Genomic DNA, 80914 nt, shown 5'->3' with positions numbered 1-80914 from the left:
AATTTCGTCGGGATCAAAGACTTCCGATCGCGTTAAACGAGCCATCATCACACCTCGTTTCTGGCGAAGGAGTTTGTAGGCAGAAGGAGCCGATGGGTTTAACATTCAATCCTTCGCGTGAGCTGATCAAAAGTCAACCCCCAACAATTGGGCTCTGTCCCTCTGGAAGGAGTCCAGTCGTAGCGTTGTCCCCAAGGGATCAAGCTCTGTCCCCGTGGAAAACGTCTCGGGACTCGTTGCCTCGTCCACTACAGGGGCGAAACATGCTGTGTCCCTGGGTGAGGAGGTAGTGTGACGCGGATGCGGGACGGCTCGAGATTGCCTTCCTAGAGATTAACAGAGGCGAACAAGGCGGACCTCGCCGCTGTCACAGCGCCGCAGTCCCTCAAGTGTCCTGACCAGTAACGCACCGTCATCCGCGATCCCCTCGACGGTGCCTTCGTTTTCGACGCCGCGATCACGAAACGTGATCAGTTTGTTTGTCAAATAACATCGCAACCGGAATTCGGCCAAAACCTCGCTGGGCGATTCTTCGATCGACGCAACAACCTCGACTAATTCACGGACGATCGGATCGAGCAACTCAAACCGCGTCGCCATACGCCCGGTGGCCGAAAACAAAGACTGCGGCGATGCGGCACCAAGAGTATCGATCTTCGGTTGCTCGTTGATATTCACCCCAATTCCGATCACGACACGGTCGCGGGTCGCTTGATTGGTCTCAATCAATACCCCCGCGACTTTGCCGCCGGCGAGATAAACATCGTTGGGCCACTTTAAATACGCTCGCACCGGAGCGAACAAGAATTCAATCGCACGCGCCGTGGCCAATCCTGCGGCTAACGACAGCAGGCCTCGTCGATCGGCGGCAAGCAAATCGAACGCTACGGTCAACGAAAACGTCAACGCATCGTCACTGCTAAGCCATGTATTCCCCTGTCGTCCTCGCCCCGCCGTTTGACGATCGGCGATGTACAAACGCGGCAAATGATCTTGCGTCACTTTGCCTTGCGTTAACTCGTTCAGTGCATCGGAATTGGTCGATGCCGTGCTGTGGTGATACACCGCCGACCCGCAAACGTGGTCGTCCACCAGTGACTGCACGACTCGCATCCCTTTGGGATCCACATCCTGATCGGCCTGAATCATCCGAGCACCCACAAACTCATCGAAGCCAAGATCAATAGTATGACCACGATCTGCCACGTTTTCAGTTTCGAGCTGACGACGGCATTTTCGGAAAACTCTTCGCGAACGTACTCGTCGTAGTCAAAGTCATCGTCGGCATCGATTTCATCCGATTCTGTCTTCCAGCCATCCTCGTCACTGCTGCCGCAATGTCGGCAGAACTTCGCTCGAGCGGGCAACTCGGCGCCGCAGTGGGGGCAAGCAAAGGTTGAATCATCTTTCACTTCGGTGCTGCAACAATCGAGGAATCCGGCGTTTTTCCCAAACAAGCCGGGAATCAATGTACCACCAAGTGGTGTAGATTAGTGAGTGACGAACTTTCCGATAACCCCGCAGTCCGCCGTAAATTACGCTGTCGGCTGTAATTCGGGTCGTTCTCCGGTAATTCACGCGGGCATCCGGCAAAGCAATGAACCAAGACTTGACCACAGCCGAATCGCGACTGCCCGATCGACCGTTGACCGATTCACTGGGCCGAGTTCACACCAGCGTCCGGCTGAGCGTGACGGATCGCTGCAATCTACGCTGCACTTATTGCATGCCTGAACTCGACGCGACGTTTATGCCTCGCGATCACCTGCTGACCTTCGAAGAACTGCACCGACTCACTGAACTTTTGGTCACCCGATGCGGCATCAACGATGTTCGATTGACAGGTGGCGAACCGCTGGTCCGCCGCGAATTGGACCGTTTTGTAGCCATGCTCAGCGGGATTCCGGGGCTGACCGATCTGTCACTCACCACCAACGGTATCCTGCTGCCCGAGCAAGCCGCAAAATTAAAAGCCGCGGGACTGAAACGGCTGAACATCAGTATCGATACACTCGATCACGAGCAATTCAAAAAGCTGGCCCGCCGCGATTCGCTCGACGAAACGCTCGCGGGCATCGAGGCGGCAATTCAATGCGGTTTCGAGTCGATCAAACTCAATGCGATCGCGATCCAAGGAATCACCGAGCACGAATTCGTCTCGCTGATTGAGTTTGCCGCCGCCAAGCAAGTCGTAATTCGTTTTATCGAGTTCATGCCACTCGATTTTGATCGAGCATGGCAACGAGACTCAGTGCTAAGCGGCGACCGCTTGCTGGGGCTAATCGAGCAGCATTTCGGAACGCTGATCGAGCAACCTCGTGAGACGCCATCCCAGCCAGCCGAACGATTTCGCTTGCCCGAGGGTGGGAAATTCGCGGGCGCCGAGATCGGGATCATTCGCTCGGTGTCGCAACCGTTTTGCCAAGCGTGCAACCGGCTGAGGATCACCGCCGATGGATCGATCCGAAATTGCTTGTTCGCGAGTGACGAAGCGCCAATTCGCGACTTGCTTCGCGGTGGCGCCAGCGACGAACAACTGATCCAAGTCGTACGTGATTGTGTGTGGCAAAAGAAACCGAGTCATGGAATCGATGGCGATGGATTCTCGCCGCCGCCGCGGGCGATGTACTCGATCGGCGGATAACGAGCAAAGCGGGTTCCAACACCGATTTGTAGCCCGTCAAAGCACCTTTACTCACGTCGCCTCCGCCCCCTCACCGATGACAAAATCTTAAAACCCCCTCTCACCTATTCTGACACCGACCGAGCAATTAAAGTATCTCCCCATGAACAAAGACATATTCAAACTTGACGATGATGTGGCCGCAGTGATCGGCGGCACGGGCGAACTTGGCGGCATGATGGCCGAGGCACTCGGGGCTTATGGAGCCAAGGTGGCTGTGTTGGGGCGAAACCCCGAACGCGGTAACGCCCGGGCTCAAAAGATCATTGACGGCGGAGGCGAAGCGAAGTTCTTTGCCGCGGACAGTCTCGACCCTGACGCTCTTGCCACGACTCGCGATGCGATCAAAGCGTGGGCCGGTTCGCCGACTTCGGTGCTGGTCAATGCCGCAGGCGGAAACCGTCCTGACGCCACAATCCCACCCGGCGGCGATTTCTGCAAATTGCCTCAGGAAGCATGGCGTGACGTATTCGACTTGAACCTCGTAGGCGGTTCGCTGCTGCCGTGCCAAGTATTCGCTCCCGACATGATCGAGGCGAAAGTCGGCAGCATCATTAACATCGCTTCGATGTCGGGCATGATTCCGCTTTCGCGAGTCGTCGCGTATTCCGCAGCCAAAGCAGCCGTCATCAACTTGACCCTTTGGTTGGCTCGCGAATGGGCAACCACTGGCGTGCGTGTTAACGCGATCAGCCCCGGATTCTTTCCAGCCGAACAGAACCGCAAACTGCTGTTCAACGAGGACGGCAGCTACACCGAACGCGGCGGTCAAATCATTGGCCACACACCAATGTCGCGTTTCGGCAGCGCCGAAGAATTGGCGGGTGCGGTCGTTTGGCTTGCCAGCCGAAAGGCATCGTCGTTCGTCACCGGACAAAACATCGCCATTGATGGTGGCTTTGCCTCCGTCACCATTTAGCGAACCCGTCACGATTTAGCAAACCGGCCACCGCCAAGCGAACGGTTCGCACATTCCAGCACACACCTTAGCAACCACGTTCGCAAGGAACGTGGTCGGCATCCATGCCGGTTCCCTTCCCATCCCCTCAACGAGCCGCCCAAATGATTGAACTTCGAAACGACGCCAAGTACTCTCTCGTCATCCCCACCAGCATGGGAGTTCGGCTGACGCCGGCTGACCACCAGCCGTTTCACTGCAGCGACACTTTCAAGATGCAGGGCACCAGCGCGGAGTCGAACGTCGGCAGCATCGCGTCGTTCCTTGGGATGCCCGTCAAAATCTTGACAGCATTCGTCAAAGACAGTCCCATCGCGCGGTTCATTAAAGACGACTTGGCTCGCCGCCACATGGATTACGAAGGCCCCGAGTTCACTCAAGACACCCCGTGGGGGGTGCGGCACCAAATCAACATGGCCGATAGCGGCTGGGGCTCGCGTGGACCGCGAGTTCAAAACGACCGAGCCGGCGAAGTCGGACGCAAATTGAACGTGAAAGATTTCGACTTGCAGCGAATCTTCGGCGACGAAGGTGCCAAGATCGTTCACATGTCAGGGCTGATCGCGGCGTTGTCCGAAGAGACCAGCGAGTTCTGCTTAGAGATCGCTCGCGTTGCCAAAAAGAATGGTGCTCGCATCTCCTTCGACCTCAACCACCGCGCGTCGTTTTGGAAAGGCCGCGAAGAACTGCTATCGAAGCAATTCAAAGAAATCGCCAGCCTGTCGGACATCCTGATCGGCAACGAAGAAGATTTTCAGCTGTGCTTGGGCGTTGAAGGCCCCGAGGCTGGTGGCAAGGGCATCGCCGCCAAAATCGAAGGCTTCAAAGGCATGATCAACCGCGTCAAGCAGGAATATCCTGACACGTCCCTGTTCGCCACGACCCTTCGTGAAGTCGAGAGCGCCAACTCGCACATGTGGGGCGCAATCGTTTCGCACGGCAAAGAGTTTAGCGTGATCGAGCCCCGCCAGATCGGCGTGTTCGACCGCATCGGCGGCGGCGATGGATTCGTCGGCGGGTTGCTTTACGGCGTGCTCAAAGGCTGGGACGCAGACAAGAGCTCCCAGTTCGGTTGGGCCACTGGCGCCCTGACCGCAACGCTGAACACCGACTACGGACAACCCGCCGATGAAGACCAAGTCTGGAGCATCTGGAAAGGAAACGCTCGCGTCCAACGATAAACGTCAAGCAAAACTTGAGTAGGCCGGATCAAGTCGCCCTAAGCGACGCTGATCCGGCTGGATGCGAAAGTGAAACGTTCTGAATTCCAGCATGCTTTAAGCCACGGAGTGGCGGCAGCACGTAGCCTGGGGCGTGAGCCCCAGGAAACCGAAGAAAACTACAACATGAAGCCCCGGAGGGGCGACAGGAAGCGAAACTGCCGATCGCTGCCGCCCCTCCGGGGCTTTGGTAACGTGTGGCAACAAACACTTGGGGCTCACGCCCCAGGCTACATGCTGCCGTGCCTCCGGCACTTCAAAATTGCGGAGTCGAGCCCGCACGCCGCACCGTTACTTAACGATCACGTCTTTGGCCCCTTCACCTTCGCCGGATGTGTCGCCGGCAGGTTTGGGCAACTCAAGGACGGGCTCGCCCCAATCGGCTTCGTACATCTCCTTGCACGCATCGCATTTGATCTCCGTCGCAAGCTGCTTGTCGTCAATTACGACCGCTTGCTCACAGTGCTTACAGTGCACACGCACATTGCCTGGCTCGGCAACCAACGCGGCAAGATGCGCTTGCGTCACATCGGCAACCTCGATGTCTTCGGCCTCGAGTGTCGTCAACAACTTGCGATCCACTTCGGTCAACGTGGCCAAACGGTTCGCCAAGCGGCGAACGCTTCGCTCGAAACTGTTGCGAGACGTACGTCCGTTTCCGAAGTGACGATCACGAGCAATGTACAAATAGGTGAACCCGCGAAGCAGTCGTCGCCGCGATTCGGTTGGCAGCGTGTACTTTGACTTTTTCGCGATTAGCTCAAAGATCCGGCAAAGCGCTTCGGGGGGATAATCATCAAAGTGCATCGTTGTTCCGACGCGGGAACTCAAGCCAGGGTTGCTGCGAATCATCTTTCGCATTTCGACGGGATATCCCGCCAGGATCACAACCAAGCGATCCCGCTGATCCTCCATTCGCTTTAACAGTGTCTGCACCGCCTCGCGGCCATATTGGTCTTGCCCGTCTTCGTCAATCAACGTGTAGGCTTCGTCGATGAACAGCACGCCATCTAGCGCCTCGTCGATTTTCGCATTCGTTTTCGGTCCGGTTTGGCCCGCATATTCGGCGACCAATCCGCTGCGATCGGTTTCCACGAGGTGCCCTTTTTCCAAGATCCCCAGCGCCCCGTAGATATCGGCGATGATCCGCGCCACCGTCGTCTTACCGGTTCCTGGATTCCCAACAAACGCCATGTGTAAACTGGGCCGTGTCATCGGCAGCCCCTCTTTTTCTCGCTGCGACTCCATTTTTAGAAAGTTCGTCAGCGTTTGGATCTGGTCCTTGATCGCATCAAGCCCGATCAATTGATCGAGCTTGGCTCGAGCCTCAGCCAAACGCTGTTCCGGAGTTCGCTCATCGAGCGGTTCCGCCGATTTCGAGGCTGGCTTCACGCCCGACAGGGGAGGCGACTTGGGTGGCGCAGCGCCCGGACCCGCCGTGGGCGTCGGCTTCTCCGCTGCGGTGACACTCGTACCGTCCCGCAATCTTGCAGCTTCCTCACGAAGCCACACGATGGCATCGCGGGCGGCATCGGTGTCCATTTGACTATTCCGCTCTTCGGGCTCGGATTCACCGACAACCTCTTTCATCTGCGCCCGCATCGCCGCAAGGTTTGCGTTATCCGACTCACTCGTTTCTCCGTCGACCGAAACGAGCAAGTTTGCCATTCGCATCACCAGCGTCTCGAGTTCACCCCAGCGATCTCGCAACGGCGCGAGCTCGGCAAAAGGTCGCACCAGATCGCACCACTTAAAATCGGCCGAAGCCGAAATCAGCCAATCCACCGCTTCGTGCAATTGATGCCCCATCACGGATTTGCCCCACAGATGTTCGAGCAAAACGCGGCCGAGTTGACGCTGTTCGATCGTTCGGCTGTCGGCGGTGGGAACTACGGCTGCAAAGACCTTCATCAGCAACCCTTGGTGCAGATCATCCATCTGCTGGGCGATCGCCGCCGCGTCCACATCTTCGCCGTCGAGCCAGGCATAGGAACCGCGAACCCGTTGGCCGCTCTCGACATACAAAGCCTTCGTTTCCTGAATCGCTTCGCGATAAAGCCGAATCGATTCGATGATTTGGTCATCCGAAAGTCGTGACATAGATCTATTCGCATCCAAAGAGAAGGAGAGCCGGAATGCAAATCATCTTAGCGGAATCGATACATCAATGCAGACGGATTGACGGCGCCGAAATCACAGCGGCAAACGACAACGATTTTCTAGCGGAGCGGCGTTAAAAAAAGCGGCTTTGCAAACGAAAAAAGCCCGCCTGCAAATCATTGCGGGCGGGCTTTCGTTTTTTTCAAACCGACTCAGGCGGGCTTACGCGCCGACTGGCAACTTGGCGCTCTTGACCGTCGTGATGATTGCACTGGCAACCATGTACGGGTCAGCGTTGGATGCTGGACGACGATCTTCGAGATAGCCCTTCCAGCCCTTTTGGACAGTCACGATTGGAATACGAATCGATGCACCACGGTCGGAAACACCGTAGCTGAATTTGTCGATCGATTGCGTTTCGTGAAGCCCGGTCAAGCGTTGATCGTTGTCCGCACCGTAAACGTCGATGTGGCTCTTGATACGTGGCTCGAACGCTTGGCAAACGGCATCGTAAACTTCCTTGCTGCCGCAAGTACGCAGAAGCGTGTTACTGAAGTTGGCGTGCATACCGCTGCCGTTCCAGTCGCCTTGAACGGGCTTGCAGTGCCAGTTGATGCTCATGTCATACTTTTCAGCAGTACGCTCGAGCAAGTAACGAGCGATCCAAATCTGGTCGCCAGCCAAAGCGGCGCCCTTCGCGAAGATCTGGAATTCCCATTGGCCCATCATGACTTCGGCGTTGATGCCTTCGACGTTCAAACCGGCCGCCAAGCACAATTCAAGGTGCTCTTCGACGATTTCACGTCCAACCGCTTTGCCGTGGCCAACGCTACAGTAGTAAGGGCCTTGAGGACCGGGGAAACCTTCGACGGGGAAGCCAACAGGCTTTTGCGTGTCGGGATTCCAGATCGTGTATTCTTGCTCAAAACCGAACCAGAAATCGTCATCGTTGTCGTTGATGGTCGCACGACCGTTGGTGCGGTGCGGGTTACCTTCGTGATCAAGCACTTCGCACATGACCAAAAAACCGGTGCCCAAACGTGCTGGATCGGGACACACAAAAACAGGCTTCAACAAGCAATCGCTGCTACCGCCGGGAGCTTGTTCGGTGGACGAACCGTCAAACGACCATTGCTCGGCGTCTTCGACTTTGCCGCTGAAGTCGTCAACAACTTTCGTCTTACTTCGCAGGCTCTGGGTAGGTTGGTAGCCATCGAGCCAGATGTACTCTAACTTGCATTTGGTCATGTAATCGATTCCCTTTAATGAATCATCAGTACGAGTGAGTTTCGAGCCTCGGAGCGAACATTTCGTCCTGGAGGCTCAACAAAGTCCAAGCGGTTCTACCTACCACACCCAAAATTCCGATTCACGAAGCATCCTGCTCGCGGCAAAGGAATTGTGTCCCAACTCTACTCAACTCGTATTATGACAAGCGAGGTGTTGGCCCGGACCCAACTAGGATATCTGAAATTTTGCGAAGCGGAAGTGCAGTTGATCCAGGAGTGGGTCGGCAATAGCCAATGGTAACGAACCATCCATTGCGGAGCCACTCTGTTGAGGACTGGCCCCGCAAATAGACGGGGTGGCAGCATCACCCCGGCGCAAAAGCATCCCCCCGGCGCAAAAGCCCCCCGCAAGCGGTTTACCGCATTTCCAGCCGGCCCCGCTTCCCGCGGATCACCGTTCGCCTCTCCTTGATCGCCTCGACTATGCCGCAAACGGGTTTGCCGTTCTAATAGAAGCGAAGCCTGAGCGTCATGGAAACGGATTCTCGTACCGGTTTCCCTCGCTCTGAAACGATTCCGTTTTGCGCTGAACTCGCCCTCGTTTTTTCTGAGTGTCTTGAATGTCGATGCCCCCTAACGACCCGTTTGAAACTAACCCAAACAGCCGGTTTGCAGGCCAACAGTCTCCACCGCCAAAGAGCAACACCTGGAAATGGGTGATCGGAATCATCTTAGGCGTATGCGTCGTCGGTGGAGTGGTGTGCTGTGGCGGCGCGTACTTCATGTTCCGCATGGGCCAGGGCATGATGGCCGACATGATCACACAGGAAGTGGCGGCGAATCCTGTCATCCAAGAACACATTGGCGAAATCCAATCTGCGGAGCTGAATTTGGCTGCCACGGGTGAAGCGGGCCAGAACGAACCGGGCACCCTGGCATTTGATATCGTCGGCAGCAAAGGCTCTGGCGTGCTTGAGATCAAACAGGACCCCAGCAACAACGGCAACGGGATATCGATCCAGTCAGCAGACCTTGTGATGCCCGATGGCACTCGATACGAAGTCATTTCGGATCTGGAATCGTTCGAAGATCAAATCGACACGGGATTTGAGATGGACGCCGACTCACCGGCACTCGATCAACCCGAACCCGAAATCCTGCTGAAATAGCCACACAACATTCTCGTCATCGAAATTGACGAATCTAACTCCCCCCCTCTTTAACCAAGATTGATTGATGAAAGTTGCAACGTTTGACACAACCAAAGGCAAAATCCGCATCGAACTTTTCGACGACAAGACTCCAAAAACCGTCGAGAACTTTGAAACGCTTTGCGAAAAGAAATTCTACGATGGGCTCAGCTTCCACCGCGTGATCCCTGATTTCATGATCCAAGGCGGCTGCCCTCAAGGCACAGGCACCGGCGGGCCGGGCTACAAATTCGAAGACGAATTTCATCCTGAACTGAAGCACGACGGACCTGGCGTTCTTTCGATGGCCAACGCCGGCCCCAACACCAACGGATCGCAATTCTTCATCACGCACCTTGCTACTCCTCACCTGGATGGCAAACACAGCGTGTTCGGTAAAGTCATCGAAGGCCAAGACGTCGTGGACTCGATCGAGCAAGGCGACAAGATGACCACTGTGCGAGTGACCGAAGAGTAATCTGACTCGGACGCATGAACGCCCCTTACGCAAAAAGAATCGTTGCCAAATGGTTGCTCGGTGCACTGTTTGGCACGTTTCTTATCGCGTTCACTTCTCCGCTGTTTGTTCGCAGCTATGTGCCCTCTCGGCTCGACCCACTGCGCGGCGTCGTAGTCCTTCAGAGCGGACATCTCTATCGCTGGCGTAGCGAAGGTTACGCCACCACTGCGATCGGACCCCATGGCATGCCGGGGCGGACAAGTCTTGGCGAAACAAAGCCTCTTCCCGAAACAAAATCTGCGGGCGTTATTCGCATCGCGATCTGGGGCGACTCGCAAGCCGAGGGCGTTGGCGTTGCCGACGAGCAAAAATTGCATCGGCAAATCGAACGCATCGCCGAGCAATCCAAACAAACCATCGTGGCATTGCCATTGGCGCGAAGCGGCGATGATGCCGCCGATTGGCTGGCCCAAATCCCGCGAGTCGAAGAAGCACTTTCGATCGACATGCATGTGATCCTAGTCGCAGAAATGGTCGACCTCGAAGCGGCTACCGCAGCAATCGACGAATCACCCGAAGTGGATCCCAAGCAGCTAGCAGCCCAGAACCGGATCGCGTCGAATGTGCCTGCGTTTGTGATCCAAGCCGTTCGCCGTGTCTTGCGAACCCCCGACGATACGCCTCGCAAACTGCGGTTTTCCGTGGGTCCGATCAAAAGCGAACCTCAACCAGCAGCGATCCCGGTAACGCAAAAAACCGATTGGCACACGGTGATGCAGACGATTCGATCGGCAAGCGACCGGCCCATCTTGCTGCTTTATTCGCCGCGAATTCAACGCAAATCATTGACGTCGATCGTGGTGGACGACGATCAACCGACCGGCAGCGACCTAGCCAAAATCAAACAGGCCGCCCAGGCCGCCGAAATCCGCCTGCATGACGTGACCGAACAGCTCGTCGATTCGGCCGAGAACAATCAATGGCCTCACGGATTCCACAATGGCATCATCATGCAAGGCCATCTTAACGTGACAGGATACGCAATCATTGCATCGGAGATCGTTTCCGAGATCGAACTTTTTGATTTCCCCGTTCACTAAACTGCGGAGAGATCGAAGTGCTTTTTACTCAAGCCGAGTTTCTGATCTTCTTTCTCGTGGTGCTTGCTGCGGTTTGGCTAACCGGCAATCGCCTTGTTCGCAATACGATCCTGCTGGGCGCTAGTTACTACTTCTATGCCTACTGGGACATTCGATTTTGTCTGCTGTTGTTGCTGTCGACGATTGTCGACTTTGTCGTTTCCCATGCAATCGATAACAGTAGCCATACAGCGACGCGTCGCCGGTGGCTGATCGTTAGCATCTTGGTGAACCTCGGGGTGTTGGCGTTCTTCAAGTACTTCAATTTCTTCATCGCCTCGGCGGCCCCGATGGTCGAAGCGATGGGCGGAAGCGCCAGCACGCTGAACATCATCCTGCCAGTGGGCATCTCGTTTTACACCTTTCAAACGCTCAGCTACACGATTGATGTTTATCGGCGAGTCCTGCGACCGACGAACAGCCTGCTCGACTTTGCCCTGTACGTTGCGTTCTTTCCTCAACTGGTCGCTGGGCCGATCGTCCGTGCTCGCGAATTGCTGCCGCAACTCTCCACGACTCCTGCCTGGTCCAACCGACGATTTTACTATGGTTTTCAGCAACTTTTGCGAGGCGCGGTCAAGAAGGTCCTGATGGCCGACCGGCTAGGCGAGATGGTCGATGTCGTTTTTGAGAACCCAGACTACTACAGCAGCAGCACGCTATGGTTGGCCGTGACCGCCTATGCAGGGCAGATCTGTTTGGACTTTTCCGGATACACCGACATGGCGATTGGGTCAGCAAAGATGCTTGGCTATCGATTTCCCAAAAATTTCCGGCATCCTTATTTGGCGACTTCGATGTCCGAATTTTGGCATCGCTGGCACATCACGCTGTCACGTTGGCTTCGCGACTATCTTTACATTCCGCTTGGCGGCAATCGATACTCGACGATGACGACGTATCGCAACTTGATGGTGACGATGACACTTGGTGGTCTGTGGCACGGTGCAGCTTGGACGTTTGTCCTGTGGGGCATGCTACATGGTGGTGCGCTTTGCATCGAACGCGTCTTGCGTGGCGCGACGTCTCGGCGACTGCCAACGTTTATCCACTGGGCGTTGGTGATGATCGTGGTATTGGTTGGCTGGGTGCTGTTCCGCTCGACCGATTTGAACGCCGCGGTAAGCATGCTGCAGCGACTAGCGGTCCCGTCGCTCGGTATTCACTGGTACCCGCCGCTGGTGATCGGGGTGCTTGGGTGCATGATGATCGAGCATATGATGTGGGCAACACGCTGGCGACGTGTGATGCGATTGCCGCCGGATGCTTGGTATTCGCCGATCGCCACCACCGTGATGCTGTGGGCTTTGTTAATCTATGCTCCTGTCGGTTTCCAGCCGTTTGTCTATTTCCAGTTTTGATCAACAACCAAACCAACGATGAAGCCCGCTTTCGCCTACTGGATTTCCTTTGTCGTCGGCGGCGTTTTCGTAGCTTGGCTGAGCGGGCGACTTGAACCCCATTTCGTATCGGACTCCACAAGCTATCTGGATTACTCGTTTTCGTCGCTGGATGCGATCGGCCGTTCGATTCGCACGCCGGGATATCCGCTGTGGTTAATGGCAATTCGCAGCACGGCCGGCTTGGCTTTTATCCCTTTGGCCCAGGTGATCGTGCACGCCACGGCAGCATCCTGGTTCGCCATCGAACTGAGACGGCAAGGGCTCGGCGCTCGCGACTGCATCGTCGCAGGAATCGCGATCGCAGTGGGATGCACCGCGATGGACCACATCAACACCGTTTCGACCGATGCGATCGCAGCCTCCATGGGCGTCATGGTTGCGACCGCACTTTTGCGATTCAGCACTGCGGCGGATTCGTGGCGGTGGGCCACCGCGGTTGTAGTTTTGTCGGTGATTGCGATCATGCTGCGACCCGCTTACCTGTTTCTAATCCCCTGGCTGATGGTCGCAGGCAGCTTATTAGGCCGGATACATGGGCAATCCTGGAAACGCTCGCTGGGCAACAGCTTGCTCGTTTCGGTCGCGACACTCGTGCCAATATTAGCCTGGATGGGACTTCGCTTGGTGGCCGTCAACGACTTTGGAATCCTGCCGTTTGGCCACCAGAACTTGGCGGGTGTACTGGTCCAATTGCTGTCGGACGAAGAACTCCGAGCGTTACCGGGTGATGCGGCCGCGATGGGAGAATCGATCGTGTCGGAGCAGCAAGATCTCGCGGCAGCGGGGCACACTTTTGCCGCAGGCGAAACGGGAGCGACGATGACCATCGATGCTCGCTGGGACGAGATGACCTATTTTGTTGTCGTGCCTGCGGCACAATCACTCGCAGGCGACGATCCCGTCGCACAACACAACGCCATCAAAGCGATGAACCAAGAAATCATTCGCCAGTACCCGCAGCGTTACATGGTCTGGATTGCAAAAAATGGCCGCCGGGGCGCATGGGCGATCGCTGCGGACATCGTCATGCACCCAATATTTTTAAGTGCAATCCTCGGCTTGGCCGCATGGTTGATCTATGCATCGGCCAGCGGAATACCGTGCAGCGGAGTCGTGGACAATGGCATCGCCATGCGTTCGCTAACGATCATTTCGCTGACATATTTGCTGGCGAAGCTGGGGTTTGTGATCCTAACCAGCCCCGGGATTGGCCGATTCAGCGACGCTGCGGCGATCTTTTTGCCAGCGTGGCTTGCAGTGGCCGCACTGCAGTGCATTTTGCCCCTCCCGGAATGCAAAACGCGAGAGCTAGGGTGACTCGTGTTTAATCGCGAGGTTTCAAGCCATTATGAGTTGCTTTTGCGGTCAAAGCGTCTTCGGGCCAAAAGTGTTTGGGATAGCGGCGACGTAGTTCTTTGCGGACGACCGGATAGGTTGTCTTCCAAAAGCTATTCAAATCATCGGTGATCTGTTGCGGCCGGCGGTTTGGACCGAGCAAGTGCAATTGCAGCGGCACCTTGCCGCCAGCGATACGAGGTGTGTCGGTCCAGCCAAACAACTCTTGCAGCTTGACATGAATCGCGGGCGGCTTGCCCTCGGCGTACTCGACACGCACCGTGTTGCCGCTGGGAACGGTGATTCGCTCGGGAGCGTGACGTTCAATCTGTTGCAGCTGCGCGTAGTCGAAGATTCCCTTGAAATGGTCCAGCCAAGCCGCACGGCGAAGTTGGGCCAGCGACGTCATCGATTGGCACAGCTGTTCGAGCACGCTGTGCACGGCAGCGTCGTCAAGTTTGGGAATTTCTAAGTCCGGCATTTGCGAATGCAGAAAGCGTACCCGCTGCAAAAATGCCAATGCGGCCTGGTTTTTGTCGCTCAACAACGACTCGACATCATCTCGCGCCACATCCGCTAACACCGTCGCGACGTGGGGACTCGGTTGACACTCGATCGGTGATTCACTGAGAACGAGGTCATGGAAATATTGCCGTCTTCGTGCGATCACGACTTGTTTCGCGGGATCATAAAACGGCTCATCTATCGTGCGAACCTGCGACGTGTCAAGCCACTCCAGTTCGATCGGCACCGCGATTCGCACCATCGCTTCGGTGCCGCGATCGTCAACATCGATACAAACAAAGTATTTCGATGGCGTGCCCGCTTCGTGAGCCAGCGCCGCGTTGGCAAGCTGGACGCCGCGACCGCCCACCATCACCCCACGGTCGCTGTCGTGGCTTCGTCGACGTGCGACGCGGTCGGGGTACGCCGCTAACAGACATCGCTGCAATGCTTGGTTAGCACCTGAGTGCTGCGGCGAGTTCTCTGCCGATCCCATGATTCGGCGAATTTGCTTGGCAACTCGCTGAATTTGTTTCGCAGCCCCACGATCGATCTCGATACGAGCATCGCCATCGAGATAACGCTTCAATTTTTCAATTTGGTCAAACAGACTTAACGACTGCGAGCGAAACGGACTGCGTTCGCTCAACAGCGCCGCAATCAGTGTCGCGTCGGAAACCACCCCAAAGTCATCAGCAGCAACGAGGAATCGGGCAATCCGTGGATGCAGTGGCAACCGCAACATTCGCTGTCCGACCGGCAATAAGCCACCATTGTCATCGATCGCGCCGAGCGAGACCAACAACCGTTTGGCCCGATCAACGGTTTCGAGCGACGGCGGTGTCAGCCAAGGAAAATCCAATGCATCGCGTTCGCCCCAACCCGCCAACATCAAGGCGGCAGAGCTGAAGTCCGCACGCTCGATTTCGGGTGAATCGTGCAGCCGACGCGAGCGATGGGCAGCCAGCGGCCAGAGCCGAAAACAAACCCCCGCTTCGGTTCGCCCGGCCCGGCCCGCCCGCTGGTCCGCCGAGGCCTGGGAAATTGGTTCCAAACGAAGCACCGGAAGCCCCACGGCAGGATTGAAACGCATCACGCGAGCGAGTCCGCTGTCGATGACCGCGGTCACGCCAGGAATCGTGACCGACGTTTCGGCGACGTTGGTGGCAAGAATGATTTTGCGTTTTTTCGATGCCGAAAGCACCGCGTCTTGATCGGCCGCTTTCATTTCGCCGTACAGATCATGCAGCGTGCAATCTGCAGCCATCCCACTTGCCGCGATCATCCGGTGCGTTCGCCGGATTTCACCCACCCCCGGCAAAAAAATCAGCACGTGACCGGCCGTCCGATCGAGTGCTGCGGGCAACGTTTCGATGATTTGTGAATCGATCGGCTGCTTGGACAGATGAGGCGAATGGACGATGTCGACTGGAAACGCCCGGCCTTCGCTGTGCACCGATACGGCATCGCCAAGAAACTCCGCCACCGGCTCGGTCGCCAACGTGGCCGACATCACGATCAGTTTTAATTCGGGACGCAGCGTCGTGCGGATGCGGTGCAGCATCCCCAGCGCCGAATCGATTTCGAGACTGCGTTCATGGAACTCGTCCAGGATTACACAGCCGACGTTTTCCAGCAGCGGATCCTTGCTCAGTCGCCGCAGCAACATGCCGGTCGTCATCACGATCAACCGAGTCTGCTTGGACGTGCATCGATCAAAGCGAACGTGATAGCCGATGCGGCTGCCTAATTCGCTGTGGTCCAGATGAGCCAGCCTCGATGCTGCACCGCGTGCAGCCAGGCGACGAGGTTGAATCAATAGAATTTCGCCGTCATCAACGATCTTCCGCTGCAGCAATGCGAGTGGAACCAGCGTCGTTTTGCCAGCGCCCGGAGGCGCCTTCAAGACCACAGGAATCGACTTGCTTGCCGCAGCAAGGATCGAGTCCAAGCATTCCGCGACCGGCAAGTCGAGGGCGTCAACATCGCTAGAAACCGAGTTGCCGGAACCAGAATCGCTCACGTAGAGATGCTCATTTGGATTGCGACAGAGACACTTGTGGTTACGCAGGTCCCAAGCCAAACGCTCTTCGCCACGCACTGATTTGGCCGACGTGAAGCGTGATGTGACCACCGACGTAGAAGTTCAACATCGCACCAGACGTCGGCAGACGCTCTCGCATCGCTTCATTGGGATTCGCCTCTAACAAGACGGCGTCGTCCGCAGTTTCCAGCGCCGCCAGCGCGGCTTCATAGCCGGTGTTGAACGCGTTCAGAATCTCGTCCATCGGAGGATAGATGTTGCCCTCGGGATCGTCGACGCACTTCGCTGACTTGGAGAACACTTTGACAAATTCATCGCTTGGCTGATAGGCCGATGCATCGCCTCCCAACGCCTTGATCACCTCGGATGCGTACAGACTAAGGTGTCCAAAAACGAACGCGGGATGATTCGACTCGATCACCGTATCGCCGCACTTGGCAAAGCGAGCAAATTGTTCGGGGGTGACGTCTTTAAGCATTCGTTGAGCGTTGGCAAGTCCAATCCGGCTGGACGCTGCAATCATGGGACCGATGTTAGGCACGGCGTTAAATCCTTGTTTCATTCGAGTGTAAAAACCGCCAGACGGCATATCCTAGGTCGCGATGCCGAGAACCGTCTAGACACCGACGCGGATTTGACGTTCGCAGCCACTTACTACCGTTAATCACGCTTGGGCGATCGCGTCCGCCACAACTTGCTTGGACTTTGCCAGCCCCTCGCGGGCGACTTCCAACGCGTCGCGTTTCCAGTACTCGGGATTGAACAACTCGAGTGAAAAGGTGCCGCGGAAACCATGGTCAAGCAATTGGCGAATCGTTGGCACAAGCGGGCAGACACCGTCGCCGGGAAAGACACGATCCTTGTCACTGATGTCGCGCTGCGACGGTTCTCCGGGATAGTCGTTGATATGGAAGCAGTGCATTCGCGAGGCTTCGATCATCCCTAGTCCCGCGAAATCGCTGCCCCCTTTGTAGATGTGATAGAAATCGGGCAGCACACATGCTTTGGGGTGCTCGGCGGCCGTCGCGACGTACGCCAATTCACCCAGCTTGCTGATCGTGGGCGAAAAACCCCAAAGTTCCAGTTGAGGCGTGACTCCGGTTTCGTCCCCGACTTGCAACAGAGCACGATAGCGCTCGGCGATAACCTCAAGTGGCGGCGAGATCGCTTCTTTTTGATGCGCCCCGATAGGCGGCGCCGCAATCATGGTCCCCCCAATGGACCGAACCAATTCCATGTCCCGGCGAGCCACTTCGAGCCCCGCTTTTCGCTGTTCGGCATCGTCGTTGATCCATTGTGCAAATCCGATCGCGCTGTCGACCGTCATCCCGGCATCTTCAATCTGCTTTCGCAAATCCGCAACGCTGCCTCCGTCTTTGACATAGTTTTCTAGATCTCGAATCCATGGTTCGACGCCATCGTAGCCCGCCTCGGCAGCCACTTCGATCTGCTGCTTGACCGTCAGATTGTGTCCTCGCAACGTGCTCATATTAAGAGCGAAGCGGACCGGAAAGGTGTCCTTTGCGGAAACCGGTTCCGCGGCGGTGACGGTTGCGAGATTGCGGGTCACCGCCAAACCGACGGCGGAGGTGCTGACAAGTCCCATAAATTGGCGGCGGTCGGTCATAGCAGCAAAACTCTCAGGAAGGAAAAATCAGGGGAAGAAAAAGGGGCAGGAGCCATCGTTTTACTCGATTAGCCTAATCAAAACATCATGGCGTTGCTTGCACAGAAAATCGGTAGGGATAAGAGAACTGAATTTCCCGATAGCGACACGTGCCGAGAATTTCACTCCTCTGGGAATTTCCGAAACGCTTCGCGACCTTTGCAATGAAAATACAATCCCCGACGAATTTGGTTGCAGCAGAGAAAAAAAGCCTCACAATGGATGGAGTGCGAACCACACCCTTTTCTTATTAGATGCTTTTCTCAATAGCATTTGCGTGTTGATGCCAAGCGATTCACCCGAATCGAAATTGAATCCGCATCCATCGGATGCCAGCCGAACTGAGCTTACGCAATCAAGTGAACCACTTGTTTCACGAGACACCAGTAACCCCACTTCGCAACTGCGTATCGATTCGGAACGCGAGTCACTTGAACTCGAATTGTTCCGGCTCAAGCGAGAGGCCGATGCGGCGCGTCATGAAGCGCAAGCGGCGAGGTGTGATGCCGAAGCGGCCTCGATTGAACTAAAACTTCGCGAACTGGATGCTCCCGGCCCCGAGTCGCCGATACGGATGGCTGCAACCAGCTCTGTTGCCCCGAGTCATGCGTTGCGGCAACCGACCGGCTCCGCCCCCACAGCGGACGAACCCTCGCATGCCGCGGCGCCCATACAATCGGATTTAAAACCGGACCGAAACACAGCGGATGTCACTTGGTATACGGGCCCGATTCTCGAGAAACCCACGTCGACGCCGCTTGAACCGGAGCCGATCCCAAAGGAGCTTTCCGCTGCCGCATTGGCCTCGACGTCGTTTCAAAGTTGGCAAGAGATTCGCGAAGCGTTCGACCATGATGCCGAAAAACAGGATGGCGACCGTACCAATGCAACTGAAAATGCAGACGTAGCAACCAGCAAACCATCCGCTGGCGTCACCGAACCGGCCGTTCTTGACGCTCCAAACATCCATCCGGACACCATCGCTCCGATTGTCACTGAAGCTCGCGAAGATGACGCCGCTGCACCGCAGCGACGCGTCGATTCGGCGCATCGCCAAGCTTCTGCGCCTCGGTTTCGAGACGCGGTATCACCGGATGAGACGAACCCGGTCGTGCCAGCAGATGAAACGAGCGAGGCATCTTCACTTTGCATCGCAACGGCCGAATCAGCCGCCACCGAGTCGGCGAGCCGATTGGATCTACCATCCCTGCAGATCCCGACCCTCGACAGCGGCGAGAAGCCGTTCGAAAGAGCGAATATCGCGGACCTTGATTCTGCGTTTGTCGCTGACGACACGGTGACGCCCGAAGATCGGCGACGAAAACCCGCAGCCTGGATCGCTAGTGCGATTGTGCATGCAGTCATCCTCGTAATCCTTGGCGTTGTCACACTGCAAACGCACAAGCCACGGGACCAAGTGACGCTATCCGCCTCGGCGCCGTCGGCGTCCGAAGTGTCGATGGAAACCTTTTCCATTGAAACCAGCGAATTGGAAACCGAACCGACCGAAGAGCAAACCGAGTCCGAGATCCAGTACGACTTGAGCCCCGTCGGCGAGATCGCAGTATCCGATTTCAAGCCGCCGCCACCGCCATCGATGCCCAGCCCGGCTGCGGCCATGCTGAGCCAGTCCGACAACTCGGCCGCCGCGATGTTGACCAAGCCGAGTGACTCGGACGCGAAGATCCAGTTTTGTGGAGTCGATGGTGGGGGAAACCATTTCGTCTATCTGGTCGACAGCAGCAAGAGTATGGGGGACGCCTTCAATTCGGCCAGGATCGAACTACTGAAATCGATCAACGCGTTGCGTCCCGACCAACGATTCTATGTCATTTTCTTTGATTCGGATCCCGACTTCATGCGATTGAGTGATCCGAAGAAGGATGAGCCGCAAAGTGCTTACGCGACTCCGAAAAACAAGGCTGCGTTGCAGCGATGGGCGATGGGGATTCGCGCCGACCGTGGCAGGAACCCAAACGATCTACTCGATTTCGTGCTGAAGTTGCGAGCCGATGCAATCTTCTTGCTGTCGGACGGCGAGTTTCCTCAGTCGACCGAACAGTTATTGCAGGAAAAGAATGTGCAGCGAAATCTGTTTGGCACCGGCGGATTGATCAGTCGGGTGCATACGATCGCGTATTACAGTCGTGCAGGCGAGAGTCGGATGAAGCGAATTGCCGAACAAAACCAGGGACAATACCGCTACATTGCCAAGCCGTAAGGTGGGTAGGCGAAAGTGTTGCGGGCATTGTCGTCGGTGCTGGCAGCGGCCGGCTTATCGCATGTCTTAATCGTGCTTGACGCCACTGGGCTGGAGAGTCAGCGATCACGATCACGATCGAGTTTCAGAGGGGAATGCTCGCCTTCCCACGCAAGTCTTGTTGGAGTCCGGCAAGACAAAGCCAGATGAGGCACCTTCGGCGGGCCGAATTTGTTCGACGCAGCGGGGGCGTTCCGCATCCAGCGAATTGAGCCGACGGACTTCGAGCTGGACGTGCACATTGAAACAATCCGCGAAGAGCAAGAGTATCGTCTAACGTTAAGCAAACGCGGCCAGACTCGCGTGAGATTTCAGCAAGGCGATGTACGGTTCTTACCCGGTGCCCCTGCTCAGCCAACGATCGAAATCAAAGCCATGAGTGTCTACTCCGCCGCCAAAACGGTACGGTCAAAAGATTCGGACGAGCACTATAACCCGAGAAAACGAGACAAAAACACGGGGCGATTTAGAGGCGTTTACAGTGCACCGGCCCAGGAGATTAGTTCTCGAACACGACGCGGTCGACCGCTTGTTCGATGGACTTTTTGTTGTTTGTGTAGACCCGCACTTTGCGAAGGATCAGCTTGTTCACCCGTTGATTGCCGAATTCCACGCCTGATGAGTTTGCAGTGATGTTCGGATCGTAAGTGTTAAGATTTGCAAGTGTAGTTTGCGTCGACACGAGCAGGTTTGATTTGCCCCCAAACTTTCCCCATGTCGTTGACGTGCCGTTAAGGATTTGCACTTTCAACAAGCCATTGCTGTCTAACTCCATGCGCGTCGTCCATTGAATTTTCTCGTCCGCAGTAGCCAGCGATGCGAAGGTCCCTAAACCGCTCGAATCGAGCATGACGAGCCCGTTCCACAGTTGCAATTCAAGGCCTCCTCCGCCGAAAGCGTTTTGGTTGATCAGCAAAATGGTGTAATAGGATTCTGAGACTCCGATCGTCGAAATCATACAGTTGAGCTGCGGTGAGCTCCGGCTGGCATTTGGCGAATTGAGGTTGAGCTGCCATTCTTCTTCGACGGCGGTCACGTCGGCGGCAATCGCAACGGGGCTGGTGATTAGAAACAGAGCGGCGACAAAGCCGCGACTGACTTGGAAAAAAACTTCGATCGCACGCATGTGAGTAGCTCGTGAACGAAAAGGAGGTTGAAAACGCTCGGTCTAACCTGAAACCTAGGTCGCCCAGGAACCAAGTCAAGAAAAAGGGCGGAGATCGTTGCAAATAAGGCATGGATCCGAGGTTTTCACTCTCCAATAAGCTCGCTCGCATCATCTGGATGGCTGTCCCCGTTATTCGAGCTGATAGAATCGCCCAACTTTGCGAGAACTATGGGTGAATTCAGAATGCGTGGTAATATGCGTAGGTTTGCGGATATTAATTCGTGACCTTCGAACATTACAATGAAAGTCGGGGTGGCGTCGATTCCAAGCCGCTCGGCAAGTTCGATGTCTTGCCAGACTCGCAACACGGCGGGATCGTTTAGGTCGGCAATGCGATTCTCGATCTCGGCCGGTTTCACTTCAAGGCGTTGCATGAGGTTCAGATATCCCTCGCGAGTCAAACGCTGCGGTGCAGTAAACACCGCTTCGATAAACGGCCAAAACTGATCATGTTCGGCAGCAATCTCGCTGAGCGCGGCCGCGGCGCCGCTCTGTTCGTGACCGGGAATTCCTGATAATGGCCGATGTCGAAATGCCAATCGAACGCCCTTGGGATTTGCTTGCTGAAAGTCAACGAGCGACTGGTGGATGGCCCGACAAGCAGGGCACCACAGGTCCGCGAACATGACGATCGTCAACGGTGCTGTGTCAGGCCCCACTGATTTGGCCGGGTCTACCAAATCATCCACCGTCAAGTTCGCCAGTCGCTGCGCCGAAATGGGGGGCATGTTGGCGGAGCGTTGCATTTGTCCTGCCGCAATGCCGACAGCAGCCGAGGTGATTAATCCCAGTCCGAAAAACCAGGCGAACGAAAGTTTTTGAATTGGCTGTCGAATCCTCGTCAGCACGACGGCGAGTGCCAACAAAAGAATCATCATAGTGCCGGAGGCAATGCACCACTGGCAAGTCGCCTGGATCACGTTGTAGGAATAGATCAATAAAGCGACACTGACAACGCTGCCAATGGCGGTGATCGCGAGCAACACGATTTTCGCTGAACGGTGGTTGAGGCACGACAGCAGGAAAATGATGATCAGGTAGGCCGCGACGCCGCCGAAGGCGATTGGTACCCCAAACACTTTCGAAGCCGGGTGTTGCGCCACTGTCGCACAACCATGACTTCCACCACAGGGTACTGGCAAATCGAGGACATGACCTAAGCTCAACACCATCGCCGCGAACAGACCGCCAAAAGCCACAACGAGGGTGACAAGTCGCAATGAGGCTGGGTGCATTGATCCGATTCCAGACTTGCTTTCTTCTCGCACCCTGGGGAACTGCGAAACCAACAGTGTGTTCATGGCTATGAGACAAAAATGGTTAGAACATGGAAAAAGTTCGATGCTCACCGGAAAGCATTCCATCAACGGATTTCTTGCTCAGCAATCAAGCATAAGGCGATTTTTTCCCGTTAAAAAAAGAGACTTACTGCGAAATTGCAGCAAGCCTCGCGATATCTTGTGTACTTTTCTCGTGAACGCCTAACCCGATGGTTTAGTTAAGCGGGGCCCAGGTAGTTCCATTAATACTGACTTCAAGAAGGGTAGCCTCGCCCACTGCCACTGGATCACCAGCAGGTGTTGTCAACGACCAGGTGCTGGCAGGCGCGGGGCAGGAATTAAGTTTTGGCCCTTCGGTAACGGAACTAGAGTTCGGAGCTCCGTTGAAGCCCTCCAGGTTAAACCCTGTAACTTGGTTTTTCACGCGAGTTACGCTTGAGAGCAAACCCCCGATCGTCGTTGTCGTTGTTCGGCTACGCTCCTGGATCTTCTCGTTATTTGCGTTGGTGCATTCCCAACTGACCTCGCTCTGTTCGATTATTAAGGCTCGAAACGTCACAGCGCCAGCATTGGTCTGCAGTTGGGCATTGTTCCAGCCATAAACCAACTGCACGTCGCCCTTGCCGACGAAGCCAGTGCCGTCACCATTAACGTACCATGCCGAGTACGCAATCGTGCTGACACTTAAACAGGCAATCAAAGCCAAGCTACACTTCATTAACTTTCTCATCAGGAAACTCCACAGTAAATACACCAAATTGTTTTGCGGTTCTCACGCTGATTCCGCTGTTTTGCTTTCACTTCGCAACGATCTGCCGCATCTAAGAGATACCATCACCCGCATCCAAAGACACCTCTTCGGGACTGGCGCCGACCCTCCTGACAGGCGGGCTAATAGCAATGCACGGTGCGTACCAATCAACGTCAATTTGAAGAAGTTTCAGAGCCAAGGGTGGAAAGACTGGAGTTCCCCACAATTCTGATCGTAGGCAATGCAATGGGGGGCAAAGAGCTGGTGATGTACCACCAGTTTGCCCAGAATATTTCCACTCAGGGACGTCCCGACGCGGGCGGTTTTTGTGGAGTGTGTGTAGATGGAATTGGGAGTGGGGCGCAGCAGTACTCAAACTCGAACCGGCAGGCATGTAGGCTACCGTCATTCAAACGCACCTGCAGTTCGTAGGTGTGGCCGTCCACGAAAGCTGCGGTTGCAGTGGATAATTCGCAGCTCCACCGTCCGCTTCCCATGTCGTCCTTTTGGTAGCGAAAAGACGATTCGCTGGGCAACTCGACAGGCAAGCCAGGAACCGATTCGGCCGCTGGCCCGAGATCCTCCACTCGGGAAATACAATGCGGGCCGCCGCCGAATTCCGAGGTCACTTCATTTCCCAGCAAATCGTAAATTCGGAAGGTGATTGACAGCACCTCGCCCCGCCGCACCCGCATCGGCTTCGCTGGATCAATGGGGGCATCGAAAAGCTGACCCGCCGTTAGCGGACTTCCGCAACGGTTGCCGTACACGACCCGCGCACGGAGCTCGACAGTAAAAGGGACCAGTGACGGAGGCAAGTTCGACGTTTCGGCCACCACCTCGCGCCAGGCGAACTTGATCTGAGTCTCCCACAGACCTGGACCGATCAATAAAACATGATCCGAATCCACAGCCACAGCGACGCGATTGCAATTGAGACTCGCAAGCTGACAATAGTCCAAGTTGCTTAGACGTTGGCTGCGGCCAAAGAACACTTGGTCGACAGAGATTCCCACCACCTCGCCCAAGTCGAGCATCGGCAGGTTATTCTCGAACAAGTACTTTGGATCGCACTCGAATCGGACTACGCCACCTTGTGCACGAGAATCCATTGTTGCGGGTCGTTCCTTCGGAAGCACCTTTTTATAGAACACGGTCAGAGCCCCCCCCGTGCTATCGGTAGAGATGATTGCTTTGGACCGGAGGGAAACACCATGATTTCCTGGGGACGCGTTACACGCATGAGAGCGAATGAAAATTGGGATGTCGATTCTTCGATCATCCCTTAGCCAATCGGCCGAATGCTCCGTTCTCACCCAACTTCACAAAGAAGATGGCTTTGAATGCTCAATGCAAATGCAAGGCCAAGAAAATTGATTCTTGAAGTTCGCAGTCATCTGCACGTGAATCGGTTTCCAGCCTGTCTAAAGGCCCCGCTTGTCTAAGTCGCGACGGCATTGATCGGTTTGCTAGAAAAACATTTCAGTTGCCAAGATGCTCGGGACCGTTGCGGGAAGCGGAGTGGTCCAGAGGGTCGGTGTATTTCTTCAATTTCCAGCGAAACGTTTCGCGGGACATGGCCAGCAGCTTGGCAGCGTGACTTTGATTTCCGCGGGTGGATCGCAAGGCTTCGAGCACCAGCATTGCCTCCACTTTTTCCACAAAGGATTGGAAAGAGCGTTCTATGGTATCTGACAATAAATGTTGCCGTACAATCTCGCGAAGACGGTCTTCTGAGTTGCCCGCGTCAGGATTGGATTGTTCCGCCACGCTCAATGCTTGGCGAACGTGATGCTCTCGTAGCATGACCCCCGGATTGAAGATCATCAGTCGGCAGAGAAAATGCGAAAGTTCTCGCACGTTGCCTGGCCAGGGTTGTTCGGTAATCAGTGCGAGTGCATCTGGTGCGACTACGTGGCGTTGGACCCCGAGCTCCGATGAAAACTTGTCAACAAAATGGTTGACCAGATCGGGGATGTCCTCGCGGCGATCTCGTAGCGGCGGCAGTTTGACGCTGACCACGTTCAGGCGATGGAACAGGTCTTCGCGATAGGTTCCCTCGCTAATAGCACGCTCCAAGTTTCGGTTGGTGGCGGCCAACACGCGTACGTTAACCTGAATGTTTGTGTTGCTGCCAACACGGGTCAACGTCCGTTCTTGCAGTACGCGAAGTATTTTGCCTTGCACGCTGAGCGGCACGTCTCCAATTTCATCAAGAAAGATGGTTCCACCCTCAGCCTGCTCGAACTTTCCAATCCGTTGGGTCGTAGCTCCGGTGAACGCCCCGCGTTCGTGGCCAAACAATTCGCTTTCTAAGAGTGGCTCTGGAATGGCAATGCAATTGATCGCTACAAACGGTTTGAGTCGACGTTGGCTATAGCGGTGGATCACATCGGCGACCAATTCTTTGCCAGTGCCCGATTCACCACGAATCAGCACAGTGGCGTCTGTCTGCGCCACACGTCCGATTGCCTTGTAGACCTCCTGCATGCTCGGGCTGTTGCCGATAATCGTATCGTCATCGACAGAGCTGCTTGCCGGTGCGGTCGATTGAGGTCTCAGGGAGTCGCGATAACTTTCCGCCGCACGTTCGATTGTCTCAATCATCACCGTCGGGTTCAACGGCTTGGCCTGAAAGTCGAACACACCCAGCGAGGTCGCTTCAATCGCCAAGGACATGGTGCTCTCACCAGTCATGATAATCACCGGAATCTGTGGCGCTGTCGTTTTGAGTGTGATAAAGGCCTCCAGGCCGTTCATCAGAGGTAATCGGAAATCCATCACGATGACTTCCGGCCTCGCAGTGTCCACGCTGGCTAGCGCTTCCTCGGCGCTACCCGCAGTAAATACCTGATGTCCGCGTCCTGTTAGCGCGAGAGCAAACATAGAAAGCAGATGGACATCGTCATCGACTAGCAGAACCCTACTCACAACCTCTCTCCAGTGACATCTATTGCTTATGCGGGATCCGGAGTAAAAACACTGTTTCCGCTGCAGATGACGATTCCAGTTGCAGCTGTCCGTCATTCAAACGCGTGATGGTTTCGCAAATTGCCAACCCAAGGCCAGTACCCGAAGGCTTTGTCGTAAAGTAAGGTTCGAAAACGCGATCACGGATTGCCTCAGGAATTTCCGTTCCCTGATTACACACCCGTATGATGACAAATCGCCGACCATCCACATGGCATTCAGTGTTGGCTATTATGGTCAACTGGCTTGACCGTGGTGCCGCATCACAAGCGTTGGTCAACAGATTCACCAGCACCTGTCCGATTTGATCGGAGTCAACACAGACAGCTGGCAATCCAGAATCCAAGTCTTGCTGAACGGCCAGTTGTTTTTCAGTGATCCGGGGGCTAATCAACGCTACCGAAGTTTCGATCAGTTGAGCCACCGAACAGAGCGAGAATTGAGGTGCGGGCGAACGAGCAAAATTCAGAAACTCAGTAAAGTTGCGCTCCAACCGACGCATCTCGCTGTGCACCGTGGCGAACGTTTGGTGCAACCCTGAAGATTCTTTCGTGTGCTCCATGTACATACAGAAGTTCATCGTGGTCAACAAACTACGAATCTCATGAGCGACTTCCGCCGCGATCCTTCCGACAGAAGCCAGTTTTAACGCATGTTGCAACTGAGCTTGGCTTTGTTGCAAATCCACACGCGCGGTGGTCAACGTTCCGGCAATCGACCGTAAAGATTGGGGCAACGAATGCAGATCTTCACTTGTGCTAGAGCCCAACGGACCGCCATCGATCAACGCCAGTTGCCGAGCTTCCACGGCGGTCTGGTGAAGCGGACGAAAAACGCCGATTGTTAAGATGCCCGAGATGCTGAATGCTAACAGCAAGCCGACGGCCAAACATGATCCGGTCACCCAACCCATATTCAAGGATTGCTGGTAAGCATCGTCGACGCTTTGCTGCATATAACCGGTGTTGGCGTCAAGCAGCCGGTCGCATGCGTCCTTGGCCACTTCATACAGGACCGGGATCTCCACGAGTACGATTTGAATTGCGAGAGTGGTATTGCCCTGATCTACGGACCTCAAAGCGTCCTCGCGACGGTCATCGTAGGCTCGATACGCCAGCTCCAGTTCCTTCAGGATTTCAAACTCTTCCGCTTCGTTCGCGCTTGCTTTTGCAATTTCTAACCAGTGGACAAATCCTTCTTTCTTTTCTTCGAGGCGGTCGATCCAGATTCCGTTCCCGTTGTCCAGAATATACGCAGAAACATTTCCACGCTGCTCAAGCATCGCCAGCTTGACCTCCGCCGCAGCCTGCACACTTGGAACATGTTCGTCGAGCTGTGAACGTAAAGCAACCGACACACTCGTGATCGTTATCATGCCTGCAATGCCACTGGCCGCGAGTGTGGCAAACATGACAAAAATGATCGACGTGAGTCTTGTCTGCAAAGGAATCAGGGTTCTACGCATAAGTAACCTCCAAGCCGCCGCTTCGGCAGATGGTCCTTGGTCACGCAATTGGGATGTAGAGATACATGGGGCGTGGGGGTATCAGCGACTGAATTTGAATTGTCGATCCAATCGTCGTTTAGTCAGGGGAAAGTTGGCTTCCTACCGCCTTTTGTGCCCAAAGATTCAGTCGAAATCGAACCCCGAGACCACCCAGGGGGATCGGGCACCAACCAAGGGGACAGGATTATAACGCTGCGGCGATCAAACCGTACCTATACGATCGCCGCGAAAATGCGTTAATGCTGGTTTGCCTTCATCAGATCGGCGGTACAAGGCAGAATTCCAACGGGTTGGGATCGGTGTTGCTACGAATAAATCGCCTTCCATCTCTCAACCATGCCCAACACCGGTGGTGTTCGCTGCGTTCCAACCACCGGCTCATTTCTGTAATCCCTTACGGGATAGTGGCACATTCCGGCTTCACTGACTCATGCATCGCAGATACGATAGAAATCATGTTACCTTCCCACCTAAGCCGAACGCCCTCTTTGCGGGCCCCAGCTCATGATAGCAATATACATTTTGCATAAATCAACTATGCACTATCGTTTAACTGGCTAGTGAGGTGTTGCCCAGCAATGTTGAGCATTCACCTCCCGATTCAATCAGCTAGGCGAATTTGTCTTGCCGCGGGCGGGGGCGTTGAACATGTCGAGAGTCTCTTCGGCCGAGGATTGATCGACCAACGCCACGACAATATCGCCCGGTTTTAATTGGTCGTCGGCTCGCGGGACTCGCACAAAACCGTCTCGCTGGATCGCGGCGATCAAACATCGGCCAGCTAACGGAAGATCGGCCAGTGTGGCCGAAGTCACTCGGGTTCCCTCGACGACTTCGAGTTCGTAGACCCCGATTTCACCGCTCGGCAATCGACTCTGCGAAATGATCGCTCCTTCGTTTAAAAAACCAAGGATTTGGCGAGCCAAGACATCGCGTTCGCTGACGGCGCGGTCGATGCCAAGTTTCGCGACGACGTTCGCGTAATCAGGGCGACCGACGACGCACATCACTCGCGAAGCACCGAGTTCGCGTGCTTCGACGCCCGCCATAATGTTGCTTTCGTCATTGCCGGTACAGGCAACGAAGTAATCGACCGTCCCCGCGCCTTCGTCTTCCAAAATGCTGCGGCGATTGGCGTTGGCATTAATGACGGTGACGTTGGGCAACGTTTTGGAGAGATGATCACAACGATCGACATCACGTTCCAGCAGCACGATTCGATAATCATGCGGGCTGAGCGAACCAGCCAAGTGGAATCCGGTTTCGCCGCCGCCAGCGATCATGATTCGTTTGCGAGATCGCCGCTCTTCAGCTTCCGCACCAAATGTGCCTCGCGCCTTGGTAACGGCATCGGGCATCCCGATCAGGCTGACCCTGTCACCCGCTTTCAATTCGTCTTCGCCGCTGGCGATCCACATTCGACCTTCTCGCGCGATCGAGCCGACACGGACGTTGCCGGGGATTTTTAGTTCGCGAAGCCGCGTGCCCGCAGCGCTGGCATTATTGGTGATTTGCATCTCGTAGACTTCCAATTGTCCACGCGCAAAGTGTTCCAACGGAATCGCATCGGGGTTGCGAATCGCACGCGTCAACTCGAACGCCGTCAATTGCTCGAGCGACAGGATGCTATCGATATTGAAATGCCGTTGGTAATCAAACGTGCTGAGGTCACCAAAGGCCGGCGCGTAAACCCGCGCGATGCTGCGGCGTGCGCCCAGTGCTTTTGCCATGCTGGCGGCAACGATGTTGACTTCGTCATCCCCGGTCACGGCCAACACGATGTCGGCGCTACACACATCGGCTTGAAACAATACCGTGCTTTGCGAAGCGTTGCCTTGGATGGCGCGCACGTCCAATTCGCTGTTAATTCGGCGAACGTTTGCCGGATCGTTGTCGACCACGGTCACGCTGTGTCGACGACGACAAAGAATGTCGGCGATCCAGCGGCCGACCGTTCCGGCACCCAAAGTCAGAACTCGCACTAGATCATCCAATTCAAAATGCAAAGGACCACAAAAATGAACGCCATAAATCCACAGATCCAGCGTCCCGTACCCAACGCATGCTTAATGATCAGCGAATTGTCTTCATGACGCGTCGCACCAAACACCAAAGAGATCGAAATCAACAATGGCACAAAGTACAGCAGGTAGGTGGGGGAAATGGAAAGCATCGTCAATCAATTCGCTGCAAAGTGTAATAAGAAATAATAAGACGCGATGGTCGTTCCGGCGTGAAATCAATTACTGAGGCATTTCCACTACGCCAGTTATTTGCTTCGCATCTTTCACGGATTCAACGGGCGTTTAAGCAGGTAAGCAGGAATCATTGGGTGAAATCCCGTTAGCCGTTTGGCCCATTTACTGAAAGACTCCTGCCTAATTGTTTAGCTCGTGTTGTTGGCTATTCAGTATTCAGTCTAGGTATTGGATTCCGCGTCGGGCGTAGGATTTTCGTCTTTGCTGCCTTCTTTATCGCCATCGCTTTCCTTTTTGCGTCCGCTGATTGGAACCGACAACGGACCTCCGAAAGCATCGTAGATCACCAAGATATTCAGTAGCCCTGCGATCACGGTGTACCAGGTCCCCATCTCGTAGCCCGCGCCGTGGCGAGCAAACCAAGCAGAGACATCATCGGCATTGCTTTCAATCACCGGCCGACGTGGCGGAGCCATAAAGCCGCCCCACAAGGGTTCGTAACTATTGAGTGTTCGGCCGTTTTCCGTCATCCCCCGCATCCGGTTTCCTTGCACCAACGCAGGAAACGCGACCGCTCCCACCCCCGCTTGTAGAAAGTAATGCCATCGTTTGTCGCCGGGCTGCCAGGACGCGTACACCACGTGCCCGCCACCCAGCGCGAACCCAAGGACCCAAGTGGAAAGAATGCAAACAAAAAACAGCGCCGCCTTGCTGGTGCGTCCTTGGTAATAATGTCCGGCACCGGGCAGCAACCAAGCTAAGAAGGCGGCAAGAGATCGATTGCGAAGATCGACACGGAGTCCATCGACCGCGATCACGTTGTCTTCATTGGAGGGCATGAGCTTCGTTTGCTTTCAATAGTTCGTGGGCAAGATTTCGTGGGCAAGTAATTTTCGTGGGTCGGTCTTTCAAACCAAGCGGCTATTGTGCGGAAAAGCGATTGCGGGCGGTAGCCGAATCTGAATACGGATCCGAAGTCCAGTTCGCAATTGGCCCGAAGTCCGCTTCTTCGCAATTGGCCCGAAGTCCGCTTCGCTATTGGATATGGATCAATTGGGGATTCGCATCCGCGCCGAGGATCTTGGTATTTCCTTGCAGCTTCGTTTTTCGCTAGGGTCATCAGCGACGTTCCGTTGCGATGCCCCGCAAAGCTGGCCCCGCACCGCTGGCCCCGCACCGCTGGCCCGGCTGCTAACGCATCGGATCTACCTTGACGCCCCCTTGGTTGGTTTCTTATTTACCAGAATCCATGCCTGATCTTCCTCCATTTTGATGGCCTTCGCTATGACCCGGATTTTGTTGAACTCTACCCTGTTTGCTTCCTTACTGTTCGCAACCGTTGGTTGCGGCGGATCCGAGGAAGTTGCCCAACAGGCATCCCCCAATACAAACGTCGCTACCACATCGGCCAAATCGCCTGCCGAAACCTCGGCAACCGACGTGGTGAGCCAATTTTTAGATCAAGTTCGCCGTGGCGGAGAGAACTCCGGCGCCGGCGAATTGTTGACTCAGCGAGCTCAATCGGAACTCAAGCGAATTGGTCGTACCGTCCAGCCCATCGGCTCGCCCGACGCTCGTTTTAACGTGACCCAGGCGCGTGAAGTGCCCAATGAACCGAATTCGATGTTGGTGCAAAGCATTTGGACCGAACCGGGTCCTGAAGGCACCCAAAACGACTTCGAAGTCGTGTGGGCGGTGCAACGCGAAACCGCTGGATGGCGAATCTCGGGACTGGCGATGGAAATCGATCCTGCCGAGCCACCGATCGTGATCGATTTCGAAAACGGAGAGGAAATGGCCAAGCTGCTTGCAGGAAGCGAGGGATCCGAAACCCCAAGCGAAAATGGCACTCAGGCGGCCAAACCAGCCTCCGAAGCGCTTTCTCGCTAAGAAATCCGGCAAAATTTATCCTTGCCTTTTGTTCACTGCTTTGCCCCGTATTGTGTCGAGGGCAATCCCCACCCAAACGGCCTGCTGTGGCCGGAAAAATCGGCATAACCCGAACAAAAAACACTCAATTTTGGCGGGATTTGGCCACAATCTTTGTGACAATCTTACCTAGCTTCACAATTTGTGTGCTGTGGCACACAAAATGCCGGATTTCGCCCGCAGTCGAATTCAGGCAAAAAATCCTTTCACGGATCGTATTGGGTGGATTGACACGATTTTTCCCAAGGTTACTGTAGCGGCGAAATTGCGCGAGCCGTAAAGCCAACCTATACCCCCCATCTTAAAAGGGTGCGGGGGCTGGAACACGGTTCGATGATCTTTCGGTAGTCGATGATGTTATCGGCGGTTGGATCGACGCGATGGGCCGTGGGATTATGGCCTTAACAATTTTGATGTGCGAATTCGGATCGCACCAAACTCCGAACACTTGGGAGATCTTTATGAATCGGACTGTGGTGAGCGGCATTGCCGCATTCGCACTGTTAATTGGTGCGGCAGTAGTCATGAGCGAAACCGCTGAAGCAGGACACCATGGCGGTGGACTGTTCAGCCGACTGCACGCCAAACAGTGTGGCGGTGGATGCGCTCAACCGTCGTGCGGCGGTTGTGCTGTTGAAAAAAGCTGTGGCGGTGGACTGTTCGCACGCCTGAAGGCCAAGCACGCAACTCCTTGCTGTGTTGCTGAACCTGTTTGCTGCGAACCAGCTCCAGCACCTGTTTGCTGCGAACCAGCACCAGCACCCGTTTGCTGCGAGCCAGCTCCAGCACCCGTTTGCTGCCCCGAGCCAACCTGTGGCCACAAGAAGCATTGCGGCTTGTTCGGCAAGCATCGCAATCGCAAGAGCAGCTGTGGATGTGCAGCAGAGCCAACTTGCTGCGAAGCAGCTCCTGTAGTTGAAGCTCCTTGCTGTGGTGGCGACGTTGTTGCCCCTGCACCTGCAGCTCCTTGCTGTGGCGGCGGAGCTCCTGTTGCAGTTCAAAGCAGCGAAGGCTACGACCTTGCTCCAGGCGAAACTCTCGTTCCTGGCAGCGTTACCACCGGTGCTGCTGCGGAAGCAGCTCCAGCTCCAGAAGCTGCACCTGCTCCTGCTCCAGAAAGCAGCAGCGATGCACCTCCAGCGCCAAAAGCTGATGCTAACACCGACATCTAGTCGTGACCGGTTTAACCTCGCGTTAGGCTAAACCAGCGAAGATCTTGAAACCTCGTCGATCCCATTGGATCGGCGAGGTTTTTTTGTGCGCTGGCGGCAAGCCTTTTGTGCGATGGAGAGAAGCGAGTCCAATCCCATCCACTTTGGGTAGCGGCACGAGGCGGGGCCCCGTCCGGTTGCAGCGAGTAAAACGTTCGATTTCGACCGGGCGGCTTGCGCCGCATCGCTACAAAAACCATCCGTCGCCGCATCGCTACGAACGTCACTCGCCTAACAAATCGACGATATCGGGGCGCAACCGGCTGACGTCGTTCTGGTCCTCTAGATCATCCGGCTTTAAATACAGCCGATCCTGCTGATCCGCATCTTGAACGTGGTACCACCGCGATGTGGTCACCGCGACTGACCCTTTGTCGTCACGAGTGATCACGCGTGGCTCGAATTCCGAATCGCTGCTCGCCCAGCCCGCTGGATCGATCAGCGTTTCCGGCTGCATCTTGATCTTCGCAAGCAGCGTGGCCAGCGATTTTGCATTGACCACACGCTTTTCACGCAGCGGTCCTAGATCGCTGACGATCATCGGCACGCGATGGTGGCAACTACGCAGCGGCCCTGCGCGATATCCGATCGTTTGGTTTTGCCCAAGACTAAACCCGCTAGTCCCCACCAGCACCACGATCGGATCCCAATCGGCAGCGTACTCCAACAGCAACGCTAACATCCGATCCAACAAGCGGACTTGGCAGCCGTACGTTCGCATCCAGGCGACGGCAAGGTCGGGATGCGAATGCTCGGTCAATTTCAATTGCGGCGGCACCACGTCGGGAAAAACCCAGGGGGGCATTTCGCAATCGGCTTCATCCAATGCCACATCGGTTTCGGGCAGCAGATCTAATTCTTCGCTGGGCTCGCCAGCGTACAGTTCATCGGCATCCAAAGGCACCAACCATCGCGGCGCATCCCAAGATCGCACCAACGATTGCGTATGCAACCACCAAAGGGCCGCAGGATCGGGATCCTCGATGCGAGCAAACAGCCCCGCAAATAGGCTGGCGAGGTGCGTTTCTTCGATCTCTTCGGCTGGCAGCGTGTCGACATCCGGCGGATCCGATTCGATCAACCAAGTTTGATCAAAATCGTTGTCAAGCGATTGCTGCGACAAACGAGGATCGTCGGTGATCAATTCCACAGGCCCTCGTTCGTTCCAGCGTGCGATCCAGTGGTCCGGGTCATGCGACGGCGGCGGAGCCAACCAATCCGCCAGCACCTTCAGCCCATCATCGTGTTCGGCGATCGCTCGATCCCACACACAACCACGGCTGGCGAGCAGGTCGATTGCGGGCGTTTCATTCCACGAAGCCCCGTAGCAACCGAGTGCGGACGCCGCCAACCCCTCCACCGAGATTACGATCATTTTTCGATCATTCATGCGCGTTACTTTGACGAACCCGCGAATTCCCTACAACCGGACGATCCGGCAAAAGAGCCCAAAGTTCCCAGCGGGGCTTCGGCGATCCGAGGGAAACGGTCGTTTGCAGTGACGTAGCGTTCAGAGTCACACGCGTTCTATCACGCGGTGACCCCGAAAACACTCCATCTCACGATCTCATTCACGATCTGATTTTCCTGCCCCATCCAATTGCGGAAACAAACCGAGCAATGAATTACACTTCGTCTGTAGCTCCCTTTGGCATCCCCGTGGCTGTGCCTGCAATGAATGAACCTCGCAATCCAAGCGTGCAAAGCGATTCCGTTGCCGCGGCGTTGCCGCAACCGACCCCTCCGCTGCCGGATCGGATTCGCAGCGAAGTCTGGGATGTGCCATTTGATCACCTCACGCTTGCCGAAGCGGTGGACCGAATCGAATGCTTGGTTCAGCGCCGCATCCCAAGCTACGTGATCACCGCAAATCTGAACTACTGCATGCTGCATCATCGCGATCCCGAGATGGGAACGATCACCGACGATGCGGACATGATCCTTGCCGACGGACAACCGATTGTTTTGCGTAGCCGACTATCCAAAGAACCGCTCCCCGAGCGGGTTGCTGGCAGCGAAATGATCTACCACCTTGCCGAGCGATGCAGCGATAACGGCTGGGGCATCTATTTCTTGGGGGGCGAAGAAGGCGTGGCACAGCAGTGTGCCAAGAAGCTACAAGCGATGTACCCCGGACTCAAAATCTCGGGCGTCGAATCGCCTCCGTTTCGGCCACTCAGCGAGAGCGAACAGCGCGAACAAGATCTACGCATTAAAAAGTCCGGCGCCGCAATCCTGCTGGTTGCGTTTGGGCAACCCAAAGGCGAGAAGTGGATCCACGCGAACTACAAACGACTGGGGATCCCCGTTAGCATCCAGCTCGGCGCGTCCTTTGACTTTATCGCCGGAACGGCCAAGCGAGCTCCGATCGTTTGGCAAAAAATCGGCATGGAATGGGCTTACCGAATGTGCAGCGATCCCAAACGACTCGTCCCACGCTATGCTCAAAACGCGACCTTTTTGTTGGGTGCGTTAATCGAGGATTGGAAGCGTTTGGTCACGAGTTGGGGGATGGGCGATTGGAGCAATCGCCCCGAGCGGTAACCCCATTGCCCGCGGTCGCTCTAACCGCGGCATTTGAAAGCCCTCACGAACCTCTTGATGACTTCCGCTACGAGGACTGGCTTCCGCTACGACGGGCTTTAGCTGGCCGCCACAGCAGGCTTCTTCTTCGGCTTGTAGATTTCGGTGGCCGTACCGAAGTGGACTTCGCCCGCATTCATCAACGTCTCGCTGAGCGTCGGATGCGGGTGAACGCTTTCGGTAATGTCGTGCACTTCGCAGCCCATTTCGATCGCCAACACGGCTTCGGCGATCAATTCGCCTGCACCGCTGCCGACGATGCCACAACCGACCACGCGTTGCGTCTCGGGATCGACCAACCATTTGGTCAAACCATCGGTGATGTTCAAAGCTTGGGCACGGCCACTTGCCGCCCACGGATAAACTTCGACGTCGACTTTGCGACCGGCCGCCTTGGCTTCGTCTTCGGTCAAACCGGCCCAAGCAATTTCGGGATCGGTGAAGACAACCGCAGGGATCGCTACTTTGTCAAACGCTGCGGGTTTGCCCGCGAGCACTTCGGCTGCGACGCGGCCTTCGTGCGTCGCTTTGTGAGCGAGCATCGGATCGCCTGCGACGTCGCCGATCGCGAGGATATGCGGATCAGCGGTACGTTGCTGGGCGTCACATTCAATGAAGCCACGCTCATTGACAACCACGCTTGTGTTTTCCAGCCCGAGTCCGCGAGTCACGGGACGACGCCCGATGCTGATCAGGACGCGGTCAAATTTTTCATGACCAAAGTGGGCGGGACCTTCAAAAGTCACTTGGATCTTGTCGCCGTCTTCGGCTAGCGAGCCGACTTTGGTATTGAGCAGCACGCGGCCTTCGCACATTTTGTTGATACGTTTAGCGAGCGGCTTGACGAGATCGCGATCGGCTCCGGGCAACAAGCCTTCGCTGAGCTCGACGACGGTGACTTTCGAACCAAGATGAGCGTACACGCTGCCCATTTCCAAACCGATGTAACCGCCCCCGACGACCAACAAGGTTTCGGGGATATCGGCAAGTGCGAGAGCTCCGGTGCTGTCCATCACACGGTCGCTGCCGATGTTGAACGCGGGCGGCATCGCTGGCACGCTGCCGGTCGCGACGATGCAGTGATCGAACGTCAATTCGCCACCCTCGGGGATCGATTCGTCATCGCCTTCGAGTTTCAGCGTGGTCGAGTTTAGGAACGTGCCCCGCGCTCGGATGACGGTCACGTTACGGCGTTTTGCCAACTGGCCCAAGCCGCCCGTCAAATTCGAGATCACTTTGTCTTTGCGAGCTCGCACTTTGTCGACATCGATCTTGGGCTTTTCGTCGTACACGACGCCCCAATCTTCACGCAGCTCATCCACTTCGCTGATCACCTTGGCCACATGCAGAAGCGCCTTGCTGGGGATACAGCCGCGGAGCAGACAGGTACCACCGAGACGAGGTTCGGCTTCGACAATCGTCACGTCAAGGCCTTCGTCGGCAGCCAAAAACGCAGCCGCGTAACCACCAGGACCACCACCGAGAACAACAACAGGACTATGCATCAGAGGAGATTGCCTCTCAAAAAACGACTAGGACGATTCGTAAAGACAGCCTGTCGCAACCGACGAGATCGGTTACTAGGCCAAGGGAGACGTCATTATAAACAGAACCGGCAACCTAAATTGCCGGTTCGAATCAATGACCATGTACCAAGCGGGCTCCACACATATGTAGAGCCTTAACCCCCCACGCGGTGACACGCACACGGGTGGGGGGAACCGGCATACAAGGGACCGGTATGCAAGGGAAACGCAGAATCGCGAACGCTTATCGTGACAAGAATTCGACGACGCTGTTCGCATCCACGGGCAAGCTAATGTCGCTTGGTCCAGGAAGTCCCAGCACGGTAGCCTTCAGGTTTTCGCTATCGAAGGTAACCCAATCCAGGGCGTCGGGCGACGCATTGGCGATCACACCACGATAAAGATTCTTCAGATTTTCACGACCACGGACTTCGATGATATCGCCAGGGCGAAGCTGGTAGCTTGGCTTGGTGACCTTCACGCCGTTAACGCGAAAGTGACCGTGCGTGATGCCTTGACGAGCTTGAGGACGCGTCTTGGTGAAACCGACGCGGCGAACCACGTTGTCCAAACGACGCTCACACATCAACAGCAGCAATTCACCGGTGTTACCCGATTTACGACCAACCGCATCAAAGTAACGACGAAGCTGACGCTCGCCCAAACCGTAATAGTGCTTGATCTTTTGCTTCTCCATCAACGCCATCCCGTAGTTACTCGGGCGACGTCCACGAACGTGCATCCCGGGCGGGGTGTTACGTCGGTCCAATGCGCGTGCGGCACCGGCTGTTTCATAAAGAAGGGCGCCGAGGCGACGGTTGATTCTTGCTTTGGGGCCTGTATATCGGGCCATACTGCTTTACCTTTTTGCGTCCAGGACGCGGCTTGGGGACATCGGCAGGAGTGAAGCCGCTCAGAGACAAAATCTGCAAGCGAACTGCTGCCAGCGTGCGATCCGCATGGGGACGGCGATTACCGCCTTGCCCGCTGTACTGGTGTCGACCATTGACACCAGGCGTTCACACATCGAATTCGAGGAAGCCCGAAAGTGTCGCCTCCGGGGTCCAATTTGACAAGAGGAAGCGAGGGCTAATTGGGCTAGAAACGGGGAAAACAGGCCAAAACGACCGACGTTTGCCGGTTGCGGCGAGATTTCCACGCTCGCTAGCTTAACGATCGATCTGGTATTCGGTGATCTTACGGTACGCGGTCGCACGGCTAATTCCCAGCAAAGCTGCCGCCTCGGGGACGCTGCCGCCAGTACGCTCGAGTGCTTTGCGGATCAGCCGACGCTCCCACTCATCCAAACGGAGGGTGTCCAATCGGCTCAAACCGGCATCACGCAGCCCGAGATCGTCCGCTTCGATTGCCGGATCATCGGCCATCACGACCGCGCTGTCGATCACGTTTCGCAATTGACGCACGTTGCCGGGCCAAGCGTATTCCAACAATCGCGTCCGTGCTTCATCGCTGATCGCCAACAGCGGGCGACCATGTTGGCGGCGAAAATGTTCCAAAAAGTGACCGACCAACAATTCGATATCGTCGCCGCGATCACGCAGCGGCGGCACGAGCAACTCAAACACGCTGAGCCGATAAAACAAGTCTTCTCGGAAGCGTTTTTCACGGACAAATTCGGCCAAATCACGGTTGGTCGCGGCGATCACCCGCACATCCACCAACACCTCTTCGGTCGCACCGACAGGCAAAAACGGATGTCCTTCGAGGATTCGCAACAGTTTCGCTTGGCCTTCGAGCGTCAATTCGCCCACTTCGTCCAAAAACAACGTCCCCGTATGGGCTTGCTGGAACCAACCGATATGGTCGCTGTCGGCACCGGTGAACGATCCCTTGCGATGACCAAACAATTGACTTTCGATCAAATCATGAGGAATCGCGGCACAATTAACGGTTAACATTGGCCGCTTGGAGCGCCGGCTGGCGCGATGCACAGCGCGGGCCACCAACTCCTTGCCGACCCCGCTTTCCCCACGAATCAGCACACTGCCGCTGGCGTTGCCAACGCGTTCGATCCGTTCTTTTAACTTCTGCATCACGGCGCTGGATCCGACCAATTCGTCCGAATCGGCGTTGCGGTCCGCGATCCGCCGGCGATCGGCTCGCAACGAATCACGCTCGAACGCTTGGCTCAACCCGATCGATAACAAACGGGCGGCGGCAACCGTCAATTCAAATTGTGACTCGTTGAATTTGGGCTCACGACGGTACAGCTGCAGCACCCCGACGTTGGTATCGTCGCTGCCGATCGGAGCATAGATAATGTCGGACCACATTTGATCCTTGCCCGCGGTGCTCATTTCGCTGGCGTCCGACTTTGCCGGATCATTGATCCAAACCGCTTCTCCCTCTTTGACGATCCGCTTCAGCAGCGATTTTTCGATGGTCACCAAGTCGGCTGCATCGGCGGGTTCCACACGTCGCGGTTTCAACCGCCCGTCACCGGAATCGAATGACAATCCGACCACGTCCGCATCGGTTCGATCACGAAGCAATTCAATCAGCGTGCTGATCACCTCGTCGGGACTTTCACAACGCAGCAAACTGAGACTCAGCGAGTACAGATCCATCAAATGGCCGGTCGCGGCAACTTTGGCGATCGGATCTTCGTCGTCGGCGGTCCAGCGGTGCTCGGTCTTTACCGACTCCCACGCAATCGTCTGAGTAAGCGATGTCTCTTCGGTCGATTCCCCCGCGGGCTCGACCAACTCGAGTTCGGTGGCACCAATTTTGACCGTGTGGTGGTTGAGCATCCGAGCATGGTCGGTTTTCTGGTCGTTGACCAAGGTCCCATTGCGGCTGCTAGTGTCGCGTAAATGCCAATTGCCATCCTCGAAATAGATGACGGCATGGAAACGCGAACTGACGGGGTCCGTCAGCATGATTTCACAACTCTTCCCCCGCCCGATATGCATCGGCCGTTCAGGATCCAGAGTAAATTGCCGGCCTTTCTGAGGCCCGCTGCGCACCATCAAATATGCTGTCATCTGTCGCTTCTTGGCGTCATGAACACTCGAAACCGTTCGAGCAGTCCGGCAGCTCCTGCTTACGAATGCAATAACCGGACCTTTGATCGTCTCATTTTAAGACATCGTAATATCAATGTGGGGAAAGAGGTAGCAAAAGAATCCGGAATATCGGAAACAGGCTCTTGCTGGTGAATCGCGAGTCGAGACATCCGCTCTACGAAAACGCCCCCTTTTCTGTCAACGGCACCCGAGTAGCAAAAACATCGAGCGATTTCAAAGAGCGTCTGCGGCCACCCCAAGAGGCATGCGACTTGCCAGAAGCAAAAATGCTCGCAGCGGAAGCCGTCAAGACTATCGCTGGATCGACGTCTGCCCCCGAAACTCTTGACGAGGTCCGCTACAGATGATGCTTCACAGCGTCGCCTTAGAAGGGTTCGGCTGGGGGCACGATCAACTTATTTTCCTCGATCGCTTGCGACAGCGACTTGAGCGCGACCGGCAACGGTTGCGGATCACGATCGAGTTTTTCCCACCACTGCGTCAGAACATCGCCTGCGATTGCCGCATCACTGAGTCGCCACAATCGGGTGGCTGCAGAAATCGGCAGGGCACTGTGGGACACGAGATCCAGCTCCGCTGCAGACCGAAGCACCAACGGAACCGAGGCAAACGCCCATGCCGACGTCAACGATGCCGGGCGTCCAAACGTGCTGTCACCCGGTTTGGAGGTGAGCGATTTTTGAGCAATATGTTGTTCAATCGCGACTCGCGTGACCAACCACGCGACCCGCACCACCTCAGGCACGTTGGGCAACACATCGGTCAACATCGCCTCGATCCAAATCGCAGCGTTCTTGCCTTCATCGCTGCCTGGTTCGAATCCGCCGTCGCCGCCTCGTAGCGGCTGGACGAACAAGCCATCCACACTCGCTGGCCACCAATTTTTCGGTGGACTTTGCCCCCAAATCTGCTTGGCGACTTGGTTCAACACACCGCGGCCGACGGTATCCCAGCGTTCGCGGAGTGGTCGCGATCGCAATTCAAGTTGATCGAGCAAGCGGGGGAAACGATCGTGGACGACGATGCGGCATTCATCCAATTGGCGAACGATCCCACGACTGGTTTGGTCGACTTGCAGTGCGCTACACCCTGACGCGACGAGTGCGGTTTCGCAAGCCGCCCGAGTTTCGTCGCAACCAATCGATTCGCGAACTAAACGACTCCAAAAGCCTCGCATATCAATTGACGAAGAAAGCAACCGCTCGTTGATCTGCGTGACGCAGGGCACAAGCGATTGCTCGAGTTTTTCGTCGGTACAGGCGGCCCCCACCGCAACCGAATAGGCAGCGTGAATCGTCGAAAGAGCGGTATCCGGTTTCCAACGAATCCGTGGTGATGAAGCCAAGGTTGCCTCCTAGCCTTCGGCGCTCAAATGATCCTGAATCCAACACTCTAGTTCTTCAAAATCCACCGGCGGGTATTTAGAAAGATCAGGACGCAATCGTTTGGCTTCGTGCAGATAAACGTGGTGGATTTCGGATTGAGGCTTGTCGGTATTCCAGTGCAACATGACCCGGATACAACGCGGCAACGAGCCTTCGACCGACACTTCGTAGCCGCACAACAGCGGTACCTCGAGCCACCCGAGTTGGCGGGCTGCCAAGGCGGGAAACTCGGCCGTCAAGTCGGAAGTGACCGTAAAGAAGGCGCTTGCAACGTCCGCCGATTCGATCTCGTTTTGGCGGATCATCAAGGCTAGTAATTGACGAGTCGCGGTGAGAATTTGATCACGATCATCTTTCTCAACGCTGGTCGCGCCTCGCACACCACGGCAAACTGTCATCGCTAGAAGGTCTCTTTAATAAAAAGCAAAATTAGACGGGCAATCGCACCCCCAACGTCCCACCGCGTGCGGAAGCCGTTGAGAATCATCGGCCAATCATGACGCTAGCCCGGCCTCGGATCATCGCTACTATAGAATAACTGACCCATGACCGATAACTGGGTACAGTCCAGAATCGAGATTTGCCCCTTCGGTGATGCTCCCATTCGGGAATCGCCCGTCTGCGGCAAATCCGCACGGCCTGCATTCAAAACGGGACGGAAAACGGAAGTTTCCTCGACGCAAAATTTTTTAGCCACCATCCACTTCGGAGTGACAATGACCGAACGCACTCGGCATCAAGAAAAGATTATCAAGAATTACTACGAAAATCGTGATTCTATCGGGCTGCAGAAGGCCCAAGAGGCGGTCACCGAACTGTATCTCAGCGAAGGTAAAAAGCGAGCTCAAGTCTGGAAGCGGCTGACCAGTCACCTAGCCAAAATTGGTCTGAAAGAGGACCAGATCGCCAAATTGCAGGAAGACGACAACCCCGAGCAACTCGCCAAACTGCTCGAGAAGTACGTCTAGCAATTCATCACCGCTCGGATCTCCTGTGGCGTCGCGGATTTCGTGATCCCGCCATCGCTGCACCCGGGCTCGAAATTCTTCGCTCAGGCTCTGCTCCTTCCTGATTCACGAACGACAAGCGGTGCTGACTTCGTGAATCGAGGGAGTTGCTGATTGAGTTAGCCGTCTTGAACGATCCTTGACCAGCCAGGACAAAGGATCGGAAATTCTTCTGCGGCGATGGATTCCCTTACGGGATCAACCAGAACGCTCCGGTCATCGCCGCGGCTTGCGTCAAACCGCCTCGCAAACTGATCGGTACCGGAGGCTTGATCCACGGAGCGCAGTTGCCGGGGCGATAGTAACCCAGGGCGTATTGGCATTCGTTCGGAGCATGCACGCCCATCTTGTAAGGCAACACCGCGATGTTGACAAAGAAGTGAGCAGATGAAACAACCGGTTGCCACAGCGGTCCACGGGTGTGCCCGTAACGCTCGAGATTGACATCTTCGAAGTACAACGGCTTGTGACACAAGTTGGATGCTTTCCACGTCATCGTGGTGTTCTGCCATGAACGTTCGGTGTAGGCGACTTGCTCGATCAGACATTCCTTGGGCAGACCCCAGTTATCGGAGATGTAGGCCAAGTCGGCTTCGCTAAGCCGATTGATCGAGAGTTCTTCGGTCGTGCCGTGTCCGGTCTGAATCACAGCCTTTTCGTAAGCCAAATCAACCAAACGTCCCGATGCAAGCGGACGTCCGTCGATCGTACGCCATTGTCGTTCGCTCTGGTTCTCGTCGAACTTGGTCTTCAGCTTTTGGTATTCCGCTTCGCTGATCACGTCCGGTCGAAACGGCGGGCTGATGTCCAACGACAACTTGTCGATCGTTTGCGATGCAATTCGTTGACGGAAATCTTCGCACGAGATCCCTGCGGTTTGCTTGAGATCATCGACACCATCAAACTTGCCAACGCCATCCTCTTCGCGGCCCGAGCGTTGATCCAAGCGATCGCGATCGCGTTCGTCAAGAGCGCTGCGTCCGCCATCCGGTTTGCCAAAGGGGTTTTCGAACCGACCACGTTGATCCGAGGGAGATTCGGGACTCTCTTCGCTGTCGCTTCGTGGATTTGGCAGCGGCTGAACACTGCCTTCTTCCTTCAGGAAATCGCCGAGCGAACGACCATCCTGGGCCGGCTTGGATTGACGTGGGCTGGTCGGTTGGCCTTGAGGACTAGGCAGCAATTCGAGCTTCGATTGTGAGTCGACTTTCGATCCCGGAGCAGGCAACGATCGCGACGGCGGCATGGCTCCCGCTTCGCCTCGCAATTGGTTCATCGAGCGAGGGTCAACCGGGCGAGCCGGATCCGCTTGTGCCGGTGATGCGAAACCTGGGTTCCGTGGCGCCGCTTGACGTCCCTTGGTCGAGCCCTCGCCAAACGGGTTTTCGAAGAAGTCTGTTTTCGGTGGAGCCGCTTCACGCGGTTGCCCCGACGATTCGGGTGGCAACGCAAAGCCGCCGCCTTGCTGGGGCGCGACCAACCATGTGGTCCGCTCAACCGGTGCCGGTGACGATGCCGGATCGGCGTTGACCGAACGCAGGTCCGGAGCCGATTGCGCTTGCTGCAACGGGGTTGCCGGTTGGCTCTGGACCGCCGACACCGGACGCACCATCATGCTCGGGGCCATCATGCTCGGGGCCATCATGTTCGGGGCCGCCGCAGAAGGGGCCATCGTGCTGCGGCCTGAGCTGTCTTGCTGGGCCACCGCGCTGACAGCTTGTTGGCTGACGGCTTGTTGGTTGACAGCTTGCTGGCTGGCAACTTGCTGGTTTGACGCACCACCGCTGGCGACAACGGTTGCCGCAGGCAGGTCGTCGGCAAACGGATCTTGGCCCGCGAAATGGCGATCCACTGCGTCGCTGGCCGCGGTGCTACTGGGCTGCGGAGCCGACTTGGGATTGCGTCCCCATTTCAGATTCCAACCGTCGTGGGTTGGATTGTGAACGGGTGCCGGAGCGGCCGGCGGGACGGTTCCCATTTTGGGAACCGGACGAAGATTGCCGTAGCCCGTGGGCGACTGGCCGAGTGCCGCTGGAGTATTCCAAGCGGCGAGCGTCCCGGCACTGGCAATTAAGATTGCCAGGCTAGTTCGTTTCGCCTGATGAAACATCAGGGCTGTAATTTGGCGCTTCCTGGGTGATCGCAATGTCATGCGGGTGGTTCTCCCTAACCGTTGCTGCGGAGACGCGAATGAATCTCGCATCGTGCCGCAACTCATCAATCGTCCGTGTTCCGACGTATCCCATCCCCGCTCGCAATCCGCCGACCAATTGGTAGACGTAATCGCTAAGAGGACCCTTGAACGGCACGCGGCCTTCGACGCCTTCGGGGACAAGTTTGCCCGCCTCAGCACCTTTTTGCCGATACCGATCACTGCTTCCTTTGACCATCGCGCCCATCGACCCCATCCCCCGGTACGACTTGAACGTACGACCTTGGTACAGGATCATCTTGCCCGGACTCTCGGTCAGGCCTGCGAACAGACTTCCGATCATCACGGTGCTCGCGCCGGCCGCGATTGCCTTCGTAATATCACCGCTGAAGCGAATGCCGCCGTCGGCGATGATAGGTATGTTTCTCTCTTCGGCGATTTTGACTGCGTCCAAAATCGCTGTGATCTGAGGGACCCCGACGCCGCTGATGACTCGCGTGGTACAGATCGAACCTGGGCCGATGCCGACTTTCACCGCATCCGCACCCGCTTCGATCAAATCACGAGTCGCTTCAGGGGTGGCCACATTCCCGGCCACAATATCGATGTCCCAATCACGTTGACTCTTAATTTCTCGGACGGTTTCAATCACGTTCTGACTGTGCCCGTGAGCCGAATCGACTACTAGCAAATCAACGCCTTGTCGAATCAAACTCTCGGCTCGATCAAAATCACCGACTCCGATCGCCGCTCCGACCCGCAATCTGCCGAGCGGATCTTTGCAAGCACGCGGATATCGTTTCATCATGTCGATGTCACGAATCGTTATTAACCCCGTCAGTCTTCTATCTTCGTCAACCAGGAGAAGTTTCTCGACTCTTTTTGCCGTTAAAATTCGCTCAGCTTCCTCAAGCGTTACATTCCCTACAGCCGTCACTAAGTTCTCATGCGTCATAACTTCCGAAACGGGGAGGTTTGGGTCCTCTAGGAAACGCAGATCGCGTCGCGTCAGAATGCCAGCAAGCTTGCGATCGGCATAAACGATCGGGATTCCCGAGACGTTGGCCTGGTCCATCAATTCCGCCGCCCGGCTGACCTTTTCCTCGGGGGGTAAGGTCACGGGATCGACAATGATGCCATTGGCCGAGCGTTTCACCTTCAGCACTTGCTGGGTCTGGCTGCGGGGCGACAGGTTCTTGTGAATGATCCCCATCCCGCCTTCTTTTGCTAGCGCGATCGCCATTTCCGCTTCGGTGACCGTATCCATGGGCGAGGAAATGAGCGGGATCTGTAGCGAGATCCGGTTGGTTAGCCGGCTTGTCACATCCACTTCGCTGGGCACAACCTCGCTGTAGCGTGGCAGCAAGAGGACGTCATCGAAGGTAACGCCGAGTTTGCCAATTTTGTCTTCCGTCATCTTTATTACCGATTACCTAGAGCGTTCAGGCAGGGCATGCGACCTGTTGGGGAAAACCCCTGATTATGCCGCACCAAGCGGATTTGGTGTAGGGCCTGACAAATAGGCCCCCCAAGGATCCTCGCAAACCTCTCCGCAATGACTGCGATCACCCCGCCAATGCCTACTGGCTCGACACCGAGTTCGGTTTCACGACTTCTTACTTGCCACCCGCTGCGGGATCAGTAAACTAAAACCAAAGGAACCCCTCCGCAGAACCATGCGCAAACGAGCCTTCAGATGTACCTTCACCCGTCTCCTTCGCTGCGCTCGCTTAACATAATGACCACCCTGCTGCTGCTTAGCTTGGGCTTCGGATTGCCGGCGACCGGGTACGCTCAGCAATCCGAAAACGCGAGAGTCAGTCGCCAATGGAAATCGGCTGCCGGGACCGTGGTGGATGCGGAACTGGTGGGCCAAACCGACGAGATGGTGGAGCTATTGATCAAGGGCCAGCCGGCTGCTCGGAAAATCCCAATTGCCCAATTGAGCGAAGCGGACCAGAAGTATCTCGCGATTCGCTGGTTTAACCTCCAAGACCAACGACAATTCGAGTTGGTCAAAGACCACCTGCGAACGGTGGCCGAGCGTCCTCAAACGGTCAGCCGGTTGCTGATCGAAATCCACAATGAAATCAAAGAGAGCCCCTACGCTGGACTGTGGGCCGCCGTCACGCTCAGTTGCGGCAGCAACGAACATTCACGAGCCGCCGTGTTGCTAGAGGACACGCTCCGCCGCATCGAAAAGCAGCAGGACGCAGATCCGTCGCGGCATCGCATGACCTTTTGTTCAGCAAATAACAACCTCGCCATCTGCTTGATCAAAGGACGCAAGGGGGATTCAGCGGCGACACGCATGGTACGAGCGATCGAGTCGGTCGAACGAATGCCACCGATCGTTCAATCCAACGCCGAATTGTTACATGAGCTGACGACCAACACCGACAGCTTCATCACGTTTTCACCGAGCACACGGCAACGGCTGATGAGAACGGTGGCGTTATCGAACAACGCCGGTAGCGGCACGAAATTGGAAGCGGGGTGGCACTACACGCTTGATTTTGACGTTCCGTCGGAATCGGATGCCAACATCAAAATCGACGGCATCGATGCACCGCGACCCGATCTACAACTGCTTGCAACCGGGACCGGCTTTGTGGTGTCTCCGGGAATTGTGTTGACCGCACGCCCCGTTGTAGAAACGACGAACTACCACGGTCCCAAACTAATCACGGTGATTGTCGACCCTGCGTCGTCGTCACGCCGCAGCGAGCTTGTTCGAGACCTGCTGATATCCTCGACACGATCGGTGGCGGTTTCATCATCGGTGGGCTCGGGATTTGGAAGCGGCAACGTGGTGTGGACTCACTATTCCTACGTGCGACCCCAGAACGGTCAAATGGGAGCCGAGATCGCGGCGCTACGGGTACCGAACCTAAAGCTTGCCCCGGTGGAAGTCGCATTGGATGATCCCACCAAACGAACCGCGATTCGCATTCTTGGATTTTCGCGTGGCCAAGCGGCATTGCAGCGAGGACTGCAAACGCAAGCGGGCGAGGTATTGCAGTCACAAGCGATTCGCGGCAGCGTCTCGGCACTTGGTGCCTCGGGCAGCGGAGTGACGCTGCAAACGTCTGCCCGCGTCATGGGCGGAAACCGTGGCGGCCCGGTGCTGGATGCTGAAAACCGTGTCGTCGGGATCGCCTACGACACTCCCGTTTCGGGAAGCGACGCAAAAGGGTTCTTCTTTGGCTCAGGCGAATTTCGTCGTTGGTTCTACGAGAATGTGCAAACCGCTTCACTTACCGACGTGCAGTCAAGCCACACGGCGACACAGCGGCTGAACACGGTCGAGAAAAGCTCCGTTGCCGTTTATTGCTGGGGGCTGAGACAAAAATCGACGTCTCAGTTGTTTAGCGAGGTCGCTGACAGCAGCCGTGACTCCGGCGGGTTGTACCTGCGAGACAATTGGTGTGTTGCCTGTGATGGCCGCGGATTCCTGGATTGCCCCGTGCGAACCTGCAACAAAGGCGTAGTTGCCGGACGAGAAACGGTCGTCAAAGGTGTAAATCCATTGACAGGACGCCCGATTCGCGCCCAACAGGTCACTCAAGAACGCTGCTCGACCTGTAACGGAAAAGGGGGCAGAATATGTCCGCACTGCAAAGGCGGAAAAATCTAGGCTCAGCAAGACCTAGTGGCTTGTCGAGATTTGTTTTTAGGGTAGCGGAACTCGTCAAGAGTTTTGTTTGGAATGGAGTGCTGTCGAAAGTCCTGACGACTTCCGCTACAGTTTTCAGACAGAGCCTAGCACGTTCCTGCCAATTGATCTGCGAACCACATTGCGAGCGCGATTACCATCGCGTTCGGATTGCCCACCGTCAGCTCGGGAAACACCGAAGCATCGACAATCGACAACCGACGCGTGCCGATCACCGATAAGTCCGCGTCGACGACACGTCCAAGCCCGCAGGTCCCGACGGGATGGTACAGCGTTTGGGCGTAACGCGAGATTGATTTGGCAATCGTCTGGTCGCTGTCACGTTTCGCCCCCGGCACCAATTCGGGTCCAATCCAATCTCGCAGCGGCGACTGCATCGCGATCGAGCGCGCCAATTTCACTCCGGCGACGGTCGTTGCGACGTCGGCGGGATCCGCCAAGTAACCGAGATCGATCTGGGGCGGTTCGTTTGCATCGAGTGACCGAATCGCAAGCTGCCCACGTGATTTCGGTCTGGCCGGATTGACGGCAATCGTCATTGCCGCCGGCGCACCGGGCTGCGGAAAACGGAGGTAATGCGTCGGCGTCACATGAATCTGAATCGTGTCGTTGGCAAACAAGCCACCGGCTTCGGCAATATTCGACGCAAGCGGTCCTCGACCGAGCGTGTCGAATCGCACCAGATCTCGCGGTGAGACGTTTAGATCAAAGCGAGCCGCGGGGTTGGTCGAAAAGACGACGGGCATCACCAGATGATCTTGCAGACGCTGGCCGACCTCCGCCGCGTCCAGCCACGCTTGACCACCGGCGTCTACCAACGAATCGCGAGGCCCAATGCCGCTTCGCATCAAGATCGCGGGACTGGCGATACTGCCGGCCGACAAGATGACTCGTTTGCTGCCACGAATTTTCGACCCGTCGGCCAACTGGACTCCAATCGCTTGGTCATCACGAAACAGGACGCGATCGACGGTACCTCGAATCATTTGCACGCCGGGCGAATCTGCAACCAGAGCGGCGGGGGACCAACGGCGTCCGTTGCGATTCATCCTGCGATATGCCTGCGGAGTACCAAACGGAGTCGCCGCCTGCAAAAACCGCTCGGCCGGGTCGCTGATCCAGCGGGCCGATTCGGGCTGTACCAATCGCTCAGCGGCTTGATAGGCGGACCGCAGCGATTCGGTTGACCAGCGATCATCCGCCGCGGCTGCAGAAAACATGTTGAAATCATCGTCCGTTGGCGAAAACCAGATCATCGCATTGATCCGGCTGCTGCCGCCGACCCCTCGGCCTCGGGGACAATTCAGCGAGCGGCCGGCGAGCGACTTCGACGCTTCGGTGGCGTAGTTCCAATCACTCGAACTGCCCAGCAATTTCAACCAGCGAGCGGGCCGAGTGTGATCGATTTCGGTCGCGGCAACGATTTCTGGGTTTTCCGCCGCTCCCGGCTCGATCAATGTGACCGAATAGCCGTGTTGATGGTGCAACAGGTGGGCGAGAGTACATCCCGCCGATCCGGCACCGACAATCAGGATGTCAGGAGAAGGCATAGCAGCAGCAGTGTCCAAATTTGGGGCAGTTGGCAATAGGCGATAAGTCGTTTGTTGATTAGGATTTCCGGGAACAATTCCATTCCGTCCCTATCCAATTCTCAATTCTGCTATGAATGCGTCCGCAAAATCGAATGCCGTGCACCGCTTCGTTGGAATTCCGACCGCTCCACCCGACTCCATTTTGGGGCTGACCGAAGCGTTTTTGGCGGACAAGAATCCTAGCAAGATGAACCTCAGCGTCGGAGTTTACAAGGACGCGTCGGGGCAAACCCCGATTTTGAAGTGCGTCAAGGAAGCCGAGCGACGGTTGATCGAAAACGAGGCGACCAAAGGCTACCTGTCGATCGATGGATTGCCGGATTATCGCGAACAAGTCCGCTCGCTGGTCTTTGGTGACTCGCTCGACGCGGGCCGCGTGGCCATTTTGCAGACTCCCGGCGGCACGGGAGCACTTCGAGTCGCGGCCGATTTCATCGTCGCCCAACTTTCGCCAACACGAATTTGGATGCCCTCGCCAACCTGGGCGAACCATCCGGCTATTTTTGCCGCAGCGGGATTGGCGAGCGAAACCTACCGCTATCTTGGCAGCGATCGCACCTCGTTCGATTTGGCCGGAATGCTCGAAGATTTGAGCGAAAAGACCAAACCGGGCGACGCGGTGCTGCTGCATGCATGCTGTCACAACCCTACCGGCGTCGACCCCACCCCCGAGGACTGGAAGGCGATTGCCAAAACGGTGGCCGAGCGTCAACTGATTCCCCTAATCGACTTTGCCTATCAAGGCTTTGGCGACGGCATCGAGCAAGACAAGACGGGACTGAACACGATCTTGGAAGCGGTCGACGAAGCGATCGTCTGCAATTCGTTCAGCAAGAATTTCGGCTTGTACAGCGAGCGTGTTGGATCGGTTTGCCTGATCGCTGCGGATGCGGAAACTACCAAAGCTGCCCACAGTCAGCTGAAAACAATCGTCCGCACCAATTACAGCAACCCACCGCGTCACGGTGGTGCGATCGTAGCAACCGTTTTGCAAGACGCAGAATTGACGAAGCTTTGGCAGCAAGAGGTCGACGAGATGCGCGAGCGGATCGATGCCCTGCGTCAACAATTCGTCGAAACGATGAAAAACACCGGCTCAGGCCACGATTTCTCGTTTTTACTCAAGCAAAAAGGGATGTTTTCCTTTAGTGGCTTGACCCCGATGCAAGTCGACGAACTCAAAAGCAAGCACGGCATCTACATTGTCGGCAGCGGCCGCATCAACGTCGCCGGCATGAGTGAAGACAAGATGGATTCGCTGTGCCAAGCGGTTGCGTCTGTCCTGTAGGCCCTTCAAGGTTTACGTCAAACGGACGAAAGTCTTGACGACTTTCGCTACGCTCAATTAGCAAAACCCTATAAGAAAATGCTTCACAGCGTTGGCCAAAACGGCTAAATCAACCAGCCGTCATCGTCGAGAGAGAGAGAGTTAAAGCAGGTGGTGGTCGTTGCATTAACCTGAATGCCGCGCCAGCCTGCGACTTTCCATCGGAACGACAGCCGCACCCCCTCTCTCGGTAGGTCCTGTCCTCTGCAACACTGGGCCCAATCCCTTCTTCTGGGCAACCTCGCTCTGGGTAACTGTTCTTTAATCACATCCGTGATACTGCTAAGGTTGCCAGAGCGCCGCGATCGGTGGCGAACGCAGACGCGTCCGAACCTCCGCATCGCAAACGCTGCCAGACCACACTGGAACCACGCGTTCAGGGGGCAGTGTCGCCTAGCCACCCAGCGGACTAAACTGGGCTGTCCCCTAATTGCCCCCCCTAAGTTGCCTGTCGATTTCGTGTGCCGAAGACGCTAGCGTCCGGCCGCTGGTCGGTAAAACGTTAGCAAGTCGATGCCTACGGTAAGCGCCGCAGGCATCCTGACAGCGTCCCTCCGGACTGATGACACAGCAAGAATGAAATGACGGATCCAGCGGCAACATCATCGACAGCAGTCAAATCATTCGAATCTCGCATTACGCACCGTGATTCTCTTTTGCTCTCATGCCTCCAAGACGCGGCGATTGTGACCGACGTCGCGGGGACGGTTAGCTACTGGAATGACGGTGCGACGAACCTGTTCGGCTGGACCGCCGATGAAATGGTGGGGCGTTCGCTGGTGGACCGTTATCCGCTGCAAGCACGTGATTCGATCCACCAACAAATCCAATCTCTGTTGGCGGGCCAGGATTGGAAGGGCGAATTTCTCGATTGGCGCAAAGACGGCAGTCGCGTTTGGACCGATGCCCAAGTCACACGGCTGATGGACGACAACGGTCATGTTTTGGGAATTCTTGGCATATGGCGTGATATCACCGCTCGCAAAAATTCCGAAGCGGCTGTCGAATCGGGGGAACAGCGGTACCGGGATCTGGTCGAATCCTCGCACGACTTGATTTGGACCGTCGATGCCGAAGGGCTCATCACATTTATCAACCAAGCCGCCAAAGCGATTTACGGCTGGGAATCTCACGAATTGATTGGCAAGTCGTTCCTCGAGTTCATCACTCCGGAAAGTTTTGAAGAGACGCTCAAGACGTTCATGACGATTATTCAAACGGGCGTCGAACAACTTGACTATCAATGTGGTGTGTTCCGCAAAGATGGCAGCGTCGTCACGCTCAGCACCAACGTCCGAGCACAACGTGACCAAGAAGGCAACTTGGTCGGGCTGTCAGGAATTTCTCGCGACTTGACTCAACTGATCCAAGCCACCAACGAATTGCAAGAACGACAGGTTTTGCTGTCCAACGCCCAGCGCATCGCCAACATGGGCAGCTGGGACATTGATCTGCGGCTAGGAAAGTTCCAGGGGTCTGAGCAAACGTTCGAGATCTTTGGCATCCAAGCGGATCACTGCGATGGGTCGCTTGATTGTTTGATGGATCAAGTTCATCCCGAGGACCGCGATCGCGTACTGACCTCGCTCTCGATGGCGGGTTCGGACAACCAATATGTCGAACAAGAGTTTCGAATCCAGGGTCCCCACGGCGAAATTCGGCTGCTGCGTGAGCGTGGCGAAGTAGTGACCGACGAATCGGGCAAAGCAATTCGTCGACTCGGGATGGTCCAGGACATCACCGAGCAAGAGCGGAATATCGTCGCTTTGCGAAAAAGCGAAGAACGATTCCAGCTCGCCGCCGAGGGATCCAGCGCCGGCATCTGGGACTGGGACATTTCATCCGGTGAACTTTATTACTCGCTTCGATTCAAGCAGTTGCTTGGCTATCGCGACGATGAGTTTCCGAACGTCTTCTCTTCGTTTTCCGACTCGCTGCACCCCGACGATAAGGCTCAATTCGAGTTTGCCCTAAAAGAACATTTCTGCAGCAACAAGCCGTATGACACCGAGTTCCGGTTGCGAACCAAGTCGGGCCAATACCGCTGGTTCAATGCTCGCGGTGATGCATTGCGGGACGATAGCGGCGAGCCTTACCGCATGGCCGGATCGACGATTGACATCACCGACCAAAAAGAAATCGAACAGGACCTGCGGAACATCCGTGCGCAGCAGCGTCGCTTGATCGACCAACTCGAAAAAGAAAAATCAAGGCTTTCTGAAGCGCAAGCGGTAGCCAAGATCGGAAGCTGGGAAACCGACCTCGGGACGATGAGGGTGTTTTGGTCCGAGGAAACCTACCGCATTTTCGAAAAGCATCCTGACACGTTTTTCCCCACCCATGAAAACTTTCTAAAACTGGTTCATCCCGAGGACCGCAAACGGGTGAACGAGGCGTTGATCGCATCGTTTGACGTCGAGTCGACATGCCAGGTGGAGCACCGAATTGTGCTCTCCGACGGCCGCGAAAAATGGGTCGAGGAATCGTGGCGTGCATTTAATGACGACGATGGAAACCCGATCTATGCGATTGGGACCTGCCGCGATATTTCCGAGACCAAACGAACGCAAGGCCAGCTTGCCGATCACACCCGCCGCCTCGAAGCCACGGCCTCCGTTGCTGGCGCGTTCCTGGAAAAACTTGCCTTGAGCGACGCGTTGCAGACCTGTGCCGGTGCAATGGTCGACCATCTTGATGCCACATTGGTGCGAATTTGGACGCTCGATCCCGACGCGAACGTGTTGCATCTGCAGGCCCAATCCGGCCAGCAAGAGGCGGACCAACACTGCTGCGAACAAGTTTGCGTGGACGATAGCCCACTGGGGCACATCGTCCGCGAGCGAAGCCCACAAATCACCCAAATGCCTGCCTTTGATCATGGACGAGAGGATCACGACTGGGCTCAGCAGCATCAGATTGCTGCGACCGCTGCCCATCCGTTATTGGTCGAAGATCGCTGCATTGGGGTCGTCGAAACGTTTTTGCAATCGAAGCTTAGCCAAGAACTCGAGACCAGTCTTGCGATTCTCGCGAACACGATCGCGGTCAACGTGGATCGTAATCGTGCCGAAGAAAACCTGCGTCGTCTAAATGAAGAACTCGAATCACGCGTCCAGCGGCGAACCAAAGAGCTGTCCGAAAGCGGGCGTCGTCTGAAGACGCTGTTGGCCAACTTGCAAGGCATGGCCTATCGTTGCCGCGACGACTCCGATTGGACGATGGAGTTTGTCAGCGAAGGTTGTCGTGATCTGTTGGGCATCTCGCCCGAACGATTGACCCAGGGCGACTGCGTCTTCACCAGCTTGGTCCACCCTGATGATTTGCAGCAGGTTGTTGCGGTGTTTGCCGACGGCTTGCAAGCCCGTCGACCGATCGAGCACGAGTACCGAGTCCGCACGCCCGATGGGCAACTGAAATGGGTTTGGGAACAGGCTCGCGGGATCTACAACGAGCGGGGTGAAGTCGCAGCGATCGAAGGTTTTATCTCGGATATCACCGACCGAAAACTTCGCGAACTCCGAGAGAACCACCAAAGCCAACTGCTGAGAATGTTGGCTGCGGATCATTCACTCAAAGCATGTCTCGAAAAGATCGTTTCAAGCATTGTGGCCGAAGACCCCGCGTTGATGTGCCATCTGATGCTGGCCGACAAATCCCAAACCCATTTATCGAATCATGCCGCGTTAAATCTTCCCAGCGATTACTTGGAGGCAATCGAGGAGTCCAAAATCCAAGAACATGGGCCGCCGTTTTGCCATGCAGCCTTTATTAAAAAACGAGTAATCACCGACGACATTCCTCACGATTCGCAGCCGGGCTCGTGGGCAGATTTAGCCCAACAAGCGGGAATCCGATCGTGTTGGTCAACGCCGATCCTAAGCGTCAATGCCGAACTACTCGGTACGCTCAGCATTTACACGGCCCAATCTCGAACGCCCAGTGCCAACGAGTGCGAACGATTGGAATGGGCTTCGGAACTCGCCTGTCTCGCGATCGAACACACCCGTGCGAAACAGGCGCTCGTCGACAGCGAATCGTTTAATCGCGTGACGCTCGATGCGTTGTCCGCACATATCGCCGTGCTCAATTCGAGCGGTGAGATTGTCGCAACCAATCACGCTTGGAAACAGTTTGCGACGGCAAGCCAAGCCGACGTGCGAAGTGTTTGTGAAGGACAAAACTATTTGCAGGTCTGCGATGCAGCAATCCAACTCGGCAACGAGGATGCGAGAAAAGTCGCGACCGAGTTGCGAGAGATCATGGCGGGAAAACGGGAATCGTCGAGCTTCGAGTACGCCTGCCATTCGCTCCAGGAACAGCGTTGGTTCCAGCTCCGCATGAGGCGGATCTACGTCAATGGCGAAGTGCACATTCTGATGGCTCACGAGAACGTGACCAGCATCAAACAATCCGAAACCGCGCTACGAAAAGCGATTGTGCATGCCGAGGAAGCCAGTCGGGCCAAGAGCGAGTTTCTGGCGACGATGAGTCACGAGTTGCGAACGCCGCTGAACGGCATCCTAGGCATGAACGAATTGTTAGGGACGACGGCACTCACGAGTCGCCAACAACAATTCGTCGAAGCGGGCCAGAAGAGTGGTCAATTGTTGCTGGCATTGATCAACGACATTCTTGATCTTTCTAAAATCGAAGCGGGCAAATTGGAACTTGAGCCGCGTGAATGCAATTTGGCAAAGGTGGCGCAAGACGTCGTCGCCGCCAACGCGCCGTTAGTCGCCGACAAGGGTTTAAGCTTGGATTGCCAATTGGCTCCCGAACTGCATGCACTTGTCCGTTGTGATGACCACCGCCTATGCCAAATCCTAGCGAACCTGCTGGGCAATGCGATGAAATTTACCTCGCAAGGCGGAATCCGCTTGGTCGGAGAACAGGTGTCGCGTCGAGGAAAGATTGCCCGGGTGCGAATCTCGGTAACCGACACCGGACTGGGCATCCCCGAGGACCGTAAGAACCGCTTGTTCAAGGCCTTCTCGCAAATCGACAGCTCGACCACTCGCCAATATGGCGGCACAGGATTGGGGCTTTCGATTTGCATGCAGTTGGTTCAGCTAATGGGTGGCGAGATCGGAGTCAAAAGTCAGCAAGGCCAGGGATCAACGTTTTGGTTCGAGATTCCCGTGGAAATCATCAACGAGACTGCGAACCTTGTTTCTCCCAATCCGTCACCGATTACCCCGAGCGAGCAACCACCCCTCTCAGGTGCATTCTCAGGACATATCCTGGTGGCCGAAGACAATCTCACTAACCAGTTTTACATTAGCGAATTGCTAAAACATTTCGGTTGCACCTGTGAAGTCGTCACGAACGGCGAGGAAGTGATCAAAGCAATCAGCAAGAAACAGTACGACCTGATTCTGATGGATTGCCAAATGCCTAAGATGGATGGATTTACTGCGACGCGTGAGATCCGCAAACGGGAACAGTCCGGCATGCTCGCAGGAAAGTTGCAAATCGTGGCGTTGACCGCGAACTCTTTATCGGGTGATCGCGAGCGATGCCTCGAAGCCGGCATGGATGATTACATCAGCAAACCGGTGCAAATCGGACAGCTGCAAGCTCTTGTGCAAGACCATCTCAGCACTCCCTCACAATAACGCGGCTGAGTCGGTCGAGGCGACGTCGCCACGGCAACAAAACAGGGCTAGCCAGCGACCGCAAAACAGGGGGACCGCCCAGGCAATTTATGATGACTGTCAAATTGATACTGCCGAGCGACTCTTACTAGGACGATCAACTCTCTTCTACGAGGCCCTCGGTCGCGTGTTGGAGAGCCTCAGCGCGGTGAACTTCGACACGAAATCGTTGGAGCGTTGCGGATCACCTGGGGTTCGTCGCACGGATGCGGCGAGGGGTACCGCACGCCCCTCGGACCTGCTTGATTACTCGAAGTGCGTGTGATGAAAAAACGAACTGCTCGTCTTGCTCTGCTAATGGCCATTCTCGGCACGCCTGCTGCCATGGCCGCCGACTTTAGTGTCAACAATGCCAATGACTCCGGTGCCAATTCGCTGCGTTGGGCGATCGAACAAGTGAACGCCGCCGGTGCCGGCAACCACTCGATCACCTTTTCAAACGGCATGGATCCGATTGAGTTGGCATCGAATCTGCCGAGGATTGAGGGGAGCGGACAAACGATCACGATCCATGGCGCTGGCAATACGGTCTCGGGGAACAAAACCGCGCGGTTGTTCTTTGTCGCCGATGGGGATGTTACGATCGAAAATATCACGCTCAAAGATGGCCTCGCCGCGGGCGGCAAGGGCGGTGACGGAATGGCCGGCGGCGGCGGCGGCGCGGGGGCCGGCGGGGCCTTGTTCGTCAACTCCGGTGCCAACGTCGTTGTTCGCGGCGTCACGCTCGATAGCAATGCCGCCAAAGGAGGCGATGGCGGAGTAGGAAGCCTCTCTCCTCGAGGTGGCGGTGGTGGGGGTGGATTCCACGGCGATGGTGGCAGCACGACCGACTATGGCGGCGGTGGCGGAGGTGGATTCGAAGCCGGGGGCGGCAGCACCACCACCACCACCGGCGGCGCCGCTGGTGTCGGTGGCGGCGGCGCGGGCGGTGATAGCGGATCCGCGGGGACCGATGGCGGTGAGTTTGGGGGCGGCGGCGGAAACGGCGCGAACATCATGGCGGTCAGTGGCAACGGCGGCGATTTTGGCGGCGGCGCCGGTAAAGGCAGTGGCACGGGCGGCGACAGTGCCCCCGGAAGCGGCGGCTTCGGTGGCGGCGATGGAGGGGCAACCTATTACGGCGGCGATGCGGGCGATGCCATGGGCGGCGCGATCTTCGTCCGCAGCGGCGGTTCGCTCTCAATCGTCGATAGCAGTATTTCAGGAAGTGCGCTGACCGCGGGAAGCGGTGGCGCAGGAAGCAATGCGAGTAGACGTGGAGCCGACGGGGAAACGATCGGAGCGGGAATGTACCTGCACACCGGGGTGACCGCGGGCTACGAAATCAGCACCGGATCGACGAGCATGAATGACGAGATCGGCGGCAGCGGGTCGCTCGAGAAAACCGGCGCTGGCGAACTCGTTCTCTCCGCAGCTAATACTTACACCGGGGGCACGACGGTTTCGGGCGGCAACTTGCAAGTCAACTCGACCTCCTTGCCCGGCGACGTGACCAATAACGCCAGCGTCCAATTCAATCAAGTCACCGATGGCACTTACTCCGGCGTCATCTCAGGAACAGGGAGTCTGACGAAAACGGGGGCCGGCATGCTGACGCTCAGCGGCGCCAGCACCCACACCGGAGACACCACCATCCATGCCGGTCGGCTGGCCGTCAATGGATCGCTCGCCGGCGATACCATCGTGAACAGCGGGGGCGAATTGGGCGGTAGCGGAATCATCTACGGGGACGTCATCAACAACGGTACCTTCGCCGCCGGCAACTCGATCGGAACGCTGACCGTCGGGGGCAACGCCACCTTCAACGCCGGCAGCAGCACCGTGGTCGAAATTCAAGCGGCGGTCACGCCGGTCGCCGGCACCGATAACGACTTGATCACCGCCGACACCGCCACCATCAACGGCGGCGATGTCTCGGTGCAAGGGGCCGCGGGGACTTACACCGGCGGAGCGAAGTACACGCTCCTGCAAACCACCAGCGGCCTCACTGGCGTGTTCGATTCGATCAGCGATGACCTCGCCTTCTTTAATGCCGAGCTAGGCTACGATACGCACTCGGCGTTCTTTACCCTCGTCGCCAACAGCACCGATTATGCGACCGTCGGCGGCTGGGGCAATCGTCGCGCGGTCGGGCTTTACATCGACCAAAACTCCACTGGCGCCAGCGGTGACTTCGCCAGCGTGCTGGATGCGTTTAGCATGCTGACGACGGCCCAAGTGCAAAGTGGACTGGGCCAACTGAGCGGTGATGTTTACGGCAGCGGATCGCAGGTGATGATCCAAGGCACAAGCCAGTTGATCGGTACGATCGGCGGCCAATTGCGTTCGGGCTTGTTCGGCGGCGGTGCAGCCAGTGGAGGCGGCTTTGCTAGTGCCATGCCGTCCCCAAGTCCGGCGGCATCCGCCTCGGGTTCCGGTGTCGCCTTGGTCAGTTATGCCGAGGCTTCGCAAACGCCTTGTGACGTGCTGATCGCGCCGACCTGCCGTGCTGCTTACCACTGGCGAGGCTGGATGACCGGTTACGGTCTGGGCGGATCGGCCGAATCCGATGGCAACGCCGCAGGAATCGATTACGGATTGGGCGGCACCACGTTCGGAATCGAGCGTGATCTCGGCGACCGCGTTCGCCTTGGCTTCTTCGGCGGTTACGTCGGCTCCTCGGTCAGCGCCGACAACATCAACCAAACCGTCCGCAGCGACGGAGGCAACTTTGGCAGCTATCTCACTCACACCTCGGGCCGTCATTACGGGATCGCGATGGGCGGTTTGCAGTTCGACGATTTTGACAGCGACCGCACGATCCAAGTCGGCGGATTGACTCGTACCGCAAACGGCGACTCGGACGGCTGGCAAGGCTTCGCTTACGGCGAACGCGGCTTGAATCTGCAATTGACTCGTTCACACCAATGGCAACCTTTCGCGGGACTGCAATACGTTTACGCTCGTCAAAACGCGTTTGCTGAAACCGGCGCGGGGTCGATGAACTTGGCGATGGCGGGAATCGACACGCATTCGCTGCGCAGCAACCTGGGCAGCCGATTGCAGTGGCAGCCATGGTCATCGCGTCGTGGCTGGGCGATCACACCGGAGATCCGCGGCAGCTGGATGCACGAGTTCTTGGACACCACTTCGGTCGTCAACGCCCAATTCGCCGGCGTCGGCGGTGCGGGCTTCACAGCCAACGGACTGGACCTCGGCCGCGACTGGGCGATCGTCGGTGGCGGTTTCGCGGCGCGGCCGAGTGACCGCTGGGAACTGCGAGCCGATTACAACACCCAGTTCAACGACCGGCAAGTCTTCCACGTCGGCTCGGGAACGCTCAGCTACTCTTGGTAGAAACCAAGCAGGTCCCGAAGAGCGTGCTCAGACGTCAACGCTGGCAATCTATAGCGATTATCAAATGGCCACTACGATCAGCTGCTGGCGTCGACGATCTTCAGAAAACAAGACCTCGAGTTTCGTGGTTGCGCAGTGACATACATCACAGTCGCTCCCACGCAACTTGAGGGAAATCCCAGCACCGCCGCTTGATTTTGCTGCAGGGAAGCAGCGAGGGCGATTGCTTGCATCGTAGAATCATCCTGCCCCATTGACGCTCGCCATGAAAAAACAAACTGCCCGCCTTGCTCTTTTCTTAGCCATTTTGGGTGGCCCGTTTGCCCCGTTTGCCACAGCCGCTGACTTTAGCGTCAGCAATCCTAATGACTCCGGCTCCGGATCGCTGCGAGCGGCGATCGAAAGCTTGAATGCCGCCGGTGCTGGCACGCACTCGATCACCTTTGCAAATGGTTTGGATCCAATCGCGCTCGCATCGAACCTGCCGATGATCGTGGGGACCGGTCAAACGATTACGATCAACGGCGCCGGCAACACGGTCTCGGGGCAAAACACCGCACGCTTGTTCTTTGTTGCCGATGGTAATGTCACGATCGAAAATGTCACGCTGAAACAAGGGCTCGCCGACGGCGGTGACGGCGGCGTTGGAATGGGCGGTGGTGGTGGTGGCGCCGGGGCCGGTGGCGCGTTGTTCGTCAACTCCGGTGCCAACGTCGTGATTCGTGGTGTCACGCTTGACAGCAATGCCGCCAAAGGCGGTGACGGAGGAAATTCAAACACAAATGCTGCAGGTGGCGGCGGCGGGGGTGGTGGATACGCGGGAAACGGTGGGGTTTCAAGCGATCAAGGTGGTGGCGGTGGAGGAGGATTTGATGGAAATGGAGGTAGTGCAGCCGACCAAGGCGGTGGTGGCGGCGGTGGTGTCACAGGCAATGGAGGCGATGCAAGCGCTAGCGCTGGGGGGGGTGGCGGTGGCGGTGGAATTGGAGACGGCGAATCCACTGCTGACAACACCGGTGGCGATGGCGATGGTGGCGCCGCAGGCGGCACCGAAAACAACAACGGGGCGGCAGGCAATCCCGGCGGTGGGGGAGGTGGGGGCTTTGCGGCTGGAGGAAATGGGGGTGTTTATGGCGGTGGCGGCGGATCCGGTGTATTCGGCGTAGCTCCGGCCGGCAGCGGCGGCAGCTACGGTGGCGGCGGAGGTGGCGGCACCGAATCGTCAGGGGGGAATGGCGGTGAATTTGCTGGCGGTGGCGGTGCTGGTGTTGATGCAGACAACGCCGGCGACGGCGGTGACTTCGGCGGAGGCGGCGGAGGAAACACTCCGGGCAGTGGCGGGTTTGGCGGCGGCGATGGTGGAGGGGGGTTCAACGGCGGCGATGCCGGCGATGCGATGGGCGGTGCCATCTTCGTGCGCGAGGGCGGAAGCCTCTCGATCGTCGACAGCTCACTCTCAGGCAGTAGCTTGACCACCGGGACCGGTGGGACAGGTTCCCTTGGCAATGGCGCCAACGGCCAAACCATCGGGGTGGGGATGTACCTGCACACCGGCGTCACTGCAGGGATCGAAGTCAGCACCGGATCAAAGACTCTGGCCGACGAGATTGGCGGCACTGGATCGCTGCAGAAAACCGGAAGCGGCGAACTCATTCTCTCGGCTACCAATACTTACACCGGTACCACTTCGATCAACGCCGGACGACTAGTCGTCAACGGCTCAATCGCCGGCCACACCATTGTCGGCGCAAATGCTGAACTGGGCGGCAGCGGAACCATCACCGGCAATGTCGTCAACAATGGCACCTTCGCCGCCGGCAACTCGATTGGAACGATGACCGTCGGGGGCAACGCCACCTTCAATTCCGGCAGCAGTACCGTAGTCGAAATCAAACCGGCGGCCAGCCCCGTCGCCGGAGTCGATAACGACTTGATCACCGCCGACACCGCCACCATCCACGGTGGCGATGTCTCGGTGCAAGGGGCCGCAGGCACCTACACCGAAGGAGCCAAGTACACGTTCCTGCAAACCACCGGCGGACTCACTGGCGTGTTCGATTCGATCAGCGATGATCTGGCCTTTTTTGATTCCGAACTGGGTTACGATTCGTACTCGGCGTTCTTTACCCTGGTCGACAACAGCACCAATTTTGCCTCGGTGGGCGGCTCGGGGAATCGTCAATCCGTGGGAGCCTACATCGACCAAAACTCCCGCGGTGCCGGCGGTGACTTTAAGGTCATGCTCGATGCATTTAGCATGCTGACGACACCTCAAGTGCAAAGTGGACTGAGCCAACTGAGCGGTGATCTCTACGGTAGCCAGTCTCAAGTGACGATCCAAGGAACCAGCCAGTTGATCGGCACGATCGGCGGCCAATTGCGTTCGGGTCTGTTCACCGGCGGGGGATCCAACAGCGGTGGTTTTGTTAGTGCCATGCCGTCCCCAAGTCCCGCAGCGGCCACAAGCTCGGGTTCCGGTGTCGCCTTGGTCAGCTATGTCGAGGCTTCGCAAACGCCTTGTGACGTGCTGATCGCGTCGACCTGCCGTGCTGCTTACCACTGGCGAGGCTGGATGACCGGTTACGGTCTGGGCGGATCGGCCGAATCCGATGGCAACGCCGCAGGAATTGATTACGGTTTGGGCGGCACCACGTTCGGAATCGAGCGTGATCTCGGCGACCATGTCCGCCTTGGCTTCTTCGGCGGTTACGTCGGTTCGTCGGTCAGCGCCGACAACATCAACCAAACCGTCCGCAGCGACGGAGGCAACTTTGGCAGCTATCTCACTCACACCTCGGGCCGTCATTACGGGATCGCGATGGGCGGTTTGCAGTTCGACGATTTTGACAGCGAACGCACGATCCAAGTCGGCGGATTGACTCGTACCGCAAACGGCGACTCGGACGGCTGGCAAGGATTCGCTTACGGCGAACGCGGCTTGAATCTGCAATTGACTCGTTCACACCAATGGCAACCGTTCGCGGGACTGCAATACGTTTACGCTCGTCAGAACGCGTTTACTGAAACCGGTGCGGGGGCGATGAATTTGGCGATGGCGGGGATCGATACACATTCACTTCGCAGCAATCTGGGCAGCCGCTTGCAGTGGCAGCCATGGACATCGGATCGTGGCTGGGCGATCACACCGGAGATCCGCGGCAGCTGGATGCACGAGTTCTTGGACACCACGTCGGTCGTCAACGCCCAATTCGCCGGCGTCGGCGGTGCGGGCTTCACAGCCAACGGACTGGACCTCGGCCGTGATTGGGCGATCGTCGGTGGCGGTTTCGCGGCGCGGCCGAGTGACCGCTGGGAACTGCGAGCCGATTACAACACGCAGTTCAACGACCGCCAAGTCTTCCACGTCGGCTCGGGAACGCTCAGCTACATTTGGTAGAGCCAAGAAACCAAGTAGGGCCGGTTCCCACCGGCCACGGGCATTGGCTTAACGCTATCGAGATTGGTACGAAACAGATGGCTCTTGTAGCGGAGCGAAGCGAGGGGGGGGGACGGCCGGTAGGAACCGGCCCTACTTCGCTCACGACGTTTCACCAAGTCACCCGGCGGGAGTGTGATTCGGCAGCCCCCGAGCGAAAAAAACTTATTTTCACAAGAAAAGACGGGCAAAAAATGTCTTGCTGACAACGTTGCCAACTTTGCCCCAGCCATGGTGTAGTGCTTCGCAGCCGCCCTAAAGCCACGCGTCGATCACGCGGATGCAGCTGGAAACGATTCGCAAAAAACCGCTGTCCCATCCAATAGGCAATCTCGGTTAGAATCTCGCAGCAGACCGTTATTGTTCGTACTGGAGATTCCCCGCGTGCCTCCCGAAGTTCGCCGTGCTTTCCTGATCGTCGCCTGCCTTGTCGTGGTCGCCGCTGTCGCTTGGGCATCGTTATTTGATGCGACCGCCCCTGCTGACTTTAGCCTCCAAAACGGCAGCGATCCGAAGACCATCGATCCCGCGCGGGCCACAGGCAACATCGAGAGCCGGATCATTTTCGCGCTGTTCGAGGGATTGTTGACGATGTTGCCCGAGGGCGATCCCGATCCGATAACGGGATTACAGCCGATGTCGCCTCAGCCCGGAGTGGCCGAATCGTATGAGGTTTCCGACGACGGCCGCACCTATACCTTCCATCTTCGCGAGAACGCATTCTGGACCGATGGCACTCCGGTCACCAGTCATGATTTCGCCTGGAGTTGGCAGCGGATGCTGCATCCGGAAACCGCTTGCGAGTATACCTTCCAGCTATATGCGGTGCCATTTGCCGAACAATACGCCAACGGCTTGGTCGAAGTGGGTGACCGCGTCGAAGTCGAATTGTGGGACCGCCCGCTCGATACGCCGACGGAATCGAGTCAGCAGAACTTTCCTCGCGGCACGATGCTGTATGGAACACTTCGTGAGATCGTCAAACCGCCGGAACCCGAATTGGCGGACGATCTCGGTGACGAAGAACGTGAAGACGCGATGCTCGATTGGCAACAACAATGGGTCTATCGCGTCGACGTTGCTAAGGAGAACGCCGATGGCGAAGTACAGTGGGACGATGACGTTAAATCGCAAACCTTTACCGTTGACTTGAACTCAACCGCCGCCGATGAAAACACATCTCGCTGTCACGCTGTGATGGTCGCCTTTGGCAAACTCGGCAGTTTAGAAACGCCTGACGACCGCACCTTCATTGTTCATTTGAAGGACGCGGTGCCCTACTTTCCCAACCTAGCGTCCTACTATCCACTGTTCGCGGTAAACCGAAAGTGCGTGGAAACCTTCGGGTCACCTCTGTGGACCAAGGCCGAGAACATTGTCACCAATGGGCCATTTAAACTAGGGTTTCGTCGTTTGCGTGATCGATTGCGATTGGTCAAAAACGAAGACTATCATGCGGTCAATCCCAACGGCTTTGACACCGTCGACTTCCTTTCGATGGAAGGTCAAAACACGGCGTTGAACATGTACGAAACGGGGCAAATCCAATGGGTGACCGATCCGCCGACCGCGTTGTTAGAAGAACTGAAAACGCGTGATGATTTCATCACCGCGCCCCAATTGTCGGTCTACTTCTATCGTTTGAACGTGGCTCGCAAACCGCTTGATGACGCCCGAATTCGCCGCGCCATCGCCAAGGCGATTAACCGTGTTCAGATTGTCGAGCAAGTCACCAAGTCGGGACAAATCCCGGCTTACACAAACGTGCCTCCGGGGCTCGCACTTTACGAGAGTGCTGTGGGCATCAATCCCGACATCGAGGAAGCGAAACAACTGCTCGCCGAGGCGGGCTATCCCGGTGGTCGCGGCATTCCCAAGATGACGCTGCTGTACAATACCAGCGAAGGACATCGCGCGATCGCCGAAGTGATCCAGCAACAGCTGCTGAACAATCTGAACGTCAAAATTGAACTGCAAAACATGGAGTGGGGCAGTTTTTTGGACAAGACGCAGCAAAAAGATTACGACATCGCCCGAGCGGGCTGGATTGCGGATTACCCCGACCCCAATACGTTCCTGGATATGTGGGTCACCGACGGGCCTCAGAACAGCACCAATTGGAGCAACAAAGAGTACGACCAATTGATTGCCGATTCGGCTCGCGAGGGCGACCCGGCGAAACGAATGAAATTGCTGCAGCGAGCCGAACAGATCTGGGTCGATGAGATGCCGGTGATTCCGATCTATTTCTACACCTCGATCAATATGGTCAAACCCAACGTCAAAGGGTTCTTTCCAAGTGCCCAGGATTTACATCCTCTGAATTTGCTCGAGTATCGAAAGTAAGAAGGTCCACAAAGGATTTGCATGCGAGATTTACTTAGCTACATCATCAAACGATTCGGCTGGATGCTGATCACGTTGTGGATTGTCTACAGCGTCTCGTTTGTGTTGATGCGCAGCGTTCCGGGCAACCCGTTCAGCAGCGAACGCAATGTGCCGCCGGCAATCGAGCGGCAGCTGAAGGCACGCTATAACCTGGACGCTCCGCCAATAGAACAATATGTCGATTATCTGGTGGGAATTGTCACGCGATTTGACCTGGGTTGGTGTATCCGGTTAGAGGATTACAGTGTCAACCAAGTGCTCGCCGAAGGTTTTCCCGTCTCGGCATCGCTGGCGATCTTTGCCTTGGTGTTCGCCATTGTCTTGGGCGTTTCGGCGGGAGTGGTCTCGGCGGTCTATCGTGGTTCGTTTGCCGATGTGAGCATGATGGCAGCTGCGGTGCTGGGGATCGCGATACCGAACTTTGTGCTTGCCAGTTTGGCGATTCTGCTCTTTGTGTTCGGAATCCAAATCTTTCCCGCAGGGGGCTGGGGCACGCTACGGCAAGTGGCGCTGCCGGCACTCTGTTTAGGCGCTCCGGTGGCCGCGTACATCGCGCGGCTGACGCGTGCCGGAATGTTAGAAGTGATGACTCGCGATCACGTGCGAACGGCATTTGCCAAAGGTTTGCCACGACACACCGTGATCACGCGGCATGTTTTGCCGGGTGCGATGTTGCCCGTTGTTTCGTATCTCGGACCCGCAACCGCCAGCGTTTTGACGGGATCGTTGGTACTGGAAAAAATCTTTGCCTTGCCAGGCATGGGTAGCCACTTTATCTATGCCGCGACCCAGCGTGATTACACACTCGCGATGGGCATGGTCCTCACTTACACCGTTATCTTGTTCATCATGAATTCGCTTGTGGACATTTCGTACTCCATCATCGATCCACGGGTGAAACTGCAATGAGTGCCCCGAACAAAAAAGAACTCGATCGCGAGTTGCTTGAAAAGTTACTCGATGAATCGAAAGAAATCCGTGGCGTTTCGCTTTGGCAAGACGCGTGGAAACGGCTGCGTCGCAAGCGAACTGCAATGGCGTCGATGGCATTCCTGGTCGTGTTGGCGTTGTTGGCGCTGCTGACCCCATTGTTGCCGCTGCAAAGCCCGATCGACAAAGATTTGAACAACCGCCGGTTCTTGTCACCCAATCTGCAAACCGTGGTCATGGGCGGCCGCGAGGGATTGAAGTTTGCTGACGGACGCTTGACCAGCGAATTGGCGGCATTCAATGCCGAGATCGCCGAGCTACAGCAACAGCTTGATGCCACAACGGATCTAAAGGAACAAACAAAGCTGATCCTTGCGATCGACGAACGCTACCAAGTCGAACACCCCTTTAACCAGCTTTGGAACGAGCTCGGCCCGGTTTCCTGGCAACTCACCCGAGCTCGCGTGGCCCTGTTTGGCGACTATGCGATCCCCAGCATTTTCGGCACCGACATCCTTGGCCGCGATCTCTTGGCGCGTGTCTTTTGGGGCGCCCGAGTGTCGTTGATCGTTGGGATCGTCGCGACATTGGTTAGTTTGTTGATCGGAGTCAGCTACGGCGCGATCGCGGGTTATTTCGGCGGCTGGATCGATGCGATCATGATGCGAATCGTCGACATGATGTACTCGATCCCGTTTATCTTTGTCGTCATCTTCCTGGTCACGTTTTTGGGCGAAGACAGCGTCAAGAAAAAGCTTGACGGAATTGGAATCGACCAGATCACGATCTTTTACATCATCATCGGAGCGATCTACTGGCTGACGATGTCGCGAGTGGTTCGGGGCCAGATCCTATCGCTTCGCCATGAACAATTTGTCGAGTCGGCGCGAACCGTGGGGGCATCCCCACCACGGATCATCTTTCGCCATCTAGTGCCTAATGTACTGGGGATCGTGATCGTCTATCTGACGCTAACGATTCCCTCGGTGATGTTGTTCGAAGCCTTCTTGTCGTTCCTCGGTCTTGGCGTTGCCCCACCCGATGTTTCGTGGGGGCTGCTACTAAACGATGGCGTGGAAGCCCTTTCGAGCGTGAAGTTGTTTTGGTGGGTCGTGGTTTTCCCTGGCCTCTCGCTTGCGTCGACTTTGTTTGCGTTGAATTTTCTCGGTGACGGACTTCGTGACGCACTGGATCCACGTATGAAAAACCGGGACTAGATGCGGTCCGAAAAGGGGTCTGACCCTTTGCAGAGAGCAATCCACTTTTTATGACACTACCATTTCAGAGAGGGTCAGACCCCTTTTCAGACAGAGTTTAGATTTGATGCCCGAATCCAACGATTCACCGATCCTTTCGGTCGAAAATTTACAGGTCAGCTTTAAAACCGACGACGGCATCGTTCGCGCGGTTCGTGGCGTGTCGTTTGACATTGGTCCCGGCGAAACCGTGGGGATTGTCGGCGAAAGCGGCAGCGGCAAAAGCGTGACCAACCTGGCGCTGATGGGACTGGTCCCGAAACCGCCGGGACGCATCGATGGCGGCTCGGCAATCTACGGCGGTCGCGATCTGCTGAAGATGAACGAATCACAATTGCGAACGATCCGAGGCCGAAAGATCGCGATGATCTTTCAAGATCCGATGACGGCGCTGAATCCGCTGATGACGATCGAGCAACAGTTGTGCGAGATCACGCAGTTGCACTTGGGGCTGACCAAAAAACAAGCTCGCAGTCGCGCCGTCGAGATGCTCGAGCTTGTCGGGATTAGCTCGCCCGCGAAACGATTGCGAGATTACCCGCATCAATTCAGTGGCGGGATGCGGCAACGCGTGATGATCGCGATGGCATTGTCGTGTGAGCCCGACGTATTGATTGCCGATGAGCCGACGACGGCACTGGACGTGACGATCCAGGCTCAGATTTTGGATCTGCTGGCCGATCTTCAGAAACGTCGAGGCACCAGTATTTTGTTAATCACGCATGATCTAGGCGTCGTCGCCGGCGTTTGTCACCGCGTCTTGGTGATGTATGCCGGCCGCGTGGTCGAGAAGGCTTCGGTGAACGATTTGTTTGCACAGCCGAAACATCCTTACACGTTGGGATTGTTAAATTCGTTGCCTCGATTTGATCAAGAGCAAAGTGACTTGCTGCAAGCGATCCCTGGTCAGCCGCCGGACATGGCACGCGTCCCTGCGGGATGCTCCTTTCGTGCTCGATGCCCTTACTCGATTGACAAATGTGCCACTATCGATCCACCGCTTGCACCTGCGGGCGAAGGCCGATTGGCGGCATGCATCGTCGATGTTGAAAACGCGACGCCTCGCGATTATGAGGTGACCCAATGAGCCAAAGTCCATTGCTAGATGTCCAGAATCTGAAGGTTCACTTTCCGTTTAGTCGCGGATCACTGTTCCGACCCGAACGAGGTGTAATCCGCGCCGTCGACGACATCTCGTTTCAAATCAAAGAAGGCGAGACGCTGGGGCTAGTGGGTGAATCGGGCTGCGGAAAATCAACCACCGCGCGTGCCATCATCGGCTTGGTGCCCCCCACCGCCGGGACCATCCGGCTGAACGGATCGGATATCACGGGACTTCGTGACCGTGAGATGCTGCCATTTCGCCGACAAGTCCAAATGGTATTTCAAGATCCATTCGCGTCGCTAAACCCACGCATGACCGTAGGCGGCATCATTGGCGAACCACTGGTGGTGCACAACTTGGCCCAAGGACGTGATCGCAAACTCGAAGTGATTCGTTTGATGGAATTGGTCGGGTTGAACCCACGATTCCTGAATCGGTATCCGCATGAATTCAGTGGTGGCCAACGTCAGCGGATTGGGATCGCTCGAGCCCTCGCGGTCGAGCCCAAGTTGATTCTGTGCGACGAACCTGTTTCTGCATTGGATGTTTCGATCCAGGCCCAGATCATCAACTTGTTGATGGAATTGCAACAGCGACTTGGGCTGTCGTACTTGTTCATCGCCCATGACTTGAGTGTCGTTCGGCACATCGCGACCCGCGTCGGAGTGATGTATTTGGGGCGAATGGTCGAGCTTGCGGACGCGGCCGACTTGTATCGATCACCGACTCATCCTTATACCGAAGCATTGCTATCGGCGGTTCCGGTGCCGGACCCGGTGGTGGCTGCGAAACGGGACCGAATCGTGCTCGAAGGCGAAGTTCCTTCGCCGGATCGCCAATATCCGGGCTGTGCATTTGTCGATCGATGCTGGATTGCCGAACAGAAATGCCGTGAAATACGTCCGAATCTGGGCGATCAAGCTCACGCGGCTGCTTGCCACGTCCGCTGTCCCGAGACGTCGTAGCCAAAACGCCTCAGCGGCCGAACCCCAGCATTCAGCCGCATTCTTGACGGAATTCCCGCATCCGGGGGTGCCGAAAACGCACCCGCCGCGTACGCTTTCGGTATGGATGAACACGAAGAAACGCTCGACCAGTCGCCCAATGACCTGTTTTTGACGGCAGTGATCTTTGAGTCGGCGCTCGGGCTGCTGGCACTTCTACTGGGATGGGCCCTCGGCCCCGACCCGCGAGCAATGATTCCCGAAGGCGGATTCGAAAATCTGCGAACCATTGGTTCGGGGCTGGCATACGGCTGTGCCGCAGCGGTCCCAATGCTGTTGGTCATCGCGTTGATTCGCAAGATCCCCTGGGAACCGGTTCGCGAACTGGAACGGCTCAGCGATGACGGCATGATCCGCACGCTGCTGAGTCTCGGGCGTGCCGAATTGGTCGTGATCAGTCTTTGCGCCGGAGTGGGCGAAGAGCTGCTGTTTCGAGGCTGGCTGCTGCCTTGGCTTGCCCACATCGGTGGCGCCGATGCGTCGCCCAGCCCGGTGGAATGGGGTGCAGCGCTGATCGGATCATCGATCGCATTTGGAATGGTCCATCCGATCACACGGCTGTACGTCGTATTGGCCGCCGCGATGGGGCTGTACTTTGGCGCGTTACTGCTTTGGACCGATAATCTGCTGATCCCCATCGCCGCTCACGCTGCCTACGACGCCGTCCAACTGCTGAGTCCCGGATTCAAACGCAGCGACCCAGACAACACCAGCGAAGCCTAGTGCACCGCAAGTAGGTGGAAGTTTTCCGTAGCGGAACTCGTCGAGAGTTTCGGGGAGCACCGGCGGTGAATCGAAAGTCTTGACGACTTCCGCTACGCTAAGAAATGCACAAACCCTAAAAGAGAAATGTCTCACATCGCCATTTCTCTTCGCTTGAGCTTTGCGGGCCTAGTACTGCAATCCGAGGGCGAAGGTGATGGCGTCCAGCGAGATGGTACTCGATGAATCGACGGGGCCTCCGGCGTCAAACCATGCTTGGCCTTCGTAAGCGGCTCGGGCAAACCAGGCCGAGTGTCGACCGAGTGATTGATTCCACTGTAAACCCAGCGACATCTCCATCGCGGTGATGACTTCGCGGTGTATCGCGGCATCCTCGAGCTCGGTGGTGAAGACGTTTTTCATTTCGTAAATCTTTTGCGTGGTCTCGCTCATCAATAACGAGCCACGAAGGCCGCCGTACACCCCAAGTCGGCTGCCGCCGATCCCGCGTCGCAGCTGCAGCGATGCCGTCGGACCGGCGCCCTGGACATCCAAATCATTGCTGACCGATTCTTGCAGCACGCCACCGGCATCGCGAACATCGCCACGCATGTATTGCTTGATACTAGCGATTCGCACGCCACCGCCGAGAGTTCCCTGCAGCGAATTCCAATGAAACTGCTGCGTTGCCTCCAGATCAAGTGCTTGAAGATTCAACTCGTGAGTCGACGTCAACGTCTCACCGACTTGAGCCTGAGCGTTCCGCGACAAATTGCCGCCAGCACCGTAAACGTACACGAACACCGGAGTCGAGCCGGTGACCGCGGTCACCGCTTCGGTATTGGCTTGCTCGTCAAAGCGAAAGTAAGTCGCCCGAAATCCACCGCCACTCTTCAGCGACTGCCAACCCAACCAAACACGAGGTGAAAGTTCATAGTCGTAGCTGAACGGCACCAATGTGTTTCCCACCGGCGGGTCAATAATCATCGCCACGTTCTGGTCAAAATGGGCTCGCATCCACATGAATTCGAATCCGCCCAACAAGGCTCCGCTACGAGCCGCAGGTGCAGGTGTGCAGACGGTTGCCGCCGACGTGTAACCTGGTTGGCACTGCGAAGGCTGAGCCACCGCTCGGCGGGGTGCACCATAAACGGTCGAATCCAACGGCGTATGAGGCGTGTTGAACCAGTTCGGCGGTAATCGGTGCCCGCTGACCGCTGCATTACAATGGCCAGACTCATCACATGCAGCATCGCCAAATCCAGGCGACGGAGCGTATTGCTGGGCCGAAACCGTTGTCTCGCTCAAACCGACCGTCGCGAGTAAAACGAGGAACATCGGTAAGACAGACGAACCGACAGCGCGTCGGCATTTCTTGCTGGTCATTCTTTGCAATCCATTGCGAAAGGTGTGTTAACCTTTTCATCGGATCCCCACTCACGACGACACCAGATTGGCTCGCATCGCAGGCGAAGCTTGGTTGACCACACTATCTTTACAGCAAGTGCACACCTCTAATTGGGGAATATGCGCGATAGTGCACAATGCAGCGTCAATCGGCGAATCGCAACGCTGCCTTTCACGCGGCGAAAGTGCACTTACAGACGCAACGGTTGCGAAGCAAAAGGCGACGAGCTGTAACCGTGATCGATCCACGCATTATTCGGCAATTCTCGTGATTTATTCGGCGACTCTCGTGATTCGCGACAGCACGCCCCGCACGATCTGGTCACATCGCCGACCATCAAACTGATACAACTGGCGAGATTCTTTTCCCAGTTCACGGTCAATTCGCTTTCGTAAACGGGCTCGGGCGCGGTACAGGCGGATTTTGACGTTGGACTCGGTTACTGACAAACACTCCGCAGTTTCCTCGGTACTGAGCCCCTCGACCGCTCGCATCATAAAGACGACTCGCAACGCTTCGGGCAATGCATCGATGGATTCCCGCAGTACCCTCGAAAGCTCACTCGTACTCATATGATCCACACCGTCTTGCATTGTCGAGTGCCGAGCGATCGATCCAGCCGTTGGTTCATGGGGATCAAACAACTGAACTCGGCGGCGACGTTTGCGACGCCCGGTTGCTTCGTAGACCGCAATCTTGGTCAGCCAGGTCGAGAACTTTGATCGGCCCGAAAATTGATCGAGATGTTCGTACGCTCGCACGTATGCCTCTTGGACGACATCATCCGCTTCATCGTCATCATCGACGATCCCTCGCACGACCCGAAAAATGCGTTGATTATATCGACGCATAATCAATTCAAACGCAGCAAGATCGCCCGACTTGACGCGGTCAACGATCGTTTTGTCGGACAATTCATCCACCGTTGGCGAGGCGTCCGAAAACGACTCTGCATCCAAACGTTTGTCATCACTCGAATGAACGCCGGAGCGATCGAGCGAGTGACCGCGAATCGAAAATCTAGGTTGTCGTTGCATGGGTTGGCACTCCTTCATTGACCGTGGTTCCTGGCAACCACCCTTCGCCGCGAAGACCTGCGACTTGACCCAGAACATAGGCACCAATCGCCATCACAAGATCACGCACGGCGATGTCATAGTGGCCTGACAAGACGACCGCGACGGAAATTAACACCAGCCATGCCATCACGATGTAGGCACCTAATCGTGTCAGCACGGTCAACACCGCCAGCCCCGCGACGATCTCGACCACGCCTACGATCATCATAAACATCGCCGGAGTCACCGGCAAAATATCGGCGGCAAAGCGAGGCAAATAAGCCTCCCAGTCGGCAAGAATTCCGACGAATTTGTCGAGTCCCGCCAGTAACGGAACCAGTCCGTAAGCCAAGCGAAGTGGCAAGTAGATCGACGACAACGCGTTGTTTTGCTGCTCAGACATCCGAAAAACCCTCCTGGGTAATGTGGCAAAGTGAAAGATTCATTTGGCAATCACTCTTACAGAGTCAACAATGAACGATCGGTTACATAAAAAAGATTCGTGTTTGCCAAATCACCTTTTTGGGAGCGGTTCTGCTGATTACGTTCACTCTGAAACCCAAGCCTCCGTACCGATTGGACCTTGCCGTTTGGACGCTGCGTCGACGCCCCGAAAACATCATCGATGATTGGGATGGTGATGTTTATCGCCGCGTACTCGTGGTGCGGGACCAAGCTGTCTTGGTGGAAATTCGGCAACGTGGCCGCCGAGAGACGCCACGGCTGTACGTCACCGCCCATACCGACGCGCCGTTTCCAGGATTACAGAAGCAGTTAACCGCGACTCTGACGCGGTTGCTTGGGATCGACATTGAACTGACGGACTTTTATCAATTGGCGGCTGAGCATCGGCAGTTGCAGAAGCTGGCCCAACCGTTCGTCGGCATGAAGCCTCCACGCTATGCGTCGTTGTTTGAATGCTTGTGCAATGCGATCGCGTGCCAGCAAGTTTCTTTGGCGTCAGGAATCCAGCTGCTCAATCGCTTTGCCGAGCATTACGGACAACCGTTTGACACGACGCCGTTTCGCCGATTTGCATTCCCAGAGGCGAAAGCACTTTACGGTGTGGAAGTCGAGCAATTGCGGCAGATTGGATTCAGTCGACAGAAAGCGACGGCGCTACTGAACCTTGCCGAAGTCGCTCGTCGAGGTGAACTGAGTTACACACAATTCGAGCCTCTATCGGACGAAGATTGCGTGGCCGCATTATGCCAATTTCGCGGGATCGGTCGTTGGTCGGCCGAGTACGCGATGCTGCGTGGTCTGGGCCGACTGCACGTCTTTCCCGGTGATGATGTCGGTGGACGCAATAATTTGCAAGCGTGGTTAGAAGTGACTGAGACACTTGATTATGACGGGGTTGCCAACCTGCTTCAGCGTTGGCAGCGTTTCGCAGGACTGATCTACTTTCACCTACTGTTAAACAAACTTGCCGCGAAACCGCCAGGAGGATTCGATGTCGAAACAAACACCGACGATTGAGATTGCTCGTGTCTATGATTCGCCGAAATCCGCGAAGGGATACCGTGTCTTGGTCGATCGATTGTGGCCGCGAGGAGTCAAGAAAGAAGACTTGAAACTCGACGATTGGTTGAAGGAAATCGCGCCGAGTGACAAACTTCGCAAATGGTTCGATCACGACGTGGACAAGTGGGACGAGTTCCGAGAGCGATACAAAAAGGAACTCAAAGCCAATCGGGATTTGATCAATTCGCTACTGGAAACAGCCGAGAAACAATCCGTCGTGTTGCTGTACGCCGCGAAGGACGAAGCACATAACAACGCAGTGGTTTTGAAAGAGTTTCTCGAGCAAACGCGGGAATAAGACAACAACGCAAGCGAGCGGAGTGAAGGCATCACGGCGTTGGCGAGCTATTTTTTGCCCAAGATCAGGGTGACCAGTAACGACGAATCCTCCAGTGCCTGAACCGCATGAGGCTCGGCGGCCGACAAAAACAGCATTTTGCCAGCGGTCAATTCATTCGCGTTGTCCATCGCGGTAAAGATCACGCGGCCTTCGATGCACTGGACCGAGATCTCTCCTCGTGCTTTGTGCTCGGCGATGACTTTTCCCGCAGGTAGGTTCAATCGCAACACTTCGAAGGCCTCGGTCTTCAATAGCGTCGATGTTTTTGTGTTCGCGATGGCGTCGCCCAAAGGGCCGACGTCAAACACTTCACCTGGTTTCGCGTGTTGGATTGCCATGATTGGATCCTCTGAGTTGGTGGCTAGGTATATACCGGCTAACGCCGTCGGTTCCGATCATTGCATCAAATGGCGGATCTCGAGCTGCTTAGTTCAGTCAAAGATTGGATGAGGGAAGAGGGTGAACCATAATGATGACAGGCTAGCAGCCTATCCCACTTTTGCGATGGGTTGCTGCAGTTCTTCTTTGGGGCCGAAGAATTCGTAGCGGACGCGAGTTTCATCGACGCCCAATTCTTGCAAACAGGCGTGGACGGCCTGCATGAAGGGCTTGGGGCCACAGAAGTAAAAATCGGCGTCTTCGTACGGCGTCCACTCACGCAACAGCTCGGTCGTGATAAATCCGACACCGTCAAACTTCTTGCTTTGCAGATCCCCTTCGAGCGGCGCGTCGTACAGGACTCGCGTGTGCATATTGGGGCTGAGTGAGGCCAGATTTCCGATCTCGTCGGCAAACGCGTGCACCCGACTGTTGCGGGCGGCCTGCAGAAAATAGATCGACGCTTCGGGATTGGCGTGCACAATGGACTTGGCCATCGACAACAGCGGTGTGACTCCGATCCCGCCCGCCAACAATACCACCGGACGTCCCGACGTCGCGGTCTCGGGATGGATGGTGAACTCGCCACACGGTGGTCCCACTTTGACGACATGGCCGGGTTGGATTTCATCGTGCAAATGATTCGAGATTAACCCGTGGGGCGCATCGGGCGAAAGTGCTTGTTCGCGTTTGACGCTGATGCGGAAATGCTCGACGCCCGGACGCTCGGACAAACTGTAATTGCGAGGCGACGTCGGTGTGGTGGGGTGTTCAATGTGGACGGTAATGTATTGGCCTGGTCGAAACGGCGGCAACGGGCCTTGGTCCTCCGGACGCAGATAGAACGACATCACTTCATCGCTCTCGGGAACCTTGCGATCGACCACGAAGCTGCGGTAACCGTTCCAGCCGCCCGGAGCGGACTGCTGCTCTTCATAGATCGCCCCCTCACGGCCAATGAAGATGTCCGCCAAAAACTGATACGCTTCGGCCACCGCGTCGATGATCTCGTCGGTCGCCGCGTCGCCCATCACGTCTTTGATTGCGCCGAGCAAATGCTCTCCGACGATGGGGTAATGCTCGGCTTTGATCCCCAGCGAGCAATGTTTTTGAGCGATCAATTCGACTGCCGGCATCAGCACGGCGGGATTATCGATATGAGAGAAGTAGGCACAGATCGCTCCGGCTAACGCTTTTTGCTGGCCGCCGGAATGTTGGTGAGCTTGGTTGAAAAAGGCTTTGACCTCAGGATTGCCTTCAAACATCCGGGTGTAGAAGCGGCGCGTAATCGTTTCCGCATTGGCGGCCACCAAAGGGGTAATCGCTTTGACAATTTGGATGGTTTTGTCACTCAACATGGGCTGGATGTCCTGGCACAACGGGGTGGGGGGAAGGTTGCCGACACACGGCGGAGAGGCTAGACTCATTTCATACACAAAAAGGTACAGATTTAATCGTGCACGTCAAGGTGTATGTTTTGCGAGTCACGATTTTCCGGCGAGCGTGGGCAAAATGTCGGAAAAGGGGTATTCCTTGAGAGGGTTAAGGTTCAACCCTTTCGTGAGCCGGTAGACGGTTTCGTTGCCTCGTCTATGCTTTGGGGCTAAGGAATATCCTTTTCCCGCCCCTCCCCCCGCTGCATTCCGATCCATTGAGGTTCCCCCCATGCTTTCCAAAACAGCCGAATACGCTCTGCGAGCGGTGACATGTTTGGGCGCTCGGATTGGACAACCTTCTTCGGCGGACATTTTGGCGGAACAAACCAAGGTGCCTCGTCGCTATCTCAATCGAGTCTTGCAAGACCTAGCGGCGGCCGGATTGGTCCGTTCACGCAGCGGCCCTGGCGGTGGCTATGAATTGGCGAAAGAACCGGCGGAGATTACGATTTTGGACGTGGTCAATGCCGTCGCGCCGCTGGAGCGAATCAACGCCTGCCCGCTGGGCCTAAAATCACACACCTCGCTGTGCCCGCTGCATGCCGAACTGGATCGCGCCTACGAAGCGACTCAGGCCGCGTTTGCCGGAGTCACGATGCAACAATTGCTTGAATCGACCAACCCCATTATCCCGCTGCGTGAAGTCTCGTAACGGCGTAGTCTCGCAACCGGGGGCCCGGTGAAGAGCAGGAAGACGCGAGCAGGAAAACGCGAGCAGGAAGCGACGTTCCTCCGATCGGCGGGTGAGACCGCAGATTGTGCATCCTCTCTACAAACGCAAGCCATCACCAACGCAGGAAGTCAACACAAACATGTCATGGATTTTTCTCGTCATCGCGGGTCTTTTAGAAATCGGCTGGGCGATTGGATTGAAGTACACCGAGGGTTGGTCGCGAGTAGGACCAAGCGTATTGACGATCCTGACGATGATTGCCAGCTTTTATTGCTTGGCGATTGCGATCAAGGACATTCCCATTGGAACGGGATATGCCATTTGGACGGGGATCGGAGCGGTGGGGACCGCAATTCTGGGAATCATCCTGCTTGGTGAATCGGCATCTCCCATGCGAATCGCTTGTATCGGAGTCGTCATTCTGGGAATCATCGGACTAAAGATTACGGCGGCTTAGGCCATTGCGAACCGTTTGTCGCTGCGGATCACGCGGTACAATCATAGGAACCCAAACGTGCTGCTGCGATGCTTCAGCACGTCGCCCCCTTTTATCGCGCCGCTGGACAGTCCTCGCGAGATGGAGCCCGAAAATGCCGAAACCCAATGAAGACGATTCCGACAAGATGATGCGGAACTTCAAACTGATCGTGTTTTTAACCGTGGTCATCCCCATCGTTGCGCTGACGTTATTCTTGGAAATGCGATTCGAGGCGATCGAAGACGAAATTCAATTTCTCGAACCGGGAACTCGCGACGCAGCAAGAACGGACCTCGACGCACTGCCGTGGCATCCGGTCCAAGGGCAAACGTTGTATGCCCCTGCCTACTCGCACATCTATCATCAAAGTGGCGAACCTCGACTGCTGACTGTCACGCTATCGGTACGCAACACCGATCGAAAGAATGACATCGCATTGACCTCGGTGCGTTACTACGACACCAGTGGGAAGGAGCGTCGATCGCTGGTCGAAAAGCCGCTTCAGCTCGGACCGTTGGCGTCCACCGAATTTGTCATCGAACAAAAAGACAAGAGTGGTGGCAGCGGAGCCAGTTTCATTGTCGAGTGGAATGCGGGACAACCCGTCAACACGCCTGTGGTCGAGACGGTCATGATCGACACCAGCAACACGCAAGGCATCTCGTTCGTGCGCTCGGCAACCGTGCTGGAGGAAACGACGGTCAACGACTCGGCCCCCACAACGAACGCGACATCAAGCGACTAGTATCGCTGTCATACAAACGCACGCGGATACACCGTGACTAGCGTAAAAGACGAATCGATGTGAATTGAGTTGACTTTGGCGTAGGTGATACCTACAAAAGATGCATTAAATCCGCATCTTTAGAGGTGGATACTGCTAACCGCCAGGAATCAACCGGAGAAAATAAGATGAAACATCATGCTCTTGTTATCGGTTTCGTTGGAATCGTCGTCGCACTGATCACCACCGTCCAGTCTGGGAACCTTTCGCACGCAAATGCGGAAGAGCGTGTTGCGAAGGCGAGCCCGAACAAGGCTGCGGTAGAGCGGTCTCGCCGAACCGTGCAGATGCTCGACAATATTTTTAAGCAAACCATCGTGATGGTGACTGACAAATACGTCAACGATGATGACGACTTTGCCGCAGGCAGCGCCGCGGTATTGTTGTTCAAAAAAATCTCGGACGATAGCGACAAAACCATACGGTTGATCGATGCCACCGGCGATCCCTATGAATCTGAAAACGTCGCCAAGGACACCTTCGAGAAAGAGGGAATCAAAAAACTGAAGGCCGGCGCGAAGACGGTTGACGAAGTTGTGACACGCGATGGCAAACATTACTTGCGAGCGTTAACACCGGTACCGGTCGTGATGCAAAAATGCGTGATGTGTCATGCTCACTACGAAGATGTCAAAACGGGTGAACCGATCGGAGCGATCAGCTACACCGTCCCTATCGACTGAATCGCCTTCCTACAAAAATCGGCTGCCCATTTCCCACCTCCCTTGATGCCGTGAGCTCTCGCTGTCTCGGCATTCCCACCTGACGAGAACGCAATGAGACCTCGATTTCTGATCGTCCTTTCCCTAGGCATTTTCCTCACGTCGCTGCTGACGCTGCGAGCCGAGGAAACGCCGCAGGACGCCAACAGCGGACCTGAGAAAAGTGGACAGACCGACATGTCCGCAGACACTCTGGCACCACCGACGAGTCTCGCCGAAGCCCGCGCGCGTGCTCGGCTGTTGCACGAAACGATCCACGGCACGCTGCAGATTGTTCATCGCGATTTCTTTGACGAAGACGAGGCGCATGCGATTCCATCGGCATCACTCGAGGACGTGTTCCATGAATTGGCGACCCACTACAACATTGAACTGAAGTGGTTGATTGTCGACACCGATGTGGTGAACGTGGATCATCAACCGGAGGACGACTTCGAGAAGGCTGCCGTGAAAGCACTCCGTAAAAAGCAAAATTATCATGAAGCGGTCGAAGCGGACCGCTACCGTTTTGCCGGATCGATCCGGCTTGCTTCTCAATGTTTAAAATGCCATGTTAAACATCGCAAGAGCACCGAGGACAGGACGGCGGGTCTGCTGATTGCGATGCCGATTCGTGTCTCGCCTTGATGCCAAAGCACTACGGACCGTCGGACCGGGTCTAAGAATCCACTGCATCACCGCGAGATTAGCCAGTGCCAACAATCGTCTCTATCAACGTGGGTCGGCCGCAAACGCTTGGAACCGAGAAGCCCTGGGTTTCCGGGTTCTTAAAGCAATCGATCAGCGAACCCCTGTGGCT

Annotated in this window: 62 protein-coding genes (1 of these 62 running past the window's edge); 32 read left to right on the top strand and 30 right to left on the bottom strand. The window is 56.2% G+C overall.

Going from position 1 to position 80914, the window contains the following annotated elements:
• Positions 1–333: 333 nt before the first annotated feature.
• Entirely contained in the window at positions 334–1149 is an 816-nt protein-coding gene (locus tag ABD971_RS11530) for a biotin--[acetyl-CoA-carboxylase] ligase (RefSeq protein WP_345322132.1), read from the bottom strand.
• Complete coding sequence (locus ABD971_RS11525) at positions 1146–1412, bottom strand: zinc ribbon domain-containing protein (RefSeq protein ID WP_339940238.1); 267 nt, start codon at positions 1410–1412, stop codon at positions 1146–1148. The genes ABD971_RS11530 and ABD971_RS11525 overlap by 4 nt, the downstream gene beginning before the upstream one ends.
• A 185-nt stretch (positions 1413–1597) precedes the next feature.
• Between ABD971_RS11525 and moaA the strand changes: the two genes are divergently transcribed.
• From moaA to ABD971_RS11510, 3 genes are all read left to right on the top strand, one after another.
• Entirely contained in the window at positions 1598–2644 is a 1047-nt protein-coding gene (gene moaA, locus ABD971_RS11520; RefSeq protein ID WP_345322129.1) for a GTP 3',8-cyclase MoaA, read from the top strand.
• 142 nt (positions 2645–2786) lie between these two features.
• Entirely contained in the window at positions 2787–3602 is an 816-nt protein-coding gene (locus ABD971_RS11515; protein ID WP_345322127.1) for an SDR family oxidoreductase, read from the top strand.
• A gap of 143 nt (positions 3603–3745) precedes the next feature.
• A complete protein-coding gene (locus ABD971_RS11510) occupies positions 3746–4822 on the top strand; it encodes a sugar kinase (RefSeq protein WP_339940232.1) in 1077 nt (358 codons plus the stop codon).
• Between the two features lie 330 nt (positions 4823–5152).
• Here the strand turns inward: ABD971_RS11510 and ABD971_RS11505 are convergent, their stop codons facing one another.
• A complete protein-coding gene (locus tag ABD971_RS11505; RefSeq protein WP_345322125.1) occupies positions 5153–6961 on the bottom strand; it encodes an AAA family ATPase in 1809 nt (602 codons plus the stop codon).
• A 222-nt stretch (positions 6962–7183) separates the two neighbouring features.
• Positions 7184–8209, bottom strand: a complete 1026-nt coding sequence (locus ABD971_RS11500) for a glutamine synthetase beta-grasp domain-containing protein (RefSeq protein WP_339940228.1) — start codon at positions 8207–8209, stop codon at positions 7184–7186.
• A gap of 601 nt (positions 8210–8810) precedes the next feature.
• On the opposite strand from ABD971_RS11500, the gene ABD971_RS11495 reads away from it, so the two are divergent.
• From ABD971_RS11495 to ABD971_RS11475, 5 genes are all read left to right on the top strand, one after another.
• Positions 8811–9359, top strand: coding sequence for a cytochrome c oxidase assembly factor Coa1 family protein (locus ABD971_RS11495; RefSeq protein WP_339940226.1), 549 nt, complete (start codon positions 8811–8813; stop codon positions 9357–9359).
• Between the two features lie 67 nt (positions 9360–9426).
• Positions 9427–9858 carry a peptidylprolyl isomerase gene (locus tag ABD971_RS11490; protein WP_339940224.1) on the top strand — a complete coding sequence of 144 codons (432 nt, stop codon included), beginning with the start codon at positions 9427–9429 and terminating at the stop codon, positions 9856–9858.
• Positions 9859–9872: 14 nt separating this feature from the next.
• Complete coding sequence (locus tag ABD971_RS11485) at positions 9873–10940, top strand: SGNH/GDSL hydrolase family protein (protein WP_345322122.1); 1068 nt, start codon at positions 9873–9875, stop codon at positions 10938–10940.
• A 17-nt stretch (positions 10941–10957) separates the two neighbouring features.
• Positions 10958–12340, top strand: coding sequence for an MBOAT family O-acyltransferase (locus tag ABD971_RS11480; RefSeq protein ID WP_345322120.1), 1383 nt, complete (start codon positions 10958–10960; stop codon positions 12338–12340).
• Between the two features lie 18 nt (positions 12341–12358).
• Positions 12359–13699, top strand: coding sequence for a hypothetical protein (locus ABD971_RS11475; RefSeq protein WP_345322118.1), 1341 nt, complete (start codon positions 12359–12361; stop codon positions 13697–13699).
• A 7-nt stretch (positions 13700–13706) separates the two neighbouring features.
• Here ABD971_RS11475 and hrpB read toward each other — a convergent pair whose 3' ends face one another.
• From hrpB to ABD971_RS11460, 3 genes are all read right to left on the bottom strand, one after another.
• Positions 13707–16244: an ATP-dependent helicase HrpB gene (gene hrpB, locus ABD971_RS11470; RefSeq protein ID WP_345322116.1), complete on the bottom strand. Its 2538-nt coding sequence runs from the start codon at positions 16242–16244 to the stop codon at positions 13707–13709.
• 40 nt (positions 16245–16284) lie between these two features.
• Positions 16285–16806 carry a DinB family protein gene (locus ABD971_RS11465; RefSeq protein WP_345322114.1) on the bottom strand — a complete coding sequence of 174 codons (522 nt, stop codon included), beginning with the start codon at positions 16804–16806 and terminating at the stop codon, positions 16285–16287.
• Positions 16807–16929: 123 nt separating this feature from the next.
• Positions 16930–17892 (bottom strand): sugar phosphate isomerase/epimerase family protein, encoded by a 963-nt coding sequence (locus ABD971_RS11460; RefSeq protein WP_345322112.1) that lies wholly within the window; start codon positions 17890–17892, stop codon positions 16930–16932.
• Between the two features lie 322 nt (positions 17893–18214).
• On the opposite strand from ABD971_RS11460, the gene ABD971_RS11455 reads away from it, so the two are divergent.
• Positions 18215–20152, top strand: a complete 1938-nt coding sequence (locus ABD971_RS11455) for a hypothetical protein (protein WP_345322110.1) — start codon at positions 18215–18217, stop codon at positions 20150–20152.
• Positions 20153–20690: 538 nt separating this feature from the next.
• Here the strand turns inward: ABD971_RS11455 and ABD971_RS11450 are convergent.
• From ABD971_RS11450 to ABD971_RS11410, 9 genes are all read right to left on the bottom strand, one after another.
• A complete protein-coding gene (locus tag ABD971_RS11450; RefSeq protein ID WP_345322108.1) occupies positions 20691–21227 on the bottom strand; it encodes a hypothetical protein in 537 nt (178 codons plus the stop codon).
• Between the two features lie 215 nt (positions 21228–21442).
• Positions 21443–22708: a vitamin K epoxide reductase family protein gene (locus tag ABD971_RS11445; RefSeq protein ID WP_345322106.1), complete on the bottom strand. Its 1266-nt coding sequence runs from the start codon at positions 22706–22708 to the stop codon at positions 21443–21445.
• A gap of 145 nt (positions 22709–22853) precedes the next feature.
• Entirely contained in the window at positions 22854–23369 is a 516-nt protein-coding gene (locus ABD971_RS11440; protein ID WP_345322104.1) for a hypothetical protein, read from the bottom strand.
• Positions 23370–23689: 320 nt separating this feature from the next.
• On the bottom strand, positions 23690–24502 hold the full coding sequence (locus ABD971_RS11435) for a hypothetical protein (RefSeq protein WP_345322102.1): 813 nt from the start codon (positions 24500–24502) through the stop codon (positions 23690–23692).
• Between the two features lie 370 nt (positions 24503–24872).
• A complete protein-coding gene (locus ABD971_RS11430) occupies positions 24873–26321 on the bottom strand; it encodes a sigma-54-dependent transcriptional regulator (RefSeq protein ID WP_345322100.1) in 1449 nt (482 codons plus the stop codon).
• A 19-nt stretch (positions 26322–26340) separates the two neighbouring features.
• Positions 26341–27825 (bottom strand): ATP-binding protein, encoded by a 1485-nt coding sequence (locus tag ABD971_RS11425; protein WP_345322098.1) that lies wholly within the window; start codon positions 27823–27825, stop codon positions 26341–26343.
• Between the two features lie 647 nt (positions 27826–28472).
• Entirely contained in the window at positions 28473–29849 is a 1377-nt protein-coding gene (gene trkA / locus ABD971_RS11420; RefSeq protein ID WP_339940208.1) for a Trk system potassium transporter TrkA, read from the bottom strand.
• A complete protein-coding gene (locus tag ABD971_RS11415) occupies positions 29849–30040 on the bottom strand; it encodes a hypothetical protein (RefSeq protein ID WP_339940206.1) in 192 nt (63 codons plus the stop codon). Before ABD971_RS11415 ends, trkA begins: the two co-directional genes overlap by 1 nt.
• A gap of 246 nt (positions 30041–30286) precedes the next feature.
• Positions 30287–30904 carry a DUF6677 family protein gene (locus ABD971_RS11410; RefSeq protein ID WP_339940203.1) on the bottom strand — a complete coding sequence of 206 codons (618 nt, stop codon included), beginning with the start codon at positions 30902–30904 and terminating at the stop codon, positions 30287–30289.
• A 457-nt stretch (positions 30905–31361) separates the two neighbouring features.
• Between ABD971_RS11410 and ABD971_RS11405 the strand changes: the two genes are divergently transcribed.
• Both ABD971_RS11405 and ABD971_RS11400 read left to right on the top strand, forming a co-directional pair.
• On the top strand, positions 31362–31955 hold the full coding sequence (locus tag ABD971_RS11405; protein ID WP_345322095.1) for a hypothetical protein: 594 nt from the start codon (positions 31362–31364) through the stop codon (positions 31953–31955).
• Positions 31956–32909: 954 nt separating this feature from the next.
• Positions 32910–33197: a hypothetical protein gene (locus tag ABD971_RS11400; RefSeq protein WP_345322093.1), complete on the top strand. Its 288-nt coding sequence runs from the start codon at positions 32910–32912 to the stop codon at positions 33195–33197.
• A gap of 231 nt (positions 33198–33428) precedes the next feature.
• Here the strand turns inward: ABD971_RS11400 and ABD971_RS11395 are convergent, their stop codons facing one another.
• Complete coding sequence (locus ABD971_RS11395) at positions 33429–34595, bottom strand: hypothetical protein (protein ID WP_339940195.1); 1167 nt, start codon at positions 34593–34595, stop codon at positions 33429–33431.
• A 284-nt stretch (positions 34596–34879) separates the two neighbouring features.
• Here ABD971_RS11395 and ABD971_RS11390 point away from each other — a divergent pair, with 284 nt between their 5' ends.
• Complete coding sequence (locus ABD971_RS11390; RefSeq protein WP_345322091.1) at positions 34880–35749, top strand: WecB/TagA/CpsF family glycosyltransferase; 870 nt, start codon at positions 34880–34882, stop codon at positions 35747–35749.
• A 98-nt stretch (positions 35750–35847) separates the two neighbouring features.
• Here ABD971_RS11390 and lpdA read toward each other — a convergent pair whose 3' ends face one another.
• The 5 genes from lpdA to aroH form a co-directional block, all read right to left on the bottom strand.
• Positions 35848–37293 (bottom strand): dihydrolipoyl dehydrogenase, encoded by a 1446-nt coding sequence (gene lpdA / locus ABD971_RS11385; RefSeq protein WP_339940191.1) that lies wholly within the window; start codon positions 37291–37293, stop codon positions 35848–35850.
• Between the two features lie 265 nt (positions 37294–37558).
• On the bottom strand, positions 37559–38167 hold the full coding sequence (gene rpsD, locus ABD971_RS11380; RefSeq protein WP_339940189.1) for a 30S ribosomal protein S4: 609 nt from the start codon (positions 38165–38167) through the stop codon (positions 37559–37561).
• A gap of 316 nt (positions 38168–38483) precedes the next feature.
• Positions 38484–40304, bottom strand: a complete 1821-nt coding sequence (locus ABD971_RS11375) for a sigma 54-interacting transcriptional regulator (RefSeq protein ID WP_345322153.1) — start codon at positions 40302–40304, stop codon at positions 38484–38486.
• Between the two features lie 421 nt (positions 40305–40725).
• Positions 40726–41706, bottom strand: a complete 981-nt coding sequence (locus ABD971_RS11370) for a hypothetical protein (protein WP_345322088.1) — start codon at positions 41704–41706, stop codon at positions 40726–40728.
• Positions 41707–41715: 9 nt separating this feature from the next.
• Positions 41716–42144, bottom strand: coding sequence for a chorismate mutase (gene aroH, locus ABD971_RS11365; RefSeq protein WP_040764999.1), 429 nt, complete (start codon positions 42142–42144; stop codon positions 41716–41718).
• Positions 42145–42462: 318 nt separating this feature from the next.
• Here aroH and ABD971_RS11360 point away from each other — a divergent pair, with 318 nt between their 5' ends.
• The gene (locus tag ABD971_RS11360; RefSeq protein WP_040765004.1) at positions 42463–42714 is read left to right on the top strand and encodes a hypothetical protein; all 252 of its coding nucleotides are present in this window, start codon (positions 42463–42465) and stop codon (positions 42712–42714) included.
• Between the two features lie 229 nt (positions 42715–42943).
• On the opposite strand, the gene ABD971_RS11355 is transcribed toward ABD971_RS11360, so the two are convergent.
• A complete protein-coding gene (locus tag ABD971_RS11355; RefSeq protein ID WP_345322081.1) occupies positions 42944–44863 on the bottom strand; it encodes a hypothetical protein in 1920 nt (639 codons plus the stop codon).
• Entirely contained in the window at positions 44838–46322 is a 1485-nt protein-coding gene (guaB, locus tag ABD971_RS11350; RefSeq protein ID WP_339940176.1) for an IMP dehydrogenase, read from the bottom strand. Before guaB ends, ABD971_RS11355 begins: the two co-directional genes overlap by 26 nt.
• Before the next feature lie 321 nt (positions 46323–46643).
• Between guaB and ABD971_RS11345 the strand changes: the two genes are divergently transcribed.
• Positions 46644–48542: a trypsin-like peptidase domain-containing protein gene (locus tag ABD971_RS11345; protein WP_345322078.1), complete on the top strand. Its 1899-nt coding sequence runs from the start codon at positions 46644–46646 to the stop codon at positions 48540–48542.
• A 125-nt stretch (positions 48543–48667) separates the two neighbouring features.
• Here ABD971_RS11345 and ABD971_RS11340 read toward each other — a convergent pair whose 3' ends face one another.
• Positions 48668–50131 (bottom strand): GMC family oxidoreductase, encoded by a 1464-nt coding sequence (locus ABD971_RS11340; RefSeq protein ID WP_345322076.1) that lies wholly within the window; start codon positions 50129–50131, stop codon positions 48668–48670.
• A gap of 112 nt (positions 50132–50243) precedes the next feature.
• Here ABD971_RS11340 and ABD971_RS11335 point away from each other — a divergent pair, with 112 nt between their 5' ends.
• From ABD971_RS11335 to ABD971_RS11290, 10 genes are all read left to right on the top strand, one after another.
• Positions 50244–51461: an amino acid aminotransferase gene (locus tag ABD971_RS11335; RefSeq protein WP_345322074.1), complete on the top strand. Its 1218-nt coding sequence runs from the start codon at positions 50244–50246 to the stop codon at positions 51459–51461.
• A gap of 695 nt (positions 51462–52156) precedes the next feature.
• Positions 52157–57115 carry a PAS domain-containing protein gene (locus tag ABD971_RS11330; RefSeq protein ID WP_345322072.1) on the top strand — a complete coding sequence of 1653 codons (4959 nt, stop codon included), beginning with the start codon at positions 52157–52159 and terminating at the stop codon, positions 57113–57115.
• A gap of 303 nt (positions 57116–57418) precedes the next feature.
• Positions 57419–60490 carry an autotransporter family protein gene (locus tag ABD971_RS11325; protein ID WP_345322070.1) on the top strand — a complete coding sequence of 1024 codons (3072 nt, stop codon included), beginning with the start codon at positions 57419–57421 and terminating at the stop codon, positions 60488–60490.
• A 265-nt stretch (positions 60491–60755) separates the two neighbouring features.
• Positions 60756–63887: an autotransporter family protein gene (locus ABD971_RS11320; RefSeq protein ID WP_345322068.1), complete on the top strand. Its 3132-nt coding sequence runs from the start codon at positions 60756–60758 to the stop codon at positions 63885–63887.
• Positions 63888–64310: 423 nt separating this feature from the next.
• Complete coding sequence (locus tag ABD971_RS11315) at positions 64311–66272, top strand: peptide ABC transporter substrate-binding protein (RefSeq protein WP_345322066.1); 1962 nt, start codon at positions 64311–64313, stop codon at positions 66270–66272.
• A 21-nt stretch (positions 66273–66293) separates the two neighbouring features.
• Entirely contained in the window at positions 66294–67223 is a 930-nt protein-coding gene (locus ABD971_RS11310) for an ABC transporter permease (RefSeq protein ID WP_339940161.1), read from the top strand.
• Positions 67220–68461, top strand: a complete 1242-nt coding sequence (locus ABD971_RS11305) for an ABC transporter permease (protein ID WP_345322064.1) — start codon at positions 67220–67222, stop codon at positions 68459–68461. The genes ABD971_RS11310 and ABD971_RS11305 overlap by 4 nt, the downstream gene beginning before the upstream one ends.
• A gap of 106 nt (positions 68462–68567) precedes the next feature.
• Entirely contained in the window at positions 68568–69587 is a 1020-nt protein-coding gene (locus tag ABD971_RS11300; protein ID WP_345322062.1) for an ABC transporter ATP-binding protein, read from the top strand.
• On the top strand, positions 69584–70570 hold the full coding sequence (locus tag ABD971_RS11295) for an ABC transporter ATP-binding protein (RefSeq protein ID WP_339940155.1): 987 nt from the start codon (positions 69584–69586) through the stop codon (positions 70568–70570). The genes ABD971_RS11300 and ABD971_RS11295 overlap by 4 nt, the downstream gene beginning before the upstream one ends.
• Positions 70571–70672: 102 nt before the next feature.
• Entirely contained in the window at positions 70673–71332 is a 660-nt protein-coding gene (locus tag ABD971_RS11290; RefSeq protein ID WP_339940153.1) for a CPBP family intramembrane glutamic endopeptidase, read from the top strand.
• 168 nt (positions 71333–71500) lie between these two features.
• Here ABD971_RS11290 and ABD971_RS11285 read toward each other — a convergent pair whose 3' ends face one another.
• The 3 genes from ABD971_RS11285 to ABD971_RS11275 form a co-directional block, all read right to left on the bottom strand.
• Positions 71501–72697 (bottom strand): Lpg1974 family pore-forming outer membrane protein, encoded by a 1197-nt coding sequence (locus ABD971_RS11285; RefSeq protein ID WP_345322059.1) that lies wholly within the window; start codon positions 72695–72697, stop codon positions 71501–71503.
• A 294-nt stretch (positions 72698–72991) separates the two neighbouring features.
• On the bottom strand, positions 72992–73756 hold the full coding sequence (locus ABD971_RS11280; RefSeq protein WP_345322057.1) for an RNA polymerase sigma factor: 765 nt from the start codon (positions 73754–73756) through the stop codon (positions 72992–72994).
• Positions 73740–74180, bottom strand: coding sequence for a DoxX family membrane protein (locus tag ABD971_RS11275; RefSeq protein ID WP_339940147.1), 441 nt, complete (start codon positions 74178–74180; stop codon positions 73740–73742). Before ABD971_RS11275 ends, ABD971_RS11280 begins: the two co-directional genes overlap by 17 nt.
• A gap of 119 nt (positions 74181–74299) precedes the next feature.
• Here ABD971_RS11275 and ABD971_RS11270 point away from each other — a divergent pair, with 119 nt between their 5' ends.
• A complete protein-coding gene (locus ABD971_RS11270; protein ID WP_345322054.1) occupies positions 74300–75259 on the top strand; it encodes a DNA-3-methyladenine glycosylase family protein in 960 nt (319 codons plus the stop codon).
• Complete coding sequence (locus tag ABD971_RS11265) at positions 75234–75602, top strand: DUF488 domain-containing protein (protein WP_345322053.1); 369 nt, start codon at positions 75234–75236, stop codon at positions 75600–75602. Before ABD971_RS11270 ends, ABD971_RS11265 begins: the two co-directional genes overlap by 26 nt.
• A 47-nt stretch (positions 75603–75649) precedes the next feature.
• Here the strand turns inward: ABD971_RS11265 and ABD971_RS11260 are convergent, their stop codons facing one another.
• Positions 75650–75982 carry a cupin domain-containing protein gene (locus ABD971_RS11260; protein WP_345322051.1) on the bottom strand — a complete coding sequence of 111 codons (333 nt, stop codon included), beginning with the start codon at positions 75980–75982 and terminating at the stop codon, positions 75650–75652.
• 150 nt (positions 75983–76132) lie between these two features.
• Complete coding sequence (gene hmpA, locus ABD971_RS11255) at positions 76133–77380, bottom strand: NO-inducible flavohemoprotein (RefSeq protein WP_345322151.1); 1248 nt, start codon at positions 77378–77380, stop codon at positions 76133–76135.
• 307 nt (positions 77381–77687) lie between these two features.
• Between hmpA and ABD971_RS11250 the strand changes: the two genes are divergently transcribed.
• The 6 genes from ABD971_RS11250 to ABD971_RS11225 form a co-directional block, all read left to right on the top strand.
• A complete protein-coding gene (locus tag ABD971_RS11250; RefSeq protein WP_339940137.1) occupies positions 77688–78110 on the top strand; it encodes an RrF2 family transcriptional regulator in 423 nt (140 codons plus the stop codon).
• A gap of 160 nt (positions 78111–78270) precedes the next feature.
• The gene (sugE, locus tag ABD971_RS11245; RefSeq protein WP_339940135.1) at positions 78271–78588 is read left to right on the top strand and encodes a quaternary ammonium compound efflux SMR transporter SugE; all 318 of its coding nucleotides are present in this window, start codon (positions 78271–78273) and stop codon (positions 78586–78588) included.
• Positions 78589–78721: 133 nt separating this feature from the next.
• Positions 78722–79354: a DUF3124 domain-containing protein gene (locus ABD971_RS11240; protein ID WP_345322048.1), complete on the top strand. Its 633-nt coding sequence runs from the start codon at positions 78722–78724 to the stop codon at positions 79352–79354.
• A gap of 167 nt (positions 79355–79521) precedes the next feature.
• Positions 79522–80076 (top strand): c-type heme family protein, encoded by a 555-nt coding sequence (locus ABD971_RS11235; RefSeq protein ID WP_345322046.1) that lies wholly within the window; start codon positions 79522–79524, stop codon positions 80074–80076.
• A 93-nt stretch (positions 80077–80169) separates the two neighbouring features.
• Positions 80170–80742 (top strand): c-type heme family protein, encoded by a 573-nt coding sequence (locus ABD971_RS11230; protein WP_345322044.1) that lies wholly within the window; start codon positions 80170–80172, stop codon positions 80740–80742.
• A gap of 65 nt (positions 80743–80807) precedes the next feature.
• Positions 80808–80914 carry the 5' portion of an MOSC domain-containing protein gene (locus tag ABD971_RS11225; RefSeq protein WP_345322042.1) on the top strand. It continues 583 nt past the right edge of the window, so 107 of the gene's 690 nt are visible here — the first part of the coding sequence; it begins with the start codon at positions 80808–80810; the stop codon falls past the right edge of the window.

This window comes from Novipirellula rosea (genome assembly GCF_039541335.1).
Classification (GTDB): Bacteria; Planctomycetota; Planctomycetia; order Pirellulales; family Pirellulaceae; genus Novipirellula; species Novipirellula rosea.
This window is presented reverse-complemented; position numbering and strand designations above follow the sequence as displayed.

Coding starts and splice junctions, on each gene's coding strand:
- ABD971_RS11390 (WP_345322091.1), top strand. CDS start 34,880: ATGAATGAACCTCGCAATCCAAGCGTGCAAAGCGATTCCGTTGCCGCG.
- ABD971_RS11460 (WP_345322112.1), bottom strand. CDS start 17,892: ATGACCGACCGCCGCCAATTTATGGGACTTGTCAGCACCTCCGCCGTC.
- guaB (WP_339940176.1), bottom strand. CDS start 46,322: ATGACGGAAGACAAAATTGGCAAACTCGGCGTTACCTTCGATGACGTC.
- lpdA (WP_339940191.1), bottom strand. CDS start 37,293: ATGCATAGTCCTGTTGTTGTTCTCGGTGGTGGTCCTGGTGGTTACGCG.
- aroH (WP_040764999.1), bottom strand. CDS start 42,144: ATGACAGTTTGCCGTGGTGTGCGAGGCGCGACCAGCGTTGAGAAAGAT.
- ABD971_RS11485 (WP_345322122.1), top strand. CDS start 9,873: ATGAACGCCCCTTACGCAAAAAGAATCGTTGCCAAATGGTTGCTCGGT.
- ABD971_RS11285 (WP_345322059.1), bottom strand. CDS start 72,697: ATGACCAGCAAGAAATGCCGACGCGCTGTCGGTTCGTCTGTCTTACCG.
- ABD971_RS11395 (WP_339940195.1), bottom strand. CDS start 34,595: ATGAATGATCGAAAAATGATCGTAATCTCGGTGGAGGGGTTGGCGGCG.
- ABD971_RS11230 (WP_345322044.1), top strand. CDS start 80,170: ATGAGACCTCGATTTCTGATCGTCCTTTCCCTAGGCATTTTCCTCACG.
- ABD971_RS11300 (WP_345322062.1), top strand. CDS start 68,568: ATGCCCGAATCCAACGATTCACCGATCCTTTCGGTCGAAAATTTACAG.
- ABD971_RS11425 (WP_345322098.1), bottom strand. CDS start 27,825: ATGCGTAGAACCCTGATTCCTTTGCAGACAAGACTCACGTCGATCATT.
- hmpA (WP_345322151.1), bottom strand. CDS start 77,380: ATGTTGAGTGACAAAACCATCCAAATTGTCAAAGCGATTACCCCTTTG.
- ABD971_RS11475 (WP_345322118.1), top strand. CDS start 12,359: ATGAAGCCCGCTTTCGCCTACTGGATTTCCTTTGTCGTCGGCGGCGTT.
- ABD971_RS11340 (WP_345322076.1), bottom strand. CDS start 50,131: ATGCCTTCTCCTGACATCCTGATTGTCGGTGCCGGATCGGCGGGATGT.
- ABD971_RS11530 (WP_345322132.1), bottom strand. CDS start 1,149: ATGATTCAGGCCGATCAGGATGTGGATCCCAAAGGGATGCGAGTCGTG.
- ABD971_RS11505 (WP_345322125.1), bottom strand. CDS start 6,961: ATGTCACGACTTTCGGATGACCAAATCATCGAATCGATTCGGCTTTAT.
- ABD971_RS11295 (WP_339940155.1), top strand. CDS start 69,584: ATGAGCCAAAGTCCATTGCTAGATGTCCAGAATCTGAAGGTTCACTTT.
- ABD971_RS11280 (WP_345322057.1), bottom strand. CDS start 73,756: ATGCAACGACAACCTAGATTTTCGATTCGCGGTCACTCGCTCGATCGC.
- ABD971_RS11415 (WP_339940206.1), bottom strand. CDS start 30,040: ATGCTTTCCATTTCCCCCACCTACCTGCTGTACTTTGTGCCATTGTTG.
- ABD971_RS11510 (WP_339940232.1), top strand. CDS start 3,746: ATGATTGAACTTCGAAACGACGCCAAGTACTCTCTCGTCATCCCCACC.
- ABD971_RS11345 (WP_345322078.1), top strand. CDS start 46,644: ATGACCACCCTGCTGCTGCTTAGCTTGGGCTTCGGATTGCCGGCGACC.
- ABD971_RS11500 (WP_339940228.1), bottom strand. CDS start 8,209: ATGACCAAATGCAAGTTAGAGTACATCTGGCTCGATGGCTACCAACCT.
- ABD971_RS11250 (WP_339940137.1), top strand. CDS start 77,688: ATGCTTTCCAAAACAGCCGAATACGCTCTGCGAGCGGTGACATGTTTG.
- ABD971_RS11310 (WP_339940161.1), top strand. CDS start 66,294: ATGCGAGATTTACTTAGCTACATCATCAAACGATTCGGCTGGATGCTG.
- ABD971_RS11260 (WP_345322051.1), bottom strand. CDS start 75,982: ATGGCAATCCAACACGCGAAACCAGGTGAAGTGTTTGACGTCGGCCCT.
- sugE (WP_339940135.1), top strand. CDS start 78,271: ATGTCATGGATTTTTCTCGTCATCGCGGGTCTTTTAGAAATCGGCTGG.
- ABD971_RS11490 (WP_339940224.1), top strand. CDS start 9,427: ATGAAAGTTGCAACGTTTGACACAACCAAAGGCAAAATCCGCATCGAA.
- rpsD (WP_339940189.1), bottom strand. CDS start 38,167: ATGGCCCGATATACAGGCCCCAAAGCAAGAATCAACCGTCGCCTCGGC.
- ABD971_RS11305 (WP_345322064.1), top strand. CDS start 67,220: ATGAGTGCCCCGAACAAAAAAGAACTCGATCGCGAGTTGCTTGAAAAG.
- ABD971_RS11325 (WP_345322070.1), top strand. CDS start 57,419: ATGAAAAAACGAACTGCTCGTCTTGCTCTGCTAATGGCCATTCTCGGC.
- ABD971_RS11435 (WP_345322102.1), bottom strand. CDS start 24,502: ATGGATTCTCGTGCACAAGGTGGCGTAGTCCGATTCGAGTGCGATCCA.
- ABD971_RS11275 (WP_339940147.1), bottom strand. CDS start 74,180: ATGTCTGAGCAGCAAAACAACGCGTTGTCGTCGATCTACTTGCCACTT.
- ABD971_RS11440 (WP_345322104.1), bottom strand. CDS start 23,369: ATGAGAAAGTTAATGAAGTGTAGCTTGGCTTTGATTGCCTGTTTAAGT.
- ABD971_RS11515 (WP_345322127.1), top strand. CDS start 2,787: ATGAACAAAGACATATTCAAACTTGACGATGATGTGGCCGCAGTGATC.
- ABD971_RS11290 (WP_339940153.1), top strand. CDS start 70,673: ATGGATGAACACGAAGAAACGCTCGACCAGTCGCCCAATGACCTGTTT.
- ABD971_RS11355 (WP_345322081.1), bottom strand. CDS start 44,863: ATGTTTCATCAGGCGAAACGAACTAGCCTGGCAATCTTAATTGCCAGT.
- ABD971_RS11240 (WP_345322048.1), top strand. CDS start 78,722: ATGCCGAAACCCAATGAAGACGATTCCGACAAGATGATGCGGAACTTC.
- ABD971_RS11265 (WP_345322053.1), top strand. CDS start 75,234: ATGTCGAAACAAACACCGACGATTGAGATTGCTCGTGTCTATGATTCG.
- ABD971_RS11455 (WP_345322110.1), top strand. CDS start 18,215: ATGCCAAGCGATTCACCCGAATCGAAATTGAATCCGCATCCATCGGAT.
- ABD971_RS11320 (WP_345322068.1), top strand. CDS start 60,756: ATGAAAAAACAAACTGCCCGCCTTGCTCTTTTCTTAGCCATTTTGGGT.
- ABD971_RS11495 (WP_339940226.1), top strand. CDS start 8,811: ATGTCGATGCCCCCTAACGACCCGTTTGAAACTAACCCAAACAGCCGG.
- ABD971_RS11410 (WP_339940203.1), bottom strand. CDS start 30,904: ATGCCCTCCAATGAAGACAACGTGATCGCGGTCGATGGACTCCGTGTC.
- ABD971_RS11360 (WP_040765004.1), top strand. CDS start 42,463: ATGACCGAACGCACTCGGCATCAAGAAAAGATTATCAAGAATTACTAC.
- moaA (WP_345322129.1), top strand. CDS start 1,598: ATGAACCAAGACTTGACCACAGCCGAATCGCGACTGCCCGATCGACCG.
- ABD971_RS11235 (WP_345322046.1), top strand. CDS start 79,522: ATGAAACATCATGCTCTTGTTATCGGTTTCGTTGGAATCGTCGTCGCA.
- ABD971_RS11375 (WP_345322153.1), bottom strand. CDS start 40,304: ATGGTGCGCAGCGGGCCTCAGAAAGGCCGGCAATTTACTCTGGATCCT.
- ABD971_RS11335 (WP_345322074.1), top strand. CDS start 50,244: ATGAATGCGTCCGCAAAATCGAATGCCGTGCACCGCTTCGTTGGAATT.